Source organism: Streptomyces sp. P17 (genome assembly GCF_032436805.1).
Lineage (GTDB): Bacteria > Actinomycetota > Actinomycetes > Streptomycetales > Streptomycetaceae > Streptomyces.
Genome location: NZ_JAVRBF010000004.1, coordinates 115344 through 206530 on the forward strand (window position 1 = coordinate 115344; position 91187 = coordinate 206530).

At 69.6% G+C, this 91187-nt stretch carries 79 protein-coding genes and 7 pseudogenes (1 of these 86 only partly in view); 42 read left to right on the top strand and 44 right to left on the bottom strand.

The genetic code is table 11. The annotated features are described in order from the left end of the window. A protein-coding gene (locus RMT89_RS03735; RefSeq protein ID WP_315882454.1) for a DUF4349 domain-containing protein crosses the window boundary here: on the top strand, positions 1-84 show its 3' end. Its footprint begins 876 nt before the window's first position; the window shows 84 of its 960 coding nt (coding positions 877-960); its start codon lies beyond the left edge, outside the window; it ends in the stop codon at positions 82-84. A gap of 61 nt (positions 85-145) precedes the next feature. Then, positions 146-1543: an FAD-dependent oxidoreductase gene (locus tag RMT89_RS03740; protein WP_315882455.1), complete on the top strand. Its 1398-nt coding sequence runs from the start codon at positions 146-148 to the stop codon at positions 1541-1543. 113 nt (positions 1544-1656) lie between these two features. Here RMT89_RS03740 and RMT89_RS03745 read toward each other — a convergent pair whose 3' ends face one another. After that, positions 1657-1947, bottom strand: a complete 291-nt coding sequence (locus tag RMT89_RS03745) for a hypothetical protein (protein WP_315882456.1) — start codon at positions 1945-1947, stop codon at positions 1657-1659. Positions 1948-2043: 96 nt separating this feature from the next. Here RMT89_RS03745 and RMT89_RS03750 point away from each other — a divergent pair, with 96 nt between their 5' ends. Continuing rightward, positions 2044-2865: a rhomboid family intramembrane serine protease gene (locus RMT89_RS03750; RefSeq protein ID WP_315882457.1), complete on the top strand. Its 822-nt coding sequence runs from the start codon at positions 2044-2046 to the stop codon at positions 2863-2865. Position 2866: 1 nt separating this feature from the next. Here RMT89_RS03750 and hemE read toward each other — a convergent pair whose 3' ends face one another. After that, the gene (gene hemE, locus RMT89_RS03755; protein WP_315882458.1) at positions 2867-3922 is read right to left on the bottom strand and encodes a uroporphyrinogen decarboxylase; all 1056 of its coding nucleotides are present in this window, start codon (positions 3920-3922) and stop codon (positions 2867-2869) included. A 137-nt stretch (positions 3923-4059) separates the two neighbouring features. Between hemE and RMT89_RS03760 the strand changes: the two genes are divergently transcribed. The 3 genes from RMT89_RS03760 to RMT89_RS03770 all read left to right on the top strand — a co-directional run bounded on the left by RMT89_RS03760 (position 4060) and on the right by RMT89_RS03770 (position 7050). Continuing rightward, positions 4060-4695: a DUF3000 domain-containing protein gene (locus tag RMT89_RS03760; RefSeq protein WP_315882459.1), complete on the top strand. Its 636-nt coding sequence runs from the start codon at positions 4060-4062 to the stop codon at positions 4693-4695. A gap of 213 nt (positions 4696-4908) precedes the next feature. Next, a complete protein-coding gene (locus tag RMT89_RS03765; RefSeq protein WP_128374800.1) occupies positions 4909-5571 on the top strand; it encodes a response regulator transcription factor in 663 nt (220 codons plus the stop codon). A 174-nt stretch (positions 5572-5745) separates the two neighbouring features. Further along, positions 5746-7050, top strand: coding sequence for a ribonuclease D (locus tag RMT89_RS03770; RefSeq protein ID WP_315882460.1), 1305 nt, complete (start codon positions 5746-5748; stop codon positions 7048-7050). Positions 7051-7053: 3 nt separating this feature from the next. Here RMT89_RS03770 and RMT89_RS03775 read toward each other — a convergent pair whose 3' ends face one another. From RMT89_RS03775 to RMT89_RS03785, 3 genes are read right to left on the bottom strand one after another with little or no spacing between them, the layout of a single operon-like run. Then, entirely contained in the window at positions 7054-7884 is an 831-nt protein-coding gene (locus RMT89_RS03775; RefSeq protein WP_315882461.1) for a carbohydrate ABC transporter permease, read from the bottom strand. Further along, entirely contained in the window at positions 7881-8816 is a 936-nt protein-coding gene (locus RMT89_RS03780; protein ID WP_315882462.1) for a sugar ABC transporter permease, read from the bottom strand. The genes RMT89_RS03775 and RMT89_RS03780 overlap by 4 nt, the downstream gene beginning before the upstream one ends. Further along, complete coding sequence (locus RMT89_RS03785) at positions 8816-10117, bottom strand: ABC transporter substrate-binding protein (protein ID WP_315882463.1); 1302 nt, start codon at positions 10115-10117, stop codon at positions 8816-8818. The genes RMT89_RS03780 and RMT89_RS03785 overlap by 1 nt, the downstream gene beginning before the upstream one ends. Positions 10118-10267: 150 nt before the next feature. On the opposite strand from RMT89_RS03785, the gene RMT89_RS03790 reads away from it, so the two are divergent. The 4 genes from RMT89_RS03790 (at position 10268) to RMT89_RS03805 (ending at position 17138) form a co-directional block, all read left to right on the top strand. Beyond that, positions 10268-12637, top strand: a complete 2370-nt coding sequence (locus RMT89_RS03790; RefSeq protein WP_315882464.1) for a glycosyl hydrolase 2 galactose-binding domain-containing protein — start codon at positions 10268-10270, stop codon at positions 12635-12637. Next, positions 12634-13662 carry a LacI family DNA-binding transcriptional regulator gene (locus RMT89_RS03795; protein WP_315882465.1) on the top strand — a complete coding sequence of 343 codons (1029 nt, stop codon included), beginning with the start codon at positions 12634-12636 and terminating at the stop codon, positions 13660-13662. Before RMT89_RS03790 ends, RMT89_RS03795 begins: the two co-directional genes overlap by 4 nt. 123 nt (positions 13663-13785) lie before the next feature. Further along, on the top strand, positions 13786-15012 hold the full coding sequence (locus RMT89_RS03800; RefSeq protein ID WP_315882466.1) for an acetyl-CoA C-acyltransferase: 1227 nt from the start codon (positions 13786-13788) through the stop codon (positions 15010-15012). Beyond that, entirely contained in the window at positions 15009-17138 is a 2130-nt protein-coding gene (locus RMT89_RS03805; RefSeq protein WP_315882467.1) for a 3-hydroxyacyl-CoA dehydrogenase NAD-binding domain-containing protein, read from the top strand. Before RMT89_RS03800 ends, RMT89_RS03805 begins: the two co-directional genes overlap by 4 nt. A gap of 57 nt (positions 17139-17195) precedes the next feature. Here RMT89_RS03805 and RMT89_RS03810 read toward each other — a convergent pair whose 3' ends face one another. Continuing rightward, positions 17196-18209, bottom strand: a complete 1014-nt coding sequence (locus tag RMT89_RS03810; protein ID WP_315882468.1) for a hypothetical protein — start codon at positions 18207-18209, stop codon at positions 17196-17198. A gap of 51 nt (positions 18210-18260) precedes the next feature. On the opposite strand from RMT89_RS03810, the gene RMT89_RS03815 reads away from it, so the two are divergent. Continuing rightward, positions 18261-18629: an NTP pyrophosphohydrolase gene (locus RMT89_RS03815; RefSeq protein ID WP_315882469.1), complete on the top strand. Its 369-nt coding sequence runs from the start codon at positions 18261-18263 to the stop codon at positions 18627-18629. Here RMT89_RS03815 and RMT89_RS03820 read toward each other — a convergent pair whose 3' ends face one another. The 10 genes from RMT89_RS03820 to ngcE all read right to left on the bottom strand — a co-directional run bounded on the left by RMT89_RS03820 (position 18630) and on the right by ngcE (position 32324). Then, positions 18630-20069: a glycosyltransferase family 39 protein gene (locus RMT89_RS03820; RefSeq protein WP_315882470.1), complete on the bottom strand. Its 1440-nt coding sequence runs from the start codon at positions 20067-20069 to the stop codon at positions 18630-18632. Positions 20070-20144: 75 nt separating this feature from the next. Continuing rightward, entirely contained in the window at positions 20145-21668 is a 1524-nt protein-coding gene (locus tag RMT89_RS03825; protein WP_315882471.1) for an amino acid permease, read from the bottom strand. A 138-nt stretch (positions 21669-21806) separates the two neighbouring features. Beyond that, positions 21807-23735: a 1-deoxy-D-xylulose-5-phosphate synthase gene (gene dxs / locus RMT89_RS03830; protein ID WP_315882472.1), complete on the bottom strand. Its 1929-nt coding sequence runs from the start codon at positions 23733-23735 to the stop codon at positions 21807-21809. A 301-nt stretch (positions 23736-24036) separates the two neighbouring features. Continuing rightward, positions 24037-25332 carry an ABC transporter permease subunit gene (locus tag RMT89_RS03835; protein WP_315882473.1) on the bottom strand — a complete coding sequence of 432 codons (1296 nt, stop codon included), beginning with the start codon at positions 25330-25332 and terminating at the stop codon, positions 24037-24039. Beyond that, a complete protein-coding gene (locus RMT89_RS03840) occupies positions 25329-26120 on the bottom strand; it encodes an ATP-binding cassette domain-containing protein (protein ID WP_315882474.1) in 792 nt (263 codons plus the stop codon). The genes RMT89_RS03835 and RMT89_RS03840 overlap by 4 nt, the downstream gene beginning before the upstream one ends. A gap of 183 nt (positions 26121-26303) precedes the next feature. Beyond that, positions 26304-27404: a substrate-binding domain-containing protein gene (locus RMT89_RS03845; protein ID WP_315882529.1), complete on the bottom strand. Its 1101-nt coding sequence runs from the start codon at positions 27402-27404 to the stop codon at positions 26304-26306. A gap of 133 nt (positions 27405-27537) precedes the next feature. Continuing rightward, complete coding sequence (locus RMT89_RS03850; protein WP_315882530.1) at positions 27538-28737, bottom strand: ROK family transcriptional regulator; 1200 nt, start codon at positions 28735-28737, stop codon at positions 27538-27540. A gap of 195 nt (positions 28738-28932) precedes the next feature. Then, on the bottom strand, positions 28933-29856 hold the full coding sequence (locus tag RMT89_RS03855; protein ID WP_315882475.1) for a carbohydrate ABC transporter permease: 924 nt from the start codon (positions 29854-29856) through the stop codon (positions 28933-28935). An 18-nt stretch (positions 29857-29874) separates the two neighbouring features. Then, positions 29875-30804 carry a sugar ABC transporter permease gene (locus RMT89_RS03860; RefSeq protein ID WP_315882476.1) on the bottom strand — a complete coding sequence of 310 codons (930 nt, stop codon included), beginning with the start codon at positions 30802-30804 and terminating at the stop codon, positions 29875-29877. A gap of 74 nt (positions 30805-30878) precedes the next feature. After that, positions 30879-32324, bottom strand: a complete 1446-nt coding sequence (ngcE, locus tag RMT89_RS03865) for an N-acetylglucosamine/diacetylchitobiose ABC transporter substrate-binding protein (protein ID WP_315882477.1) — start codon at positions 32322-32324, stop codon at positions 30879-30881. A gap of 345 nt (positions 32325-32669) precedes the next feature. On the opposite strand from ngcE, the gene RMT89_RS03870 reads away from it, so the two are divergent. Together RMT89_RS03870 and RMT89_RS03875 are read left to right on the top strand one after the other, a co-directional pair. Beyond that, positions 32670-36455, top strand: a complete 3786-nt coding sequence (locus RMT89_RS03870) for a GH92 family glycosyl hydrolase (protein WP_315882478.1) — start codon at positions 32670-32672, stop codon at positions 36453-36455. Between the two features lie 16 nt (positions 36456-36471). Then, the gene (locus RMT89_RS03875) at positions 36472-38445 is read left to right on the top strand and encodes an alpha-glucuronidase (protein ID WP_315882479.1); all 1974 of its coding nucleotides are present in this window, start codon (positions 36472-36474) and stop codon (positions 38443-38445) included. Here RMT89_RS03875 and RMT89_RS03880 read toward each other — a convergent pair. From RMT89_RS03880 to RMT89_RS03905, 6 genes and pseudogenes are all read right to left on the bottom strand, one after another. After that, positions 38439-39604: pseudogene (locus RMT89_RS03880) on the bottom strand (beta-galactosidase trimerization domain-containing protein). The gene RMT89_RS03875 and the pseudogene RMT89_RS03880 sit on opposite strands and share 7 nt — an antisense overlap. Then, entirely contained in the window at positions 39601-40281 is a 681-nt protein-coding gene (locus tag RMT89_RS03885) for a hypothetical protein (RefSeq protein ID WP_315882480.1), read from the bottom strand. The pseudogene RMT89_RS03880 and the gene RMT89_RS03885 overlap by 4 nt, the downstream one beginning before the upstream one ends. Then, positions 40278-41786 carry a GH39 family glycosyl hydrolase gene (locus tag RMT89_RS03890; RefSeq protein ID WP_315882481.1) on the bottom strand — a complete coding sequence of 503 codons (1509 nt, stop codon included), beginning with the start codon at positions 41784-41786 and terminating at the stop codon, positions 40278-40280. The genes RMT89_RS03885 and RMT89_RS03890 overlap by 4 nt, the downstream gene beginning before the upstream one ends. Further along, on the bottom strand, positions 41783-43438 hold the full coding sequence (locus tag RMT89_RS03895; RefSeq protein WP_315882482.1) for an extracellular solute-binding protein: 1656 nt from the start codon (positions 43436-43438) through the stop codon (positions 41783-41785). Before RMT89_RS03895 ends, RMT89_RS03890 begins: the two co-directional genes overlap by 4 nt. 13 nt (positions 43439-43451) lie before the next feature. After that, positions 43452-44324, bottom strand: a complete 873-nt coding sequence (locus RMT89_RS03900) for a carbohydrate ABC transporter permease (RefSeq protein WP_315882483.1) — start codon at positions 44322-44324, stop codon at positions 43452-43454. Then, positions 44318-45223 (bottom strand): ABC transporter permease subunit, encoded by a 906-nt coding sequence (locus tag RMT89_RS03905; RefSeq protein WP_315882484.1) that lies wholly within the window; start codon positions 45221-45223, stop codon positions 44318-44320. The genes RMT89_RS03900 and RMT89_RS03905 overlap by 7 nt, the downstream gene beginning before the upstream one ends. Positions 45224-45430: 207 nt before the next feature. Here RMT89_RS03905 and RMT89_RS03910 point away from each other — a divergent pair. After that, positions 45431-46427, top strand: a pseudogene (locus RMT89_RS03910) (acetylxylan esterase). On the opposite strand, the pseudogene RMT89_RS03915 reads toward RMT89_RS03910, so the two are convergent. After that, positions 46408-46782 (bottom strand): annotated as a pseudogene (locus RMT89_RS03915) (glycoside hydrolase family 92 protein); the annotation flags it as partial. The pseudogenes RMT89_RS03910 and RMT89_RS03915 sit on opposite strands and share 20 nt — an antisense overlap. A 285-nt stretch (positions 46783-47067) precedes the next feature. On the opposite strand from RMT89_RS03915, the gene RMT89_RS03920 reads away from it, so the two are divergent. Both RMT89_RS03920 and RMT89_RS03925 read left to right on the top strand, forming a co-directional pair. Beyond that, positions 47068-47670, top strand: coding sequence for a Uma2 family endonuclease (locus RMT89_RS03920; RefSeq protein ID WP_315882485.1), 603 nt, complete (start codon positions 47068-47070; stop codon positions 47668-47670). Positions 47671-47724: 54 nt separating this feature from the next. Continuing rightward, positions 47725-48600, top strand: a complete 876-nt coding sequence (locus tag RMT89_RS03925) for a tetratricopeptide repeat protein (protein ID WP_315882486.1) — start codon at positions 47725-47727, stop codon at positions 48598-48600. Here RMT89_RS03925 and RMT89_RS03930 read toward each other — a convergent pair. The 3 genes from RMT89_RS03930 to RMT89_RS03940 all read right to left on the bottom strand — a co-directional run bounded on the left by RMT89_RS03930 (position 48564) and on the right by RMT89_RS03940 (position 52853). Next, positions 48564-49076 carry a helix-turn-helix transcriptional regulator gene (locus tag RMT89_RS03930; protein ID WP_315882487.1) on the bottom strand — a complete coding sequence of 171 codons (513 nt, stop codon included), beginning with the start codon at positions 49074-49076 and terminating at the stop codon, positions 48564-48566. The two genes, RMT89_RS03925 and RMT89_RS03930, sit on opposite strands and share 37 nt — an antisense overlap. Before the next feature lie 195 nt (positions 49077-49271). Next, a complete protein-coding gene (gene acnA / locus RMT89_RS03935; protein ID WP_315882488.1) occupies positions 49272-51989 on the bottom strand; it encodes an aconitate hydratase AcnA in 2718 nt (905 codons plus the stop codon). Positions 51990-52172: 183 nt separating this feature from the next. Further along, positions 52173-52853 carry a M15 family metallopeptidase gene (locus RMT89_RS03940; RefSeq protein WP_315882489.1) on the bottom strand — a complete coding sequence of 227 codons (681 nt, stop codon included), beginning with the start codon at positions 52851-52853 and terminating at the stop codon, positions 52173-52175. Between the two features lie 87 nt (positions 52854-52940). Between RMT89_RS03940 and RMT89_RS03945 the strand changes: the two genes are divergently transcribed. Then, positions 52941-53636: a response regulator transcription factor gene (locus RMT89_RS03945; RefSeq protein ID WP_315882490.1), complete on the top strand. Its 696-nt coding sequence runs from the start codon at positions 52941-52943 to the stop codon at positions 53634-53636. A gap of 10 nt (positions 53637-53646) precedes the next feature. Then, positions 53647-54732, top strand: coding sequence for a HAMP domain-containing sensor histidine kinase (locus RMT89_RS03950; RefSeq protein ID WP_315882531.1), 1086 nt, complete (start codon positions 53647-53649; stop codon positions 54730-54732). On the opposite strand, the gene RMT89_RS03955 is transcribed toward RMT89_RS03950, so the two are convergent. Further along, entirely contained in the window at positions 54706-55398 is a 693-nt protein-coding gene (locus tag RMT89_RS03955; protein WP_315882491.1) for a VanZ family protein, read from the bottom strand. The two genes, RMT89_RS03950 and RMT89_RS03955, sit on opposite strands and share 27 nt — an antisense overlap. A gap of 131 nt (positions 55399-55529) precedes the next feature. Here RMT89_RS03955 and RMT89_RS03960 point away from each other — a divergent pair, with 131 nt between their 5' ends. The 10 genes and pseudogenes from RMT89_RS03960 to RMT89_RS04005 form a co-directional block, all read left to right on the top strand. Next, positions 55530-56228 carry a hypothetical protein gene (locus RMT89_RS03960; protein WP_315882492.1) on the top strand — a complete coding sequence of 233 codons (699 nt, stop codon included), beginning with the start codon at positions 55530-55532 and terminating at the stop codon, positions 56226-56228. 38 nt (positions 56229-56266) lie between these two features. Then, on the top strand, positions 56267-56464 hold the full coding sequence (locus tag RMT89_RS03965; protein WP_079084845.1) for a DUF4236 domain-containing protein: 198 nt from the start codon (positions 56267-56269) through the stop codon (positions 56462-56464). Positions 56465-56528: 64 nt separating this feature from the next. Next, positions 56529-58058, top strand: coding sequence for a UDP-N-acetylglucosamine 1-carboxyvinyltransferase (locus tag RMT89_RS03970; RefSeq protein ID WP_315882493.1), 1530 nt, complete (start codon positions 56529-56531; stop codon positions 58056-58058). A 391-nt stretch (positions 58059-58449) separates the two neighbouring features. Continuing rightward, positions 58450-58875, top strand: a complete 426-nt coding sequence (locus tag RMT89_RS03975; RefSeq protein ID WP_315882494.1) for a hypothetical protein — start codon at positions 58450-58452, stop codon at positions 58873-58875. A gap of 99 nt (positions 58876-58974) precedes the next feature. Next, on the top strand, positions 58975-59202 hold the full coding sequence (locus RMT89_RS03980; protein WP_315882495.1) for a hypothetical protein: 228 nt from the start codon (positions 58975-58977) through the stop codon (positions 59200-59202). A gap of 200 nt (positions 59203-59402) precedes the next feature. After that, on the top strand, positions 59403-59792 hold the full coding sequence (locus RMT89_RS03985) for a hypothetical protein (protein WP_315882496.1): 390 nt from the start codon (positions 59403-59405) through the stop codon (positions 59790-59792). A gap of 172 nt (positions 59793-59964) precedes the next feature. Further along, positions 59965-60573, top strand: a complete 609-nt coding sequence (locus RMT89_RS03990; RefSeq protein WP_315882497.1) for a carbonic anhydrase — start codon at positions 59965-59967, stop codon at positions 60571-60573. 88 nt (positions 60574-60661) lie between these two features. Beyond that, positions 60662-62137, top strand: coding sequence for a SulP family inorganic anion transporter (locus RMT89_RS03995; RefSeq protein ID WP_315882498.1), 1476 nt, complete (start codon positions 60662-60664; stop codon positions 62135-62137). 315 nt (positions 62138-62452) lie between these two features. Beyond that, on the top strand, positions 62453-63502 hold the full coding sequence (locus tag RMT89_RS04000) for a HoxN/HupN/NixA family nickel/cobalt transporter (RefSeq protein ID WP_315882499.1): 1050 nt from the start codon (positions 62453-62455) through the stop codon (positions 63500-63502). Between the two features lie 77 nt (positions 63503-63579). Beyond that, positions 63580-63789: pseudogene (locus RMT89_RS04005) on the top strand (DUF305 domain-containing protein); the annotation flags it as partial. 78 nt (positions 63790-63867) lie between these two features. On the opposite strand, the gene RMT89_RS04010 reads toward RMT89_RS04005, so the two are convergent. Both RMT89_RS04010 and RMT89_RS04015 read right to left on the bottom strand, forming a co-directional pair. Continuing rightward, positions 63868-64119, bottom strand: coding sequence for a hypothetical protein (locus tag RMT89_RS04010; protein ID WP_315882536.1), 252 nt, complete (start codon positions 64117-64119; stop codon positions 63868-63870). After that, the gene (locus RMT89_RS04015) at positions 64116-64544 is read right to left on the bottom strand and encodes a DUF6299 family protein (RefSeq protein ID WP_315882532.1); all 429 of its coding nucleotides are present in this window, start codon (positions 64542-64544) and stop codon (positions 64116-64118) included. Before RMT89_RS04015 ends, RMT89_RS04010 begins: the two co-directional genes overlap by 4 nt. A gap of 225 nt (positions 64545-64769) precedes the next feature. Between RMT89_RS04015 and RMT89_RS04020 the strand changes: the two genes are divergently transcribed. Then, positions 64770-64961 carry a DUF5999 family protein gene (locus tag RMT89_RS04020; protein ID WP_315882500.1) on the top strand — a complete coding sequence of 64 codons (192 nt, stop codon included), beginning with the start codon at positions 64770-64772 and terminating at the stop codon, positions 64959-64961. Positions 64962-65082: 121 nt separating this feature from the next. Here the strand turns inward: RMT89_RS04020 and RMT89_RS04025 are convergent, their stop codons facing one another. Both RMT89_RS04025 and RMT89_RS04030 read right to left on the bottom strand, forming a co-directional pair. Beyond that, on the bottom strand, positions 65083-65481 hold the full coding sequence (locus RMT89_RS04025) for a RidA family protein (protein ID WP_315882501.1): 399 nt from the start codon (positions 65479-65481) through the stop codon (positions 65083-65085). Continuing rightward, on the bottom strand, positions 65478-66608 hold the full coding sequence (locus tag RMT89_RS04030; RefSeq protein WP_315882502.1) for an acyl-CoA dehydrogenase family protein: 1131 nt from the start codon (positions 66606-66608) through the stop codon (positions 65478-65480). The genes RMT89_RS04025 and RMT89_RS04030 overlap by 4 nt, the downstream gene beginning before the upstream one ends. Positions 66609-66753: 145 nt before the next feature. Here RMT89_RS04030 and RMT89_RS04035 point away from each other — a divergent pair, with 145 nt between their 5' ends. From RMT89_RS04035 to RMT89_RS45840, 6 genes and pseudogenes are all read left to right on the top strand, one after another. Then, positions 66754-68358 (top strand): AMP-binding protein, encoded by a 1605-nt coding sequence (locus tag RMT89_RS04035; RefSeq protein WP_315882503.1) that lies wholly within the window; start codon positions 66754-66756, stop codon positions 68356-68358. 15 nt (positions 68359-68373) lie between these two features. Continuing rightward, on the top strand, positions 68374-69186 hold the full coding sequence (locus RMT89_RS04040) for a PaaX family transcriptional regulator C-terminal domain-containing protein (RefSeq protein WP_315882504.1): 813 nt from the start codon (positions 68374-68376) through the stop codon (positions 69184-69186). A gap of 133 nt (positions 69187-69319) precedes the next feature. Next, the gene (cysC, locus tag RMT89_RS04045) at positions 69320-69871 is read left to right on the top strand and encodes an adenylyl-sulfate kinase (RefSeq protein ID WP_315882505.1); all 552 of its coding nucleotides are present in this window, start codon (positions 69320-69322) and stop codon (positions 69869-69871) included. After that, positions 69868-70017 (top strand): annotated as a pseudogene (locus RMT89_RS04050) (phosphoadenosine phosphosulfate reductase family protein); the annotation flags it as partial. The gene cysC and the pseudogene RMT89_RS04050, both read left to right, overlap by 4 nt. Further along, positions 70013-70150, top strand: a pseudogene (locus tag RMT89_RS04055) (GTP-binding protein); the annotation flags it as partial. The pseudogenes RMT89_RS04050 and RMT89_RS04055, both read left to right, overlap by 5 nt. After that, positions 70145-70324, top strand: coding sequence for an elongation factor 1-alpha C-terminal domain-related protein (locus RMT89_RS45840; RefSeq protein ID WP_399497556.1), 180 nt, complete (start codon positions 70145-70147; stop codon positions 70322-70324). The pseudogene RMT89_RS04055 and the gene RMT89_RS45840, both read left to right, overlap by 6 nt. A 21-nt stretch (positions 70325-70345) precedes the next feature. Here the strand turns inward: RMT89_RS45840 and RMT89_RS04060 are convergent, their stop codons facing one another. Then, positions 70346-72730 (bottom strand): bifunctional salicylyl-CoA 5-hydroxylase/oxidoreductase, encoded by a 2385-nt coding sequence (locus tag RMT89_RS04060; protein ID WP_399497558.1) that lies wholly within the window; start codon positions 72728-72730, stop codon positions 70346-70348. An 18-nt stretch (positions 72731-72748) separates the two neighbouring features. Beyond that, positions 72749-73576: an enoyl-CoA hydratase family protein gene (locus tag RMT89_RS04065; protein ID WP_315882506.1), complete on the bottom strand. Its 828-nt coding sequence runs from the start codon at positions 73574-73576 to the stop codon at positions 72749-72751. A gap of 293 nt (positions 73577-73869) precedes the next feature. Here RMT89_RS04065 and RMT89_RS04070 point away from each other — a divergent pair, with 293 nt between their 5' ends. Continuing rightward, the gene (locus RMT89_RS04070; protein WP_315882507.1) at positions 73870-74322 is read left to right on the top strand and encodes an ATP-binding protein; all 453 of its coding nucleotides are present in this window, start codon (positions 73870-73872) and stop codon (positions 74320-74322) included. A gap of 6 nt (positions 74323-74328) precedes the next feature. On the opposite strand, the gene argF is transcribed toward RMT89_RS04070, so the two are convergent. Both argF and RMT89_RS04080 read right to left on the bottom strand, forming a co-directional pair. Next, positions 74329-75339, bottom strand: a complete 1011-nt coding sequence (argF, locus tag RMT89_RS04075; protein ID WP_315882508.1) for an ornithine carbamoyltransferase — start codon at positions 75337-75339, stop codon at positions 74329-74331. A 78-nt stretch (positions 75340-75417) separates the two neighbouring features. Continuing rightward, the gene (locus RMT89_RS04080; RefSeq protein ID WP_315882509.1) at positions 75418-76641 is read right to left on the bottom strand and encodes an arginine deiminase; all 1224 of its coding nucleotides are present in this window, start codon (positions 76639-76641) and stop codon (positions 75418-75420) included. Positions 76642-76769: 128 nt separating this feature from the next. On the opposite strand from RMT89_RS04080, the gene RMT89_RS04085 reads away from it, so the two are divergent. Continuing rightward, the gene (locus RMT89_RS04085; protein WP_315882510.1) at positions 76770-77774 is read left to right on the top strand and encodes an SPFH domain-containing protein; all 1005 of its coding nucleotides are present in this window, start codon (positions 76770-76772) and stop codon (positions 77772-77774) included. Further along, positions 77771-78664 carry a hypothetical protein gene (locus RMT89_RS04090; protein WP_315882511.1) on the top strand — a complete coding sequence of 298 codons (894 nt, stop codon included), beginning with the start codon at positions 77771-77773 and terminating at the stop codon, positions 78662-78664. The genes RMT89_RS04085 and RMT89_RS04090 overlap by 4 nt, the downstream gene beginning before the upstream one ends. Positions 78665-78672: 8 nt before the next feature. Here the strand turns inward: RMT89_RS04090 and RMT89_RS04095 are convergent, their stop codons facing one another. The 3 genes from RMT89_RS04095 to RMT89_RS04105 form a co-directional block, all read right to left on the bottom strand. Further along, positions 78673-81210, bottom strand: a complete 2538-nt coding sequence (locus tag RMT89_RS04095) for a polynucleotide kinase-phosphatase (protein ID WP_315882512.1) — start codon at positions 81208-81210, stop codon at positions 78673-78675. Continuing rightward, entirely contained in the window at positions 81207-82667 is a 1461-nt protein-coding gene (locus RMT89_RS04100; protein WP_315882513.1) for a 3' terminal RNA ribose 2'-O-methyltransferase Hen1, read from the bottom strand. Before RMT89_RS04100 ends, RMT89_RS04095 begins: the two co-directional genes overlap by 4 nt. Before the next feature lie 143 nt (positions 82668-82810). After that, the gene (locus RMT89_RS04105) at positions 82811-83734 is read right to left on the bottom strand and encodes an LLM class F420-dependent oxidoreductase (protein ID WP_315882514.1); all 924 of its coding nucleotides are present in this window, start codon (positions 83732-83734) and stop codon (positions 82811-82813) included. Between the two features lie 73 nt (positions 83735-83807). Here RMT89_RS04105 and RMT89_RS04110 point away from each other — a divergent pair, with 73 nt between their 5' ends. Further along, the gene (locus RMT89_RS04110) at positions 83808-84065 is read left to right on the top strand and encodes a hypothetical protein (protein WP_315882515.1); all 258 of its coding nucleotides are present in this window, start codon (positions 83808-83810) and stop codon (positions 84063-84065) included. Next, positions 84065-84493 (top strand): DUF6941 family protein, encoded by a 429-nt coding sequence (locus RMT89_RS45845; protein WP_399497548.1) that lies wholly within the window; start codon positions 84065-84067, stop codon positions 84491-84493. The genes RMT89_RS04110 and RMT89_RS45845 overlap by 1 nt, the downstream gene beginning before the upstream one ends. 47 nt (positions 84494-84540) lie before the next feature. Here RMT89_RS45845 and RMT89_RS04120 read toward each other — a convergent pair whose 3' ends face one another. Next, on the bottom strand, positions 84541-85392 hold the full coding sequence (locus tag RMT89_RS04120; RefSeq protein WP_315882517.1) for a helix-turn-helix transcriptional regulator: 852 nt from the start codon (positions 85390-85392) through the stop codon (positions 84541-84543). 24 nt (positions 85393-85416) lie between these two features. Continuing rightward, positions 85417-86165: pseudogene (locus RMT89_RS04125) on the bottom strand (DUF6879 family protein). A 171-nt stretch (positions 86166-86336) separates the two neighbouring features. Between RMT89_RS04125 and RMT89_RS04130 the strand changes: the two are divergent. After that, positions 86337-86537 (top strand): hypothetical protein, encoded by a 201-nt coding sequence (locus tag RMT89_RS04130; RefSeq protein WP_315882518.1) that lies wholly within the window; start codon positions 86337-86339, stop codon positions 86535-86537. Beyond that, on the top strand, positions 86534-86752 hold the full coding sequence (locus RMT89_RS04135) for a hypothetical protein (protein WP_315882519.1): 219 nt from the start codon (positions 86534-86536) through the stop codon (positions 86750-86752). Before RMT89_RS04130 ends, RMT89_RS04135 begins: the two co-directional genes overlap by 4 nt. Before the next feature lie 456 nt (positions 86753-87208). On the opposite strand, the gene RMT89_RS04140 is transcribed toward RMT89_RS04135, so the two are convergent. The 4 genes from RMT89_RS04140 to RMT89_RS04155 form a co-directional block, all read right to left on the bottom strand. Continuing rightward, positions 87209-88768, bottom strand: coding sequence for a recombinase family protein (locus tag RMT89_RS04140; protein WP_315882520.1), 1560 nt, complete (start codon positions 88766-88768; stop codon positions 87209-87211). Between the two features lie 129 nt (positions 88769-88897). Continuing rightward, positions 88898-89380, bottom strand: coding sequence for a DUF6099 family protein (locus tag RMT89_RS04145; RefSeq protein ID WP_315882534.1), 483 nt, complete (start codon positions 89378-89380; stop codon positions 88898-88900). Positions 89381-89535: 155 nt separating this feature from the next. Continuing rightward, positions 89536-89862, bottom strand: coding sequence for a nucleotide pyrophosphohydrolase (locus RMT89_RS04150; RefSeq protein ID WP_315882521.1), 327 nt, complete (start codon positions 89860-89862; stop codon positions 89536-89538). Next, positions 89859-91103 carry an AAA family ATPase gene (locus RMT89_RS04155; protein ID WP_399497551.1) on the bottom strand — a complete coding sequence of 415 codons (1245 nt, stop codon included), beginning with the start codon at positions 91101-91103 and terminating at the stop codon, positions 89859-89861. Before RMT89_RS04155 ends, RMT89_RS04150 begins: the two co-directional genes overlap by 4 nt. Between the last annotated feature and the right edge of the window lie 84 nt (positions 91104-91187).

Genomic DNA, 91187 nt, shown 5'->3' on the forward strand with positions numbered 1-91187 from the left:
ACGGAGCCCGCGCCCGCGACGAGCGCGCTCGGCCCGCTGCCGACGGCCCGGCGGGCACCGGAGCCCACACGCGAGGAGGACTGAACCCGAGCCACGCCCTCCGGGCGGACGACGGGAATGTGACGACAGGCCCTAGCGTGTTCGCATGAACATGAGCCTTGGGCCGGGTGCGAGGGAACGGCTGGTCGTGATCGGCGGCGACGCCGCGGGGATGTCCGCGGCATCGCAGGCACGGCGTATGAAAAGCGCCGGTGAACTGGAGATCGTGGCCTTCGAACGCGGCCACTTCTCCTCGTACTCGGCGTGCGGCATCCCGTACTGGGTGGGCGGCGACGTCTCCGAGCGCGACGAGCTGATCGCCCGTACGCCCGAGGAGCACCGCGCGCGGGACATCGATCTGCGCATGCGCACCGAGGTCATGGAGATCGACGTGGCCGGACAGCGGGTACGCGCGCGTGACCTCGAATCCGGCGCCGAGTGCTGGACGTCGTACGACAAGCTCGTGATCGCGACCGGCGCCCGTCCGATCCGTCCGGACATGCCGGGCGCCGACGCGCCGGGTGTGCACGGAGTTCAGACACTCGACGACGGGCAGGCCCTCCTGGACACGCTGACACGCACGCGTGGGCGGCGCGCGGTCGTGGTCGGGGCCGGTTACATCGGTGTGGAGATGGCCGAGGCGCTGATCAACCGTGGTTACGAGGTGACCGTCGTCAACCGCGGCTCGGAGCCGATGTCGACGCTCGATCCCGACATGGGCCGACTGGTGCACGAGGCCATGACGGGCCTCGGCATCACCATGGTCGACGACGCCGAGGTCACCAAGGTCCTCACCGGCGACGACGGCTGGGTCCGCGCGGTGGCCACGGAGGACGCCGAGTACCCGGCGGACGTCGTGGTCCTGGGCATCGGGGTCCGCCCGGAGACGACGCTGGCGCGGGCGGCCGGCCTGCCCCTCGGCAACCACGGGGGCCTGCTCACGGACCTGGCGATGCGAGTGCGCGGCCACGAGAACATCTGGGCGGGCGGGGACTGTGTGGAGGTCCTCGACCTGGTCTCGGGCCAGGAGCGCCATATCGCCCTGGGCACCCACGCCAACAAGCACGGCCAGGTCATCGGCACCAATGCCGGCGGCGGTTACGCCACCTTCCCCGGGGTGGTCGGCACCGCGGTCAGCAAGGTCTGCGACCTGGAGATCGCCCGCACGGGCCTGCGCGAGAAGGACGCCCGCCGGGCGGGGCTCCAGTACGTCACGGCCACGATCGAGTCCACCAGCCGGGCCGGTTACTACCCCAACGCGTCCGTCATGACGGTCAAGATGCTCGCCGAACGCCGCACCGGCCGCCTGCTGGGCGTCCAGATCGTCGGCCGGGAGGGCGCGGGCAAGCGCGTGGACATCGCGGCGGTGGCCCTGACGGCAGGCATGACGGTGGAGCAGATGACGGCCCTGGACCTCGGCTACGCCCCGCCGTTCAGCCCGGTGTGGGACCCCGTACTGGTCGCGGCCCGCAAGGCGACGAAGGCGGTCCTGAAAGGCGCCTAGAAGTGTGCTGAAGATCTTGCTTGGGCCGCCCCAATCGCCCAGGTTCGCCCGCAAAAGTCGATCGGGGCAATCCGGTGCAAGTCGGGCGGGTTTTCAAGATTCTCAGTGGTCTCCTAGGCCGTCCCGCTGATCCTCGGCAGGGAAGCCACCGACGCGCTGGACGAAGCGGCGGCCACCGGCTGCTCCCCGGCGCCCGGCTTGGCGTGCGCGGCCGAGGCCCGCACGGACCGCAGCCGGTGGCTCACCGCCTCGTCGAGCGTCACCGGCCGCCCCATCTGCGCGGCCAGCCGCCCGGCTTCCTGACCCAGCCGTGCGACGTCCTCCCAGGGGAGCCGCACCACCACGGAGAGCTCCGCCTCACCATCCGGCAGCGCGTGCATCGAAGGAGCAACTCGATCGTTCATCGCCTGTCCTCACGTAGACCCGGTTGACAAGCCATACGCACGCAAAGACACCGGCGTTCACCGATTCCCGGACCGCATCCAGGGAAGAAGGAACTCGTGGTCATCCCCGTCCATGACGTGAACCCCGCACGCACCACCCCGTGGGTGACGTACGGCCTGATCGCCGCGAACATCCTCGTCTTCCTGGCCATGCCCGGCACGGTGGGCGTGCCGGGGGCCAGCCGCCTCGCCCAGACCTGCGAGCTGCACGCGTTCCTGGACCACTACGCGGCGGTGCCACGGGAGTTGATCCACGATCAGATGCCCGGCATGGTCCCCACCGGCGAGGTGGCGGTCGGCCCGCAGGGCCCCGGCTGTGTCGTCGGCGAGCCGGGCTACGACAAGTCACCCGTGCTGTCGGTCTTCACGGCGATGTTCCTGCACGGCGGCTGGCTGCACCTGCTGGGCAACATGCTCTTCCTGCTGATCTTCGGCAACAACATCGAGGACCGCATGGGCCATGTGCGGTACTTCCTGTTCTACGTCGTCTGCGGCTACGCGGCCGGCTACGGCTTCGCGCTTCTCAATGACGACTCGGGCGACCCCCTGATCGGCGCCTCGGGAGCCATCGCCGGGGTACTGGGCGCCTATCTGATGCTGTATCCGAAGGCCAGGGTGTGGGTCCTGGTGCCGTTCCTGATCTTCCTGCCGCTCCGGCTGCCGGCCTGGCTGGTGCTGGGCTTCTGGTTCGGGCTCCAGGCGGTGTACTCGTCCGGCGAGGGCGTCTCCGACGCGGGCACGGTCGCGTACACGGCGCATGTCGTCGGCTTTGTCGTCGGCATGCTGCTCGCCTGGCCGCTGAAGCCCGGTACCCCACCGCCGCCGGAACCGCGCGGCCTGCTGTTCGGCAGGCGGGCGCGGCCCCGTCAGACGTGGTGAGTCAGCGCGCGGTGTGCGTGTGGACGTACTCGACGAGCCGGGTCAGCGCGTCCGGGTCGGTGTTCGGCATGACGCCGTGGCCGAGGTTGAAGACATGGCCCTCCAGGCCCGCCGCGGCGTCGAGGACTTCCTGGGTCTTGGTCTCGACGGCCTCGGTGGTGGAGAACAGCACGGTCGGGTCGAGGTTGCCCTGGAGCGCCTTGCCGGGGCCGACCCGGCGGGCGGCCTCGTCCAGCGGGACGCGCCAGTCGACGCCGACGACATCCGCGCCGGCCTCGCCCATCAGGCCGAGCAGCTCGCCGGTGCCGACGCCGAAGTGGATGCGCGGGACGCCGTAACCGGCGACCGCCTGGAAGACCTTGGCCGAGGCGGGCATCACCGAGCGGCGGTAGTCGGCGGGGGCGAGCGCGCCGACCCAGGAGTCGAAGAGCTGGACCGCGGAGGCGCCGGCCTCGATCTGGACCTTCAGGAAGCCGGCCGTGATGTCCGCGAGGCGGTCGAGCAGATCGGCCCAGAGCCCGGGGTCGCCGTACATCATCGCCTTGGCGTTCTCGTACGTACGCGACGGACCGCCCTCGACGAGGTAACTCGCGAGGGTGAAAGGCGCGCCCGCGAAACCGATGAGCGGGGTCGATCCGAGCTCGCGGGTGAGCAGGCCGATGGCCTCGGTGACGTAGGAGACGTCCTCGGGGGTGAGGTCACGCAGCTGGGCCAGGTCGGCGCGGGTGCGGATCGGGTTCTCGACGACCGGGCCGACGCCGGGCTTGATGTCGAGGTCGATGCCGATGGCCTTGAGGGGGACGACGATGTCGCTGAAGTAGATCGCCGCGTCCACGCCGTGCCGGCGCACCGGCTGGAGGGTGATCTCGGTGACCAGCTCGGGGCGCATGCAGGATTCGAGCATCGGAATGCCCTCGCGGACCTTGCGGTACTCCGGCAGGGAGCGGCCGGCCTGCCGCATGAACCACACCGGGGTGCGCGGGACGGGCTCGCGCCTGCACGCCTTGAGGAAGGCGGAGTCGTACGTCGCTGTCGGCTGCGTGTCGTTGGCACTCACGGTGGTCAGTCTCGCACGGGGCCGATGGTCTCCCGCCCGCAGGCCAGGAGGCAGACCGGGTGTCTAGACCCGCACCGGGCGCCGATTCCCCTTAATCTTCCCGCATGGCTGCGGCTCAGGGACGACTGTCGGGTGGAATGGATGACGCGAAGGACACCGGGGAGGCTGACGGGCAGGCGAGCAGTGGTGCGCCGCCCGCCTTCCGAGCCGCGGTGGAGGCCCTGCGCGGCAGTCGGCTGAGGCCGCAGATCGAGGTGGAGTCCACGCGCGCGCCCCAGCGGCTCGCCCCGCATGCGTACGCGCTGGAGGCGACCGTCGTCGACGGCGACCAGGATCTGGCCGACGGCCGGCTTGTGCTGCTGCACGACCCGGCCGGGCACGACGCCTGGCGGGGCACGTTCCGGCTGGTGACGCTGGTGCGGGCGGAGCTGGAGCCGGAGATGGCGGCGGACCCGCTGCTGCCCGAGGTGTGCTGGTCGTGGCTGACCGGTGCGCTGCAGGCACGCGGACTGACGTACGGCGAGCCGAGCGGCACCGTCACGCGGGCGAGTTCGCACTACTTCGGCGGTCTGTCCGAACGTCCGTCGGCCTCGCAGATCGAGATCCGCGCGTCCTGGACCCCGCGCGAGGGCCTCGGGGGCGTGCCCGACACCGCGGCACATCTGGCCTCGTGGGCGGATCTGCTCGCGCAGGTCGCGGGGCTGCCGCCGGCCGGGCCCGGTGACGCGGCGGTGGTGACACTGCCGCAGCGCCGGGGACCGCAGTCGCGATGAGTGCCACCTCGACACGCATCACTTTGTCGATACGGCCACTTTCAGTCATGAGCAGACACTCGAACGAACCGATTCGCTCACCGAACGATCGACCGTACGTCCGAATTGCACCAATTGTTACTCACTAGATCGTGATCATTCTCTAAAGGACTTCAGGTTTGGTGCCGAAGACGACTGTGACCTTCAAAGCCGTCCCGCACCCCAGGAGGCCTGGTGTCCGTTCTCCTTGAGCAGCCCGCAAGCCTGGTCGCCTACCGCCCGAACAAGCCGACCGCCATGGTGGTCGTGGCCGACCCCCGCGTCCGCTCCACCGTCACCCGCCATCTGTGGGCGCTCGGTGTGCGCGACGTCATCGAGGCCTCGTCCATCGCGGAGGCTCGTCCCCGCATCGGCAACCCCCGCGACATCTGTGTCGCCGACGTCCACCTGCCCGACGGATCCGGCCTGACCCTTCTGTCCGAGACCCGCGCCGCGGGCTGGCCCAACGGCCTCGCCCTCTCCGCGGCCGACGACATCGGCGCCGTCCGCAACGCACTGGCCGGAGGCGTGAAGGGCTACGTCGTCACCGGCACCCGCACCAACGTCGGGCTCCCCACCCGGCCCGGTGCCGCCCCCATCGGTGCCGCCGCCGCCCGTATGCACCGCCGCCCCCCGGGTGCCCCGAGCCACCCGGGCGGCTACCGCGAACTGTCCGGCCGTGAGGTCGAGGTGCTGCGGCTGGTGGCGGAGGGCCAGTCGAACAAGGCCATCGGCGTCTCGATGGGCTTGTCCGCGCTGACCGTCAAGAGCCACCTCGCCCGTATCGCCCGCAAGCTCGGCACGGGTGACCGTGCCGGCATGGTCGCCGTCGCCCTGCGCACCGGCATCATCCACTGACCCCCGGCCCAGCCCTTCACGGACGTGAACGGATCGGCCGCTGGTCCGCCCCGCCCGTGCCCCACCTGTCGTGAACCGGATGATTCACCGACCTGACTGGTTTACGACCCCCAGGCGCCCGTCGACGGAACGTTCCGTCGACGGGCGCTGTCCATACACAGATACCCTTGACAGGTGACCGACGCCCAAGAGACCGCAGCAGACAGCTCACTGCGAACCACCGGAGGCGCCCCTCCGGACGACGGCGGATCTTCTGTTACGGGGGCGCCGGCCGGGGCACCGAACCCTGAACCGACTCCTTTGCTGGAACCGCGCGAAGGCATTCCGCCCGTGATCGCCGACGAGGAGTCCCTCGCCCGGGTGATCGCCGCGTTCGCCGCGGGCTCAGGACCCGTCGCCGTCGACGCCGAGCGCGCCTCCGGCTACCGCTACGGACAGCGCGCCTACCTGGTGCAGCTGCGCCGCCAGGGCGCCGGCACGGCGCTGATCGACCCCGTGGCCTGTCCGGACCTCTCCGGTCTCGGCGAGGCGCTCTCCGGTACCGAGTGGGTGCTGCACGCCGCGACCCAGGACCTGCCGTGCCTCAGGGAAATAGGCATGGTCCCCACCCAGCTGTTCGACACCGAGCTGGCCGGCCGGCTCGCCGGGTTCCCGCGGGTCGGGCTCGGCGCGATGGTCGAGAGCGTCCTCGGCTTCGTCCTGGAGAAGGGCCACTCCGCGGTCGACTGGTCCACCCGCCCGCTGCCGGAGCCGTGGCTGCGCTACGCCGCGCTGGACGTGGAGCTCCTGGTCGATCTGCGCGACGCGCTGGAGAAGGAGCTGGACCGGCAGGGCAAACTGGAGTGGGCCCGGCAGGAGTTCGACGCGATCGCGTCCGCGCCGCCGGCCGAGCCGCGCAAGGATCCCTGGCGCCGCACGTCCGGGATGCACAAGGTGCGGCGGCGTCGGCAGCTCGGTGTCGTGCGCGAGCTGTGGGAGACGCGCGACCGGATCGCGCAGCGCAGGGACGTGTCGCCGGGGAAGGTGCTCTCGGACGCCGCGATCGTGGAGGCGGCGCTCGCTCTGCCCGCGAACGTCCCTGCGCTGGCCGCGTTGAACGGGTTCGGGCACCGGATGGGCCGGCGGCAGCTGGAGCAGTGGCAGGCGGCCGTCGACCGGGCCAAGGCGCTGAGCGAGTCGCAGCTGCCGCAGCCCGGGCAGCCGGTGACCGGGCCTCCGCCGCCGCGCGCGTGGGCCGACAAGGATCCCGCGGCCGCCGCGCGTCTGTCGGCGGCCCGGGCCGGGGTTTCCGCGCTGGCCGAGCGGCTCAACATGCCCCAGGAGAACCTGATCACCCCGGACACCGTACGGCGGGTGTGCTGGGAGCCGCCGACGGTGGTGGACGCGGAGTCGGTGGGCGCCGCGCTGGCGGGTTACGGCGCTCGGCCTTGGCAGGTCGAGCAGGTCACGCCCCTGTTGGTGGCCGCGCTGTCCGCCTAGATCTCACCTGGTCGCCCCCCTCATGAACCCGTTGTAGATGAAGCGCTGCAGGAACAGGAAGACGATCAGCGTCGGCAGGATCACCAGCACCGCTCCTGCCGAGATCGTCTCCCAGTGCGCCGCGTACGGACCGCGGAAGCGGAACAGCGACGTCGAGATCACGCCAAGATCTTCGGAGGGCATGTAGAGGAAGGGGATGTAGAAGTCGTTGTAGACGGTGATCCCCTTCACTGTCACCACCGTCGCGATCGCCGGTTTCAGCAGCGGGAAGATGATCTTGCGGTAGATCGTGAAGGCGTTGGCGCCCTCCAGCCGTGCCGATTCGTCCAGGGAGACCGGGATGGACCGCACGAACTGGAGGAAGATGTAGATCGACACGATGTCCGTGCCCATGTAGAGCACGATCGGCGCCCAGAGGGTGTCGAACATGCCGAAGCTGTTGACGATCTGGAAGGTCGCCACCTGGGTGGTGACCCCGGGGACCAGCGCGGCGACCAGGAAGAGCGCGACCACCAGCTTCCTGAAGCGGAAGGTGAAGCGGTCGATCGCGTACGCCGTCATCGAGCCGATCAGAACCGTGCCGCCGATGGCGACCACCAGGATGAGGGCCGTGTTGCCGAACGCCGAGAGCATCCGGCCGTCCTGGAACGCCGTCAGGTAGTTGTCGAAGTTCAGCGGATTGCCCGGGAGCGAGAGGGCCCCGTCCGCCTCCGCCATCTCCCGGTCGGTCTTCAGGGACGTCAGCAGGACCACGCCCAGCGGGAGCAGGACCACCACGGTCGCCGCGACCAGCGACAGGTAGACGAACGTACGGGCTACGGCTCGTCGCGTCATACGAGGTCCACCTTGTCGTCGGGGACGAGGCGCCGCTGGATCCAGGTCACCAGCAGGATGATCAGCAGCAGCACGACCGCGGCCGCCGAGGCGAGCCCCGTCTTGTTGAAGCGGAAGGCCAGGTTCACGGTCTGGATGACGAAGGTCTCGGTGCCGGTCGCCCCGCCGGTCATGATGTACGGGATCTCGAAGACCGACAGCGAGCCGGAGATCGAGAGGATGACCGTCAGGCTCAGCACCGGCTTGATGCCCGGCGCGATGATGTAGCGGAACTGGTGCCAGCGGTTGGCGCCGTCCAGTTCGGCCGCCTCGTACAGCTCACCGGGGACCGACTGGATCGCGCCCAGGAAGAGCACGAAGTTCAGGCCCAGATAGCGCCAGACCGAGACGCCGGCGAGCGAGGTGTTCGCCGAGGTCGAGGTACCGAGCCAGGCGTGGTCGGTGTGCACCCCGAACAGGCTGAGCACCGAGTCGAGGGTGCCGCCGTCCTGGAAGAAGTAGAGGAACACGAAGCCGATGGCGACCCCGTTGACCAGATACGGGAAGAACAGCACGCCCTTGAAGAAGTTCCGGAAGCGGACGTTGAAGCTCAGGATCGTTGCGAAGTACAGGGCGGCCGCGATCTGGACGGCCGAGGCGGCGAGGTAGTAGCCGCTGACGAAGAACACCCGGAAGAGGTCCTCGCGGGTGAAGATCTCCGTGTAGTTGTCGGCGCCCGTGTAGTTCAGCTCGGGGCTCACACCGTCCCAGTCGGTGAAGCTGTACGCGACCATGTTGGCGATCGGCGCGTAGGTGAAGACGATCAGCAGCGTGAGCGGGGCGACCAGGAACAGCCACGGCGTCATACCCTGCCGACCGCGTCCCCGGGCGGGGGCGGCCCTCTCCGCCCCCGCTGCCGTCTTCTCGGCCGCCCGCTGCGCGGTGGCGGCCATCAGCGCTGCGCCTCGGTCCACCGCTCGCTGAGATCGGCGAAGAAGTCGTCGAGGCTGCCCTTTGTGGCGCCCCGGGCGAGGTCCACCAGCTTCTGGCGGTACTCGGGGGCGTAGATGCCGGTCTCCGACTGGTTGTCGATCTGCTTGACCTCGGCGCCCTTGGAGTCGTCCACCTCGATGAACTTCACGCCCGCGTCCTCGTAGGGCTGCAGCACGGCGGGCAGCGGGGCGTTCTTGAGCGGGGAGATCGCCAGATTGTCCTTGTCGTAGCCGGACTTGTCGGTGAACCAGTCGATCCAGGCGCGGGCCGCGCCCTTGTGCTTCGAGTTGACGTTGACCGCCTGGTTGTAGTCGGGGGCGACCGCGGCGCAGAACTTTCCGTCCGTCTGGGACGGGAAGGGCATGAAGCCGATGTCGTCGGGGTTCACCCCGGCCTGCTTCGCGGCGTCCCGGAACTGGACGATCGCCCAGGTGCCGAGCCACTGCGTGGCGATCTCGCCCTTGGCCGTACGGGCCTTGGACTCCTCCCAGTTGGTGGTGGTGGGGTCCTTCTCGGCCAGGCCCTGCTTGACGATGTCGTGCAGCAGCGTGTCACCGACGCGCAGTTCGGCGCCCTCGGCCCAAGGGTCCCCCTCGGCCAGCTTGGTGGTGGCCCCCGGATCGCAGTGGACCGAGCCGTTGACGTACGTCCAGGAGGTCAGCGTCCAGCCGGCGGCGAAGTTGGTGTAGTACGGGACGGCGTCCGTCCTGGACTTGATCGCCTTCAGCGCGGTGAGGAACTCGGCCGGGGTGGTGGGCCATTCGGTGACGCCGGCCTCCCGCCAGACCCTCTTGTTGTAGACGAAGCCGGGGGTCACACCGACCGGGCTCTGGCCGTAGACCTTGCCGTCGACGGCGGTGAAGTCGGTGAAGCGGTACTTCTCGCTGCGCTCCTGCACGGTGCCCAGCGAGGCGAAGAACTTGGGGTAGTCCGCCTTCTTGATCACCGCGGGGATCAGCAGGACGTCGCCGTAGTTCTCCGTGTTCATACGGATCTTCACTTCGGACTCGTAGTTGGTGAGCGCCTCGAACTCGACCTTGACCTTCGGATAGGTCTTGTTGAACTCGGCGGCGTACTTGTCCATCGTGCCGTCCTGCACGAGGTCGGTGCGGACGGTGAGGACCTTGATGGTTCCGCTGACCTTGGCCGGGTCGGTGGGCGCCTTGGCGTCCGCCCCCTTGGACGAACCTCCGGTGCCGGTGCACGCCGAGAGCAGCAGGGCGGCACCCGTGACCATGGCGAGGACTGTACGGCGGTACATGTGCATCAGCTCCGTTCACGAGACGGACGAGCACGTGCGGGTTGGCTGGTTCGGAACTCTGACAGCGCTTTCTCGACCGGTAAAGTCCCTATCCCGCCAACGACGGAAAAAACTTGCCCCACACTGGGGTTGACCGGTTTAGGAGTGCGCATGCTGGAGGCCACACCGCTGGGCGAGGGATGGATCCTGCGGCACGACAGGGCGGAGCTCCCGGCCGCGGTGCCGGGGTGCGTGCACACCGATCTGCTGGCGGCCGGGGTGATCCCGGACCCCTTTCTCGGACGCAACGAGACCGAGGTCGCCTGGGTGGGCCGGCGGGACTGGACGTACGAGCGGGACCTGAGCGCGGCCTCCGCACACGAGCAGACCGACCTCGCCTTCGACGGCCTCGACACGGTCGCCGAGATCCTGCTGGACGGGCGGCTGCTGGGCCGCGTCCGCAACATGCACCGCTCCCACCGCTTCGACGTGACCGGCCTGACCGGACGCCTGTCCGTGCGGTTCGTCTCCGCGTACACCGAGGCCGAGGCGATGCGCGGCAAACTCGGCGAACGGCCCGCGGCCTACGCCGAACCCTTCGCGTACGTACGCAAGATGGCCTGCTCCTTCGGCTGGGACTGGGGGCCGACCCTGGTGACGGCGGGGATCTGGCGGCCGGTGCGACTGGAGCACTGGTCGACGGCCAGGATCGCGCGGGTCCGCCCGCTGGTGACCGTCGAACCAGGCGTGGGACGCGTGGAGTTGGCCGTCGACGTGGAGCGGACCCGCGTGGAGGCACCGCTGACGGTCGAGGCGACGGTCGGCGGAGTGCGGGCGCGCGCCTCGGTCGACGGCACGCAGGGGTCGGTACGTCTTGAGGTGCCGTCGCCGCGCCTGTGGTGGCCGCGCGGTTACGGTGAACAGCCGCTGTACGACGTCGAGTTGACGCTGCTGCACGGGGACGAGCCGCTGGATGTGTGGCGTCGGCGGATCGGTTTCCGCACCGTCGAACTTGACCGGTCGGCCGACGCCCACGGCACCGGCTTCACCTTCGTCGTCAACGGGGAACGGCTCTTCGCGCGGGGCGTCAACTGGATCCCGGACGACGTCTTCCCGTCCCGGGTGACGCGGGCGCGCTACCGGGAGCGCCTCGGCCAGGCGGCCGACGCGGGCGTGGACCTGGTGCGGGTCTGGGGCGGCGGGATCTATGAGAGCGAGGACTTCTACGACACCTGCGACGAGCTGGGGCTGCTGGTCTGGCAGGACTTCCCCTTCGCCTGCGCCGCCTACCCCGAGGAGCAGCCGCTGCGCGGGGAGGTCGAAGCGGAGGCCCGCGAGAACGTCGTACGGCTGATGCCGCATCCCTCGCTGGTGCTGTGGAACGGCAACAACGAGAACCTGTGGGGTTTCCGGGACTGGGGGTGGGACCGGGCGCTGGCCGGTGAGTCCTGGGGCGAGGGGTACTACCTGGGCGTACTGCCGCGGGTGGTCGCCGAGTTGGATCCGACGCGGCCCTATGCGGCGGGCAGTCCGTGGTCCGGAAGCTGGGAGCGGCATCCGAACGATCCGGCGCACGGGACGCATCACTCGTGGGAGGTGTGGAACCGGGAGGACTACGCGGAGTACCGCGCCCATGTGCCGCGGTTCATGGCCGAGTTCGGCTGGCAGGCGCCGCCCGCGTACGCGACGCTTCGGCGGGCCCTTCCGGGTGAGGAGCTCGCGGCCGACTCCCCCGGCATGCTGCACCACCAGAAGGCCGACGACGGCAACGGCAAGCTGAGGCGGGGCCTGGAGCGGCATTTCGCCGTCCCCGAGGGGGACTTCGACCGCTGGCACTACCTCACGCAGGTCAACCAGGCACGTGCGGTCGCCACCGGGATCGAGCACTGGCGGTCGCACTGGCCGGTGTGCGCGGGCACGGTGCTGTGGCAGCTCAACGACTGCTGGCCGGTGACCTCATGGGCCGCGATCGACGGGGACGGGCGGGAGAAGCCGCTCTATCACGAGCTGCGGCGGCTGTACGCGGACCGGCTGCTGACGCTTCAAGTGCGGGAGCGGGGGCTGGTGTCGGCCGCCGTCAATCAGGGGGCGCGGGTGTGGGCGGGGGCGGTGCGGCTGCGCCGTATGTCCGTCGAGGGAGTGGTCATCGGCGAGGCGCGCTCGGAGTTCACGGCCGAGGGGCGGACGGTGGCCCTGGTCGGGGTGGACCGGGAGCTGGAGCCGGCCGGTCCCAAGGAGTTCCTGGTCGCCGACGCCGACGGGTTGCGGGCCCTGCACTTTCCCGCCCCTGACCGGGACATCCCCTATCCCCGGCCGGAGTTCGAGGTCGAGATCGTGCCGGGCGGAGTGCGGGTGACGGCCCTGACCCTCGTACGGGATCTGCTGCTCCAGGCCGATCGGCTGGCCCCCGGTGCGCGGGCGGACCGGGGGCTGGTGACACTGCTGCCCGGCGAAGAGGTGACCATCGGGGTGCGGGGCTGGGAGACTCCGGATCCCGAGACCGCCCGTTCGGCCCTGTACTGCGTGGAGCCATCCCGATGACCACTGACCGCGTCACCATCAAGGACGTCGCCGCGCGTGCGGGGGTGTCCAAGGGTGCCGTGTCCCTCGCCTTCAACCACAAGCCGGGGCTCTCCGAGGCGACCCGGGACCGGATCTTCCGGGCCGCCCGTGAGCTGGGCTGGGCGCCCAGCCTCACCGCGCGGTCGCTGGCCGGGGCGCGGGTGGACGTCGTGGGGCTCGCGATCTGCCGGCCCGCCAGGCTGCTCGGGCTCGAACCCTTCTACATGGAGTTCGTCTCGGGCGTGGAGAGCGTGCTGACCGAGCAGTCCTGCTCGCTGCTGCTGCGGCTGGTGCGGAACGTGGAGGAGGAGGTCGGGATCCAGGAGACGTGGTGGCGGGGGCGGCAGATCGGGGGTTCGATCCTGGTCGACTTCCGGGCGGACGATCCCCGGGTGGCGGCCGTGCAGCGGCTCGGGATGCCGGTGGTCGCCGTAGGGCACCCGTCGCTGACCGGTGGGCTGCCCTCGGTGTGGACCGACGACGCCACGGCCGTGACGGAGGCCGTGCGGTATCTGGCCGCGCTCGGGCACCGCCGGATCGCCAGGGTGGGCGGGGCGGCGGCACTGGGGCACACCTCGATCCGTACGGCGGCCTTCGACGAGGCGGCGCGTTCGCTGGCCCTGGCGGGGGCGTGGCAGGTGGCGACGGACTTCTCGGGGGACGCGGGGGCGCGGGCGACGAGGTCGCTGCTGACGGCGGCGGCGCCGGACCGGCCCACGGCGATCGTGTACGACAACGACATCATGGCGGTGGCGGGGTTGTCGGTGGCGGCGGAGATGGGGCTGCGCGTGCCGGATGACGTGTCACTGCTGGCCTGGGACGACTCCCAGCTGTGCCGCCTCACGCATCCGACCCTGTCCGCGATGAGTCATGACGTGCACGGGTTCGGGGCGGATGTGGCGCGGACCCTGTTCGGGGTGATCACGGGAGAGGGGCCCGGGTCGCATCCCGTACCCACCCCGGTCCTCACCCCACGCGGATCGACGGCACCCCCGCGGGTGTGACCTTCACCGCTTGGTTCTGCGGGGCTGGGCAGCTACGTTACTCATAAGTAGCATGGTCGTAAGCGCGCGCTCAGTGCATGCGTGCCGCAGCAGTGCAGTCCCGCACCCTGGAGGAGAGCCATCGTGCCTCGTACCGTCAGGGACGTCGTCTTCGTCGACGGCGTCCGCACCCCGTTCGGCAAGGCGGGCCCGAAGGGCATCTACCACGAGACCCGTGCCGACGACCTTGTCGTGAAGGCGATCCGGGAGCTGCTGCGCCGCAACCCCGGTCTCGACCCGAAGCAGATCGACGAGGTCGCCATCGCCGCGACCACGCAGATCGGTGACCAGGGCCTCACCATCGGCCGCACCGCCGGCATCCTCGCGGGCCTCCCGCAGTCGGTGCCCGGCTACTCCGTCGACCGCATGTGCGCCGGCGCCCTGACCGCTGTCACCACGGTCGCCGGCTCCATCGCCTTCGGCGCCTACGACGCCGTCATCGCCGGTGGTGTCGAGCACATGGGCCGCCACCCGATGGGCGAGGGCGTGGACCCGAACCCGCGGTTCGTCAGCGAGAAGCTGGTCGACGAGTCGGCCCTGTTCATGGGCATGACCGCCGAGAACCTGCACGACCGCTACCCGACGATCACCAAGCAGCGCGCCGACGAGTACGCGGTGCGGTCGCAGGAGAAGGCCGCCAAGGCTTACGCCAACGGCAAGATCCAGCAGGACCTGGTGCCGGTCTCGGTGCGTCGCACCAACGCGGAGGCCGGTGAGACGGGCTGGGGCCTGGTCACCGCCGACGAGCCGATGCGCCCGGGTACGACGCTGGAGAGCCTGGCCGGTCTGAAGACCCCGTTCCGCGTCCACGGCCGGGTCACCGCCGGTAACGCGGCCGGTCTGAACGACGGGGCCACCGCCTCGGTCATCGCGTCCGAGGACTTCGCCCGCGAGAACAACCTCCCGGTGAAGATGCGCCTGGTCTCCTACGCCTTCGCGGGCGTCGAGCCGGAGGTCATGGGCTACGGCCCGATCCCGGCGACGGAGAAGGCTCTCGCCAAGGCCGGCCTGTCGATCGAGGACATCAACCTCTTCGAGATCAACGAGGCCTTCGCCGTCCAGGTGCTCGCCTTCCTGGAGCACTACGGCATCGCCGACGACGACGCGCGCGTCAACCAGTACGGCGGCGCCATCGCCTACGGTCACCCGCTGGCCTCCTCCGGCGTGCGTCTGATGACGCAGCTGGCCCGCCAGTTCGAGGAGCAGCCGGAGGTCCGTTACGGCCTCACCACCATGTGCGTCGGCTTCGGCATGGGCGCCACGGTGATCTGGGAGAACCCGCACCACAAGGACGCCGGAGGCAACAAGTGAGCACCACCGCTGAGCTCCTGAAGGGCGCGGCCGAGCTGTTCCCGGACGAGGTCGTCACCCGGGCGCACGTACGCCACCTCGACCTGCCGTTCGGCGCCGGGCGCTTCGCCCTGATCACGCTGGACAACGGCTTCGACCACACCAAGCCGACCACCTTCGGCCCGCAGTCGCTGGCGAACCTCAACACCGCCATCGACCAGGTCGAGAAGGAGGCCGCGGACGGCGACATCGTCGGTGTCGGCGTCACCGGCAAGCCGTTCATCTTCGCGGTCGGCGCCGACCTCAAGGGCGTCGAGCTGCTGAAGAAGCACGACGACGCGCTCGCCATCGGCAAGGGCGGCCACGAGGTCTTCAAGCGCCTCGGGGGTCTCGCGGTGCCGACCTTCGCGTACTACAACGGCGCGGCCATGGGCGGCGGTGTCGAGGTCGGTCTGCACTGCAAGTACCGCACGGTCTCCAAGGCCCTCCCGGCCTTCTCGCTCCCCGAGGTCTTCCTCGGTCTGGTCCCCGGCTGGGGCGGCTGCACGATCCTGCCGAACCTGATCGGTGCCGACAAGGCCGTCTCGGTGATCATCGAGAACAGCCTCAACCAGAACAAGCAGCTCAAGGGCCAGCAGGTCTTCGACCTGGGCATCGCCGACGCCATCTTCGAGGGCGCCGACTTCCTGGAGCAGTCGCTGATCTGGACCGCCCAGGTGCTGAAGGGCGACGTCGAGGTCGAGCGTCCGGTCATCGACCGCGGCGAAGCCTGGGACCAGGCTGTCGCCAAGGGCCGTTTCATCGCGGACTCCAAGGTGCACGGCGCCGCTCCGGCCGCCTACCGCGCCCTGGACATCATCGCCGCCGCCAAGAACGGCGACCTCCAGCAGGGGTACGACGCCGAGGACAAGGCGCTCGCCGACCTGATCATGGGTGGCGAACTGCGCGCCGGCATCTACGCGTTCAACCTGGTGCAGAAGCGCGGCAAGCGCCCCGCCGGTGCCCCGGACAAGAACCTGGCCCGCCCGGTCACCAAGGTCGGTGTCGTCGGCGCCGGTCTGATGGCCTCCCAGCTCGCGCTGCTCTTCCTGCGCCGCCTTGAGGTGCCGGTCGTGCTGACCGACATCGACCAGGAGCGCGTCGACAAGGGTGTGGGCTACGTCCACGCCGAGATCGAGAAGCTGCTCGGCAAGGGCCGTATCAACCAGGACAAGGCCAACCGCCTCAAGGCCCTGGTCACCGGTGTCCTGGACAAGGCCGAGGGCTTCGCGGACGCGGACTTCATCATCGAGGCCGTCTTCGAGGAGATCGGCGTCAAGCAGCAGGTGTTCGCGGAGGTCGAGGCGGTCGCCCCGGCGCACGCCATCTTCGCGACGAACACCTCCTCCCTCTCCGTCTCGGAGATGGCGTCGAAGCTGAAGAACCCCGAGCGGGTCGTCGGCTTCCACTTCTTCAACCCGGTGGCGGTCCTGCCGCTGCTGGAGATCGTCCGCGGTGAGCAGACCGACGACGCCTCGCTGGCCACGGCCTTCGCCGTCGCCAAGAAGCTGAAGAAGACCGCGGTTCTGGTGAAGGACGCCCCGGCGTTCGTCGTGAACCGCATCCTCACCCGCTTCATGGGCGAGATCCAGAACGTCATCGACGAGGGCACCCCGGTCGAGGTCGCCGAGAAGGCCGTGGAGCCGCTCGGTCTGCCGATGTCCCCGCTGGTGCTCCTGGAGCTGGTCGGTCCCGCGATCGGTCTGCATGTCTCGGAGACCCTCAACCGGGCCTTCCCGGACCGCTTCACGGTCTCCCCGAACCTCGCGGCCGTCGTCAAGGCGGGCAAGCGCGGCTTCTACGTCTACGACTCCGGCAAGCCGGAGCTGGACCCGGAGGTCGCCGCGCTGCTGAAGCAGGGCGATGTCGTCCTGACCGAGGAGCAGGTCCGCGAGCGCGTCCTGGACGCCGTCGCCCAGGAGATCGGGCTGATGCTCGACGAGGGCGTCGTCGCCGAGGCCCAGGACATCGACCTCTGCCTGATCACGGGTGCCGGCTGGCCCTTCCACCTGGGCGGCATCACGCCGTACCTGGACCGCGAAGGTGTCTCCGAGCGCGTGAACGGCAAGAAGTTCCTGGCGCCGGGCGTGGCTTCGGTTCCGGCGTAACTTCTCGCACGGCTGTGAAGAGGGCCTCCGCCTCGGCGGGGGCCCTCCTCCCGTTGCTCACACCGTCCGCCAAGCCGCCAGCGCCAGCCCCGGCTCGTCCTTCTGCCGGGCCAGTCGCAGGCCCCCGTCCGGGGTCAACGTCGCGGCCACCACCCGCCCCTCCGCGTCCTCCGCCACCGCGACCCTGGTGCCCGCCGGGAGGGCCGGTCCCGACTCCGTCCACCACAGACCCGCCGACTCCTGCTCCGTCGGATACGCGGCGAACGCCACCCGGCCGGAGGACGAGCGCTGGGCGAGCAGGGTGCAGTCGTGGCCGTCCAGGACGCAGCGGATCGCGGACACCGGCCCCGGGCCCGCGGCGGCGAGCAGGGGCATCGGGTCGCCGTCCGGACGCCAGGCGTGGAGCAGGCCCTCGGGGTCCGCGAAGAAGAGGGTCGTGTGCTCCTTCGAGGTCGGCAGGGCGCTGAGCGTCCCGGGCGCGATCCGTACGGCCAAGGGGTCGGCGGCGACCGGGCGGCCGCCGGGTTCCTGCTGGAGCCAGCGCAGAACGCCGGTCGGGTAGGTGGCGTACACCTCGACCAGGCCCGACTCGGCGGTGAGGGCGACGAGTTCCTCGCCCACCTTGGAGCCCTTCAGGTCGTGCCAGCCGTTCCAGCCGCCGCGTTCCTTCTGGTTGATGGTGTGGACGCCCTTGCCGCGATTGCGTACGAAGAGGTACGCGCGGCCCTCCGCGTCGACGGCGACCGCCGGGGTGCCGGTGCGCTCGCCCTGCTTGTTGGGGTGGCCGATGGGGAGCCAGTCCAGGGCGGCGAGGAGCGGGCGGAAGTGCGTGGAATGAACCAGGCCCGATTCACCCGAACGGGTGGGCCGCCAGGCGACGAGATGGGCGTAACCGTCCGCGCCCTGGCCCAGGGCGAAGCCCATCTGCACCTTCTGCTCACCGCCCACGCGGCGCGGGACGTCCCAGCGCCCGCCGGGGACCTGCTCCGCACGGCACAGGACGGCGTCCTGGGTGTGCCAGTAGACGCTGAGGCGGCCATCTCGACCGCGTATGAGCCAGTCGCCGTTCACCGGATCACTCTAAACGGGGGCGTCCCGGGCACCGCGTGCGACCCTGGGCCCATGGAGTCTGCCTTGCTTGTGATCGTCGATGCCGCGAACGTCGTCGGGTCGGTGCCGGACGGGTGGTGGCGGGACCGGAAGGGGGCGGCCGAGCGGCTCAGGGACCGGCTGGCGGCGGACGGGGTGCCGGGCCGGGCGGGGCCGGTGGAGATCGTGCTCGTGGTCGAGGGGGCGGCTCGGGGGGTCTCCTCGGTGGCGGGCGTGCGGGTGGAGTCCGCGGAGGGCAGCGGGGACGACCACATGGTGGGCCTGGTGGCCGCGCGGGCCGCCGAGCGCCCGTGCCTGGTGGTGACGGCGGACCGGGAGCTGCGCAGACGGGTCGAGGAGCTGGGGGCGGAGGTGGCGGGGCCCCGGACGGTACGGCCGTGACTACGGCGCCCGGACGTGCAGGACCGCGCCGTCCACCACCGCCACCTCCTCGTACCCCTCCAACAGCCGTCGCAGGGACCGGATCCGTTCGGGGGCGTACGGCTTGCCCCGGGAGTCGTCGATGATCAACCGCGGTGGGTGGGCGGCCAGTTCCCTCTGGAGCGTGGACCAGGCGCCCTCCATCGCGTACTTCTCGCCCACCCGTGGGCCGTCCCTGCCGCCGCTGTAGTTCGTGAGGAAACCCGCCGTCAGATAGCGGGTGGCCGGGGTGCGGTGCGACAGCCAGTACGTCTCCGGGTGTATGCCCCACAGCAGGATCCGGTCGCCCGGTGCGGTGCGGTGGGCGATCGCGTCCGCCAGGCGCTGGGCGTGGGCCAGTTCCGGGCGCGGGGCCAGCAGGCCCCAGGTCAGGAACAGGGTGCAGCAGCAGGCCGAGGTCACGACCGTACGCATGCGGTGGGCCCGGGGCAGGACCCGCAGCGCTGCCGTCGCCAACAGAGCCAGCGGCGGGGTCAGTTGCAGGTAGTAGTGGCCGAAGAAGTGGAAGCCCAGCACGACCGCCCCCACCGACGCCGCCAGCCACAGCCACAGGTCCGCCGGCCCCGGCCGCCCGGTCCGCAACGCCCGTACCACCGGCGGGAGCAGGCCCGCGCAGGCCCCCGTCAGGATCGCCGTGTTCGTCAGGGCCCTTGCCAGGACGTGGAGTTCGGAGCCCGTGAAGGACGCGTACGCGCCCGATCCCGTGACCGTCCAGAACAGGAACCCCTCCGGGTCGGTCAGCACCGCCGCCGTCAGTACCGGCACCGCGGCCCCCGCCGCGACCCGCAGCAGCCCGCCCCATGACGCACCGCACAGCCACAGCACGGGCAACAGCACCGCCCCGCCCGTCTGCTTGGCGAGGAACGCGCAGCCGACCGCCGTGCCCGCGGCGGCCCAGCGCCCGCGGTCCGCGCACCACATCGCGGCCGCCGTGCACGGCAGCATGAACACCTCGAAGCCGGCCGCCTGCGCGTCCTCGGGGTTCAGGCCGACGGAGATCAGCAGATACAGCACTCCGGCCGTGCGACCCGCCGTGTCTCCCCAACGGCGCCGGGCCAGGGCGGCCAGGAGCACAGCGGTCAGCAGCTGGGCCAGTACGGCGAGCAGCCGCACCGACACCAGCGAGTCCGAGCCCGCCAGCGCGAACGCCCCCTGGTACAGCCACGGTACGAGCGGGGGCTTGCGGTCCACGACCGTCTCGTACAGCTCCCCGCCGTGGGCCAGCAGGCGCGCCTGTACGGCCAGATAGCCCTCGTCGGGGTTCCACAGGGGGTGGGCGAAGGACGGGACGCGGGTGAGGCAGGCCAGGGCCGTCAGCATCGGCAGCAGGCGGCGCCAGTAACCGCGGCCGACTCGCGACGCGGTGACGGAGCGTTGCGGGGCCTGGGGCTCGGCGTCCATGGAAGTGCACGCTATCCGGCCCCGCAGTCCCTGCCTGAGCAGGACATACGGGGCCGGGACAGCAAACCGGGATCGCTACTGAGCGTCACCCCGTGGCGGCTTCATGATCTGGCCGACCGTGGTCTCCTCGTGGCGGCCCAGACGGCTGTGCGAACGGCCGTACAGGAAGTACACGAAGAAGCCGCCGACCATCCAGATCCCGAATCGGACCCAGGTCTCGGCGGGCAGGTTGATCATCAGCCAGAGCGAGGCGCACACCGACAGGACCGGGATGACCGGCACCCACGGGGTGCGGAAGGACCGGTGCAGGTCGGGGCGGGTCCTGCGGAGGACCAGCACGCCGATCGCGACGACCACGAAGGCGAACAGCGTGCCGATGTTCACCAGGGCGGCCAGTTCGGTCAGCGGGGTGAAGCCGGCGAGGATCGCGATGATCACGCCGAGCAGGATGGTCGGCCGGTGCGGGGTCCTGAACTTCGGGTGGACATGGGAGAAGAAGCGCGGCAGCAGTCCGTCGCGGCTCATCGCGAAGAACACGCGGGTCTGGCCGAGCAGCAGGATCATGCAGACCGTCGTCAGGCCGACCGCGGCGCCGAAGCTGATGAAGCCCGCGAACCAGGGATGTCCGGTGGCTTTGAACGCGTCGGCGAGCGGGGCGTCCACGGACAGCTCGCTGTAGGGCTGCATGCCCGTGACCACGATCGACACGGCGACGTACAGCGTGGTGCAGATGAGGAGCGAACCGATGATGCCGCGCGGCATGTCGCGCTGCGGGTTCTTGGTCTCCTCGGCGGCGGTCGCCACGACGTCGAAGCCGATGAAGGCGAAGAAGACGACCGAGGCGGCGGTGAAGATGCCCATCACACCGAAGTTGGAGGGCGCCCAGCCGAACATGAGCTGGATCAGCGGGGCCTGGAGACTCTCCCCGGCGTCCACGGCCTGCTGCTTGGGGATGAAGGGGTCGTAGTTGTCGCCGTCGATGAGGAACGCGCCCGCGATGATCACGGTCAGGACGACGGCCACCTTGATGGCGACGACGAGCGAGGTGATCCGCGCGGACAGCTTCATGCCGAGGACGAGGATGCAGGTGAGGACGAGGACCAGCGCGGCGGCGAGGATGTCGAAGCCGAACTCGCCCGCGCCCTCCCTGCTGCCGAGGGCCGCGGGCATCTCCCAGCCCGCGTTGTCCATGAGCGACTGGACGTAGCCGGACCAGCCGACGGCCACCACCGCCGTACCGAGCGCGAACTCCAGGACCAGGTCCCAGCCGATGATCCAGGCGGGCAGTTCACCCAGGGAGGCGTACGAGAAGGTGTAGGCGGACCCGGCGACCGGGACCGTGGAGGCGAACTCGGCGTAGCAGAGCGCGGCGAGCGCGCAGGCGACGCCGGCGGCGACGAAAGCCAGCGCGACGGCGGGCCCGGCGTTGTTCTTGGCGACGGTGCCGGTCAGGACGAAGATTCCGGTGCCGATGATGACACCTACGCCGAAGACCGTCAGATCGAGCGCGGACAGGGATTTCTTGAGCGCGTGCTCGGGTTCCTCGGTATCGAGGATGGACTGCTCGACCTTCTTCGTCCGGAAGAGGGTGCTGCTCATGGGCGTACCTCCGACGCTTGTCGTCCTCGACATGATCGAGAGGGGGCGTGGTGCGTATGCCCTGACACAAGCGATGTCACACGGATGGGCCGGTTCCACCACCGCAAGGGGGGGTGGGACCGGCCCATTCGGCGGTACTCAGTCGCGGGCGGGCTCCACCGAGTCGACCTCGGCCGGGGAGCGGTCGTACCGTCCGTCCAGCTTCGACACCAGGCCGGTGACCTGGCGGGCGATGTCCGGGGCCGTCAGGCCGATCTCGGCCATCACCTCGGCGCGCGAGGCGTGGTCGAGGAAGCGCGGCGGGATGCCGAAGTCACGCAGCGGGACATCGACGCCGGCGTCGCGCAGCGCCTGGGCGACGGCGGAGCCGACGCCGCCGACGCGGGAGTTGTCCTCGACGGTGACGACCACACGGTGCCGCTCCGCCAGGGGAGCCATGGCCTCGTCGACGGGCTTGACCCAGCGCGGGTCGACGACGGTGGTGGAGATGCCCTGCTTGTCGAGGAGGGCGGCGATCTCCAGGCACATCGGGGCGAGGGCGCCCACGGAGACCAGCAGCACATCGGGCCGGTCGGTGCCCGGCTCGCGCAGGACGTCCATGCCGCCGACGCGGCCCACGGCGGGTACGGCGGGGCCGACGGCACCCTTGGAGAAGCGGACCACGGTCGGCGCGTCCTTGACCTCGACGGCCTCGCGGAGCTGGGCGCGGACCTGGTCGGCGTCGCGCGGGGCGGCGAGCCTGAGACCGGGCACGACCTGGAGGATCGACATGTCCCACATGCCGTTGTGGGAGGCGCCGTCGGTGCCGGTGACGCCGGCCCGGTCCAGCACGAAGGTCACCCCGCACTTGTGCAGGGCCACGTCCATCAGCACCTGGTCGAAGGCGCGGTTGAGGAAGGTGGCGTACACCGCGAAGACCGGGTGCAGTCCGCCGGTGGCCAGGCCCGCCGCGGAGACGGCGCCGTGCTGCTCGGCGATGCCGACGTCGTAGACCCGCTCGGGGAAGGCCTTGGCGAACTTGTCCAGGCCGACCGGCTGGAGCATGGCGGCGGTGATGGCGACGATGTCCTCGCGCTCCTTGCCGAGCGCGACCATCTCGGCGCCGAAGACGGAGGTCCAGTCGGCGCCGGAGGAGGCGATCGGCAGGCCCGTGTCGGGGTGGATCTTGCCGACGGCGTGGAAGCGGTCCGCCTCGTCCTGGAGGGCGGGCTGGTAGCCGCGGCCCTTCTCGGTGAGGCAGTGCACGATGACGGGGCCGCCGAAGCGCTTCGCGCGGGCGAGGGCCGACTCCAGTGCCTCGATGTCGTGGCCGTCGATGGGGCCGACGTACTTGAGGCCGAGGTCCTCGAACATGCCCTGCGGGGCGATGAAGTCCTTGAGGCCCTTCTTGGCGCCGTGCAGGGTCTCGTAGAGCGGCTTCCCGACGACCGGGGTGCGGTCGAGGAGGTCCTTCGTGCGGGCGAGGAAGCGTTCGTAGCCGTCGGTCGTGCGCAGGGTCGCCAGGTGGTTGGCGAGGCCGCCGATGGTGGGGGCGTAGGAGCGCTCGTTGTCGTTGACGACGATGACGAGGGGGCGGTCCTTGGCCTCGGCGATGTTGTTCAGCGCCTCCCAGGCCATGCCGCCGGTGAGGGCGCCGTCACCGATCACGGCGACGACGTGGTCGTCGCGTTCGAGGATCTGGTTGGCCTTGGCGAGGCCGTCGGCCCAGCCGAGGACCGTCGAGGCGTGGCTGTTCTCGATGACGTCGTGCTCGGACTCGGCCTGCGAGGGGTAGCCGGACAGGCCGCCCTTCATCTTCAGCCTGGAGAAGTCCTGCCGGCCGGTGAGGAGCTTGTGGACGTAGGACTGGTGGCCGGTGTCCCACAGCACCTTGTCCTTGGGCGACTCGAAGACCCGGTGCAGGGCGATGGTCAGCTCCACCACACCGAGGTTGGGGCCGAGGTGGCCGCCGGTCTTGGAGACGGCGTCGACGAGGAAGGTCCGGATCTCCTCTGCCAGCTGGTCCAGCTGCTCCAGGCTGAGCCGGTCCAGATCGCGCGGTCCCCTGATGCGGGTCAGCAGCGGCACCCGTGCCTCCTTGCAGTAGAGCTGTTCGAGCTGTTGCCGGGCTTGTCGAGTCTAATGTTCCGCCTTCGCGGACCGCGCCCGGGCGGTGCGTCGTACATCACGCCATCGGCTGTACCCGCGATGTGGCGCTCCTACGACATGACTGTGCCCGGCACCGCCATGGGTGCCGGGCACAGGACTCAGGAGCGGGACTACAGCGTCCCCAGGGGCGCGGGGAACTGCGCGACCAGCCACGGACGGCCCGCAGCAAACGAACCGTCCGCAACCGCCACGGCGGTCCGCGGCTCCAGCAGCGCAGCGCTTACGCGCGACCGGCGGTCTTCTGCGTCTTGCGGGTGACCGCGTCGATGACGACGGTCGCCAGCAGCACGCCACCGGTGATCATGTACTGGACCGGGGAGGCGATGCCCTCCAGGGCCAGGCCGTACTGGATCGAGACGATCACGAGGACACCGAGCAGGGCGTTCCAGGTGCGGCCCCGGCCACCGAACAGCGAGGTGCCACCGATGACGGCCGCCGCGATGGCGTTCATCAGCAGGTCACCGGCGCCGGCGCCCTGGTTCGCCGAGGCGATCTTGGACGCGATGAACAGACCGCCGATGGCGGCGAAGGTGCCGGAGATCGCGAAGACCGAGATCCGGACCATCTCCACGTTGATACCCGCACGGCGGGACGCCTCGACGCTGCCGCCGAGCGCGAACACCTTGCGGCCGTAGCCGGTGCGGCGCAGGACGAAGTCCGTGAGCAGCAGGACCGCGATGAAGAGCACCACGGCCAGCGGCAGGCCCTTGTACGAGTTGTAGACCATGGCCACGGCGAAGGAGACGATCGCCAGCAGCACGGTGCGCAGGATGGTGTCGCTCAGCGGCCTCGACGGCACGCCCGCGGCCTCGCGGCGGCGGTTGCCGTAGAAGGAGCTGAAGAAGAACAGCGCGGTCGCGGCGATGGCGAGACCGTAGGCGGCGGCCACATCGGAGAAGTAGTAGCTGGTCAGCTTGGCGACGACGCCGTCGCTGTCCAGGTTGATGGTGCCGTTGTCGCCCAGGATCTGGAGCATGAAGCCGTTCCAGAACAGCAGACCGGCCAGGGTCACGGCGAAGGCGGGGACGCCGATCTTCGCGAAGAAGAAGCCGTGGATGGCGCCGGCGGCCGTGCCGGTGAGGATGGCCAGCACGAAGGCGAGCCACTCGTTCATGCCGTTGGTGACGTTCAGCACCGCGAAGGAGGCGCCCGCGACACCGGAGACCGAGCCGACCGACAGGTCGATCTCGCCCAGCAGCAGGACGAACACGATACCGACGGCGATCATGCCCGTGCCGACCATGGCGACGGAGATGTCGGAGAGGTTGCCGGCGGTCAGGAAGTTGGAGTTCAGGCTCTGGAAGATGATCCAGATGATCGCCAGACCGATGACGACCGGGATGGAACCCAGGTCGCCGGCCTTCATCTTGCGCTTGAACTCGGAGACGTAGCCCGCGAGGCCCTGCTCGCGCACCAGCAGACGGGGGTCCACCACGGTGACGGCCGCGGCCGCCGCCTCGGGGTTCTCCACCGCGTGGTCCTCGGGCGGAGTGGAGGTCTTGTCGATGCTGCTCACTTCTTGATCTCCCCATTGGTGCGCGCCGCACGACGGGTCACGGCGTTTTCCGTGGCGCCGGTGATGGCGGAGATGATCTCTTCCTGCGAGGTCGACTTGACCTCGAAGACGCCGTTGTTGCGCCCGAGGCGCAGGACGGCGACCTTGTCGGCCACCGCCTTCACATCCGCCATGTTGTGGCTGATGAGGATGACGGCGTGCCCGCGCTCGCGCAGTCGCTCCACGAGGTCGAGGACCTGGGCGGTCTGCTCGACGCCGAGGGCGGCCGTGGGTTCGTCGAGGATGACCAGCTTGGGCTCGCCCAGCATGGAGCGGGCGATGGCGACCGTCTGGCGCTGACCGCCGGAGAGCGAGGCGATCGGGATACGGACGCTGGGGATGCGGATCGACAGCGTGTCCAGCAGCTCGCGGGAGCGGCGCTCCATCTCCACCTCGTCCAGGATGCCGCGCTTGCGCAGCTCCCGGCCCAGGTAGAGGTTGCCGACGACATCGATGTTGTCGCAGAGCGCGAGGTCCTGGTAGACCGTCGCGATGCCCAGGTTCTGGGCGTCGTGCGGCTTGTTGATCGTGACGGACTTGCCGTCCCACTCGATGACGCCGTCATCGATGGGATGCACGCCGGCGATCGTCTTGACCAGCGTGGACTTTCCGGCGCCGTTGTCGCCGACCAGGGCGACCACCTCACCGGCGTGGACCTCAAGCTCTACGTCGGTGAGCGCCTGAACGGCACCGAACCGCTTGGAGACCCCGCGCAACGCCAGCACGGGCGTAGCGGACACGTGAACCATCTCCTTCGCCGCCTGACCCGGCGGGAGGTTGTGCTGAAGAGTAGGGGGAGAGTTCCGTCCGGCGCCCCGCGCCGAGCTTGCGGGGCTGTCGAGTGCGCGAGGCGCCGGAGGAAGCCTGGAGCTCAAGTCCCGTAAGGGAATTCAAGAACGAATTCCCTTACATGGAAAGGGACTTGCGGCTACTTACTCAAGGCCGATCTTGTCGCAGGCCGTCTTGTACTTGGCCGTGCAGATCTCCGCGACCGTGTAGACGCCGTCCTTGATGACGGTGTCCTGGATGTTGTCCTGGGTCAGCGAGGTGACGTCGACCAGGACGGAGGGGATGCCCTTGTTGGTGGGGCTGTCGACCTTGTCCTTGGCGACGGAGTCGAGCGACTTGCCCTGGGCGAGCGCGACGGCCATCTCGGCGGCGGCGTCGGCCTCGGGGGCGTACGGCTTGTAGACGCTCATGTACTGCTCACCCGTGACGATGCGCTGCACACCGGCGAGCTCGGCGTCCTGACCGGTCACCGGGACGTCGTCGAGGCCGGCGGCCTTGAGGGCGGTGATGATGCCGCCCGCCATGCCGTCATTGGCGGAGTAGACGCCGATGATCTTGTCCTTGCCGATCGCCGAGATCGCGCCCTCCATGTTGGCGTTGGCGTTCTCCGGCTTCCACTCCTTGGTGTCGTACTCCTTGCCGATGTTCACCTTGCCGTCGAGGACGGAGTGCGCGCCCTCCTTGAACTGGGCGGCGTTCGGGTCGGTGGAGGAGCCGTTCATCATGACGATCTGGCCGTCCTTGGCCTTGTCGCCAAGGGCCTCCAGGAGGGCCTCGCCCTGGGTCTTGCCGACCGTCACGTTGTCGAAGGACGTGTAGGCGTCGATCGGACCCTGCGCCAGGCGGTCGTAGGCGACGACCGGGATGCCGGCGTCCTTGGCCTTCTGCACGGAGGACTTGATGGCCGCGGAGTCCACCGCGTCCAGGATGATCACGTCCACCTTGTTGGTGATCATCGAGTCGACCTGCTGGCTCTGCGTGCTGGCGTCCTGCTTGGCGTTGGCGTAGACGACCTCGCCCTTGCCGTTCGTCAGCTCGCCGATCTTCTTCTCGATGAGGGGGCGGTCGAACTTCTCGTACCGCGCGGTCTGGTTCTCCGGAAGGAGGAGACCGACCTTGATGTCGTCGCCCTTCGCGGCGGCCGACGTGGTGGAGTCCTTGTCGCCCGCTTCATCGGCGCTGCCACAGGCGGCCAGCGAGACGGCCATCGCACCTGCGGCAACGGCAAGAGCGGCACGACGCATACGCGTGTTCACTTCAGAAACCTCCCTGACGAGGCCGCGTCGTTGCGGCCGAGGTGGCTGGAAGTCAACTCGGCCACGCGTGCGACGTCAAGAAGTAAATCCTTAACGGGTTGGCAACGGTGCCATCCGTTCTCTAAGTGAAGGCGGGTGCAGCCGCGTGCAGGGTGCCGTCCAAAAGTGTCGAATCGCCCATCTCGCTGAGTGCGAGAGCGAGCGCTCCGAGCACCTCCGCACGGCCCCCAAGAGCCCCTGGGAGAACGGAGAGTTGACGTGCCGCGCTGGGGATCGCGTACCGGCTCACGGACTCCCTGATGGGCCCGAGAACCAGTTCGCCGGCCTCGGCGAGATCACCGCCGAGGACCACCCGGCTCGGGTTCAGAAGATTGCAGAGATTGGCGACTCCACTGCCGATGTGTCGGCCGACGTCGGCGATCACCCGACGGCAGCCCGGGTCTCCGTCCCTGGCCAGCCGTACGACACCCTCCATGGTCAGATCGTTGCCATGACTGGGCTGGAGCAGCGGGAGCACATAGCGCGCGGCCGTGAAGGTCTCCAGGCAGCCACGGTTTCCACAACGGCAGACCGGGCCGGACTCGTCAAGTGTAATATGTCCTATTTCTCCGGCCGTGCCGCCCGGACCCCGGTAGATCTTGCCGTTGATCACCAGACCCGCGCCGACACCGCTCGCGACCTTGATGTACGCCAGATCCCGCACCCCACGGCCGCTCCCCCAGACCATCTCACCGAGGGCGCCGAGGTTGGCGTCGTTGTCCACATGGACCGGCACACCGAGCCGTCCGCGCAGTTCATCGGCGGGTTTGGTGCCGGTCCAGCCCGGCAGGATGGCGGTCGAGCCCAGGGTTCCGGACTCCACGTCGATCGGTCCCGGCACGCCAAGACCCACGCCCGCGATCTTCGAGCGGTCCACCCCGGTCGCCGCGATCAGGCGGTTGACCAGCTCTTCCGCCCGGTCGAAGCCCTGCGTCGAGGAGGCGTCCACATCCAGCGGCTCGGACTCCTCCGCCAGCACCTGATGGGCGAGGTTGCCGACCGCGACCCTCAGATGGGTGTGCCCGAAGTCGACGCCGATGACGATGCCGGCATCGCCGCTCAGGCTGACGCTGCGGGCCCGGCGGCCGCCCGCCGAAGTGGGCGTGACCTCGACGGTTCCGCCGTCCTTCAGCTCCCGGACGATATTGGATACCGTCGCCGCCGACAGACCCGTCGTCCTGGCGATCTCCGCCTGGGTGAGCGAACCCGCCAGCCGCACGGCCCGGACGACCCGCTCCAGGTTGGCTCGGTGCAGCGACGACTGCGACCCCGGAGTCTCCACGACGACCTCCTGCGCGCGGGACCGCTTCAGTGAGGCCCCGTCTATGTCCAACTAGTGAACTCTAAGCTGAGCCGTTCGGGTTGCCTCCCGTCAAGAGGTTGAACAGTATCCGGGGTCCAGGGCACACCGGCGCACGCCGCTCCCAGGGAGGGGAACGGCGTGCGTACGACTGACTGCCGAGGGTTACTTCGAGGCTTACTTCAAGGTCGCGGAGGTAAGACCCGCCTGCACCTGACGCTGGAACGACAGGTACACGACCAGCATGGGGATCATCGCGATGGTCACGCCCGCGAAGAGCACCGGAAGGTCGGAGGCGTACCCCTGCTGCTGCTGGAGCTGGATGAGCCCCTGGGTCAGCACATAGCGCTCGGGATCGTCCCCGCTCTGCGGCTGCATCAGCACCGTCGGCAGGATGAACTGGTTCCACTGGCCGAGGGTGTTGAAGATGCCGACGCTGAGCAGTCCCGGCTTCGCCATCGGCATCATGACCTGGAAGAAGGTCCGGGTGTGCGAGGCGCCGTCCAGGATCGCCGCCTCGAACACCGCCGAGGGCAGGGTCCGGAAGAAGGCGTGCATGAAGAACACCGTGAACGGCATCGAGTAGGCGACGTACACCAGGATCAAACCCTGGTAGGTGTTCAGCATGTCCAGCCGTTTGACCATGAAGAACAGCGGGACCAGCGCCAGGAACACCGGGAACATGGCGCCCGCGACGAAGAAGTAGTACAGGAACCTGTTGCCCCAGAACTGGTAGCGGGCCAGCACGTACGCCGCCATGGAGCCGAGCAGCATGGTCAGCGGCACCGAGAAGACCAGCACGATGACGGTGTTGAGGAAGTAGTCCCCGATGCCCTTGTCCCAGGCCCGGGAGAAGACGTCCAGGGACCAGTTCTCGGGCCAGCCGAAGGCCGAGGAGCCGATCTGCACATCGGACTTGAAGGAGCTGAGCACCAGCCACAGCAGCGGCAGCACGATCAGCAGCGCCCACAGGGCGAGGAAGCCGTGCGAGAAGACGTTCAGTACGACGCCCTCGCTGCGTTCGTCGCCCGGGCGGGCCGGGGCCTTGTGCACCGGCGGCCGCCCGGTGGGGGGCGCGGATTCCTTGATGGGTGCGCTCATCGTCGTCTTCTCTCCCGCTCAGAACTCGATGCGCTCACGGCGGGTGGCGCGCAGCGTGACCACGGACACGATCAGGGTGAGGAGCAGCATGATCACGCCCATGGCACAGGCGTAGCCGCTCTTTCCGTACAGCAGGAAGTTGCGCATCATCACCGTCGCCATGACCTCGCTGCGGTGATCGGGGCCGCCGCCGTAGTCACCGGAGGTCATGGTGGTGACCAGGATGAACATGTCCATCGCGGCGATACCGAGGTAGACCCAGGCGGTCTGCACGGAGTCCCACAGCAGCGGCAGGGTGATGCGGAAGAACGTGTGGGCCCGGCCCGCGCCGTCGATCAGCGCGGCCTCGTAGATGTCCCGGGGGATGGACTGCATCGCGGCGGAGAACAGCACCAGGTAGAAGCCGACGCCGTGCCAGACGACGACCGCGATCAGCGCCCAGAGCACGATGTCGGGCTCGTTGAGCCATTCGACGGGGCTGTTCTCGTCGACCAGGCCGAGCTTGATCAGGGCGCCGTTGAGCATGCCGCCGCCGTCACTGCGGTACACGGCGCCGAAGAGCACGGCGAGGATCGCCAGCGACAGGACCTGCGGGAAGAAGTAGACGACCTTGTAGAACCAGGAGCCCGCCACCCCCGAGACCCCGCCGGCCCGCCCGCGCCCGCCCGCGTTCAGCATGAACGCGAAGAACAGCGCCAGCAGGATCGTGATCCCCGGGATGAAGATCAGGAACAGGATGTTGTGCCAGATCGCCCCCATGAAGATGTCGTCCTTGAACAACGCGATGTAGTTGTCCAGGCCGACGAAGTTGAAGGTCTGCGACTGCCCTTTCCAGTCGGTCAGCGAATAGCCGAACGTCTGGATGTACGGCCAGATCACAAAGATCACATAGAGCGCCACGGGAGCGAACAGAAATCCCGCGACGAACCGGTGCTGCCCTTTACGCATAGGCGTTTTCCTGCTCCTGAAGTCCCGTTCCGGGCCGGTGATGTCCGGCCCGGAACGCGGTCGGTCGAGCGGGATCAGTCCCGACGGTTGTTCTTGGAAGCCGGGTCCTTGGCCTGCTTGTCGACCGCGGCCTGCGCCCGCTTCAGCCACTCCTTGGGCTGAATCCGCTTCGCCATCAGCTCGTTGGACGCGTTTTCGATGGCCGTACCCATCTCGCTGTACCACTCCGTGTACAGGAACCGGAAGGTGTTGTCACCGGCGGCCTTGGAGGCCTCCACCGTGGACTGGGTACCGGGCCGCAGCTGGACGCTGGAGTCCACCCCGTCCTGAAGAATCGTAAGGGAGTTCGCCTCCTTCGCGAACAGCGTCGACCACTCCTTGGACAGCATCATCCGCATGAACTCCTTGGCCGCGGGCAGGTTCTTCGCCTTGGCCGGGATGATGAACGGCTCCCCGGAGCCGGCCCGGATCGCCTCGACCGGCAGCTTGCTGTCCGGCAGCAGCGGCATCGGCAGGAACTTCATGTCGAAGTCCTCCGGCGTCTGCTTCAGCTGCTCGTTCTCCAGCCAGGAACCGCTGGTGATGAAGGCCGCCTTGTACTGGTTCCACCGGGTCTGCGACTCGGTGTGCGTCAGGCCGTTGGTGCCGGGCATCAAGTAGCCCTTCTCGACGACCTCGTAGATCGCCTCGATGGCGGCCGTCGCGGCGTCGGAGCCCACGAACGCGTTGGGTTCGAGGTTGTCGATCGCCTTCATGGCGTCAAGACCGCCGGTCTTGGCGATCAGGTCCATGATGGCGACATTGATGTAGTACGGGTACTTGCCCTGGTGGGCCAGGCCCCCGATGCCCTGGGACTTGGCGTCCTTGCAGATGGCGAGGAAGTCGTCCCAGGTCTGGGGCGCCTCCCAGCCCTTCTCCTGGAAGAGCTTGCCGGAGTACCAAAGGCCCCACACCGTGTAGATGTAGTTGAGCGCGACGACCTTGCCGCTCTGCATGCCCGCGTCCAGCGTGCCCGGGATCAGGGTGTCGCGGACCTTCTTGCTCGGGTCGTCGATCGACGGGGCGTCCAGGACCTCGGCGAGGTCGAGGAGCTGGCCGTTCTTGTGGAGCACGTCGATCGGGATCTGTTGGGCGCCCGAATCGTCCACGATGTCCGGCGGGTTGCCGGCGTTGAAGCGCGGCTGGAGCTTGCCGGTGATCTCCTGGGTGCCGGTGTGGGTGGAGGTGACCCCCCACTTCTTCTTGAAGGACGCCTCCCACGCCTTGGCGTAGTCGTCGCCGTAACCGCCCTTGAAGACGACGACGTCGAGCTTGCTGCCCTCCTTCACACCGAACGGGTTCTTCTCGGACGTCTTGCCCTCGGTGTCGTTTCCGGACTCGTCTCCTCCGCCACCACTGGCGCATGCGGACAGGAAGCTCATCGTGGGTACGGAGATCAGACCGAGTGCGGCGGACCGCTTGATCAGATCGCGGCGGTTGGTGCCCCCGGTTGTGCTGTTCGGGTCGGAAGTGGATCCCATGCTCAAGTCCTCGCCTTCTCCAGGACTCAGGCGGTGAACCGGATCCTCCCGGGCACCGCGGTCAGGTCAAGCAGGGTCGTGCAGGACGTACCGTGAATCGCCGACAGGTATAGTCCACTTCCCGCCAGCGGAGCAAGATCGAATGCAAGGTTGGCCATGGGTCTTTTCCGAGTTGAGACCTCTCGGAAATACGGGCGGGCTGTGCCCCGCCTGATGGAAATATCCTCGCCATCCCCCCGAATGCCACAGCCAACGCCCTTGACACAACAGGCAACTTGAGCCACAACTAATCCTTGCGCACCGAAGCTGACAACGTTGTCCAGAGCGCAGGGAGAGTGCTTGCCGATGAGGCACAGACGTGGCACGGCGGTCGTGTGGACGACCGCCTTCGCTTTGGCGGTGGGGTCACAGGGCGTCACGGTGGCCCTGCCCGAGGCCCCCGCCGTCGACCGGGAGTTCAGCTCCTCCTTCGAGACCGGCGACCCTGCCCCCACCTGGCTCAACACGGTCGATGAGGCCCCGGACGGCTCGAAGCGGGCCGCGGGCGTCGACGGCGGTTACAGTTCCGGCATTCCAGGCAATGTGACCGACCATGTCACGGACGTACGGGCGAACGGCGAGAACTCGGGCGCCGGCGAGGTGAAGGAGAACCTCGTCGACGGCGAGCCGAGCAGCAAGTGGCTGGTCTTCCAGCCCACCGGATGGGTCGAGTTCGATCTGGACAAACCGGTGAAGGTGGCGAAATACGCGCTCACTTCGGCCAATGACTTCGCCGAGCGCGACCCGCGGGACTGGATCCTGAAGGGCTCCACGGACGGCACGGACTGGACCACCCTCGACACCCGCTCCGGGGAGACCTTCGCCGAGCGGTTCCAGACGAAGACGTACGACATCGCCGAGCCGGCCGAGTACCAGCACTTCCGGCTTGAGGTCACCCGGAACAACGGCGCCTCCGGCATACTCCAGCTCGCCGACGTCCAGTTCTCCACGGGCGGCGGCGAGGGGCCGGTGCCGCAGGACATGCTCTCGCTCGTCGACCGCGGTCCGAGCGGCTCGCCGACGGCGAAGGCGGGCGCGGGCTTCACCGGCAAGCGGGCGCTGCGCTACGCGGGGCGGCACACGGCGGACGGGCGAGCGTACTCGTACAACAAGGTCTTCGACGTGGACGTGGCGGTCGGCCGCGACACCCGGCTGTCGTACCGGATCTTCCCGTCGATGGCCGACGGCGATCTCGACTACGACGCCACGAACGTCTCCGTGGACCTCGCCTTCACGGACGGCACCTACCTCAGCGACCTGAAGGCCACCGACCAGTACGGGTTCGCGCTGACGCCGCAGGGGCAGGGGGCGTCCAAGGTCCTCTACGTCAACCAGTGGAACAACGTCGTCTCGCGGATCGGCTCGGTCGCGGCCGGTAAGACGGTGGACCGGATCCTGGTCGCCTACGACTCCCCCAAGGGCCCGGCGAAGTTCCGGGGCTGGCTGGACGACGTGGCCCTGGAGAACGTGCCGCAGGAGCGGCCGAAGGCCCATCTGTCGGACTACGCGGTCACAACCCGGGGCACCAACTCCAGCGGCGGTTTCTCGCGCGGCAACAACTTCCCGGCGACGGCCGTGCCGCAGGGCTTCAACTTCTGGACGCCGGTCACCAACGCGGGCTCGCTGAGCTGGCTGTACGACTACGCACGTGCGAACAACGCGGACAATCTGCCCACGATCCAGGCATTCAGCGCGAGCCATGAGCCGAGCCCCTGGATGGGCGACCGGCAGACCTTCCAGGTGATGCCGTCCGTGGCGTCCGGCACGCCGGAGACCGGCCGGGAGGCCCGCGAGCTGGCCTTCCGGCACGAGAACGAGACCGCGCGGCCGTACTACTACGGGGTGCGGTTCGAGAACGGGCTCAAGGCGGAGATGACGCCGACCGACCACGCGGCCGTCCTGCGCTTCACCTACCCCGGCGACGACACGAGCGTCGTCTTCGACAACGTCACCGACCAGGCGGGCCTGACCCTCGACAAGGACAGCGGGACCTTCACCGGGTACTCCGACGTGAAGTCCGGGCTGTCGACCGGCGCCACACGGCTCTTCGTGTACGGCGAGTTCGACAAGCCGGTGTCCGAGGGCGAATCCAGCGGCGTCAAGGGGTATCTGCGCTTCAAGGCGGACGATCGGACCGTCACCCTGCGGATCGCCACCTCCCTCATCAGCGTCGACCAGGCCAAGGCCAATCTGCGCCAGGAGATCCCGGACGGCACCTCCTTCGAGGCCGTCAAGAACCGCGCCCAGCGCCAGTGGGACCGCATCCTCGGCAAGGTGGAGGTCGAGGGCGCGACCCCGGACCAGCTGACCACCCTGTACTCCAGCCTGTACCGGCTGTACCTGTACCCCAACTCGGGCTTCGAGAAGGTCGGTTCGAAGTACCAGTACGCCTCGCCCTTCTCGCCGATGCCGAATCCGGACACCCCGACGCACACCGGGGCGAAGATCGTCGACGGCAAGGTGTACGTCAACAACGGCTTCTGGGACACCTATCGGACCACCTGGCCGGCGTACTCCCTGCTGACGCCCTCTCAGGCGGGCGAGATGGTCGACGGGTTCGTCCAGCAGTACAAGGACGGCGGCTGGACCTCACGCTGGTCCTCGCCGGGTTACGCGGACCTGATGACCGGCACATCGTCGGATGTGGCCTTCGCGGACGCCTACGTCAAGGGCGTCGGTTTCGACGCGAAGTCGGCGTACGACGCGGCCGTGAAGAACGCCACCGTGGTGCCGCCCTCCTCGGGCGTGGGCCGCAAGGGCATGGCGACCTCACCGTTCCTCGGCTACACCAGCACCGACACCCGCGAGGGCCTGTCCTGGGCCCTGGAGGGCTACCTGAACGACTACGGCATCGCGCGGATGGGCCAGGAGCTCTACAAGAAGACCGGTGAGAAGCGCTACAAGGAGGAGTCGGAGTACTTCCTCGACCGCGCCCAGGACTATGTGAACCTGTTCGACTCCAAGGCCGGGTTCTTCCAGGGCCGGGACGCCAAGGGCGACTGGCGGGTCGAGTCGGCGAAGTACGACCCGCGGGTGTGGGGTTACGACTACACCGAGACCAACGGCTGGGGGTACGCCTTCACCGCCCCGCAGGATTCCCGCGGGCTCGCCAACCTCTACGGCGGCCGCGGCAAGCTCGCCGACAAGCTCGACGAGTACTTCTCCACCCCGGAGACCGCTTCCCCCGACTTCGTCGGCTCCTACGGCGGTGTCATCCATGAGATGACGGAGGCGCGGGACGTCCGGATGGGCATGTACGGGCACTCCAACCAGGTCGCCCACCACGCCATCTACATGTACGACGCGGCAGGGCAGCCGTGGAAGGCGCAGAAGAGTGTCCGCGAGGTGCTCTCCCGTCTCTACACCGGCAGCGAGATCGGTCAGGGCTACCCCGGCGACGAGGACAACGGCGAGCAGTCGGCCTGGTTCCTCTTCTCCGCGCTCGGCTTCTACCCGCTGGTGATGGGAAGCGGCGAGTACGCCGTCGGGTCGCCGCTGTTCACCAAGGCGACCGTGCGTCTGGAGAACGGCGAGGACCTCGTCGTCAAGGCACCGAAGAACAGCGCCCGCAATGTCTATGTGCAGGGTCTGAAGGTCAACGGCAAGACCTGGACGTCGACTTCGCTGCCGCACAAGCTGCTCGCGAAGGGCGGCGTCCTGGAGTTCGACATGGGCCCGCGGCCGTCGTCCTGGGGCACCGGCAAGAACGCGGCGCCCGTGTCGATCACCAAGGACGACAAGGTGCCGACGCCCCGGGCGGACGTCCTGAAGGGTGAGGGCGCCCTGTTCGACAACACCTCGGCGACCCAGGCGACGGTGACCTCGGTGGACCTGCCGGTGTCCGGCAGAGCCCAGGCCCTCCAGTACACGCTGACCTCGTCGGACCGCACCAGGGCGCCGACCGGCTGGACCCTCCAGGGCGCCTCCGACGGGACCGAGTGGACAACCCTGGACCGGCGTACCGGTGAGTCCTTCGCATGGGACCGGCAGACCCGGGCGTTCTCGGTGGGGTCACCGGGTACGTACGAGAGGTACCGCCTGGTGCTGGACGGCGAGGCGACCGTTTCGGAGGTCGAACTCCTCGCCGGATGAGGAGAGTTGGGGACTCATGCCGCTTCCCGTGCCCGTGCTGCCGGAGGGTGTCGACCCGGCCTGGCTGCCGCCCGGCGCCTTCCGGCCGCTCGGCAGCCGGGGGATCCTGATCCGCGGATCGGGTCCGCTGGTGGACACGGTGCACCGTGAAGTGGCGCAGGCCTGTGCCCGGTTCGGGGGAAGCGTCGAGCGCGACGCCTCCCCCGAACCGTGCGACCTGGTGCTGGAGCTGACCGGCGAGGACGGGAGCGAGGCGTTCGCCTTCGAGCGCGGCGACGGCTGTACGAGAGTCACCGCGTCCGGCCAACGCGGGCTCCTCTACGGCCTGTTCCATGTCGTACGGCTCGGCGAGGACGCCTTCCGGGGCGAGCGGCCACGGCAGAGGTACCGCCCCGCGGCGGGGCTGCGGATGCTGGACCACTGGGACAACGTGGCCGTGCATCCGGTGATGGGCCAGGTGGAGCGCGGCTACTCCGGCGGCTCCCTGTTCTGGCGGGACGGACGGGCGCGCGGCGATGTGGAGCGGGTGCGGGTCTACGGCAGGCTGCTGGCGGCCTGCGGGATCAATGCCGTGGCCGTCAACAATGTCAATGTGCACGAGACCGAGGCCCGGCTGCTGACCGAGCGGATCGGTGAGGTGGCCCGGATCGCCGACGCGCTCAGGCCGTACGGGATCAGCACGCATCTGTCGGTGACCTTCGCCGCGCCGATCGTGCTCGGGGGCCTGGACACGGCCGATCCGCTGGACGCCCGGGTGCGGCGGTGGTGGGAACGGGCGACCGCCGATGTGTACGCGGCGATACCGGACTTCGGCGGGTACGTGGTCAAGGCGGACTCCGAGGGCCGGCCGGGCCCGTTCGCGTACGGCCGCAGCCATGCCGACGGCGCGAACATGCTGGCGGCCGCGCTGGCCCCGTACGGCGGCACGGTCCGCTGGCGGGCGTTCGTCTACGACCACCGCCAGGACTGGCGGGACCGCTCGACGGACCGGGCGCGGGCCGCGTACGGCCATTTCCGGCCGCTGGACGGGGAGTTCGCCGAGAACGCGGTGCTCCAGGTGAAGCACGGGCCGATGGACTTCCAGGTGCGCGAGCCCGTCTCGCCGCTGATCGGCGCGATGCCGGACACCCGGCTCGCGGTGGAGCTGCAGGTCACGCAGGAGTACACCGGGCAGCAGCGGCATGTGTGCTGGCTCGGTCCGATGTGGAGCGAGGTTCTGCGGTTCCGCCCCGACGGCACCCACCGGGTCGGAGAGCTGGCCGACGGTCTGGTCGCCGTGTCCAACGCCGGTGACGACCCCTTCTGGACCGGGCATCCGCTGGCCCAGGCCAACCTGTACACCGTCGGGCGGCTGGCCTGGGACCCGGGCGCCGATCCGGGCACGGTGCTGGACGAGTGGATCCGGCTGACCTTCCCGGACGCCCCCGAGCGGCTCGTCGGCGGGCTGCACGCCGTGCTCGACGGCTCCTGGCGGACGTACGAGAAGTACACCGCGCCGCTCGGGGTGGGGTTCATGGTGCAGCCGGGGCACCACTACGGGCCGAGCGTGGACGGCTACGAGTACAGCCCCTGGGGCACGTATCACTTCGCCGACCGGGACGGCGTCGGCGTGGACCGGAGCGCGGCGACCGGCACCGGGTACGCGGCGCAGTACGCCAAGCCCTGGGCCGAGGTCTACGAGTCGTCGTCGTCCTGCCCCGACGAGCTGCTGCTGTTCTTCCACCATGTGCCGTACGGGCATGGGCTGCGCAGTGGGAAGACGGTGATCCAGCACATCTACGACACGCACTTCGAGGGCGTGGAGGAGGTGGAGACGGCCCGGGAGGTGTGGGCCTCGCTGAACGGGCTTGTCGATCCGGCGCGCCATGCGCGGGTGGCGGAGCGGTTCGAGGAGCAGCTTCGCAGTGCGCGCGAGTGGCGCGATCAGATCAACAGCTACTTCCTGCGCAAGTCCGGGGTGCCGGACGCACAGGGCAGGGTCATCTACTGAAGCCGCAGGACGGCCACGCCGAGCAGGTCGAGGGTGAACGGGGCGTGTTCCTCGACCCGTTTTCCGGTCAGCAGGTCGGTGGCGGTCGCCGTCGCCGTCAACCGGGCCGCTTCCGCAGCGTGGTTGAGGACGAACAGCAGGTGAGTGCCGTCGGGGGCCACCCGGGTCGCGGTCTCCACCTCCGGCCGGTCGGCGTAGGGGCCGAGCAGGCCGTGGCGGGTGAGGATGCGGCGTACGACCCAGTCCACGCCGGGCCGCTCCAAGGCGGTGGCGACGTACCAGGCCTCGCCCCTGCCCGCCTTGTTGCGGGTGACGGCGGGGGTGCCCGCATAGAAGTCGGTGCCGTAGGTGCCGATCGGGGTGGCGCCGCGCAACTGGACGAGCTCGAAGACCAGGCGTGCCTCGCAGGCCAGTTCGCCGAACCGGACGGTCTGCGCGAACTCCGGCGGGCGGGCGTCCCATTCGTCGACGCGGATGCCCATGAGCGGGGCGAGCGGGCCGGGGACGTCGGTGAGGAAGGCGCGGTCGTGGAGGTCGACGCGGCCGGAGAGGAAGGTGGCGAGAACGGTTCCGCCGCGTGCGGCGACCTCCTCCAGGCGGGTGGGCAGGTCGTCCTTGACCATGTGCAGGACGGGGGCGAGGACCACGTCGTACGGGGTGAGGTCGGCGGTGACCGGGACGACGTCCACGTCGGCGCCGGCCTCGCGGACGGCCCGGTAGTAGGCGTGCACGGTGTCCTGGTACTTCACCAGCCGGGAGGGGCCGTCCGACATCTACAGGGCCCACCAGCTGTCCCAGTCGAACAGCAGCGCGGTGCGGGCGGGGGTGCGGGCGCCGAGGGCTGGCCGTAGCGGTGCCGGCGGCCCTCGAAGTCGGTGCGGTTGACCTCGGGGTGGCGTCTGGCGAGCCAGGGCGGCAGCGCCGCGGTGCCGGTGGCGAGGCAGACCTTGCGGTTCTCGGCTGCCGCCCGGTCGAGGGTGCGGTCCAGGACGGTGAAGTCGTAGGTGTCCTCGGCGGGTTGGGTGAGCGACCAGGAGAAGACGCCGACGGTGAGGGTGTCGATCCGGGCCTGGTCGAACAGCCGGTGGTCGTCGTCCCACACCGGCTCCGGCCACTGCTCCGGGTTGTAGTCACCGCCGTGACGGATCTTGTCGGTCATGCGGTGAAGTCCTCCTGGGCCTCGGCGATCACCGGGCGCGCGGCGTGCAGCAGGGACAGCAGCAGCGGGGCGGTGAGCAGCGCGGCCATGGCCTCGGTCAGCAGAGCGGTCAGTCCGCCGGCCAGGACGAGCAGGGAGGCGGCGGCGAGGGTGGACCGGCCGTGCCGGAACAGGAAGTACGCGGCGAGCCGGGCTGTGTCGCGAGTGCGGAAGGCGAAGAGGGAGGCGAGGACGAGGGCGTGCGCGCCCCACAGGAGGGAGGCGAGGCCGATGGCCGCGAGCAGCAGCGCCCACCAGCCGGGCAGGCCGGTGGCGGAGAAGTGGGTGAGCGTGAAGGCGATGACCGTCAGCCAGCCCAGCAGGGGCGCCCACAGCTTCAGCGCCGGGAGCGCGTTGAGCCGCCAGCCGCGCCCGTAGGTGCGGGCCGGGTGGAGGTCGGCGAGGTCGCGGTCGCGGTGGTGGAGGGCGTAGACGGCGGCGGAGAGGGCGGGGCCCAGCGGGACCAGGCAGGCGGCGGCGAGGGGGAGGTTCGAGGTGTCCGGGCCCAGCAGGAGCAGACCTGCCAGACCCGGCGCGGACGCCACGATGAACAGCGCCTCGACCGTGACGAGGGTGTGGATCAGGGCGGCGGCTCGGGAGAGCGGTCCGACGCCGAACGAGACCGAGGGCGCGCTCATCCGGGCTGCCTTCCCAGCAGCCGGCCCTCGTCCGACCAGGGCGGACTCTCGTCCACGACCGGGCTGACCTCGACGAGCGTCACCTCGTTCCGCCCCAGCGTCAGATCGAGCGTCACCCGCCCGTCCGCCACCGGCAGCCGCAGGTGCCGGCGCCCCGGCTCGGCCGCCTCGTGCAGTACGGCGAGCTGGTGCGCGTCGGGTGAGCGGGGGCTGCCCATCCGCTGCCAGGCGGTACGGGCGTTGCCGTACTCCTCGTCCACGGTGGACCGGCGTACGAAGGCCTCCCAGGAGCCCATGGGCACGTGCAGGCGCAGCCGGTGCCGGGAGGGCCCGGGAGTCTCGCCGCTCGCGTCGACGGGCGCCCAGGCGAGGACGGTGACACGACCGTCGGCGTGCCGTGTCACCAGGTGGTCCTCGCCCCGGGCGAGCAGGTCGGGGCCCATGCGGGCCATGAAGGCGTAGAGGTGGTACGTCGGTTTCCGCACCTGGCGGTGGGTGAGGAGCCCGAAGCCGCCGTGGAAGAGCGCGGTGGGGACGCCGGCCTCCTCGAACATGTCGCTGAACGTCCAGTAGGAGAAGGAGTCGGCGTGGTCGCCGCCGTGAGCGAGGACGGGGGCGAGGTAGGCGGCGTTGAACGCGGTGTCGTGGACGGGGTTGTCGGGGCAGTAGGAGGAGTTGAACTCGGTGATGTGGACGGGGAGTCCGGCGAGCCGGGTGCCCTTGAGGCGTTCGCGGGGCGTGGCGAACTGCTGCAGCAGGTGCTCCGCGGGCGCGAGCGTCTGGTACGAGCCGAACGGAACGTGCTGGGCCGGGCCGGAGGTGTAGGCGTGCTTCGAGACGAAGTCGACCGGCACATCCCGCTCTTCGACGAACTCGGCGAATCGGTCGAGCCATTCGTCGGCCCCCGGCGAGATCGCGGGACCGCCGACCTGGAGGGAGGCGTCCACCTCCTTCACGGCGGCCGCGGTCACCTCGTACAGCCGGTGGTACGCCTTCTCGTCGGCGTTCTCCCAGAAGTCCGGCAGGTTGGGCTCGTTCCACACCTCGATGGGCCAGGTGCGGACCTCGTCGAGGCCGTAGCGGTCGACGAGGTGCGAGACGGTGGCCTTGACGAGGTCGGCCCACTCCTGGTGCGAGCGGGGCGGGGTGACATTGCCCCGCCACCAGAACACCGTCCGCTCCCCCGAGGCCAACTCGGCGGGCATGAAGCCGAGTTCCAAAAACGGCCGGATGCCGAGGCCGAGATACGCGTCGATCACCTGGTCGACGTAGGTGAACGAGTGATGGACGCGCCGGGTGCCCTCCCACTCGTACCGCCGGTAGACCCCCATGCCGTCGCTGAGCAGCCCGTGTCCCCGGATGTACCGGAAGCCGATGTCGCGCTGTATCAGCGCGAGCGAGTCCTGGTAGTCGCGGCGCAGGGCGAGTTCGATGCGGCCGGTGCCGACGCAGTGGCGCCAGGCTTCGGGGAGCCGGCCGGACGGTTCGGCGGGGATGCGGATCACCCGTTCTCCTTCCTGAAGCGCTCGTAGGCCTTGTTGTGCAGGTCGACGAGCTGTTCCATGTTCTTCGCCTTCAACTCGGCGACAAAGGCGCCCCATTCGGACAGCGGGCGGTTGCCGAGGACGAACTTGAGCGTGTTCTGGATGACGTGGTCCTTGAGCGGGGTGTCCCAGAGGGTGGCCTGCTCCTGCTCCATGGACTGCAGCGGGTGCGCGGGGTCGATGGGGAGCTGCTCGCGCTGGGACATGGCGTCCTGGAACTTCTTCTCGTCCGGGCTGAAGGAGGAGGAGACGAGGGCCCAGCTGCCGCCGTAGGTGAAGACGCCGTTGAAGAAGCCGTAGTCCTTCTGGAGGTCCTTGGGGGCGTCCGGGTCGGAGCCCATCAGGCTGATGCCGGACTTGAGCGCGGGAGTGCCGCCGGACTCGGTGTAGGTGACGCCCTCGACGCCCCACTTGCAGAGCTTCTGGCCCTCGTCCGAGTACCAGAGCCAGTCCACGAACTGCATCATCGCGACGAAGGTGTCGCTCTTGAGGGCCTTGCTGGAGACCATGACACCGTTCTCGAGACGGGCCCCGCCGATCACCACGGGGCCCGCCGGGCCGAGCGGTACGGGCACCATCTCGATCTTCGCGCCCTTGACCTGCTTCTCCAGGTTGTAGCGGTAGTTCTGCACCAGCTCCTGGGAGTTGGCGCTGATCACATACGACTTCTCGGCGAGGAGTTTCTGCACGGCCTGGTCGTCCTGCTGGGTGAAGCTCTCCGGGTCGAGCAGCTTCTCGGCGACGATCTTCCGCAGGAACTCGACCATCTGGCGGTAGCTGTCCGTGGCGGCGGTGAAGACGAACTTCTGCGCCTTGGCGTCGAAGCTGATGTTGTCGTACGTCCAGCCCGCCTTGGCCCCGTACGACTGGCCGAGGTAGCTGAACAACGCACCGCACGGGAAAGGGGTGTTGGTGGACCAGCGGTCGGTCCACGGGTATTTGTCCGGGTACTCCTCCTTGAGCGCCTTCAGGACGTCGTGGACCTCGTCCCATGTCGTCGGCAGGGTCAGGCCGAGCTTGTCGAGGACGTCGGTGCGGAAGGACAGGGAGTAGCCGGACTTGACCTTCTCGTGCAGACCGGGCAGCAGGTAGTACTTGCCGTCGGACTGGCGTATGGAGTCCAGCTCGGGTTCGAGCTGCCACTTCTTCACCTTGTCGCGGTAGTTGGGCATCAGGTGGACGTACTCGCCGACCGGGAGGATCGCGCCCGACGAGACGAAGGCGACCTCGGAGGGGTGGTACGTCTTCGGGATCAGGAAGGGGGCGTCGCCCGCGCCGATGAGGACGCTGCGCTTCTTCTCGTAGTCGGCGAGGGGCACGTCGACGGGCTTCAGGGTGATGCCGGTGCGCTGGGCGACCTCCTTCCAGAACAGCCAGTCCTTCTTCGTCGGGTAGACCGGGTTGTTGTTGTGCAGGAGCGAGAAGGACAGCGGCTTGGCGGCCTTGAACTGCTGTCCGGCGCGGTACTCCTTCATCGCCCCGTTCTGCTTCTTCGACAGGTCCTTGGGGTCGCCTCCGTCGTCGCCGCTGCCGCAGGCGGTGAGGGTGGCGAGGCCGACGAAACCCGCGGCGGAGAGAATCTGACGCCGCGACAGTTGTCCTGAGTTGTCCACAAGTACTCCCTTGTTAGCCCTTGACCGCGCCGAGCATCACGCCCGAGACGAAGTAGCGCTGGACGAACGGGTACACACACAGGATCGGCAGCGCGGTGAGCACGATGGTGACGGCCTGGATGTTCGCCCCGACCTGGCTGAGCTGCTCGGTTCCGGCCCCCGCGCTGGAGCCTCCGGTGGCGCCCTGGATGAGGTTGCGCAAGTACACGGTGACCGGCATCAGATCCGTCTGGTCCATGTAGAGGAAGGCGCTGAACCAGGAGTTCCAGAAGGACACCGAGTAGAAGAGCACCATCGTGGCGACGACCGCCTTGGACAGCGGCAGCACGATCCTGAGCAGGATGCCGTAGGTGCTCAGACCGTCGATCTGCGCGGCCTCCTCCAGCTCGGTCGGCAGGCTCTCGAAGAAGGCCTTCATCACCAGGAGGTTGAAGACGCTGATCGCGTTGGGCAGGGCGATCGCCCAGACGCTGTTCTTCAGACCGAGGCTGGTGATCAGGACGTAGTTGGGGATGAGCCCGCCGGTGAAGAACATCGTGAACACGGCGATGCCGACGAGGAGCCCGCGCCCCTTGAGCTGCTTCTTCGACAGGACATAGGCGTAACAGGTCGTCAGCACCATGGCCACGGCGGTCGCCACGGCCGTGTAGAGCACGGTGTTGCCGTAGTTGCGCCAGAACATCGAGTCCTGGAAGACGATCTCGTACGTGGTGAGGTTGAAGCCCTTGGGCCACAGGGTGACTTCACCGGCCCGGATCTGGCGCTCCCCGCTGAACGACCTCGCGATGATGTTGAGGAAGGGATACAGGGTCACGACCACGACGAGGGTGAGGATCACCCCGTTGACGCCCTGGAAGACCCGGTAGGAACGGCTCGGCTTCACCACAGGCTGGTCCCCACTGTGCGGCGCGAGAGCGTGTTGGCGGACGTGATCAGGACCAGGCCGATGACCGCCTCGAACAGGCCGATGGCGGCGGCGTAGCTGAAGCTGTTGGACTCGACACCGGTCCGGTAGACGTACGTCGAGATCACATCGGAGGTCTGGTACGTCAGCGGGTTGTACAGCAGCAGGACCTTCTCGAAGCCGACCGCGAGGAAGGTGCCGACGTTCAGGATCAGCAGCGTGATCATGGTGGGCCGGATGCCCGGCAGGGTGACATGCCGGATCTGCTGCCAGCGGCCCGCGCCGTCGATGCGGGCGGCCTCGTAGAGGTCCTCGTCGATCGTGGTGAGCGCGGCGAGGTAGAGAATCGTGCCCCAGCCGGCGGTCTGCCAGATCTCCGAGCCGACGTAGATCGTGCGGAACCACTCGGGTTCCTGGATGAACCGGATCGGGTCGTGCCCGAACCAGCCGAGCACACGGTTGACCGGACCGTCGGTGGCGAGCATCTGCAGGGTGATACCGGCGACGATCACGATCGACAGAAAGTGCGGAAGGTACGACACCGACTGCACGAACCGCTTCAGGGACCGCCGGCGCACCTCGTTGAGCAGCAGCGCGAGCACGATCGGGATCGGGAAGCAGAAGACCAGGGTGAGACCGCCGAGCCACAGGGTGTTCCGGAACACCTGCCAGAAGGTGGGATCGGAGAGGAACATCTCCACATAGCGCAGGCCCACCCACCGCTCACCGAAGATCGACCCGCCCGGCTCGAAGCGGCGGAAGGCGATCACATTGCCGAGCATCGGCAGATAGCGGAACACCAGGAAGAACAGCAAGGGCAGCACGGCCAGCGAGTACAGCTGCCAGTCGCGGCGCAGCGCGGAACGGGAGCGGGTGCTCAAACTCGGTCTCCTGTACGGGGGATGGGGAACCGAAACTTTCGAGCTCTTACCGGTAACTTCGCGGCAACTTAGAGGGCGTCAGAAAGCGCTGTCAATGGGTGTGACACCCGTCGAGCATGGAGTTGAAGCCCGCACATCCGGGGTAGTTGTCGAATGTCAGGCGCTTTGATCTCCGCAAGTTTCCATCCGTGGACCGATTCCTGCGAGGTGCCCGTGTCCGACCTGTCCCTGGCGGAACTGGAGCGCTATCGCCCCGAGCCCGAGGAGCCCGTCGGCTTCGACGAGTTCTGGGCGGCCACGCTCAAGGAGTCCACCCAGTGCGAGGTGTTGGCGTCGGTGTGCCCGGTGAGCACCGGCCTGCGCCTGACCGAGACCTGGGACGTGACGTTCCGCGGGTTCGCGGGCAACCCCGTGCGGGCATGGTTCAGCCGCCCGGCCGAGACACCCGAACCGCTGCCCGCCGTGGTCGAGTTCGCCGGTTACGGCCGCGGCCGCGGGCTCCCCCACGAGCGCCTGACCTGGGTGAACGCGGGATATGCGCATCTGCTGATGGACAATCGCGGCCAGGGCGACCAGTACGGCAACGGCGGCGCCACCCCCGACCCGCACGCCACCGCCCCGGGCGGACCGGGTCCCGCGGTGCGCGGGCTGCTGTCCCCGCGGGACTACCACTACCGGCGGCTGATCACCGACGCGGTGCGTGCGGTGGCCGCGGTGCGGTACCTGCCCGGCGTGGACGCCGGGCGCGTCGCCGCCGTCGGCAACAGCCAGGGCGGCGGTCTCGCCCTGGCCGTGGCCGGCCTGGTCCCGGATCTGGCGGCGGCCCTGGTCACCGCCCCGCTGCTGTGCGGCATCCGAAGGGCCCTGGACCTCACGGACCAGGGCCCCTACGGCGAGATCGCCGCATATCTCTCGGTCCACCGGGGCGCCGAGGGCGCCGCGTACGACACCCTCGCCCATGTGGAGGGCGTCTTTTTCGCCCGCCGCGCCCGGGCCCCGGCCCACTTCGGCGTCGGCCTGCGTGACACGGTGTGCCCGCCGAGCGGGGCGTTTCAACCACTACGCCGAACTGACCGGCACAGCACCGCGCAAGGAGATCCACGCCTACCCTTTCAACGGGCACGAGGGCGGGGACGCGGTGCATGTGCGTGGCCAACTCGATTGGCTGGCCGAGGTGTTGGAGGTCAGCCGAGAGCCAGTGTGAACACGTGGAGGTTCCCGTCCCTCGGCAACCCGACGCTCGCGATGGTCTTGCCCTCCGGCGCCGTGAAGGGCCGGGTGGCGAACACATACGTGGCCACCGGATCGCGATGCGCGCCCGCGACATTCCGGTACGCCGTCCTCGCGACGACCTCGTTGCCGTACTGGACGCTGCCGCTGCCGCCGCCGATGGTCCAGTCGGTGAAGGCGAGGGGGATCGTGCCGGTGGTGCCGTCGGTGTAGGTGACGGTCGCCTCTGCCTGCCGACTGCCGTTGACCGCGCTGCCGAGGAAGGACAACTGCGCGATGCCTTCCGGCAGTCGGATGCGCCGGCCGCTTGCCGAGGCGTTGTCCGGTCTGTCAGGACCATGACATTCAGGTCCGCTCCGTCAAGTACGGTCCGTGCGGATGCGTGTGTGCGGATGCGTGGGGTGGGAGCGGTCCTGGGGCGGGTTCCGGTCCACCGTACATGGGAGCGCTCCCACCTCACTTGGTTCGCAAAATAGCGCTGTGGGGCGTGGTTGTAAACGGGGGCGCACATGCGTCAAGCGTGTGCCGTGGCATCGCCGGTTCGGGTGGCGGTACCTTCGTACTTACGATCACGCCGCGTGTCGGCGTCCAGACTGGCGGCCATGGGAGCAGTGATGACCACACCCCAGCGGGGACCGGCCACCGAGGACACCTGGATGTTCCCGCCGCTCCATGGCTGGACCTTTGACCAGGTCAAGCACTTGGAGCTGCCCTTCGACTGGGAACTCGTGGACGGAGTGATCGTGGCTCGTGGGCAGGCCAGCGTCTTGCACAACGAAGTGAGGGACGGCCTCCGCGACGCGCTCAAGGCCGCCATTGTTGCGCCGTATCGGGTTCTGACCGAGCAATGCGTGCGGGTGGACGACCGGAATACTCCCAAGCCCGATGTGATCGTCTATGACCGTCGGAAGTTGAACCTCCCAGGATGCGATTGCATCCCCGTGCACAAGGTCACCCTCGCGGTGGAGGTCGTTTCCCCCGGCTCTCGCCAGGTCGACCGGGTACACAAACCAGCGCTCTTCGCTGCCAACAAAGTCCCTTACTACTGGCGCGTGGAAATGGACCGGGAGCAGAGGGTCGCAGTGCACGAGTATTGGCTCAATGCGGACACCCTCTCGTACTTCCCCGCTCCGGGTCACCCGGTGCACCACAACAAGCTCGTCACCGAACTGCCGTTCCCCGTAGAGAACGACCTCGACGCCCTCGTCGACATCTGACCGCCCTCCGTATTCGTACGGCTTCATCTGGCCAGGGCGTACGCGAGCAACGGTGTGGCCCTGGCCGCGCTGACCGAGGACCTCGAGGACCGGGCGTTCTACACGGTGTTCCAGCAGAACGGGCTTGCCCTGGTGGAGATGCACCTGGGGCACCTGAAGACCGCCCTGAAGCTGGTGGCCGAGGGCGTGGACCGGCTGAACCGCGAGACGCACCCGGACAAGTACCGGCTGCACAAGTCCGTCCTGATCCACAACCGGGCCAATGTCTACGCGGGCATGGGGATGCTCAAGGAGAGCACGGCGGACTTCGACACGGTGATCGCCCTCGATCCCCACTACCCCGAGTACTACCTGGACCGCGGCAATATGCACCGCCGCCTCGGTGACGACCAGGCGGCGCTGACGGACTACGAGACGGCGATGAAGATGGGTCCGCCGTTCCCCGAGCTGTACTACAACCGCGGGGACGTCCGTGCCGCCCACGGTGATCTCGAAGGCGCCGTGGCTGACTTCGGCTACGCCCTGGAGCTGGAGCCCGGTCATCTGGACTCGCGGATCAACCACGCCTCGCTGCTGCTGGAGTCGGGCCACTTGACCGAGGCCGCGGCGTCGGTGGCGGAAGGGCTGCGACTGCACCCGGACAGCGCTCATCTGCTGTGCACCCAGGGCCTGTTGGCCTTGGAGCGGGGCGACGCCGACACCGCGCGCGACTCGTTCGACGCCGCTCTGAAGGCCGACCCCGAGCTGTACCAGGCGCTGGTCAACCAGGCGCTGGCGACGGTCGTGTGCAGCCGGTACGCGGTCGTCCCGGCGGGTGACCACAGCGTGGTCATCGGACTGGTGGAGCACGCCGATGTCACCGACGGCGCTCCGCTGCTGTACTACGACCGCGGCTACCACACCTTGTTCGCCCCGGGCGACCCGCTCTGACCCTCGGCTTCCGCCCCTCTGCGCGGCGGTCGCTCCGCGCTCGTCTGCCAGGCCTCGGTCACCGCCGAGGCCATGCAGCTGGGCAGGGCGTGCAAGGTGTGGGCGAGCCGGGAGACCAGTCCGACGAGGGGCGGCGTGCCGGGGGCCCGGGCGACGGCGGGCGGTACGCCGTAGCGGTCGATCAGGTCGCCGACCAGGGCCTCGGCCCGCTCGCGCAGCGCGCGGGCCCGTAACCCCCGCAGATGCCCGGCCGCGGTACCGAACTCCCGCTCGTACGCGATCAGCAGATACTCCGGGGGGATGCGGTGCCCCCGCTCGTAGTCGAGGAGCCCGCTGTGCGAGCCGAGGCCGAGCCGGCGCGCCAGTGAGCGCAGCGACAGGCCCTGCTCAAGGCGGCACTGGTACAGGGCGGCCCCCAGCACAAGGGCGGAGCCGAGGTCGTTCCCGCGCGGAGTCTCGCCGGCCTTGCGGACCATGTCCACCCCCGTGGAGTCGCCGCAGAGCGGTGCGGCACGGTGGAGTATGGCAATGCTGTGAAGGATTCGTCACGAAGTGGCGATGGATTGGCCGGTAGCCCGTCATCCCCGTCCGGAAAGAACGCGAGGGCCGCACCCCTCGCATGGCGGAGGAGTGCGGCCCGAGTGCCGTAGGGACAATCCCTGTCGCGACCGTTACTTGCGGATCAGCGAGCGCAGCACGTACTGCATGATGCCGCCGTTGCGGTAGTAGTCGGCCTCACCGGGGGTGTCGATGCGGACGACCGCGTCGAACTCGACGCCCGTGTCGGTGGTGACCTTGACCGTGCGCGGGGTGGTGCCGTTGTTGAGCTCCTCGACGCCGGTGAAGGAGAAGGTCTCCTCACCGGTCAGACCGAGGGACTGGGCCGAGGCGCCCTCCGGGAACTGCAGCGGCAGGACGCCCATGCCGATGAGGTTCGAGCGGTGGATGCGCTCGTACGACTCGGCGATGACGGCCTTCACGCCGAGCAGCGCGGTGCCCTTGGCGGCCCAGTCGCGGGACGAGCCGGAGCCGTACTCCTTGCCGGCCAGGACGACCAGCGGGATGCCCTGCTCGATGTAGTTGCGCGAGGCGTCGTAGATGAACGACACCGGCGCGCCCTCAACCGTGAAGTCACGCGTGTAGCCGCCCTCGGTGCCCGGCGCGATCTGGTTGCGCAGGCGGATGTTGGCGAACGTGCCGCGGATCATGACCTCGTGGTTGCCTCGGCGGGAGCCGTAGCTGTTGAAGTCGCGGCGCTCGACGCCGTGCTCCGTGAGGTACTTGCCGGCCGGGGTGTCGGCCTTGATGGCGCCGGCCGGGGAGATGTGGTCGGTGGTGACCGAGTCGCCCAGCTTGGCCAGGACGCGGGCGCCCGTGATGTCGGAGACCGGGGTGGTCTCCATCGTCATGCCCTCGAAGTACGGGGGCTTGCGGACGTAGGTCGACTGCGGGTCCCACTCGAAGGTGTTGCCGGTCGGGATCGGCAGCGCCTGCCACTGGGCGTCGCCCGCGAAGACGTCCTGGTAGGACTTGTTGAACATGTCCTCGCCGATGGCGTTGGCCACGACGTCGTTGACCTCGGCCTCGGAGGGCCAGATGTCGGTCAGGTAGACCGGGTTGCCGTCCTGGTCGATGCCGAGCGCGTCCTTGGTGATGTCCACCTTCATGGAGCCCGCGAGGGCGTACGCGACGACCAGCGGCGGGGACGCCAGGTAGTTCATCTTGACGTCGGGGTTGATCCGGCCCTCGAAGTTCCGGTTGCCGGACAGGACCGAGGTGACCGCGAGGTCGTGGTCGTTGACGGCCTTGGAGACCTCCTCCGGCAGCGGTCCCGAGTTGCCGATGCAGGTGGTGCAGCCGTAGCCGACGAGGTTGAAGCCGACCTTGTCGAGGTACGGGGTCAGGCCCGCCTTGTCGAAGTAGTCGGTGACGACCTTCGACCCCGGGGCGAGGGTGGTCTTGACCCACGGCTTGCGGGTCAGGCCCTTCTCGACCGCCTTCTTGGCCACCAGCGCGGCGGCGACCATGACGTACGGGTTGGAGGTGTTGGTGCAGGAGGTGATCGCGGCGACCGTGACGGCACCGTGGTCGATCTCGTACGTCGAGCCGTCGGGGGCGGTCACGGTGACCGGGTTGGACGGGGCGCCGTTCGGGGCGACGGCCGGGGCGTCGGAGGCCGGGAAGGACTCCTGGCCGGCCTCGTCCACGGAGTCCACGTAGTTGCGGACGTCCTGCTTGAACTGCTCGGCGGCGTTGGCGAGGACGATACGGTCCTGCGGACGCTTCGGGCCGGCGATGGACGGGACGACCGTCGAGAGGTCCAGCTCCAGCTTCTCGGAGAAGTCCGGCTCGGCCTTCGGGTCCAGCCAGAGGCCCTGCTCCTTGGCGTACGCCTCGACGAGCGCGAGCTGCTGCTCCGAACGGCCGGTGAGCTTGAGGTACTTGATGGTCTCGTCGTCGATCGGGAAGATCGCGGCGGTGGAGCCGAACTCCGGCGACATGTTGCCGATGGTGGCGCGGTTGGCGAGGGAGGTGGCGGCCACGCCCTCGCCGTAGAACTCGACGAACTTGCCGACGACGCCGTGCTTGCGGAGCATCTCGGTGATGGTCAGCACCAGGTCGGTGGCGGTGGTGCCGGGGGTGAGCTCACCGGTCAGCTTGAAGCCGACGACGCGCGGGATGAGCATGGAGACCGGCTGGCCGAGCATCGCGGCCTCGGCCTCGATGCCGCCGACGCCCCAGCCGAGAACACCCAGACCATTGACCATGGTGGTGTGCGAGTCGGTGCCGACGAGGGTGTCGGGGTAGGCCTGGCCGTTCCGGACCATGACCGTGCGCGCCAGGTGCTCGATGTTCACCTGGTGGACGATGCCGGTGCCGGGCGGGACGACCTTGAAGTCGTCGAAGGCGGTCTGGCCCCAGCGCAGGAACTGGTAGCGCTCGCGGTTGCGGCCGTACTCCAGCTCGACGTTCTGCGCGAAGGCCTCGTTGGTGCCGAACTTGTCGGCGATGACGGAGTGGTCGATGACCAGCTCGGCCGGGGAGAGCGGGTTGACCTTCGCCGGGTCGCCGCCGAGCTCCTTCACGGCCTCACGCATGGTGGCGAGGTCCACGACACAGGGCACGCCGGTGAAGTCCTGCATGATCACTCGGGCGGGCGTGAACTGGATCTCCTGCGACGGCTGGGCACTCGAGTCCCAGTTGCCGAGCGCGCGGATGTGGCCGGCGGTGATGTTCGCGCCGTCCTCCGTGCGGAGCAGGTTCTCCAGCAGGACCTTGAGGCTGTACGGAAGGCGGGCCGAGCCTTCCACCTTGTCCAGCCGGAAGATCTCGTACGACTCGTCGCCCACCTGCAGCGTGCTGCGGGCGTCGAAGCTGTTCGCCGACACGACAGTCTCCTTCTTTGATGTGCGTTCCCACCGCATCCTGCCGCCACGACGACTTGGCCGATCCGCTAAGGTAAGGCTAAGTTAGGTAACCCTTAGTGCCAGACCGGTGATCACGTGCGGCTGCGGTACGCCTCGGCAGATATCTCGATGTCGAGATAACTCTAGTACATGGGGCCGGGATGGTCATGCCCTGCCTCCCTGTCCGCTGCCATCCTGCATCCTCGGGTCCTGACTGGGGTCGTCATACATGCCAGGGCAGCCGTCTTCCATCGCTTCGGGGCGCGGTTCGTAGTGCCAGGGTTCGTTCTCGTAGACCTGGCACAGTCCGTACCCGGCGCCGTGCTCGGACAGCCACGTGGTGGCGTTGGACTGCCCGATGTCGATCGCGCCGCCCGACACATGGGGAGAGGTCTCCGCCCTGGCCACCCATCGGGCGGCTTCATCCTCCGAGCCGTACTTCGAGACCGCCTCAAGAAAGAGCTGATTCTGGTACTCCGGGGAACGCCAGCCGCTGTTGACATAGAACGTGACGCCGTCGTCCCCGGCATCCGTCGCCGCTTCCCGCAGGGCCTGGAGCAGCCCGGGGTCGAGCTTGCTCACGCCCGGATACCCGTCGTCGAACACGATCACGCCCTCGGGCAGGGCGCCGTCGGCCTCGCCCAGTGCACCCTTGCGCTCCGCGCGCTCGTGGTCCCCGTGCGGCATGTCGCCGGGTGGGACCGCGGTCGAGGAAGGGGAGGGCCGGGAGGACCAGGAGGACGAGGACTCCGGCGCCTGGTCGGTGAGGGCGGCGGTGATCACTGCTATGACCACCAGCAGGCCGACGGCGAGGAGCCAGGGAATCCGGCGCGGTATTCGAGTCATACCGCCAGTGAAGGCAGTGCGGTGTTGCCGACCCGTATGCGGTTTTCGATACGCCGGCGATATGCGCCGACTCGTAGCCTCAAGAGCATGCGTGTGCTGATTGTCGAGGACGAGCCCTATCTGGCGGAAGCCATCCGCGACGGACTGCGTCTGGAGGCGATCGCGGCCGACATCGCGGGTGACGGTGACGGCGCTCTGGAAATGCTGAGCATCAACACCTACGACATCGCCGTCCTCGACCGGGACATCCCCGGACCTTCCGGTGACGAGATCGCCAAACGCATCGTGGCCTCCGGCAGCGGGATGCCCATCCTCATGCTCACCGCTGCCGACCGGATCGACGACAAGGCCTCCGGGTTCGAACTCGGCGCCGACGACTACCTCACCAAACCGTTCGAACTCCGCGAGCTCGTCATGCGGCTCAGGGCGCTCGACCGCAGGCGCGCCCACAGCAGGCCTCCGGTGCGGGAACTCGCGGGCCTGCGTGTGGATCCGTTCCGCAGAGAGGTCTTCCGGGACGGCCGCTACGTCGCCCTCACCAGGAAGCAGTTCGCCGTGCTCGAAGTCCTCGTGGCCGCCGAGGGCGGTGTCGTCAGCGCCGAGGACCTGCTGGAGCGGGCGTGGGACGAGAACGCCGACCCGTTCAGCAACGCCGTGCGCATCACCGTCTCGGCGCTGCGCAAACGGCTCGGGGAGCCCTGGATCATCGCCACCGTCCCGGGCGTCGGCTACCGCATCGACACCCGACCGACGGCCGGGGACGAGGGAGACGGCCGTGGATAGGGCGCCCGGGTTGAGCGTCCGCCTCAAGCTCACCCTCAGCTACGCCGGGTTCCTCATGGTCGCAGGCGCCCTGCTGCTCGCGGCCGTGTGGCTGTTCCTGCTGCGTTACGTCCCCGAGCGTGCGCTCATCGACCCCGCTACCACCGACCTCCATGGCGTTTTTCCCGTCCGGTCCAACCTCCTGCGTGCCTTCGCCCCGGCGGCAGCCACAGCACTGGCGTTCCTGCTGGTGTTCGGTCTCCTGGGAGGTTGGATCCTCGCCGGCCGCATGCTCGCCCCGCTGACCCGCATCACCGATGCCACCCGCCTGGCCACGAACGGCTCGCTCGCCCACCGGATCCGGCTGCCGGGCCGCAAGGACGAGTTCCGCGAACTCGCCGACGCCTTCGACACGATGCTCGCGCGGCTCGAAGCGCACGTCGCCGAGCAGCGGAGATTCGCGGCCAACGCCTCCCATGAGCTGCGCACCCCGCTGGCGATCTCGAAGACCCTCCTCGACGTGGCCCGCACCGATCCGCACCACGACACCGGCGAAGTCATCGAACGCCTCCACGCCGTCAACACCCGAGCGATAGACCTCACCGAGGCCCTGCTCCTGCTCGGCCGCGCCGACCAGCGGTCCTTCACCCGAGAACCCGTCGACCTGTCCCTCCTGGCGGAAGAGGCCACCGAAACGCTCCTCCCCCTCGCCGAGAAGCACGGCGTCACCATCGAGACCCACGGCGACCTCACCCCCGCGCTCGGATCGCCGGCGCTCCTGCTGCAGCTGACCGTGAACCTCGTGCACAACGCGATCGTCCACAACCTGCCGGAACAGGGCACCGTACGGGTCACGGCCGGCGTCCGCGCCGGGAGCGTGGTGCTCACCGTCGAGAACACCGGCGAGAAGCTCTCCCCACAGCTGGTCTCGACCTTCACCGAACCCTTCCAGCGCGGCACCGAGCGCATCCACACCGACCATGCGGGCGTCGGCCTCGGCCTGGCCATCGTCAAGACCATCACCCAGGCCCACGACGGAACGCTCACCCTCTCCCCGCGTCCCGCCGGCGGGATCCGCGTCGCTGTGGAACTACCCGCGGTATCCCGAGAGTGCTGACGGCTCTCCGGCCGTGACGCGCCACCAGCGGCGCGACGCCAGCGCGGCCAGCCCGGCGCCGGAGGCGTTGAGCAGGACGTCGTCCACCGAGGACACCCGGTCAAGACGCAGCACGTACTGCGCGGTCTCGACAACAACCGAGCAGCCCGCCCCGAGCGCCAGGATCCGCGGCGCCGACGCCAGCGCCGCGAACCGCACCGGGGCGAGGAACCCCAGTGCCGCGAACACCAGCAGATTGCCGACGATCTGGCCCGTCCCCCCGTCCGCGAGGACCGCGTACAGGTCCCGCAGCGGTACCAGGCTCATGACCGCGCCGTCCTCGTCGCCCGGCAGCAGGATGATCCACACCCACGGCACCGTCCCGTAGACGATGCCGACCTCGGCGAGCGACATCCGCCAGGCCGCCGTGACACCGGCGGCACTCCGACGGCGTGCCAGCGCCCATACCGCCGACGCCGCGAACGGCAGCGCGGCCACCGTGATGAGTGCCACACCGTTGAACGTACCGACGAAGACGTGCCACTCCGGCCTGCGCAGCGGCATGGACAGGATCCTCACCACCGCGTTGCCGAACAGAGCGATCGCCGCACCGAGGATCGCCAGGCTCACGATCACGATCGTGCGCGTACGGCGGGCGGGGTCTGACAGTGATGCGTTGTGGTCCATGCCGCCATCTCAGCCGGAGGGCTGTTGCGGCGGCGTATGCGATTTTCGATACACCCGCGATATACGAACCCCGGGCATCGAGGCCGTACTTCGCTGACAACGGACACTCCCTGTGATGTTCTTGTTCGACCATGAAGCGAGGCGACTTCCACCGGCATGCGGGCGGCTGGACAAAATGGGTACCGCTGCCGACGACCACATGGACGCGTCTGCGTCCCGGGCGCGCCCCGCTGCGCTGCCCCCTGCTGACCGACGACGATCTGGCGCGCGCCGTCTGGACGGCCACCCATCTGCCCGACCTCTTCACCGCGCTCCGGCACGCGGTGTGCGCGCACTACGAGGGCTTCCCCGAGGGACTCGACGTGCGCGCGGTCCACGTCCACCCGGTCTCCCGGGACGGCATCCCCTACGTCGGCGTCGAGTTCCGCGACCTGGGCGTCGCCCTGCACGGCACCAGCGTGGTGGACGTGGGCGGCCCCGAGACCGCCACCCTGCGCCGGATCGCGGAGGAGGACGCCGCCGATCCACGCACCGGCCTGGACGAGGCGCTCATCGGGTACTGGAGCAGCATCCCCCTCGACTACGGCGTGATGGAGTGCTCGGAGTTCGAGTTGCGCGCCAACGGCCGGGGGTGGAGCAATCTGGCCAACGCCCTCGGGGAGTGCGTCACCCGGCTGACATGGCGCTGCCCGGAGCCGGGGCTGCTGGAGCTGCGGACGGAGGACGGGCGGGTGTCACAGCACTCGTACGTCGTCACCGGCGCCCCCATAGCCGCGGTCACCTTCGACGAACCCGTCGAGTTCTGCCATCAGTTCGCCAGGTCGGGGTAGCCGAGAAGTACCGAAATCGCCTGCGACGGGAGGCACCCATGCCGCTCACTTTTCGCAAGAGTTTCCGAATCCTGCCGGGGGTTCGGCTGAACATCAACCGGCGCTCCTGGTCCATCACCACCGGTGGCCGGCACGGGCCGCGGCGGACACACAGCAGCACTGGACGTCGTACGACATCGGTGGATTTGCCCGGACCTTTCGGGTGGCGCCGCACCCGTACCGCCAGGCGGCGTTGACGCACCGTCACCCGAACGGACCCCCCAGGAGGCGCCATCTCATATCTGAGATAGCCTCAACCTCATGGCAGACGACTACCTCGTACGCATCGGCAAGCTCATCCGTGACGCCCGGCAACACCGTGGCTGGACACAGACGCAGCTGGCCGAGGCGCTCGGCACCAGTCAGAGCGCCGTCAATCGGATCGAGCGCGGCAATCAGAACATCAGCCTTGAGATGATCGCCCGAATCGGTGAAGCCCTGGACAGCGAAATCGTCTCTCTGGGCTATGCGGGCCCGATGCATCTGAGGGTGGTGGGCGGCCGTCGGCTGTCCGGCGCGATCGATGTGAAGACGAGCAAGAACGCGTGCGTGGCCCTGCTGTGCGCCTCACTCCTCAACAAGGGGCGCACGGTGCTGCGCCGGGTCGCCCGTATCGAGGAGGTCTACCGTCTGCTGGAGGTGCTCCAGTCCATCGGCGTCCGGACGCGCTGGATCAATGACGGCGTCGACCTGGAACTGGTACCGCCGGCCGAGCTGGACATGGCCGCCATCGACGCCGAGGCCGCCGTCCGCACCCGCTCCATCATCATGTTCCTCGGCCCGCTGCTGCACCGGATGGACGCCTTCAAGCTGCCCTACGCCGGCGGCTGCGACCTCGGCACGCGCACCATCGAGCCGCACATGATCGCGCTGCGCCGGTTCGGTCTGGACATCGCGGCGACGGAGGGCCTGTACCACGCCCAGGTGGACCGCGCGATCTCCCCGGACCGCCCGATCGTGCTGACCGAGCGCGGGGACACGGTCACCGAGAACGCGCTGCTGGCGGCCGCCCGCCACGACGGCGTGACGACGATCCGCAACGCCTCCTCCAACTACATGGTCCAGGACCTGTGTTTCTTCCTGGAGGCGCTCGGCGTCAAGGTCGAGGGCATCGGCACCACCACGCTCACCGTGCACGGCGTGCCGACCATCGACGTCGACGTCGACTACTCCCCCTCCGAGGACCCGGTCGAGGCGATGAGCCTGCTGGCGGCCGCGGTGGTGACGGAGTCGGAGCTGACGGTGCGCCGGGTGCCCATCGAGTTCCTGGAGATCGAGCTCGCGGTCCTGGAGGAAATGGGGCTCGACCACGACCGCACGCCCGAGTACTTCGCGGACAACGGCCGTACGCGCCTGGTGGACCTGACGGTCCGGCCTTCCAAGCTGGAGGCGCCGATCGACAAGATCCACCCGATGCCGTTCCCCGGACTGAACATCGACAACGTCCCGTTCTTCGCGGCCATCGCGGCGGTCGCCTCGGGCAAGACCCTCATCCACGACTGGGTCTACGACAACCGCGCGATCTATCTGACCGACCTCAACCGCCTGGGCGGCCGCCTCCAACTCCTGGACCCCCACCGCGTCCTGGTCGAAGGCCCCACCCGCTGGCGCGCCGCCGAGATGATGTGCCCCCCGGCCCTGCGCCCCGCGGTGGTCGTCCTGCTGGCGATGATGGCGGCGGAGGGCACGTCCGTGCTGCGCAACGTGTATGTCATCAACCGGGGTTACGAAGACCTGGCCGAGCGCCTCAACTCGATCGGCGCACAGATCGAGATCTTTCGGGACATCTGAACGGCGGACGCCGCCACACTCCCGGGACCGGCCGTGCGGCGCTCGGCTTGCGGCTGCCCGAAGACCCCGGTGAGCGGCGCTGCCGCGCTCACCGGGGTGGTGTCGCCCTTCTCGCCGTGCTGTCTGCCACCGAGCCGGCCGACATGAGCACAAAAAGTATTCAACCGGCCACATGACATTCATGTGAAGGTCGAGCGGCCGGGCTCTGCCCAGGCTGCCGAAGATCGCGGAAGCCCTGGAGTACCGGGCCCGCGCACCACGTGCCACGGGCGGCAGCACAGCCTGCCGCCGATCACCGCATCGGATGAATCCGGGACCCAATCGGCCCCTTTGGAGCGCGTGACCCTCTCCCGGGGGGTTCCCTGGCGACAAGACGGCACAGGAGTTCCCGATGCGGCAGACCTTCAGCACACCCAGGCCGATGATCGGCCACAGCCTGTGTGCCGTCGTGCTGCTCGCCCTCCTCGCTCTGCTCCACGCGACACTCAGCCCCGGCGCCTCGCATCTTGCGGCCCTCGACCTGGACGGCTGCCCGCAGCAACAGCGCCCGGCGGCGAGCGCGCAGACATGCGTGACGGCGCCGGTCGCCGCCCTCACCGAAGCGGGTGCCGTCGGCCATCACGACGGCGACACCACGCCGCTCTGCGCCGCGTCCGCCTCCGGGCCCCGTCAAGCGGCGCATCTGCCCAGCCCCTTCGCGACCGCCCACGCCGTCTCGGGCGGTGCGGCGGCACTCCCGGCCCGCACCTCGAGAGCGGACGCCACGCGCCTCACCTCTCCCCGGGCGCCATCCGGCTCACTCGTCCTGCGCTGCTGACAGGCCCGACCGCCCGTGCGACCCCGTCCGCTCCGCCGGGCCGGAGCACGGTCGCGGCCCGCGCCCCTCTTCCCGAACAGCACCGCAGGAGCCGTCAGCATGCCCATGGACGTCCACGCCGCCATCAGCGCGCTCGTGCGCGCGGAGATGGCCCCGGCCCGCACTCCGCAGTCGAACCCTTCCGATCAGTCTGGCCCGACGGCCGCGGAACACCCCGACCAGGGCCTCGCACCCTCACCCACCTCCACCGCGCCCATGACCGCTCGGCGGCGCTCGGCGCGGCCGTTGGCCGCCGCCCGGCGTCGCCTCGCGGCGATCTTCGCGTAGCACCCTCGCGACCGATTCTCACTCGTGCCCTACATCGGGCAACCGCAAGTGAATGAGGCGATTGCGCCTGCAACACATGGCGCGATGTTGCTCATGTCACCTTTCTCACCTGGAAGTTGAGCAGGTTCATGGGTCTGAACTCGGTAACGTTTCGGTGTCGGAGCGAGCGAATCGTCGGGAGTCCAGTGGTGATACGGCGCATGGCAGCGGCAGTGGTGCTGCTTGCGGCGGCTGTACTGCTGCACTTCGCGACGGCCCACCATGCCGCCTCCGCACCGGGCACGGCGTCGGCGATGGCACCCGCAATCGAACCGGACTCCCGCAAGGCGCACGGTCACTCATCCGTTTCCCCGTACGCGAGTACCGGCTCGGAACATCACGAGACGGCCATCGACACCATCGCCCGGCCTCCGCGCACGGTCGCTGACGAGACGCAGCCACCCTCCGCCGCCGAGGGAACAACCGCCGTTGCCCCGGACACGTCCCCCGACGCGCCGCAGGCACCTGGACCACCCACGGCGAGAGACGCCTGGAGCCCGGCCGCCGCGATGGCGCCCACCAACAGCGGTCTGCAGATCTTCCGCTGCTGATCGGCAGCGTGCCACACGCGCCAGGACATCCCCCCGCCCACAGGGCCCGCCGGGAGCCGAACGGCTCAAGCGGCCTGCTCCCGTGGTCCGGTGCGGCCTGTCCCGGCCGAACGGCACGCCTCTCTTCGCATCCTTGAGTCCTTGTCGACCCCCGAAGAGCACGAGGCCGACCATGCAGTCACTCATCGAGCACGCCCGTACGTTCCCCGCCAAGATCGTCGACCGGCAGGACGAATTCGCACACCTGGCCGAGGGGCAGAAGCCCCAGGCACTGTTCATCTCCTGCTCCGACTCCCGCGTCATCCCGTCCCTGTTCACCGGTGCCGCGCCGGGTGACCTCTTCGAGCTGCGCACCGCGGGCAACATCGTCCCCCGCTACCGGACGCAGGCCGCCTGCGGTGTCGCGGGCTCCTTGGAGTTCGCCGTGCAGGCCCTGCGGATCCCCGACATCGTCGTCTGCGGTCACTCGCACTGCGGCGCCGTCCAGGCGCTGATGCGCGAGCAGACCGTACAGACCATGCCCCTCGTACGCCGCTGGCTCACATGGGCCGGACACCGGCCCGGCAGCGACGAGCCGTGGCAGACCCGCGGACTCGGCGATGACCTGGTCGCGGTGACCCAGCGGCATGTACTCACACAACTCGACCATCTGCGCAGCTACCCCTTCATCGCCCGGCGCCTGACGTCGGGACAGCTGCGCTTGCACGCCTGGCACTACACCGTCGAGACCGGCGAGGTCCTCGCCTGCGCTCCCGGAGCCCGCGCCTTCCAGCCCCTGTGAGCCGACCGGACCACGGCACCGCACCCGGCCCGTCCGTCCACTCCGGTCGCATGTCCGCGACGTTCCTTCCCCCATCAGAAAGAACGCCATGACCTCGCACATCTCATCCCTTCGGCGCGCCCTGCGCACGGATCTCACCTCCTCCCTCGTCGTCTTCCTCGTCGCCCTGCCGCTGTGCGTGGGCGTCGCCGTCGCCTCCGGTGTCCCGGCCGAACTCGGCCTGATCACCGGCATCGTGGGCGGCCTGGTCACCGGCCTGCTGCCCGGCAGCAGCCTCCAGGTCAGCGGCCCGGCCGCCGGACTGACCGTGCTGGTGTTCACCGCCGTACAGGAGTTCGGCCTGCCCGCACTCGGCGTGATCGTCCTGGCCACAGGTCTGCTCCAACTCGCCCTCGGCGCACTGCGGCTCGGCCGCTTCTTCCGGGCCATCTCGCCGGCCGTGGTGCACGGCATGCTCGCAGGCATCGGCCTGGTGCTGATCGCCGGACAGCTGTACGCGCTGGCCGACCGCAAGGCCCCCGGTAGCGGCACTTCGAACATCGCCGGACTGCCCGACCTGGTCGTGGACGTCCTCGTCTCCGGCGCGGCTCTCACCGCCGTCGGTATCGGCACCGGAACCGTCGTGATCATGACGCTGTGGAAGAAGCTGCCCGGCAAGGCCCAGCTGCTGCCCGGCCCGCTGGTCGCCGTCGGCGCGGCGATGGCCATCACCGCCGCCTTCGACCTGCCCGTCAAACGGGTCGAGGTCAGCGGTCTGGCGGAGGCCGTCCAGCCACCCGCCCTCGGCGACTTCGGACAGCTGGCGCAGGTCGGCCTGCTGACCACGGTCATCGCCTTCGCCCTCATCGCGTCGGCCGAGTCCCTGTTCAGCGCGGCGGCCGTCGACCGTCTGCACGACGGGCCGAAGACCGACTACGACAAGGAACTGATGGCCCAAGGAGCGGGCAACACCCTGTGCGGACTGCTCGGCGCGTTGCCCATGACCGCGGTGATCGTCCGCAGCGCCACCAACGTCCAGGCTGGCGCCCGCACCAAGCTCTCCCGGGTCCTGCACGGCGCATGGCTGCTGCTCTTCGCCGCGCTGCTGCCCGGCGCCCTCGGCATGATCCCGACCGCCGCGCTCGCCGGCGTGCTCATCCACGCGGGCTTCAAGCTCCTGCCCCTCAAGGAGGTGGCGCCGCTGTGGCGTGAACACCGGGGCGAGGCCGTGGTGCTCGTGATCACCGCGGGAGCGATCCTGCTCACCAACATGTTCGAGGGTGTGCTGATCGGGCTGGTGCTGGCGGTGGCGAAGTCCGCGTGGGAGGTCTCCCACATCCACATCGAGACCGACGATCCCGGTACCGGCGCGGTGCGCGTCCGGATCGCGGGCAACGCGACCTTCCTGCGCCTGCCGCACATCCTGGACGCCCTGGAGAAGCTGCCCCGCGACCGGCCCGTCGAGCTCAGCCTCGCGGGCCTGCGCCACCTCGACCACGCCTGCATGAGCGCCCTGCAGAACTGGGCGGACCAGCACAACGCGCACACCGTTCAGCCCGAGCGGGCCCCCGCCGCCTCGGCATGAGCGAGGTCCCGTGGGGCGGTGTCCTGGCCGCCCCACGGGTACCCCAGGTCGAGTGGGCGCAGCACCGGGACAGACAGGTGACGAGCCGCCGCCGGGCCGGGCCGTGCGCTGTGGGGCCGGTCACCCACTGTTGCCTAATCATCTCTCTTGCTTATAGTTTGCAAGAAGCTGCCGTGCACGGGGCAGCCCCCCTTTGCCGCACGGCAAGTTCACTTTGCACGACGAGGAGCCATGGCCACCCGAACGCCTTCGGCAGTCAGTCCCGCCCGCCTCCGAACGGCGTTCAGTCCCACAGAGTGGCGTTCCATCGGCGGCATGACCGCGTTCGTCCTGCTCCTGCACGTCGTGGGGTGGGGAGTGCTGATCTTCGCGGTGGCACCTCATGACTACCAGCTGGGCAGCACAGGCGTGTTCGGCGTCAACGTCGGCCTCACGGCGTATCTGCTGGGCGTGCGGCACGCGTTCGACGCGGACCACATCGCGTCGATCGACAACACGACCCGCAAGCTCGTCGGCGAAGGCAAGCCGTCGGTCAGCGCCGGCTTCTGGTTCTCACTCGGGCACTCCTCGGTGGTCTTCGTCGCGAGCCTGCTGCTGGCCGTCGGTGTCCGTTCGGTGGCCGGCGTCGTCCAGAACGAGGACTCCCAGACGGCGCAGACCCTCGGCCTGATCGGCACGATCGTCGCCGGCACCTTTCTGGTCCTCATCGGACTGATGAACCTCGTGGCGGCCCTCGGGATGGCCAACGTCTTCCGCCGGATGCGCGCCGGCGAGTACGACGAGGCCGAACTCGAACGCCACCTCGACAACCGTGGCTTCCTGGCCCGGCTCCTCAGGCGCGTGATGAAGCGCGTGAGCAAGGCATGGCACCTCTACCCCGTCGGCCTGCTGATGGGCCTCGGCTTCGACACCGCGACCCAGGTCGCCCTGCTGGTGCTCGCCGCCGGCTCGGCGACGTTCGTCCTGCCCTGGTACGCCATCCTCGTCCTGCCGGTCCTCTTCGCCGCCGGGATGAGCCTGTTCGACACCGCGGACGGCATCTTCATGTCGCGGGCCTATGCCTGGGCCTTCCTCAAGCCGGTCCGCAAGGTCTTCTACAACCTGACGGTGACGGTGCTGTCCGTCACCGTCGCCCTGGTGATCGGCGTCCTGGTGCTGGTGGGACTGCTCGTGGAGCGGCTCGGCCTGGAGAGCGGCACCCTGGTGTGGATCGCGTCCCTGAACCTGGACTACGTCGGCTTCGGCATCGTCGGGCTCTTCCTGCTGACCTGGGCCGTCGCACTGGCCGTCTGGCGCTTCGGGCGGATCGAGGAGAAGTGGTCCAACGACACGGCACTCTCGGCCTCCGCGCCTCGCGCCGAGTAGGACCCTGCGGGCGGCCACGCCGCTCGCGCCGCCCCCGCGGCATCGCCTGCCATGCGCAGGACCCCGAGATCAGGACGATGAAGGGCCGGCTGGAGTCCTGGAAGCAGCCGACCGCGGCGGAGTCCACGCCGGGCATGCGCCACGGCTCGGGGCACGGCGGTGACGGCATGACGTCCGGCGCGGACATGGAAGAGCTCTCGGCCCTCAAGGGCACCGAGTTCGACAAGGCCTTCGCCGAGATGATGATCGAGCACCACAACGGCGCGATCAGCATGGCCGAGGACGAGCGGAAGAACGGCGAGAACTCCGACGCCAAGAAGATGGCACGCCATCGTCAAGGGGCAGTGCGCCGAGGTCGAGCAGCTTCAGGGCGTCGTCGACCGGCTCTCGTGACGCGGTTGCCCGGGCTCCCGCCGGGGAGCCCGGGCAGTTGTGCCGGGGCGCAGTACCCGAGTGCCGAAGACCGTGTGCGGGAAGACCGGCAGCGCGTACAGCTGGATGATCGCGGTCTCCAGGTCCGGGACGACGAGGCGGCCCTGGTCGGCGGCGGCCTCGGTGAGGGCCGTGTGCGGCCCCCGGTCGGCTGCGGCTTCCCGCCCCCGGGCTGCCTCTGTCACTTCTCGACGAGGGTGACGTCCTGCTGCTGCGAGGCATGGAAGGAGGGCAGTGGCAGGCCGCCCGAGGAGTCCAGTTCCATGACGGTCGCCTCCACGTGGGCCGGGCCCGGTTCGAGCGAACCCGGGGACGGCTTGCCGGTGTTCTCCCAGCGGTGTTCCATGCCGTCGCAGATCGCGCGGGTGCCGCCGATGCCGTGGCGAAGGCTCGACGAGCGCTTGCCCACCGAGGAGCTGACGAACACCGGGCCGGTGCCGCCGGTGCAGCGGTAGGTGCCGGAGAGGGTGACCGTGCCGTCGGCGGCGATGGTGCCGGTCGGGTCGACGGTCACCGTCTCGTAGGGATCGGCGTCGGCCGGGGTGGCGGGAGCGGCGAGCAGGAGCAGGGCGGAGGCGGCGGCTACGCCGAGGGTGGTGCGTACGGGCATGGGGAGACCTTCCGGGTGAGCGGAGTCGGGGGCCTCCACCAGTACCGGGCGCGCGCGCCCAGGCGCGTGATCGTCACCCCTTCGGTGGCGAGTCCGCGCCGACGTCGTGGAACCGTCCGGGAGTTGTCCCCGTGTTGTCACGCTTACGGTCGGCCCGTGGCGATGAGTTCAGGCCCGGAGGATGGTCTACCCATAGGAAGTGACCGACCTACGTGGAGGTGCGCCATGGGTGCCCACGCTTCGTGTTCCTTGACCGGTTCGCATGCTCCGCGCGTTGTCGCCGCGCATCCCGAGCAGGGGTGGAGCCTGCTGTGCGATGGCACGATCGTCTTCGACGACTCGGGTGAGCTGCTGCCGGACGGTCGGGTCGTCACGCCTCACCGTGCGCCGGTGGACCGGCTGGCGGTGGCGGCCTAGAAGTGTCCTGAAGATCTTGCTTGGGCCGCCCCGATCGCCCAGGTTCGCCCGCAAAAGTCGATCGGGGCAATCCGGTGCAAGTCGGGCGGGTTTTCAAGATTCTCAGTGGTCTCCTAGTCCGCTACGGCAGCACCGCGAAGCCGTCCAGCTCCACCATCGCCTGGTCGTCCCACAGTCGTACGACCTCCACCACCGCCATCGCCGGGTAGTCCCTGCCCGCCAACTCACGCCAGACCCGGCCCAGTTCGGGTCCGTGGGCGCGGTACTCCGCGATGTCCGTCGCGTACACCGTGACCCGCGCCAGGTCGGCCGGGGTGCCGCCGGCCGCGCGCAGGGCCGTGAGGAGGTTCGTGAGAGCCTTCTCGAACTGCTGCGGGAGGGTGTCGCCCTCGATCTTGCCGTTCGTGTCCAGGGCCGTCTGACCCGCCAGGAACACCAGCCTGGTGCCCGTGGCCACCACCGCGTGGGAGAAACCCGTGGGTGGGGACAGCTCGGGCGGGTTGACTCGGTCCGCTGTCATGCTGGGGCCTCCGGGTCGGCGTACAACTCCTTGGCGATGATGCCTCGCTGGACCTCGCTCGCGCCCTCGTAGATCCGCGGGGCCCGGACCTCCCGGTACAGGTGCTCCAGGAGGTGGCCCCGGCGCAGGGCCCGGGCTCCGTGCAACTGGACCGCCGTGTCCACGACGTACTGCGCCGTCTCGGTCGCCAGCAGCTTCGCCATCGCCGAGCGCTTCGGTACGTCCGGGGCGCCTTCGTCGTACGCCGTCGCCGCCGCGTACACCATCAGGCGGGCCGCTTCCGTGCGCAGGGCCATCTCGGCGACCTGGTGGGCGACCGTCTGCAGGTCCTTCAACCTGCCGCCGAATGCCTCGCGTTGGGCGGTGTGGGTGAGGGTGGCGTCCAGGGCCGCCTGTGCCATGCCGACCGCGAAGGCGCCGACGCTGGGGCGGAAGAGGTTCAGGGTGCCCATGGCCACCCGGAAGCCGCGGTCGGGCTCGCCGAGGATGTCGTCGGCGGTCACCGGGACCGCGTCGAAGGTCAGGGTGCCGATGGGGTGCGGGGAGAGCATGTCGAGGGGGCTGCCGGTCAGGCCCGGGCGGTCGGCCGGCACCAGGAAGGCGGTCACTCCTCGGGATCCGGCGCCCGGGGCCGTACGGGCGAAGACGGTGCAGAAGTCGGCGTCGGGGGCGTTGGAGATCCAGCACTTCTCGCCGGTGAGGCGCCAGGCGGACGGGCCGTCGGGGTCGGCGGCCAGGGACAGGGCCGCCGCGTCCGAGCCCGCTCCCGGCTCGCTGAGGGCGAACGCGGCCACCGCGGTGCCCTCGCCGACCCTGGGCAGCCAGTGTGCGCGCTGGGCCGGGGTGCCGTGGGCGTGGACCGGGTGGGCGCCCAGGCCCTGGAGGGCCAGCGCGGTCTCCGCCTCCGTGCACGCGTAGGCCAGGGACTCGCGCATCAGGCAGAGGTCCAGGGCGCCGGAGGTGAACAGCCGGGGCAGCAGGCCGAGGCTGCCCAGTTCGGCGACGAGGGGGCGGTTGACCTGGCCGGGCTCGCCCTTCTCGGCGAGCGGGCGCAGGCGCTCTGCGGCCAGCAGGCGCAGTCCGGCGCACCAGGCGGTCTGTTCCGGTCCGAGTGAGAATGCGGGCATCGCCGTCCTCTCTCCCCGCGGCTGTCGACAGGACCGCAGAGCCACTCCCCCGACGGTATCGCGCACAGTTGACTGCCGTCACCAACACGATACGCTCCTCGAGCGAGCCCACCAGGGAGCCCACAAGGCAAGGGGGCGCACCGCCATGAACGTCTCGGCGCATCTCGACACCTTCGCGCGCGACCACCTCCCGCCGGCCGACCAGTGGCCCGAGCTCAGCTTCGACCTGCCGGAGCTGCGCTACCCCGAACGGCTGAACTGCGCCGCCGAGCTGCTGCACGGCCCCCCGGACGACCGCCCGGCGTTCCACACCGCCACCGGCCGGAGCTGGACCTACGGCGAGCTGCGTGCCCGCGTCAACCGGCTCGCGCATCTGCTGACCCGCGATCTCGGGGTCGTCCCGGGCAACCGGGTGCTGCTGCGCGGCCCCACCACCCCCTGGCTCGCGGCCTGCTGGCTCGCGGTGCTGAAGGCGGGCGCGGTCGCCGTGACCGTGCTGGCCCAGCAGCGCCCGCACGAGCTGCGCACGATGTGCGAGATGGCCGAGGTGAGCCACGCGCTGTGCGACATCCGGGCCGCCGACGACCTCGCCAAGGCGGAGATACCCGGGCTGCGGATCGCCACGTACGGCGGTGACGCCCCGGACGACCTGCTGAAGCGGGCGGCGCCGAGGACGCCGTACACCGCCGTGGACACCGCCTGCGACGACGTGGCGCTGATCGCCTTCACCTCCGGGACCACGGGACGGCCCAAGGGCTGTATGCACTTCCACCGTGATGTGTTGGCGATAGCGGACACCTTCTCCAAATATGTGCTCCAACCCCATATGGGCGATGTCTTCACCGGCAGTCCCCCGCTCGGCTTCACCTTCGGACTCGGCGGGCTCGTGGTCTTCCCGCTGCGGGCCGGGGCCAGCGCCCTGCTGCTCGAACAGGCCGGTCCCAAGCAGTTGTTGCCCGCCGTGGCCGAGCACCGGGTGACGGTGCTGTTCACCGCGCCGACCGCCTATCGCGCGATGCTCGACGAACTGGACGGGCACGACGTGTCCTCGCTGCGCCGCTGTGTCTCGGCCGGCGAGAACCTGCCCGCCGCCACCTGGCGGGCCTGGCACGAGCGGACCGGGCTGCGCATCATCAACGGCATCGGCGCCACCGAGCTGCTGCACATCTTCGTCTCCGCCGCCGACGAGCACATCAGACCCGGCACCACCGGGGTGCCGGTCCCCGGCTGGCACGCGCGCGTGGTCGACGCCGACGGCCGGGAGAGGCCCGACGGGGAGCCGGGGCTGCTCGCGGTGCGCGGACCGGTCGGCTGCCGCTATCTCGCCGACCCGCGCCAGCGCGAGTACGTCCGCCACGGCTGGAACATCACCGGCGACACCTACGTCCGGGAGAGTGACGGCTACTTCCGCTATGTCGCCCGCGCGGACGACATGATCATCTCGGCCGGGTACAACATCGCGGGGCCCGAGGTCGAGGAGGCGCTGCTGCGCCACCCGGATGTGCTGGAGACGGCGGTCGTGGGCCGGCCCGACGCGGCCCGCGGGCAGGTCGTGACGGCGTTCGCCGTGCTCAGGCCGGGCGCACGGCGGGACGCGGAGGCGCTGCGCGCCTTCGTCAAGACGGAACTCGCGCCCTACAAGTGCCCGCGCGAGATCGTCTTCCTGGACGCGCTGCCGCGCACGGCGACCGGCAAGCTCCAGCGGTTCAAGCTGCGTCTCGCGGCCGACGCCGAGGGTGACCGGCAGTGATGCCGACGACCTAAGATGATCAACGTGTCCGACCAGCATGCACCACGGTCTTTGATCGTCACGCTCTACGGCGCCTACGGCCGCTTCGTGCCCGGCCCGGTACCCGTCGCCGAACTGATCCGGCTGCTGGCCGCGGTCGGCGTGGACGCTCCCTCGGTGCGCTCGTCGGTGTCCCGCCTCAAACGGCGCGGGCTGCTCGTCCCGGCCCGCACCGCCGACGGCGCCGCCGGCTACGAACTCTCCCCGGACGCCCGCCAGTTGCTCGACGACGGCGACCGGCGCATCTACGCCACCGCGCCGCCCGACGAGGAGGGCTGGGTGCTCGCGGTGTTCTCCGTACCGGAGTCGGAGCGGCAGAAGCGGCATGTGCTGCGCTCCCGTCTCGCGGGCCTCGGCTTCGGCACCGCCGCCCCCGGCGTGTGGATCGCGCCCGCGCGGCTGTACGAGGAGACCCGGCACACCCTGGCACGGCTGCGTCTGGAGGAGTACGTCGACTTCTTCCGCGGCGAGCACCTCGGTTTCGCGCCCACCGTCGAGGCCGTCACCCGCTGGTGGGACCTGGCGGCCGTCGCCAAGGAGCACGAGGCCTTCCTCGACCGCCACGCGCCCGTGGTGCACGACTGGCAGCAGCGGTCGGACACCCCGCCCGAGGAGGCCTACCGCGACTACCTCCTCGCCCTGGACTCCTGGCGCCATCTCCCCTACATCGATCCGGGGCTGCCCGCCCGGCTGCTGCCCGAGGACTGGCCCGGGGTGCGGTCGGCGGCCGTGTTCCGGGCGCTGCACGCGCGGCTCAGGGATGCGGGAGCCGTCTTCGTCGGCCTCTGAGGCCCGCCTTCCGGACGTGATCCCGCCCACAACATGCGTCACTAATGGAACCCTCAGGTTCCTCTATCGCTCTTCTCAAAGTTCTTACCTAGCGTCCACTCAGCACGCCGGGTAACGAAAGAGGATCTGACGCATGACCACCACGGCAAGGGCTCAGGGAGCCACGATCTGGCTCACGGGGCTGCCGAGCGCGGGCAAGACGACCATCGCCCGCCTGCTCGGCGACCGGCTGAAGGCCGAGGGACAGCGCGTGGAGGTCCTCGACGGCGACGAGATTCGCCGCTTCCTCTCCGCGGGCCTCGGCTTCTCCAGGGAGGACCGCAACACCAATGTGCAGCGCATCGGCCTGGTCTCCGAGGTGCTCGCCCGCAACGGCGTGCTCTGCGTCGTCCCGGTGATCGCGCCGTACGCCGACAGCCGCGCGGCCGTGCGCAGGCGCCATGAGGCGAGCGGGGCACCGTACATCGAGGTGCATGTCGCCACTCCGGTCGAGGTGTGCAGCGAGCGGGACGTGAAGGGACTCTACGCCCGGCAGGCCTCGGGCGAGCTGTCCGGGCTGACCGGCGTCGACGATCCGTACGAGCCGCCGGTGGATCCGGCGCTGGTGCTGCGGACGCAGGAGCAGAGCCCGGGCGAGTCCGCGGACGCGGTGTACGCGGTGCTGGTGGAGCGGGGGCTGGTATGAGTTTCAGCCCTTCTCACCTGGACGCGCTGGAGTCCGAGGCGGTGCACATCTTCCGCGAGGTGGCGGCTGAGTTCGAGCGGCCGGTGATCCTTTTCTCCGGTGGCAAGGACTCGATCGTCATGCTGCATCTGGCGCTGAAGGCGTTCGATCACCATCGACGTGGCGTACCGCTACTTCGCCACCCCGCGCCGGCGGTTCATCCTCGCCGACACCCCCGGCCATGTGCAGTACACCCGGAACATGGTCACCGGCGCCTCCACGGCGGAGCTGGCGATCGTCCAGGATCTCGGGGGCGCGGCGGGACTCACCGCGAACGACCTGGGCCGTATCACCCTGCGCACGGCGGAGCCGCTGGCGGTGGACGACTATGCGGTCTCCCGGCGCACGGGGGCGTTCCTTGTCATCGACCCGGCGGACGGGGCGACGCTTACCGCGGGGATGGTCGAGCTGTAGGCCGACCAGGCCGGCCCGCCCTCAAGTCCCGAGCGTCAGGCGGGGCTTGGGGGCGTCCGTGCGGCCCGTCTGGGGGCGGCGGCTGCCGGCTCGGTACTGGGTCGGCCAGACCACGCCGGGGCCCTCGTACGACTGTTCCGCCGCCGCGTGCAGGGTCCAGTGGGGGTCGTAGAGGTGAGGGCGGGCCAGGGCGCACAGGTCGGTGCGGCCCGCCAGGATCAGGGAGTTGACGTCGTCCCAGGAGGAGATCGCGCCGACCGCGATCACCGGGATGCCGAGGGTGTTGCGGATCCGGTCGGCGTACGGCGTCTGGTACGAGCGCCCGAACTCCGGCCGCTCCTCGGCCACGACCTGCCCCGTCGACACGTCGATCGCGTCGGCGCCGTGCGCGGCGAAGGCGCGGGCGATCTCCACGGCGTCCTCTGCACTGGTGCCGCCCTCGGCCCAGTCCGTGGCGGAGATACGGACGGTCATGGGCCGTTCCTCGGGCCATACGCCCCGTATCGCGTCGAAGACCTCCAGCGGGAAGCGCAGGCGCTTGTCCAGGGAGCCGCCGTAGGCGTCGGTGCGGCGGTTGGTCAGCGGGGAGAGGAAGCCGGAGAGCAGATAGCCGTGCGCGCAGTGGAGTTCGAGGAGATCGAATCCGGCCCGGGCCGCACGCCAGGCCGCCGCGGTGAACTGTTCGCGCAGGTCGGTGAGTTGGGCGCGGGAGAGTTCGCGCGGGGTCTGGTTCCCGGGCTTGTACGGGAGCGGGGACGCGGCCACGAGCGGCCAGTTGCCGTCGGGGAGCGGCTCGTCGATGCCCTCCCACATCAGCTGGGTCGAGCCCTTGCGTCCGCTGTGGCCGAGTTGCACGCCGATCGCCGTACCGGGTGCCTGTCCGTGCACGAAGTCGGTGATCCGGCGCCAGGCCTCGGCCTGTTTGCCGTTGTACAGGCCGGTGCAGCCGGGGGTGATCCGCCCCTCCGGGCTGACGCACACCATCTCGGTCATCACCAGACCGGCGCCGCCGAGGGCGCGGGCGCCGAGGTGGACGAGGTGGAAGTCGCCGGGGAGTCCGTCGACTGCCGAGTACATGTCCATCGGGGAGACGACGATCCGGTTGCGCAGGGTCAGGCCGCGCAGCCGGAAGGGGGTGAACATCGGGGGTGTGCCGGGCGGGCAGCCGAAGGCGCGTTCCACCGACTCCGTGAAGCGGGTGTCGCGCAGGCGGAGGTTGTCATGGGTGACGCGGCGGCTGCGGGTGAGGAGGTTGAAGGCGAACTGGCGCGGGGGCTGGTCGAGGTGGAGGGCGATGTTCTCGAACCACTCCAGGCTGGCGCGGGCGGCGCGCTGGGTGGAGGCGACGACGGGTTTGCGCTCCTGTTCGTACGCGCTCAACGCGCCGCGGATGTCGGGGTGTTCCTCAAGGCAGGCGGCGAGTGCGAGGGCGTCCTCCACGGCGAGCTTGGTGCCGGAGCCGATGGAGAAGTGGGCCGTGTGGGCCGCGTCGCCCAGCAGCACGATGTTCTCGTGCGACCAGCGTTCGTTGACGACCGTGCGGAAGGTGGTCCAGGCGGACTTGTTGGAGCGCAGGGGGTGTCCCCGCAGGGCCTCCGCGAAGATCTTGGCGCAGATCTCGATGGATTCCTGCGGGTCGAGTTCCTCGAAACCGGCCGCCCGCCATACCTCCTCGCGCATCTCCACGATGACGGTGGAGGCGCCGCATTGCTTCTGTGGCCCGGAGGGCCTCGTTGAGGGGTGGTGGCCGGGCGACGGGCGGGCATAGGGGTAGCCGTGCAGTTGCATCACGCCGTGTTCGGTCTCGGCGATCTCGAAGCGGAAGGCGTCGAAGGCGAAGTCGGTGGCCAGCCAGATATAGCGGCAGTGGTGGGTGGTCACATGGGGGCGGAACACATGGGCGTAGGCCTCGCGTGTGGTGCTGTGCACACCGTCGGCGGCGATGACCAGGTCGTGGGTCTCGGCCAGCCAGGCAGGGTAGGGGGCCTCGGAGTCGAAGCGGAGTTCTACGCCCAGGGCGCGGCAGCGGTGGTGCAGGATTTCCAGGAGGCGTTTGCGGCCGAGGGCGGCGAATCCGTGTCCTCCGGAGGTGTGGCGGGATTCGCGGTGGACGATGTCGATGTCGTCCCAGCGGATGAAGTCCTGCTGCAGGGCGGTGTAGACCTCGGGGTCCGCGTGTTCTATGCCGCCCAGGGTTTCGTCGGAGAGGACCACGCCGAAGCCGAAGGTGTCGTCGGGGGCGTTGCGTTCCCAGACGGTGATGTCGCGGGTGGGGTCGAGGCGTTTGAGGAGGGCCGCCGCGTACAGCCCTCCGGGGCCGCCGCCGATGATCGCCACGTGCAGGGGGTGACTGGTCCGGGTGGGCGAGTGCGGGTCGTCCGTGGCCGGTCGCGCAGTTCCCCGCACCCCTTGAGGTCGGATCACTCAACGCCCCTTCCACTTCGGGGGGCGCTTTTCCTTGAAGGCCTTGTGGAACTCCGCGTAGTCCTCGCCCGTCATCAGCAGGGCCTGCGTCGAGGCGTCCAGTTCCACCGCCGGGCCCAGCGGCATGTCCAGTTCCGCCGTCAGGAGCGCCTTGGTCTGGGCGTACGCCAGCGCCGGGCCCTCGGACAGACGGCGGGCCAGGGACTGGGCCGCCTCGTCGGCCCGGCCCTCCTCCGTCAGTTCGCTGATCAGGCCGATGCGCTCGGCCTCCGGCGCCCGGACCGGGTCGCCCAGCATCAGCAGGCGGGTCGCGTGACCCAGGCCGACGACCCTCGGCAGCAGGTACGCCGCTCCCATGTCGCCGCCCGACAGGCCGACCCTGGTGAACAGGAAGGCGAAGCGGGCCGTCGGGTCGGCCACCCTGAAGTCGGACGCCAGGGCCAGGACCGCGCCCGCGCCCGCCGCCACGCCGTGGATCGCCGCGATCACGGGGAAGGGGCACTCGCGGATCGCCCGTACGACCTGGCCGGTCATCCGGTTGAAGTCGAGCAGCTGGGCCGTGTCCATGGACAGCGTCTCGCCGATGATCTCGTCCACATCTCCGCCGGAGCAGAAGCCGCGGCCCTCGCCGGCCAGTACCAGGGCCCGTACCGCCCGCTCCCGGGACAGCTCGGCGAGGAGGTCGCGCAGATCGGCGTAGGCGCCGAAGGTGAGGGCGTTGAGCTTCTCGGGGCGGGCGAGGGTGACGGTGGCGACGCCGTCGGTGAGGTCCACCCGCAGATGCCGCCAGCGGTCGGTACGGGCGGCGGAGCCGGTGAAGGGACTCATGGCGGGCGGCCTCCTCGGGCGGACTGCGGGCGGCGCTGTCTCACTGAGGTCTACCCCTCGAAGTTATCACTCATCCGTGACTGTCGTCAGGATGGCGCGATACGTCACGGTCGCGACCGAGGTGTCACGGCTCGTCGACGCCCCCGTAACGACGGGATCAGCCCGGGGAGGCGCCACGTTCACCTGGGTAAGTCGCTCGCTACCGGGCCAAAGGTCCCGGTCGGTGCCCGCCGGACGCCTCTGCCGGGCGGCGCCGTACCATTCATAAGGTTGAAAGCAGCACCGGCTGCTTGATGAACGGACCCGCCGTGCACGATCGTCTCCCCGCCTCCGCCTCCTGGCGCATCGCACTGCCGCACACCACCGCGGCGGTGCCGGTCGCGCGTGCCCTGGTCCGTACGGCTCTGGCCGATCTTGAGCACACCGCCGACAGCGACACCGCGGAGCTGCTGACCGCGGAGCTGGTGGCGAACGCCGTGGAGCACACCGCGGGCGAGGGGCCGATAGAGCTGGTGGTGGAGCTGCTGCCGAGCGGCTGCCAGGTCGAGGTCCACGACCCGGACCCGGCGCCGCCGGGGAACCTCACCCACCCGTCAGGCGGGGAGCCGGACCCTTGGCAGGAGCACGGTCGGGGACTGCTGCTGATCCGTGCGCTGAGCTCGTCCTGCGGTCACCGTCCGACCTCGTCGGGCAAGGCCGTGTGGTTCCGGCTGCCGGCGATACCGCCGCAGCGGCGGCCCGCGTAACCGCCCTCAGCCCAGCGTCGCGACCAGTACCGCCTTGATCGTGTGCATACGGTTCTCCGCCTCGTCGAAGACCACGGAGTGCCGCGACTCGAAGACCTCGTCGGTGACCTCAAGGGAGTCCAGGCCGTGGGTCTCGAAGATCTCACGGCCGACCTTCGTGCCCAGGTCGTGGAAGGCGGGGAGGCAGTGCAGGAACTTCACGTCCGGGTTGCCGGTGGCGCGCAGGACGTCCATCGTGACCGCGTACGGGCCCAGGGCCTTGATCCGTTCGTCCCAGACAGCCTTGGGCTCACCCATGGAGACCCAGACATCGGTGGCGACGAAGTCGGCGCTCAGGACGCCCTCCGCCACGGACTCGGTGAGGGTGAGGGCGGCGCCGCTGTCCTCGGCGAGCCTGCGCGCCTCGGCGACGATCTCGTCGTTCGGCCAGTACGCCTTGGGCGCGACGATCCGCACGTCCAGGCCCAGCAGCGCGCCGGTGATCAAGTAGGAGTTGCCCATGTTGAAGCGGGCGTCACCGAGGTAGGCGAAGACGATGCCGTCGTCCAGGGTCTTCGGCGTGTGCTCCAGCATCGTGAGGACGTCCGCGAGCATCTGGGTGGGGTGCCAGTCGTCGGTGAGGCCGTTGTAGACGGGCACCCCGGCGTGCGCGGCCAGCTCCTCGACCTTCTCCTGGCTGTCCCCGCGGTACTCGATGGCGTCGAACATCCGCCCGAGCACCCGCGCGGTGTCCTTGACCGACTCCTTGTGCCCGATCTGCGAGCCGGAGGGGTCCAGGCAGGTCGTCGAGGCGCCCTGGTCGGCGGCGGCGACCTCGAAGGCGCAGCGCGTACGCGTGGAGGTCTTCTCGAAGATCAGCGCGATATTCCTGCCGCGCAGGTACTGCGGCTCGGTCCCGGCCTTCTTGGCGGCCTTCAGCTCGGCGGCCAGCCCGATCAGACCGCGGAACTCGTCCTCGGTGAAGTCCAGCTCCTTGAGGAAGTGGCGGCCGGCGAGGGCGGTCGGGACTGTCGCCATGGGGGCGCTCCAGAGATACGTGAACAATGACCCTGGAAGTCTATACGATGTTCCACATTTATATACAGGCCGCCGTGTCTATACGGGCCCGCGTTCGACCGGGCAGCTCATACAGCGCGGGCCGCCCCGCCCCCGGCCCAGTTCACTGCCCGGGATCTCGATGACCTCGATGCCCTGCTTGCGCAGGTGGGTGTTGGTGGTGGAGTTCCGCTCGTAGGCCACGACGACACCCGGCTCGACCGCGAGGACGTTGCAGCCGTCGTCCCACTGCTCCCGCTCGGCCGCGTGCACGTCCTGGGTCGCGGTCAGGACCCGGATCTCGCTCAGCCCGAGGGCGGCGGCGATGGCACGGTGCATATGCTCCGGCGGATGGTCGGTGACCTTCAGTTCCTTGCCGTCGACGCCCGGCTCGATGGTGTACGAGCGGAGCATGCCGAGCCCGGCGTACTGGGTGAAGGTGTCGCCGTCGACCATCGTCATCACGGTGTCGAGGTGCATGAAGGCACGCCGCTTGGGCATGTCGAGGGCGACGATCGACTGGGCGGAGCCCGCGGCGAACAGCTTGTACGCCAGCATCTCGACGGCCTGCGGCGTGGTTCTCTCGCTCATGCCGATCAGCACGGCGCCGTTGCCGATCACCAGGACATCGCCGCCCTCGATGGTGGACGGATAGTCGGCCTGCCCCTCGGACCAGACATGGAACGTTTCGTCACGGAAGAGGGGGTGGTGCCGGTAGAGCGCCTCGAAGTGCACGGTCTCGCGCTGCCGGGCCGGCCAGCGCATGGCGTTGACGGAGACACCGTCGTAGATCCAGGCGGAGGTGTCGCGGGTGAAGAGGTGGTTGGGCAGGGGCGCGAGCAGGAAGTCGTCGAGCTCCATGGCGTGGAAGCGCACGGAGACCGGCTCCGGGTGGGCGTCCAGGAACTCGCGCTTGGTCATGCCGCCGACCAGCGCCTCGGCCAGCTCGGGCGCGGGCAGGGTCTCGAAGGCGGCGCGCAGGTGGTCGGTGGCGAGGACGCCGTACTCCTTCTCGTCGAAGACGCGGTCCAGGACGAGGGTGCGGGCCGCCGGGAACTCCAGGGCCTCGGTGAGCAGGTCGCCGAAGAGGTGGACGGCGACCCCTCGATCGCGCAGGACGTCGGCGAAGCCGTCGTGCTCGGCGCGCGCCCGGCGCACCCAGAGCACATCGTCGAAGAGCAACGCGTCCTTGTTGCTGGGGGTGAGCCTTTTGAGCTCCAGATCCGGCCGGTGCAGGATGACGCGGCTGAGCCGCCCGGCCTCGGAGTCGACATGGAATCCCATGCCTCCATCCTGACCATCGGGGGCGATATTCACCCCCCATCTTGACCACTTCTGATTGTCGTCCTCTTGACGATAAGCGCGCACTCCGCTTATCGTCTCCATGACGAAAATCAGCGAGGGGGTCGCTCATGGCCGACATCACCCGGCGCCTCGGCTGGCGCCATCTGCGCGGGGCGCCGACGGCGCACATCCGGCACCACCGCGGCGGAAAGCTGCTGCACGACGGCCCGGGACTCAGCTTCCGGTACCGGGCGCTCAGCGCGGCGCTGTCCGAAGTGCCGGTCGACGACCGGGAGTTGGCGATGACCTTCCACGCCCGTACGGCCGACTTCCAGGACCTGGCGGTACAGGCGACGGTCACCTACCGCATCAGCGACCCCGCCGTCGCCGCGGCCCGCCTGGACTTCTCCATCGACCCGGACACCGGCGCCTGGCGCGGAACACCGCTGGAACAGCTCGGCACGCTGCTGACGGAGACGGCCCAGCAGCACGCCCTGGACGTCCTGGCCCGTACGCCGCTGGCGTCGGCGCTGGTGGACGGGGTGAGCGCGGTACGGGAGCGGGTCGCCGCAGGTCTCGCCGCCGAGCCCCGGCTGCCCGCCACCGGCATCGAGATCGTCGCCGTACGCGTGGTGGCGCTGCGTCCGGAGCCGGAGGTGGAGCGGGCACTGAGGACCCCGGCGCGGGAGCTGATCCAGCAGGAGGCCGACCGGGCCACGTACGAGCGCCGGGCCGTGGCTGTCGAGCGGGAGCGCGCTATCGCCGAGAACGAACTGGCCAGCCAGATCGAACTCGCCCGCCGCGAGGAGCAGTTGGTCGAGCAGCGGGGGACGAACACCCGCCGCGAGGCGGAGGAGCACGCGGCGGCGGACGCGGTACGGGCCGAGGCGGAGGCGGCTCGCTCGGTACGGCTGGCCCGGGCCGAGGCCGAGGGGGTGCGGGAGGTCGGGGACGCCAAGGCGCAGGCGCAGGCCGCCTGGCTGCGGGTCCATGCCGATGTGGACGTCGCCGTCCTGCACGCCCTCACCGGGACCCGGCTCGCCGAGAACCTGCCCCGCGTCGACAGCGTCACCATCTCGCCGGACGTGCTCACCGGGCTGCTCGCCCGGCTCGGGGACGGGGAGCGGGCGTGAGTCTCGCTCCCCGTGCCGTGCTGGTCCATCGCACCACGGAGTACGAGGAGTTGGTGGCCCGGCACGGCACGCACGGCCAGGCCGCCTACTTCCTGCGCTCCCGCGGCCGGGACATCGAGGAGATCGCGGACCGGCACCGCCGTACGCGCCGGGCGCTCGCCGAGGTGGTCTCGGCGATTCCGCTGACCTGGCGTCAGGCGCGGGTCGAGCGGGCCGACCTGGACCGCTTCCTGTTCGCGCCGCAGGACGTGGTGGTCGTGGTCGGACAGGACGGGCTGGTGGCGAACGTCGCCAAGTACCTGTCGGGGCAACCGGTGATCGGCATCGACACCGACCCGGGCCGCAACCCGGGCGTCCTGGTACGGCACCGGCCGGCCGACGCGGCGAAGCTGCTGGCGTCGGCCGGGACGGGGGCCGCGGACGAACTCACCATGGTCGAGGCCGTCGCCGACGACACCCAGCGCCTGGTCGCGCTGAACGAGATCTATCTGGGCGCCGCCGGACACCAGACGGCACGGTACCGCCTGGGTCTTGAGGACGACGGGGGTGTCGTCGAGGCCCAGGCCTCCTCCGGGGTGCTGATCGGCACCGGGACGGGGGCGACCGGTTGGCTCCGGTCGGTGTGGCAGGACCGGGGAGGGCGGCTGCCGCTGCCCTCCCCGGCGGAGGAACGGCTGGTGTGGTTCGTCCGCGAGGCCTGGCCGTCCCCGGCCACCGGGACGTCCCTGGTGGCCGGGGAGTTGGCCGCTCCGGCACGGCTGACCCTCACCGTCGAGTCCGAACGCCTGGTCGCCTTCGGGGACGGCATGGAGTCCGACGCCCTGGAACTGACCTGGGGTCAGTCTGTGCAGGTCGGCGTGTGCCGGGAGCGGCTACGGCTCGCGGGATAGACCCCGCGTCACAGCCGCGGGTCGACCGGCTCCGACTCCAGGGCCAGCACCCCGAACACCGCCTCGTGCACCCGCCACAGCGGCTCGCCCTCGGCCAGCCGGTCCAGCGCCTCCAGACCGAGGGCGTACTCGCGGATCGCGAGCGAGCGCTTGTGGTTGAGGAAGCGCCGGCGCAGCCGGGTGAGGTTGTCCGGGCGCGTGTACTCGGGACCGTAGATGATCCGCAGGTACTCGCGGCCGCGGCACTTGATGCCGGGCTGCACCAGGCGGCCCTCCGTGCTGCGCACCAGCGCGCCGACCGGCTTGACGACCATGCCCTCGCCGCCCCGTCCGGTCATCTCCAGCCACCAGTCGACGCCCGCCCGCACCGATTCCGGGTCCGCGGTGTCGACGTACAGGCGACGGGTCGTCTGGAGCAGGCCGGTGCCGTCGTGTTCCACCAGCCGGTCCAGCAGGGCGAGTTGCTCGTCGTGCGGGAGACCCGCCAGGCTTCGGCCCTGGACCGCCAGGATCTGGAACGGCGCCAGGCGGACGCCGTCCAGGCCCTCGGTGGTCCAGCAGTAGCGTCGGTAGGCCTCGGTGAACGCCGAGGCGTCCGCGGCCCGTTCACGCTGCCGTCCCAGCAGGTCCAAGACGTCGACGCCACGCGCCGCGGCACCCTCCAGCGCGGCCAGCGCCCCCGGGAACACCGCCCCGGATGCGGCGCCCACGGCCGCGTACTGCGAGCGCAGCAGCCCGGACGCCTTCAGCGACCACGGCATGAGCTCGGCGTCCACCAGCAGCCAGTCCGTGTCGAGCTGCTCCCACAGCCCGGCCTCGGTCACGGCGGCTCGGACCCGCTCCAGGATCGTCTCGGTCACCGACTCGTCGTCGAAGAAGGGGCGTCCGGTGCGCGTGTACAGCGACCCCGTCGGCCCTTCGACCCCGAACCGCTTGCGCGCCGCCTCCGCGTCCCGGCACACCAGGGCCACCGCACGCGACCCCATGTGTTTCTCCTCGCACACGACCCGCGCGACGCCGTCCGCCGCGTACTGCGCGAAGGCCTCCTCCGGGTGTTCCAGACAGCCGTCGGCCTGCGAGGTCGCCGTCGGTGCCATCGTCGGCGGAAGGTACGGCAGCAGCCGCGGGTCCACCGCGAAACGGCTCATGACCTCAAGCGCCGCCGCCGCGTTCTCCTCCCGGACGGCGACCCGTCCCGCGTGCCGCGTCTCCACGGCCCGGCGCCCCCGGACATCGTTCAGGTCGAGCGGCCGCCCGTCCTGGCCGCCGGGCGCCTCCGCCCGCAGCGGCTTCGTCGGCTCGTACCAGACCCGCCCGGCCGGTACGTCGACCAGTTCCCGCTCCGGCCAGCGCAGCGCGGTGAGCTTGCCGCCGAAGACGGCGCCGGTGTCCAGGCAGATGGTGTTGTTCAGCCACGTCGCCTCGGGGACCGGAGTATGGCCGTAGACCACTGCCGCGCGGCCTCGGTAGTCCTCCGCCCACGGGTAGCGCACCGGCAGGCCGAACTCGTCGGTCTCCCCGGTGGTGTCGCCGTACAGCGCGTGCGAGCGGACCCGACCCGAGGTGCGGCCGTGGTACTTCTCCGGCAGACCGGCGTGGCAGACGACGAGCCGGCCGCCGTCGAGGACGTAGTGGCTGACCAGTCCGTCGATGAACTCCCGTACCTCGCGGGCGAACTCCTCGCTCTGGCCCTCCATCTGCTCGATGGTCTCGGCGAGGCCGTGGGTGTGCTGGACCTGGCGGCCCTTGAGGTAGCGGCCGAACTTGTTCTCGTGGTTGCCCGGCACGCACAGCGCCCGGCCGGACTTCACCATCGACATCACCCGGCGCAGCACGCCGGGGCTGTCCGGGCCGCGGTCGACCAGGTCGCCGACGAAGACGGCGGTGCGGCCGTCCGGGTGGACGCCGTCCACGTAGCCCAACTTGCCCAGCAGCGACTCCAGTTCGGCGGCGCAGCCGTGGATGTCGCCGATGATGTCGAAGGGGCCGGTGAGGTGGGTCAGGTCGTTGAACCGCTTCTCGGTGACGACAGTCGCGTACTCGGCCTCCTCGACTCCGCGCAGGATGTGCACCTTGCGGAAGCCCTCGCGCTCCAAGTGCCTGATGGAACGCCGCAGTTCGCGGATGTGCCGCTGGATCACCCGGCGGGGCATGTCGGCGCGGTCGGTGCGGGTCGCGTTGCGCGCGGCGCACACCTCCTCCGGTACGTCCAGCACGATGGCTATCGGCAGGACGTCGTACCGCTTCGCCAGTTCGATGAGCTGACGCCGGGAGTCCTGCTGGACGCTGGTGGCGTCGACGACCGTACGGCGGCCGGCCGCGAGGCGCTTGCCCGCGATGTAGTGCAGGACGTCGAAGGCGTCCCGGGTCGCGCTCTGGTCGTTCTCGTCGTCGGAGACCAGACCGCGGCAGAAGTCGGAGGAGATCACCTCGGTGGGCTTGAAGTGCCTGCGCGCGAAAGTGGACTTGCCGGAGCCGGAGGCACCGACGAGCACCACGAGGGACAGGTCGGTGACGGGCAGGGTGCGCCCCTGGTTCTCGGTCATGCGGCCTTCGCCTCCTTGTCGTCACGCTTGAACACAGCCATCTGGGTGGGCGGCCCCACCTCGGGGTCGTCGGGACCGACGGGGACGAACTCCACGCCGTACCCGTGCCGTTCGGCCACTGCCTCCGCCCAGCTCCGGAACTCCTCGCGGGTCCACTCGAAGCGGTGGTCGCCGTGCCGGACGTGCCCGGCCGGGAGGGACTCCCAGCGGACGTTGTACTCGACGTTCGGGGTGGTCACCAGGACCGTCCGCGGGCGGGCGGCGCCGAACACCGCGTACTCCAGGGCGGGCAGCCGCGGCAGGTCGAGGTGCTCGATGACCTCGCTGAGCACGGCGGCGTCGTAGCCCTTGAGCCGGTTGTCGGTGTAGGCGAGCGAGCCCTGGAAGAGCTTCACCCGGGACGCCTGCCGCTCGCCCATGCGGTCCAGCTTGAGCCGGCGCGAGGCGATGGTGAGCGCCCGCATCGAGACGTCGGTGCCGACGATCTCGGTGAAGCGCACGTCCTTGAGCAGCGCCTGCACCAACTGGCCCTGACCGCAGCCGAGATCGAGGACCCGGGCGGCACCGGACTCCCGCAGCGCGGCGAGGATCGCGTCCCGGCGCTGCACGGCGAGCGGTGTGGGGCGCTCTTCCTCCTCGGCCTCGGCCTCGACGGCGTTGTCGATGTCCTCGACCTCGCTGTCGTCGGCCTCGGCGAGCCGCACCAGCTCAAGACGCTCCATGGCCTGACGGGTCAGCGACCAACGGCGGGACAGATAGCGGCTGGTGATCAGCTTCTGCTCGGGGTGGTCCGGCAGCCAGCCCTCACCGGCGCGCAGCAGCTTGTCGACCTCGTCGGGGGCGACCCAGTAGTGCTTGGCGTCGTCCAGGACCGGCAGCAGGACATACAGATGACGCAGCGCCTCGGCGAGGGTGAGCGCCTCGGATACGAGGACGAGACGGACGTAGCGCGAATCGCCCCACTGAGGGAACTGCTCGTCGAGGGCCACCGGTTCGACGGTCGCCGTCCAGCCGAGCGGCTCGAAGAGACGCCGTACGAGCTCGGGGCCGCCGCGGGCGGGCAGCGCGGGGACCTCGATGCGCAGCGGGCGGGCCTGTCCCGGCAGGTCCGGCTTGGCCGTGCAGGTGCCCTTCATCGCGCTGGAGAACACCGCGCTCAGCGCCACCGCGAGCAGGGACGAGGCGGCGTACGGGCGGTCGTTGACGTACTGCGCGAGCGCCGCGTCGGGGGCTCCGCCGCGCCCCTTGCCCTTGCCCCGCCGGACCAGTGCCACCGCGTCGACCTCCAGCAACAGCGCCGCCGTGCAGCGCTCGGCGTCCGCCTCGGGGTAGAGGACATGGGCCGTGCCGTAGGACGTGGAGAACACCTGCGCCTTGTCGGGATGCTTGTGCAGCAGGTAGCCGAGGTCGGTGGCGGGGCGTTCCGGGGTGCCGGTGGTACTGATCGTCAGGAACATGGGCAGGGCCTTTGAGGCTCGATGGTCAGATGTGCCGCCATACGCGCGAAGGCCCCCAGGAGGGTGATCCTGGGGGCCTTCAGGACGACGCTCACACCATCGCACAGGGGGCGCGACCGGCGCCTTTGTTTATTCCTACGGTTCTACGACAACTGCGACTGCACCTGGGAGGAGATGAGCTCCAGGTGGTCGAGGTCGGAGAGGTCGAGGAGCTGGAGGTAGATCCGGCGGGAGCCGGTCTCGGCGTAGCGGCCGATCCTGTCGACGACCTCGGCCGGGGAGCCGGCCAGCCCGTTGGTCTTGAGCTCGTCCACCTCGCGGCCGATGGCGGCGGCGCGGCGGGCGACCTCCGCGTCGTCCTTGCCGACGCAGACGACCAGGGTGTTGGAGTACGTCAGCGCGTCGGCGCCGCGGCCTGCCGCCTCGGCGGCGGCCCGGACCCGGCCGAACTGGCGCACGCTGTCCTCGATGCTGCCGAAGGGCATATTGAACTCATCGGCGTACTGGCCCGCGAGCCGCGGGGTGCGGCTGGCGCCGTGGCCGCCGATGAGCACCGGGATCTTCGGCTGCACGGGCTTGGGCAGCGCGGGCGAGTCGGTGAGGTCGTAGTAGGTGCCGTGGAAGTCGAAGGTCTTGCCGATGTCCGTCGCCCACAGCCCGGTGACGATGGCGAGCTGCTCCTCCAGTCGCCCGAACTTCTCCTTCGGGAAGGGGATGCCGTACGCCCTGTGCTCCTCCTCGAACCAGCCCGCGCCCAGGCCGAGTTCGATCCGGCCGCCGGACATCTGGTCGACCTGCGCGACCTGGATGGCGAGCACGCCGGGCAGCCGGAAAGTGCCCGCGGTCATGAGGGTGCCGAGGCGGATGCGCTTGGTCTCGCGGGCGAGTCCGGCGAGGGTGATCCAGGCGTCGGTTGGACCGGGGAGGCCGTCCACGGAGCCCATGCTCACATAGTGATCAGACCGGAAAAAGGCATCAAATCCCAGGTCCTCGGTGGCCTTCGCCACGGTGAGCAAGGTGTCGTAGGTGGCCCCCTGCTGGGGCTCGGTGAAGATGCGAAGATCCATACCTCCATCCTGCACGGTCATGTGGTGGTCAACCCCATCGGTCCCACCGGCCCCACTCCCCCACGGTCGGGCCTTGGAAGCGCCTACCACGTCGATTGATGAAATCGCCGGGGGGACGACGATGAGGGAGGATGGCGGTATGAACAATGACGAGTTCTACGAGGATGACGAGCGCGCCGAGGAGATTCTGGAGCGCTTCGAGGCCGGGGAGAAGCACGTCACTGCACGACCGGTACTAGGCGTCACTCAACGTCTCGATGTAGCCACGACCTGGGGCCCGATCTTGTCCAGCGAAACCAGTCACACAAACAAGGACCTCGCAGGACTCTGATGCCCTCACCGATTGACGTTCAGCTCATCTTGTGCGATGCAGCCCAGGCCGACCCGACCGGCAAGCTTCACATGCTCGGGGCTGGCTGGTCACGCACTCCGTCCCCGACAGCGCCCATGGCGCTTGCAGCGATAATCAAGGTTCCTTGGGACCGAGCCAACGAGAAGATCCGAATGACCTTCACGCTGGTCGACGCGGATGGGCACCAGGTGACGGTTCCCACCCCGATGGGGCCGCAACCGATCCAGAGTGTGGGAGAGATCGAGGTTGGTAGGCCAGCCGGTCTCGCACACGGAACGCCCATCGACGCGGCGTTTGCGCTCAACGTGGGGTCGCTGCCCCTTCAGGAGGGTCGCTATCAGTGGCGCCTTGACCTGGCGGATGAGCAAGCGAACGCCTTCTTCACCGTGCAGAACGTCAATGCCTGACGCAGGCATCGTCCCCCGTCGCCTCCGGGCGGCGGGGCTTTTGTCGTTCAGCGTGGGTTGAGGGCCTGCCGTGCGGCACTGATCAGCCTGTGTGCGTCGGCCCCGTACGCGGCCGACTCCCGCAGGGTGTTCCAGGTCCGGCGGTATGTGCTCACACTGGCGTCGTCCTCGATCCACAGCTCCGAGTGCCACGTCTCGACGATCACGCGGCGATCGTCGTACACCCAAAACGCTGTGGCTGGCGGGATCTTGAGCGAGGCGCTGAACGGGATGATCCCCAGTTCGACCGTGTCCAAGCCGACAGCGCCGGACAGCCGGTCGAGCTGGGCGGCCAGGACGGACGGCGGACAGATGAGCGCGCGGAGCGCGGCCTCCCAGAGGATGAGATGGAAGCGCTTGGTGGGGTCGTACAGCGCCTCCTGCCGCTGGATACGGGAGCGTACGGCCGCCTCGGTGTCCCGGGGCGACTGCTGGAGTTCGGCGTATCGAGTGAAGATCGACCGGGCGTAAGCGGGGGTCTGGAGAATCCCGAAGATGATGGACGACTCCCAGCCCCGGAACACGGACGCGTCACCGTGCGCGGCCAGGTGCGTGTCCTGGACCGCCTTGTGTCCCGAGGCCAGCTGCCGCCGCCAGGAGCGGATGTGAGACTCGAACCCCCGCAGCCGCGCGAGGAGTTCGTCATAGGCGTCCCGCTGGCCGGTCCCCTCGGCCCACGCGCGCAGGTCGTCAGGGGTGGCGGTCTGCTTGCCGTTCTCCAGCTTGCTGACCTTGGGCTGCGGCCAGCCGAGCCGCCGGGCGAGCGCGGAACCGGTGAGCCGGCCAGCGGGGGAGGTGAGCCTCAGCTCACGCAGCCGCACCCCGAGCGCTTCACGCGCCTGCTGGTAGTCGGTGGTCACCGGTTCCGCTCCTTGGGTGTTGCTCTACTTCGCAGGCAGGTTCGCCGCGAAGGTCTCGTACGGCACGGCATAGTGCGTGGCCGCGTCACGCACCTGTGCGTACCGGTTGACCTCTACCGACTCCGTGATCAGCTCCACGTCCACGAGGTTGTCGGCGTCGTCGAAGTTGAGCCGGGCCACCAGCCGGGAGTCGAACAGCCAGAAGTCCTCTACAGGGAGCTGGAGGCGGTCGGCGTCGGCACGCCAGAGCTGCCGGATGTCCTCACGGAGCTGTTGCGGCGGGCGTTGTCGAGCAGGTAGCGCTGGCCGGGAGTGGGTGGGTTGTCGACGATGCGCACACGCTCGAACCGCTTGCCCAGGGCGGTCTGTTCGCGGCGCTCGGCGCACCACTCGGCGTCCTTGCCCTCCCAGTCGACGGGCTCGCCCCGGAGGAACTGCGCGTAGGTGTCGGTGACCTCGTCGGAGGCGTACCGGCGGCGGGCCTCCAGCCGCCAGGCCGTGTGCTTGAACTGGGTGAACAGCCGGTCGAACTCATCCAGGCCGATGATGTTCGGCACGCGGGTGACCTCCTTGGGGCCGAAGTCGACGAGCAGTTCGCGCGGGACGACGATGGGCACCTCGCCTTCGCCGAGGTGCCGCAGGCGGGCGATGTCGTCAGGGTCGGTGAGCGTCGGTCCGTGAATGATCACCTCGCCGGTGTCGAGGTCTTCGTGCACGGCCGGGCAGCCGTTCACGCCGCTGCCCGTGCCGTTGAAGCGCAGCCGTCGCACCATGATCAGTTCCTTTCGCCGGGTACTGATGCCCTCATGATCACCGTGCTCGGGAGTGGACGGTACGGGTTCGCCGGGCCCCCGTGAACATAAACGGCTATAGCCAGCTCCTACCCGCGAATAACCGGGTATAGGCGCTAGCCGCCTCAACTTCCTCTTTACAACGCTCAGTTCATGGTCACAGCACAGGAGTCGGGCACGGCCGCCGTGGAAGCAGTCGAGGCACTACGGGAAGCACTGACGGCGGCGGGGATCGTCCTGCCGTCCCTGGGGGCGGATGCGGCGTCGCCCTCACTGAACCTGATCACCCTGGGCCGGGTACGCGCTGACGTCGCGCTGCGGCTCGCCGACGTGATCCAGCGGGGGTGCGCATGAACGCGTATACGCCCCAGGTCGGCGACCTCATGTGGGACGAGGCGACGCGCAGGGTCGGCCAGGTTGTTGGCCGGGTCGGGTGCTGGCAGCTCAAGCCGCCCGGTGGTGGGCGGGAATGGGACGCGCACGGTCCCCTGCGGCCCGCGACGCCGGCGGAGAGGCTGTCGGCGGGCGTGGCGATGGCCAACGCCCGGAGCCGGGGAGAGGCGCCATGAGCGCGCCCGCTACGACTGACGAGACGCTGTCGGCTGAGTGCACTGTGGCCAAGCAGCCCGGGTACGAGGATCTGCACAGCGAGTGCCGCCAGACCAAGGACGTGCCCTTGCCCCACGGCGGGGGCCTGCTGCTCGCACGCCGGTGCGGCTGCACCTGCCACCGCCGGGGAGGTGCCTCATGAGCACGGCGAGCGTGCATGTGTGCCGCGCCTGCGATGGTCTGATCACCGACCCGGAAGACGGCGTGATCGTCGCGCATGAGCTGGGCAACTCCGGGCCGGGCTGGGACGTCTGAGCGCACCGCGATCACGCGGACGACGGCGAGCTGATCGACCCGGATCTACTCCGGATCATGACTCGCATCTGGGTCGCGAAGATGCAGGGGTAGCGGTCCCCAACAGCACGAAGCCCGGCCGGTGTTGTGTCCCGGTCGGGCTTCGTCGTGCGCGTATGGGGTCAGCGGGTCCAGTCGATCTGTACCGACTCGGGGTCGACGCCCCCCGGAAGGACGCCGAGCGGGCGACCGCGACGCCCAGGCCGCAGGGTGACCACCGCCAGCACGGCGAGGATCTTCCGCCGCCGCTCCAGCGGGTACGTGGCGCGCCACCACTCAAGGGCGTCATCGGGGTCGGTCTCGTGCCGTCGGACCAGTTCCGGCAGGTCGACGCCGTCCAGCGGGCCTGGCTCGCTGGCCGCTGCCGCCGCCGACACCGCGTCCGCGATCTGCGTCTCGACGGCTGCGATCTTCTCCTTGATGAGCCGGGCCGCCTCGCGGTACTCCACCGGGTCGGCGTCCTCGCTGTCCGCGAACGCGGCAGCCAGGGCGTTCAGCCGGGCGTTCAGGGTCGCGTGACGGGCGGTCAGGGCATCCAGGTCCGGGCCATCGGCCACGGGTAGCCCAGGGGCGGAGAATGCCGCTCGGGCGTCCGGACGGGCGAGGCGGGCGATGACCGTCCGCTCCACGAAGTCGTCCACCGGTGCAGCGGTCCGGATCAGGTGCGCACTGGCGGTGCACCTGTACTGCTGTCGCTGCCCGGCCCTGGCCCCGCCGGGGCGCACCACGGCGCCGCAGCCCGGACGGCCGCACCGGTACAGCCCGGCGCCCAGGTACTTGGGCGCCCGGGCGTCGGCACTGGCGAGGTGCGCGCTGCGGGCCGGGTCGGTCAGCACAGTGCGCAGCGCGAGCCACGTGTCATGGTCGATGATCGCATCCCACTGCGCCGGGCCCACGTCCTCGCCCTTGTGCGCGACGCGTCCGGCAATCCGGGGCGAGAGCAGCACGGAACGCAGTGTCTGGATGACCCACGGCTTGCCTCGCGGGCTGGTGATCCCCCGAGCGTTCCACGCCCGGCAGATGCCCGTCAGGGTGGAGCCGGTTTCCGGGTCAGCGGCGCGCGCCAGCACCGCGTCGGCCGCCTCGCGGATCAGCTTCGCCTCACGGGGGTCGACCTGCGGCACCTGCGGCGCCTGGCCCTTGACCGTGGGCTCAACTGCCTTGAACCCGAAGGTGCGTGGACCACCGTGGTGGACGCCCGCCTGACGGTTCGCCTCCTTTTTGGCCTTCATGCGCTCGATGGAGTGCTCGACCTCGTGGGTGCTCACACTGGCGAGGATACGGGCGACCATCCGGCCGGACGCCGTGCTCAGCTCCAGCTCGCCCTGCTTGACCGGGCGGATCAGGACGTGCGTGCGTTCCACGATTTCGATGAGCGGCTCGAGGTCCCGGGCCTGCCGGTATAGGCGGTCCGTGTGCCAGACAAGCACGGCGTCGGCCTCACCGGCGGACAGCATGTCGAGCAGTTCCGCGTAGGCAGGGCGCCGGGCGCGCTGGCCGCTCTTGCCCACGGCGGTGCGGTCGTCGTCGACCTTGACCGCTACGACGGACCAGCCGAGGTCGGCGGCGAGCTTGCGGCAGGCTTCCTCCTGCCGGGTGACTCCTTCGGCCTTGCCGGTCGGCTCGTGGGAGATGCGGGTGTAGATCACTGCGCGGAGCGGTGTGCGCTCATTCCTGACCATGGCTCAATAATACGCTCTGATCATGAAATTGGACCTGTCCGCGCTGGACGCGGACATGCAGGCGGCCAGGGAGTCGGGGCGGGGCGCAACGGCGGGGGTCGTGGAGGACGGCGACTGAGGCGTCGGGGGTCAGCCCGCTTCTCTCTCCTCCTCCTGCAAGAGCTGGTCTCTGTCCCGGTCCGCGAGTCTGCGGAGCATCTCCAGGACGCGGTCGCGGGACTCGTCGGCCGCGTCGATGGCCTCCATGCACTGCCAGTACGTGCCCTCGTCGTCCGCCGCGCTCGCCAGGCCGACGAGGGCGATACCCACCTCGCCGAGCAGTCCGCCCAGGTACATCAACGCCTGCCGGGCGTCGCCCAGTTCGCTGAGCTGGGCCGCGCGCAGATCCTTGATGTCGAGCAAGGGGGTATCCAGCACCCCGCAGCCCCGGCCCGCGAGTTCGGTCAACCCCAGTGCCTCGCCGCGCAGTTCGGGTGGGCCGAAGACCGCGAGCCGACTGCCTATCGCCTGGGCCAGCGCCTGCGCCTGCCACACCTCGGTCATGATCTCCGGCGCACGGTCGCTTCCCGCGAGGGCACGCCTGCTCGTCACGATGAGCCGCACCGCGTCCATGCGCTGCCCCCGTCCGCTCCCGACGCACCCGTGCGCGTCCACCCGAACTCCCTTGTTCACTACCCAGAGTGAGGGCGCCTGAGACGAAAAGCCAGAGGAAGACGGAAATCTGCGGACAACAAATCGGTTTCGGACGGCTGAATAGATACGGAGAGTTATGATGCCGGGAATCGGCGTTCGTTCCGGTCGATCTTCGCGTCCAGTGCGGCGAGGGGGTCGATGCCGAGTACCTCGCACAGTTGCAGCAGATAGGCCAGTACGTCGGCGACCTCGTCCGTGACGCGGTGCGCGGTGTCGGGGTCGGACATCACGCGGGCCGACTCCTCGGGCGTCAACCACTGGAAGATCTCGACCAGTTCGGAGGCCTCCACGCTGAGCGCGGCGACGAGGTTCTTGGGGGTGTGGTACGGCTGCCAGTTGCGGGCGGCGGCGAACTCGGCCAGCCTGCGCTGGAGCTTTGCCACGTCGAGGGGTTCTGTCACGGGTTCAGGTGTACCACCGTGACTCCGGGCGTTCCGTCGGCCCAGGTCGCGTCGCTGACCGTGCCGACGAGGCGGATGTGGCCGCGCTCGCACATGCGGGCCGCGAGCCGCAGCAGTTCGGTGCGCTGTCGTGGGTCCAGGGCGCGTTCGAGGCCGTCCGTCAGGACGGTGAGCGTCTGCATGGCGGGGGGTACCTCGCCGGGGGCGTCGAGTTCCAGCACGCCGGGGCCGGTGAGCAGGACCAGAGCGAGCGCGAGATAGCGCAGCTCGCCGTCGCCGAGGCGGCCGAAGTCCGTGCGGGTGCCGTCGCCCCGGTCCAGCACGCCCCGGACGGTGCCGTCGCCGAGTTGTTCGGCCAGGACGTCGGTGACGGGGCCGGAGCATCCGGCGCGTGCCGCGGCGATCAGTTGCTGATGGCGGCGGGCGCATTCGACCCGGGTGCGCCACAGGACGTCGGCGAGGTTGTCGCAGCCGCCGAGGAGTCGTCCCGAGCCGGTCGGGACGGGGGCGCGCATCCAGTCCGGGTGCGGATCGCAGGGGAAGACCGAGCGCAGGGCGACGACCATCTGCTCGGCGGCGGCGAGGACCCGGCGCTGTCCGTCCGTCTTGCCGGCCACGCGCAGGGGCAGCAGCGCGGTGCCGAGGAGGTCGTCGGGGAGCGGGGCACGGGTGACGGGCGCGGATCCGGCGGTGTGCCAGGCGGCCTGGACGGAACGCCGGCCGGGATCGCGCAGGGCGGTCTCCAGCAGGGTGACCCCGTCCGCGGTCAGACGCTCGCCCACGATGCGCAGTTCGGGCTCGGCCTGTACGGCGACATCGAGCCGGACCGGCCCCTCGGGACCGTCGGCTGTGCAGCCGATGCGGAAGCCCCGTCGTCGCTGGGCGTCGGGCCGGGCCCCCTCGGGAACACAGGCGACCGGATCCGGGAACACCTCCGCCAGCTCGGCACCCCCACCGAGCCGAGCCAGCGCTTCGTACGCCCGCAGCGCACTCGTCTTCCCGGACCCGCTGGGCCCGGCAAGCAGCGTAAACGCCCCGAGCGACAGGCCGACCCGCCGATGCCCGGCGAAGGCGGAGAGCCGCAACTCCGTGATGCGGGGCCGCCCGGGGTGCCCGGGCCCGCCGGGGGTAGAGGGGCCGACCGCGTGCGAGGACTCCGGCCGCACGGCGGACCCGGGAACCCGAGACCCCGGCGGCGCGGACGACTCCGCCACCAGGGCAGACGCAGAAGACCCCGGCACGCACGAAGACTCCGGCCGCACGGCGGACCCGGGAACCCGAGACCCCGGCGGCGCGGACGACTCCGCCACCAGGGCAGACGCAGA

What these genes read in the sequence shown, in the direction of transcription:
- RMT89_RS03740 (WP_315882455.1), top strand. Translation starts at nt 146, where the DNA reads ATGAACATGAGCCTTGGGCCGGGTGCGAGGGAACGGCTGGTCGTGATC.
- RMT89_RS03745 (WP_315882456.1), bottom strand. Translation starts at nt 1,947, where the DNA reads ATGAACGATCGAGTTGCTCCTTCGATGCACGCGCTGCCGGATGGTGAG.
- RMT89_RS03760 (WP_315882459.1), top strand. Translation starts at nt 4,060, where the DNA reads ATGGATGACGCGAAGGACACCGGGGAGGCTGACGGGCAGGCGAGCAGT.
- RMT89_RS03775 (WP_315882461.1), bottom strand. Translation starts at nt 7,884, where the DNA reads ATGACGCGACGAGCCGTAGCCCGTACGTTCGTCTACCTGTCGCTGGTC.
- RMT89_RS03780 (WP_315882462.1), bottom strand. Translation starts at nt 8,816, where the DNA reads ATGGCCGCCACCGCGCAGCGGGCGGCCGAGAAGACGGCAGCGGGGGCG.
- RMT89_RS03785 (WP_315882463.1), bottom strand. Translation starts at nt 10,117, where the DNA reads ATGTACCGCCGTACAGTCCTCGCCATGGTCACGGGTGCCGCCCTGCTG.
- RMT89_RS03790 (WP_315882464.1), top strand. Translation starts at nt 10,268, where the DNA reads ATGCTGGAGGCCACACCGCTGGGCGAGGGATGGATCCTGCGGCACGAC.
- RMT89_RS03795 (WP_315882465.1), top strand. Translation starts at nt 12,634, where the DNA reads ATGACCACTGACCGCGTCACCATCAAGGACGTCGCCGCGCGTGCGGGG.
- RMT89_RS03815 (WP_315882469.1), top strand. Translation starts at nt 18,261, where the DNA reads ATGGAGTCTGCCTTGCTTGTGATCGTCGATGCCGCGAACGTCGTCGGG.
- RMT89_RS03820 (WP_315882470.1), bottom strand. Translation starts at nt 20,069, where the DNA reads ATGGACGCCGAGCCCCAGGCCCCGCAACGCTCCGTCACCGCGTCGCGA.
- RMT89_RS03825 (WP_315882471.1), bottom strand. Translation starts at nt 21,668, where the DNA reads ATGAGCAGCACCCTCTTCCGGACGAAGAAGGTCGAGCAGTCCATCCTC.
- RMT89_RS03840 (WP_315882474.1), bottom strand. Translation starts at nt 26,120, where the DNA reads ATGGTTCACGTGTCCGCTACGCCCGTGCTGGCGTTGCGCGGGGTCTCC.
- RMT89_RS03845 (WP_315882529.1), bottom strand. Translation starts at nt 27,404, where the DNA reads ATGCGTCGTGCCGCTCTTGCCGTTGCCGCAGGTGCGATGGCCGTCTCG.
- RMT89_RS03855 (WP_315882475.1), bottom strand. Translation starts at nt 29,856, where the DNA reads ATGAGCGCACCCATCAAGGAATCCGCGCCCCCCACCGGGCGGCCGCCG.
- RMT89_RS03860 (WP_315882476.1), bottom strand. Translation starts at nt 30,804, where the DNA reads ATGCGTAAAGGGCAGCACCGGTTCGTCGCGGGATTTCTGTTCGCTCCC.
- ngcE (WP_315882477.1), bottom strand. Translation starts at nt 32,324, where the DNA reads ATGGGATCCACTTCCGACCCGAACAGCACAACCGGGGGCACCAACCGC.
- RMT89_RS03870 (WP_315882478.1), top strand. Translation starts at nt 32,670, where the DNA reads ATGAGGCACAGACGTGGCACGGCGGTCGTGTGGACGACCGCCTTCGCT.
- RMT89_RS03875 (WP_315882479.1), top strand. Translation starts at nt 36,472, where the DNA reads ATGCCGCTTCCCGTGCCCGTGCTGCCGGAGGGTGTCGACCCGGCCTGG.
- RMT89_RS03885 (WP_315882480.1), bottom strand. Translation starts at nt 40,281, where the DNA reads ATGAGCGCGCCCTCGGTCTCGTTCGGCGTCGGACCGCTCTCCCGAGCC.
- RMT89_RS03920 (WP_315882485.1), top strand. Translation starts at nt 47,068, where the DNA reads ATGACCACACCCCAGCGGGGACCGGCCACCGAGGACACCTGGATGTTC.
- RMT89_RS03930 (WP_315882487.1), bottom strand. Translation starts at nt 49,076, where the DNA reads ATGGTCCGCAAGGCCGGCGAGACTCCGCGCGGGAACGACCTCGGCTCC.
- RMT89_RS03940 (WP_315882489.1), bottom strand. Translation starts at nt 52,853, where the DNA reads ATGACTCGAATACCGCGCCGGATTCCCTGGCTCCTCGCCGTCGGCCTG.
- RMT89_RS03945 (WP_315882490.1), top strand. Translation starts at nt 52,941, where the DNA reads ATGCGTGTGCTGATTGTCGAGGACGAGCCCTATCTGGCGGAAGCCATC.
- RMT89_RS03955 (WP_315882491.1), bottom strand. Translation starts at nt 55,398, where the DNA reads ATGGACCACAACGCATCACTGTCAGACCCCGCCCGCCGTACGCGCACG.
- RMT89_RS03960 (WP_315882492.1), top strand. Translation starts at nt 55,530, where the DNA reads ATGAAGCGAGGCGACTTCCACCGGCATGCGGGCGGCTGGACAAAATGG.
- RMT89_RS03965 (WP_079084845.1), top strand. Translation starts at nt 56,267, where the DNA reads ATGCCGCTCACTTTTCGCAAGAGTTTCCGAATCCTGCCGGGGGTTCGG.
- RMT89_RS03970 (WP_315882493.1), top strand. Translation starts at nt 56,529, where the DNA reads ATGGCAGACGACTACCTCGTACGCATCGGCAAGCTCATCCGTGACGCC.
- RMT89_RS03975 (WP_315882494.1), top strand. Translation starts at nt 58,450, where the DNA reads ATGCGGCAGACCTTCAGCACACCCAGGCCGATGATCGGCCACAGCCTG.
- RMT89_RS03980 (WP_315882495.1), top strand. Translation starts at nt 58,975, where the DNA reads ATGCCCATGGACGTCCACGCCGCCATCAGCGCGCTCGTGCGCGCGGAG.
- RMT89_RS03985 (WP_315882496.1), top strand. Translation starts at nt 59,403, where the DNA reads ATGGCAGCGGCAGTGGTGCTGCTTGCGGCGGCTGTACTGCTGCACTTC.
- RMT89_RS03990 (WP_315882497.1), top strand. Translation starts at nt 59,965, where the DNA reads ATGCAGTCACTCATCGAGCACGCCCGTACGTTCCCCGCCAAGATCGTC.
- RMT89_RS03995 (WP_315882498.1), top strand. Translation starts at nt 60,662, where the DNA reads ATGACCTCGCACATCTCATCCCTTCGGCGCGCCCTGCGCACGGATCTC.
- RMT89_RS04000 (WP_315882499.1), top strand. Translation starts at nt 62,453, where the DNA reads ATGACCGCGTTCGTCCTGCTCCTGCACGTCGTGGGGTGGGGAGTGCTG.
- RMT89_RS04015 (WP_315882532.1), bottom strand. Translation starts at nt 64,544, where the DNA reads ATGCCCGTACGCACCACCCTCGGCGTAGCCGCCGCCTCCGCCCTGCTC.
- RMT89_RS04020 (WP_315882500.1), top strand. Translation starts at nt 64,770, where the DNA reads ATGGGTGCCCACGCTTCGTGTTCCTTGACCGGTTCGCATGCTCCGCGC.
- RMT89_RS04025 (WP_315882501.1), bottom strand. Translation starts at nt 65,481, where the DNA reads ATGACAGCGGACCGAGTCAACCCGCCCGAGCTGTCCCCACCCACGGGT.
- RMT89_RS04030 (WP_315882502.1), bottom strand. Translation starts at nt 66,608, where the DNA reads ATGCCCGCATTCTCACTCGGACCGGAACAGACCGCCTGGTGCGCCGGA.
- RMT89_RS04035 (WP_315882503.1), top strand. Translation starts at nt 66,754, where the DNA reads ATGAACGTCTCGGCGCATCTCGACACCTTCGCGCGCGACCACCTCCCG.
- RMT89_RS04040 (WP_315882504.1), top strand. Translation starts at nt 68,374, where the DNA reads ATGATCAACGTGTCCGACCAGCATGCACCACGGTCTTTGATCGTCACG.
- cysC (WP_315882505.1), top strand. Translation starts at nt 69,320, where the DNA reads ATGACCACCACGGCAAGGGCTCAGGGAGCCACGATCTGGCTCACGGGG.
- RMT89_RS04065 (WP_315882506.1), bottom strand. Translation starts at nt 73,576, where the DNA reads ATGAGTCCCTTCACCGGCTCCGCCGCCCGTACCGACCGCTGGCGGCAT.
- RMT89_RS04070 (WP_315882507.1), top strand. Translation starts at nt 73,870, where the DNA reads ATGAACGGACCCGCCGTGCACGATCGTCTCCCCGCCTCCGCCTCCTGG.
- argF (WP_315882508.1), bottom strand. Translation starts at nt 75,339, where the DNA reads ATGGCGACAGTCCCGACCGCCCTCGCCGGCCGCCACTTCCTCAAGGAG.
- RMT89_RS04080 (WP_315882509.1), bottom strand. Translation starts at nt 76,641, where the DNA reads ATGGGATTCCATGTCGACTCCGAGGCCGGGCGGCTCAGCCGCGTCATC.
- RMT89_RS04085 (WP_315882510.1), top strand. Translation starts at nt 76,770, where the DNA reads ATGGCCGACATCACCCGGCGCCTCGGCTGGCGCCATCTGCGCGGGGCG.
- RMT89_RS04095 (WP_315882512.1), bottom strand. Translation starts at nt 81,210, where the DNA reads ATGACCGAGAACCAGGGGCGCACCCTGCCCGTCACCGACCTGTCCCTC.
- RMT89_RS04100 (WP_315882513.1), bottom strand. Translation starts at nt 82,667, where the DNA reads ATGTTCCTGACGATCAGTACCACCGGCACCCCGGAACGCCCCGCCACC.
- RMT89_RS04105 (WP_315882514.1), bottom strand. Translation starts at nt 83,734, where the DNA reads ATGGATCTTCGCATCTTCACCGAGCCCCAGCAGGGGGCCACCTACGAC.
- RMT89_RS45845 (WP_399497548.1), top strand. Translation starts at nt 84,065, where the DNA reads ATGCCCTCACCGATTGACGTTCAGCTCATCTTGTGCGATGCAGCCCAG.
- RMT89_RS04130 (WP_315882518.1), top strand. Translation starts at nt 86,337, where the DNA reads ATGGTCACAGCACAGGAGTCGGGCACGGCCGCCGTGGAAGCAGTCGAG.
- RMT89_RS04135 (WP_315882519.1), top strand. Translation starts at nt 86,534, where the DNA reads ATGAACGCGTATACGCCCCAGGTCGGCGACCTCATGTGGGACGAGGCG.
- RMT89_RS04140 (WP_315882520.1), bottom strand. Translation starts at nt 88,768, where the DNA reads ATGGTCAGGAATGAGCGCACACCGCTCCGCGCAGTGATCTACACCCGC.
- RMT89_RS04145 (WP_315882534.1), bottom strand. Translation starts at nt 89,380, where the DNA reads ATGGACGCGGTGCGGCTCATCGTGACGAGCAGGCGTGCCCTCGCGGGA.